106 protein-coding genes and 1 tRNA gene (2 of these 107 running past the window's edge) are annotated in these 112313 nt (G+C 71.1%); 61 read left to right on the top strand and 46 right to left on the bottom strand.

Going from position 1 to position 112313, the window contains the following annotated elements; all coding sequences use genetic code 11:
- Positions 1 to 312: the beginning of a tryptophan--tRNA ligase gene (gene trpS / locus ACIBM5_RS03310; RefSeq protein WP_396005092.1), read on the bottom strand. It extends 717 nt beyond the left edge of the window; 312 of the gene's 1029 nt are visible here — the first part of the coding sequence; its start codon is at positions 310 to 312; the stop codon falls past the left edge of the window.
- A gap of 334 nt (positions 313 to 646) precedes the next feature.
- Between trpS and ACIBM5_RS03305 the strand changes: the two genes are divergently transcribed.
- The gene (locus ACIBM5_RS03305; RefSeq protein WP_396005091.1) at positions 647 to 1603 is read left to right on the top strand and encodes a dimethylarginine dimethylaminohydrolase family protein; all 957 of its coding nucleotides are present in this window, start codon (positions 647 to 649) and stop codon (positions 1601 to 1603) included.
- Between the two features lie 197 nt (positions 1604 to 1800).
- Complete coding sequence (gene rocD, locus ACIBM5_RS03300) at positions 1801 to 3069, top strand: ornithine--oxo-acid transaminase (RefSeq protein WP_391585314.1); 1269 nt, start codon at positions 1801 to 1803, stop codon at positions 3067 to 3069.
- Between the two features lie 54 nt (positions 3070 to 3123).
- Here rocD and ACIBM5_RS03295 read toward each other — a convergent pair whose 3' ends face one another.
- The 3 genes from ACIBM5_RS03295 to ACIBM5_RS03285 form a co-directional block, all read right to left on the bottom strand.
- Entirely contained in the window at positions 3124 to 4545 is a 1422-nt protein-coding gene (locus ACIBM5_RS03295) for an ATP-binding protein (RefSeq protein WP_396005090.1), read from the bottom strand.
- A 135-nt stretch (positions 4546 to 4680) separates the two neighbouring features.
- On the bottom strand, positions 4681 to 5283 hold the full coding sequence (locus ACIBM5_RS03290; RefSeq protein ID WP_391585312.1) for a TetR family transcriptional regulator: 603 nt from the start codon (positions 5281 to 5283) through the stop codon (positions 4681 to 4683).
- Between the two features lie 58 nt (positions 5284 to 5341).
- The gene (locus tag ACIBM5_RS03285) at positions 5342 to 6307 is read right to left on the bottom strand and encodes an acyl-CoA desaturase (RefSeq protein ID WP_396005089.1); all 966 of its coding nucleotides are present in this window, start codon (positions 6305 to 6307) and stop codon (positions 5342 to 5344) included.
- Between the two features lie 345 nt (positions 6308 to 6652).
- Between ACIBM5_RS03285 and ACIBM5_RS03280 the strand changes: the two genes are divergently transcribed.
- From ACIBM5_RS03280 to pth, 5 genes are all read left to right on the top strand, one after another.
- A tRNA-Gln gene (locus ACIBM5_RS03280) sits at positions 6653 to 6725 on the top strand.
- A gap of 172 nt (positions 6726 to 6897) precedes the next feature.
- Positions 6898 to 8436 (top strand): bifunctional UDP-N-acetylglucosamine diphosphorylase/glucosamine-1-phosphate N-acetyltransferase GlmU, encoded by a 1539-nt coding sequence (gene glmU / locus ACIBM5_RS03275; protein ID WP_396005088.1) that lies wholly within the window; start codon positions 6898 to 6900, stop codon positions 8434 to 8436.
- Entirely contained in the window at positions 8433 to 9410 is a 978-nt protein-coding gene (locus ACIBM5_RS03270; RefSeq protein WP_391585309.1) for a ribose-phosphate diphosphokinase, read from the top strand. The genes glmU and ACIBM5_RS03270 overlap by 4 nt, the downstream gene beginning before the upstream one ends.
- A gap of 411 nt (positions 9411 to 9821) precedes the next feature.
- Complete coding sequence (locus ACIBM5_RS03265; RefSeq protein ID WP_126637514.1) at positions 9822 to 10400, top strand: 50S ribosomal protein L25/general stress protein Ctc; 579 nt, start codon at positions 9822 to 9824, stop codon at positions 10398 to 10400.
- A gap of 43 nt (positions 10401 to 10443) precedes the next feature.
- Positions 10444 to 11040: an aminoacyl-tRNA hydrolase gene (gene pth / locus ACIBM5_RS03260; protein ID WP_391585308.1), complete on the top strand. Its 597-nt coding sequence runs from the start codon at positions 10444 to 10446 to the stop codon at positions 11038 to 11040.
- A 72-nt stretch (positions 11041 to 11112) separates the two neighbouring features.
- Here the strand turns inward: pth and ACIBM5_RS03255 are convergent, their stop codons facing one another.
- Positions 11113 to 11595, bottom strand: a complete 483-nt coding sequence (locus tag ACIBM5_RS03255; protein ID WP_396005087.1) for an SUKH-3 domain-containing protein — start codon at positions 11593 to 11595, stop codon at positions 11113 to 11115.
- Position 11596: 1 nt separating this feature from the next.
- Positions 11597 to 12067 carry a YwqJ-related putative deaminase gene (locus tag ACIBM5_RS03250; RefSeq protein ID WP_396005086.1) on the bottom strand — a complete coding sequence of 157 codons (471 nt, stop codon included), beginning with the start codon at positions 12065 to 12067 and terminating at the stop codon, positions 11597 to 11599.
- A 333-nt stretch (positions 12068 to 12400) separates the two neighbouring features.
- Here ACIBM5_RS03250 and ACIBM5_RS03245 point away from each other — a divergent pair, with 333 nt between their 5' ends.
- The 7 genes from ACIBM5_RS03245 to ACIBM5_RS03215 all read left to right on the top strand — a co-directional run bounded on the left by ACIBM5_RS03245 (position 12401) and on the right by ACIBM5_RS03215 (position 19567).
- Entirely contained in the window at positions 12401 to 13459 is a 1059-nt protein-coding gene (locus tag ACIBM5_RS03245) for a Gfo/Idh/MocA family protein (RefSeq protein WP_396005085.1), read from the top strand.
- Entirely contained in the window at positions 13459 to 14424 is a 966-nt protein-coding gene (locus ACIBM5_RS03240; RefSeq protein ID WP_396005084.1) for an NAD-dependent epimerase/dehydratase family protein, read from the top strand. The genes ACIBM5_RS03245 and ACIBM5_RS03240 overlap by 1 nt, the downstream gene beginning before the upstream one ends.
- 97 nt (positions 14425 to 14521) lie before the next feature.
- Positions 14522 to 15685 carry a DegT/DnrJ/EryC1/StrS family aminotransferase gene (locus ACIBM5_RS03235; protein WP_396005083.1) on the top strand — a complete coding sequence of 388 codons (1164 nt, stop codon included), beginning with the start codon at positions 14522 to 14524 and terminating at the stop codon, positions 15683 to 15685.
- Positions 15685 to 16395 carry an acetyltransferase gene (locus ACIBM5_RS03230; RefSeq protein ID WP_396005082.1) on the top strand — a complete coding sequence of 237 codons (711 nt, stop codon included), beginning with the start codon at positions 15685 to 15687 and terminating at the stop codon, positions 16393 to 16395. Before ACIBM5_RS03235 ends, ACIBM5_RS03230 begins: the two co-directional genes overlap by 1 nt.
- Positions 16385 to 17521, top strand: a complete 1137-nt coding sequence (locus ACIBM5_RS03225; RefSeq protein WP_396005081.1) for a DegT/DnrJ/EryC1/StrS family aminotransferase — start codon at positions 16385 to 16387, stop codon at positions 17519 to 17521. The genes ACIBM5_RS03230 and ACIBM5_RS03225 overlap by 11 nt, the downstream gene beginning before the upstream one ends.
- On the top strand, positions 17518 to 19041 hold the full coding sequence (locus ACIBM5_RS03220) for a Rieske 2Fe-2S domain-containing protein (RefSeq protein WP_396005080.1): 1524 nt from the start codon (positions 17518 to 17520) through the stop codon (positions 19039 to 19041). Before ACIBM5_RS03225 ends, ACIBM5_RS03220 begins: the two co-directional genes overlap by 4 nt.
- 370 nt (positions 19042 to 19411) lie before the next feature.
- A complete protein-coding gene (locus tag ACIBM5_RS03215; RefSeq protein WP_391585299.1) occupies positions 19412 to 19567 on the top strand; it encodes a hypothetical protein in 156 nt (51 codons plus the stop codon).
- Positions 19568 to 19760: 193 nt separating this feature from the next.
- Here ACIBM5_RS03215 and ACIBM5_RS03210 read toward each other — a convergent pair whose 3' ends face one another.
- From ACIBM5_RS03210 to ACIBM5_RS03200, 3 genes are all read right to left on the bottom strand, one after another.
- Entirely contained in the window at positions 19761 to 21017 is a 1257-nt protein-coding gene (locus ACIBM5_RS03210) for a nucleotide sugar dehydrogenase (protein ID WP_391585298.1), read from the bottom strand.
- A gap of 56 nt (positions 21018 to 21073) precedes the next feature.
- A complete protein-coding gene (locus tag ACIBM5_RS03205) occupies positions 21074 to 21703 on the bottom strand; it encodes a hypothetical protein (RefSeq protein ID WP_396005079.1) in 630 nt (209 codons plus the stop codon).
- 201 nt (positions 21704 to 21904) lie between these two features.
- Positions 21905 to 23371, bottom strand: a complete 1467-nt coding sequence (locus ACIBM5_RS03200) for an aldehyde dehydrogenase family protein (RefSeq protein ID WP_396005078.1) — start codon at positions 23369 to 23371, stop codon at positions 21905 to 21907.
- A 264-nt stretch (positions 23372 to 23635) separates the two neighbouring features.
- Here ACIBM5_RS03200 and mfd point away from each other — a divergent pair, with 264 nt between their 5' ends.
- The 3 genes from mfd (at position 23636) to ACIBM5_RS03185 (ending at position 29182) form a co-directional block, all read left to right on the top strand.
- On the top strand, positions 23636 to 27193 hold the full coding sequence (gene mfd / locus ACIBM5_RS03195; protein ID WP_391585295.1) for a transcription-repair coupling factor: 3558 nt from the start codon (positions 23636 to 23638) through the stop codon (positions 27191 to 27193).
- A 195-nt stretch (positions 27194 to 27388) separates the two neighbouring features.
- On the top strand, positions 27389 to 28108 hold the full coding sequence (locus ACIBM5_RS03190) for a SurA N-terminal domain-containing protein (RefSeq protein WP_396005077.1): 720 nt from the start codon (positions 27389 to 27391) through the stop codon (positions 28106 to 28108).
- 21 nt (positions 28109 to 28129) lie between these two features.
- Complete coding sequence (locus ACIBM5_RS03185) at positions 28130 to 29182, top strand: MazG family protein (RefSeq protein WP_391585293.1); 1053 nt, start codon at positions 28130 to 28132, stop codon at positions 29180 to 29182.
- A 57-nt stretch (positions 29183 to 29239) separates the two neighbouring features.
- Here ACIBM5_RS03185 and ACIBM5_RS03180 read toward each other — a convergent pair whose 3' ends face one another.
- The 4 genes from ACIBM5_RS03180 to sdhC are packed head-to-tail and all read right to left on the bottom strand — an operon-like array spanning position 29240 to position 32632.
- Positions 29240 to 30022, bottom strand: a complete 783-nt coding sequence (locus ACIBM5_RS03180; protein ID WP_391585528.1) for a succinate dehydrogenase iron-sulfur subunit — start codon at positions 30020 to 30022, stop codon at positions 29240 to 29242.
- Positions 30019 to 31776 carry a succinate dehydrogenase flavoprotein subunit gene (sdhA, locus tag ACIBM5_RS03175; protein WP_396005076.1) on the bottom strand — a complete coding sequence of 586 codons (1758 nt, stop codon included), beginning with the start codon at positions 31774 to 31776 and terminating at the stop codon, positions 30019 to 30021. Before sdhA ends, ACIBM5_RS03180 begins: the two co-directional genes overlap by 4 nt.
- A 27-nt stretch (positions 31777 to 31803) precedes the next feature.
- Complete coding sequence (locus ACIBM5_RS03170; protein ID WP_391585291.1) at positions 31804 to 32250, bottom strand: succinate dehydrogenase hydrophobic membrane anchor subunit; 447 nt, start codon at positions 32248 to 32250, stop codon at positions 31804 to 31806.
- A 1-nt stretch (position 32251) separates the two neighbouring features.
- Entirely contained in the window at positions 32252 to 32632 is a 381-nt protein-coding gene (gene sdhC, locus ACIBM5_RS03165) for a succinate dehydrogenase, cytochrome b556 subunit (RefSeq protein ID WP_355542205.1), read from the bottom strand.
- 394 nt (positions 32633 to 33026) lie between these two features.
- Here sdhC and ACIBM5_RS03160 point away from each other — a divergent pair, with 394 nt between their 5' ends.
- The 10 genes from ACIBM5_RS03160 to ACIBM5_RS03115 all read left to right on the top strand — a co-directional run bounded on the left by ACIBM5_RS03160 (position 33027) and on the right by ACIBM5_RS03115 (position 47300).
- Positions 33027 to 34934, top strand: coding sequence for a methylmalonyl-CoA mutase subunit beta (locus ACIBM5_RS03160; protein WP_396005075.1), 1908 nt, complete (start codon positions 33027 to 33029; stop codon positions 34932 to 34934).
- On the top strand, positions 34931 to 37147 hold the full coding sequence (gene scpA, locus ACIBM5_RS03155; RefSeq protein WP_391585289.1) for a methylmalonyl-CoA mutase: 2217 nt from the start codon (positions 34931 to 34933) through the stop codon (positions 37145 to 37147). The genes ACIBM5_RS03160 and scpA overlap by 4 nt, the downstream gene beginning before the upstream one ends.
- Positions 37147 to 38145 (top strand): methylmalonyl Co-A mutase-associated GTPase MeaB, encoded by a 999-nt coding sequence (meaB, locus tag ACIBM5_RS03150; RefSeq protein WP_396005074.1) that lies wholly within the window; start codon positions 37147 to 37149, stop codon positions 38143 to 38145. The genes scpA and meaB overlap by 1 nt, the downstream gene beginning before the upstream one ends.
- Positions 38146 to 38308: 163 nt before the next feature.
- A complete protein-coding gene (locus ACIBM5_RS03145; protein WP_396005073.1) occupies positions 38309 to 39538 on the top strand; it encodes an amidohydrolase in 1230 nt (409 codons plus the stop codon).
- A gap of 400 nt (positions 39539 to 39938) precedes the next feature.
- Positions 39939 to 41051 (top strand): BMP family protein, encoded by a 1113-nt coding sequence (locus tag ACIBM5_RS03140; RefSeq protein ID WP_391585286.1) that lies wholly within the window; start codon positions 39939 to 39941, stop codon positions 41049 to 41051.
- Between the two features lie 128 nt (positions 41052 to 41179).
- Complete coding sequence (locus ACIBM5_RS03135; protein WP_396005072.1) at positions 41180 to 42802, top strand: ABC transporter ATP-binding protein; 1623 nt, start codon at positions 41180 to 41182, stop codon at positions 42800 to 42802.
- A complete protein-coding gene (locus ACIBM5_RS03130; protein ID WP_396005071.1) occupies positions 42799 to 44127 on the top strand; it encodes an ABC transporter permease in 1329 nt (442 codons plus the stop codon). The genes ACIBM5_RS03135 and ACIBM5_RS03130 overlap by 4 nt, the downstream gene beginning before the upstream one ends.
- 29 nt (positions 44128 to 44156) lie before the next feature.
- Positions 44157 to 45473, top strand: coding sequence for an ABC transporter permease (locus tag ACIBM5_RS03125; RefSeq protein WP_396005069.1), 1317 nt, complete (start codon positions 44157 to 44159; stop codon positions 45471 to 45473).
- Positions 45474 to 45477: 4 nt separating this feature from the next.
- Complete coding sequence (locus tag ACIBM5_RS03120) at positions 45478 to 45867, top strand: cytidine deaminase (protein WP_391585282.1); 390 nt, start codon at positions 45478 to 45480, stop codon at positions 45865 to 45867.
- A gap of 146 nt (positions 45868 to 46013) precedes the next feature.
- The gene (locus ACIBM5_RS03115; protein ID WP_396005067.1) at positions 46014 to 47300 is read left to right on the top strand and encodes a thymidine phosphorylase; all 1287 of its coding nucleotides are present in this window, start codon (positions 46014 to 46016) and stop codon (positions 47298 to 47300) included.
- Positions 47301 to 47433: 133 nt separating this feature from the next.
- On the opposite strand, the gene ACIBM5_RS03110 is transcribed toward ACIBM5_RS03115, so the two are convergent.
- Positions 47434 to 48102 carry a nitroreductase family protein gene (locus ACIBM5_RS03110; RefSeq protein WP_396005065.1) on the bottom strand — a complete coding sequence of 223 codons (669 nt, stop codon included), beginning with the start codon at positions 48100 to 48102 and terminating at the stop codon, positions 47434 to 47436.
- 68 nt (positions 48103 to 48170) lie between these two features.
- Between ACIBM5_RS03110 and ACIBM5_RS03105 the strand changes: the two genes are divergently transcribed.
- Entirely contained in the window at positions 48171 to 48569 is a 399-nt protein-coding gene (locus ACIBM5_RS03105; RefSeq protein ID WP_396005064.1) for a winged helix-turn-helix transcriptional regulator, read from the top strand.
- Between the two features lie 63 nt (positions 48570 to 48632).
- Here the strand turns inward: ACIBM5_RS03105 and ACIBM5_RS03100 are convergent, their stop codons facing one another.
- Both ACIBM5_RS03100 and ACIBM5_RS03095 read right to left on the bottom strand, forming a co-directional pair.
- Positions 48633 to 48803: a hypothetical protein gene (locus ACIBM5_RS03100; protein ID WP_396005063.1), complete on the bottom strand. Its 171-nt coding sequence runs from the start codon at positions 48801 to 48803 to the stop codon at positions 48633 to 48635.
- A 64-nt stretch (positions 48804 to 48867) separates the two neighbouring features.
- A complete protein-coding gene (locus ACIBM5_RS03095; RefSeq protein ID WP_396005062.1) occupies positions 48868 to 50169 on the bottom strand; it encodes an MFS transporter in 1302 nt (433 codons plus the stop codon).
- Between the two features lie 63 nt (positions 50170 to 50232).
- On the opposite strand from ACIBM5_RS03095, the gene ACIBM5_RS03090 reads away from it, so the two are divergent.
- The 3 genes from ACIBM5_RS03090 to ACIBM5_RS03080 all read left to right on the top strand — a co-directional run bounded on the left by ACIBM5_RS03090 (position 50233) and on the right by ACIBM5_RS03080 (position 53175).
- Positions 50233 to 51171, top strand: coding sequence for a LysR substrate-binding domain-containing protein (locus ACIBM5_RS03090; RefSeq protein WP_391585276.1), 939 nt, complete (start codon positions 50233 to 50235; stop codon positions 51169 to 51171).
- Positions 51172 to 51403: 232 nt separating this feature from the next.
- A complete protein-coding gene (locus ACIBM5_RS03085) occupies positions 51404 to 52537 on the top strand; it encodes an adenosine deaminase (protein WP_396005060.1) in 1134 nt (377 codons plus the stop codon).
- 197 nt (positions 52538 to 52734) lie between these two features.
- On the top strand, positions 52735 to 53175 hold the full coding sequence (locus ACIBM5_RS03080; protein ID WP_396005059.1) for a hypothetical protein: 441 nt from the start codon (positions 52735 to 52737) through the stop codon (positions 53173 to 53175).
- Between the two features lie 207 nt (positions 53176 to 53382).
- Here the strand turns inward: ACIBM5_RS03080 and ACIBM5_RS03075 are convergent, their stop codons facing one another.
- The 5 genes from ACIBM5_RS03075 to ACIBM5_RS03055 form a co-directional block, all read right to left on the bottom strand.
- On the bottom strand, positions 53383 to 54417 hold the full coding sequence (locus ACIBM5_RS03075) for a trypsin-like serine peptidase (RefSeq protein ID WP_391585273.1): 1035 nt from the start codon (positions 54415 to 54417) through the stop codon (positions 53383 to 53385).
- Between the two features lie 134 nt (positions 54418 to 54551).
- Entirely contained in the window at positions 54552 to 54743 is a 192-nt protein-coding gene (locus tag ACIBM5_RS03070) for a PspC domain-containing protein (protein ID WP_391585272.1), read from the bottom strand.
- 100 nt (positions 54744 to 54843) lie between these two features.
- Positions 54844 to 55521 (bottom strand): hypothetical protein, encoded by a 678-nt coding sequence (locus ACIBM5_RS03065; protein ID WP_391585271.1) that lies wholly within the window; start codon positions 55519 to 55521, stop codon positions 54844 to 54846.
- Entirely contained in the window at positions 55518 to 57200 is a 1683-nt protein-coding gene (locus ACIBM5_RS03060) for an ATP-binding protein (protein WP_396005058.1), read from the bottom strand. The genes ACIBM5_RS03065 and ACIBM5_RS03060 overlap by 4 nt, the downstream gene beginning before the upstream one ends.
- Positions 57197 to 57874, bottom strand: coding sequence for a response regulator transcription factor (locus tag ACIBM5_RS03055; RefSeq protein ID WP_174861367.1), 678 nt, complete (start codon positions 57872 to 57874; stop codon positions 57197 to 57199). Before ACIBM5_RS03055 ends, ACIBM5_RS03060 begins: the two co-directional genes overlap by 4 nt.
- A 166-nt stretch (positions 57875 to 58040) precedes the next feature.
- Between ACIBM5_RS03055 and ACIBM5_RS03050 the strand changes: the two genes are divergently transcribed.
- From ACIBM5_RS03050 to ACIBM5_RS03030, 5 genes are all read left to right on the top strand, one after another.
- On the top strand, positions 58041 to 58664 hold the full coding sequence (locus ACIBM5_RS03050) for a SigE family RNA polymerase sigma factor (protein WP_391585269.1): 624 nt from the start codon (positions 58041 to 58043) through the stop codon (positions 58662 to 58664).
- 273 nt (positions 58665 to 58937) lie between these two features.
- Complete coding sequence (locus tag ACIBM5_RS03045; protein ID WP_396005057.1) at positions 58938 to 59270, top strand: hypothetical protein; 333 nt, start codon at positions 58938 to 58940, stop codon at positions 59268 to 59270.
- A 97-nt stretch (positions 59271 to 59367) separates the two neighbouring features.
- Positions 59368 to 60264 (top strand): hypothetical protein, encoded by an 897-nt coding sequence (locus ACIBM5_RS03040; RefSeq protein WP_396005056.1) that lies wholly within the window; start codon positions 59368 to 59370, stop codon positions 60262 to 60264.
- Positions 60261 to 61283: an endonuclease/exonuclease/phosphatase family protein gene (locus tag ACIBM5_RS03035; protein WP_396005055.1), complete on the top strand. Its 1023-nt coding sequence runs from the start codon at positions 60261 to 60263 to the stop codon at positions 61281 to 61283. The genes ACIBM5_RS03040 and ACIBM5_RS03035 overlap by 4 nt, the downstream gene beginning before the upstream one ends.
- A 150-nt stretch (positions 61284 to 61433) precedes the next feature.
- Positions 61434 to 61571 (top strand): hypothetical protein, encoded by a 138-nt coding sequence (locus ACIBM5_RS03030; protein WP_396005054.1) that lies wholly within the window; start codon positions 61434 to 61436, stop codon positions 61569 to 61571.
- A gap of 111 nt (positions 61572 to 61682) precedes the next feature.
- Here ACIBM5_RS03030 and ACIBM5_RS03025 read toward each other — a convergent pair whose 3' ends face one another.
- From ACIBM5_RS03025 to deoC, 3 genes are read right to left on the bottom strand one after another with little or no spacing between them, the layout of a single operon-like run.
- Positions 61683 to 62561, bottom strand: coding sequence for an aldehyde dehydrogenase family protein (locus tag ACIBM5_RS03025; protein ID WP_391585264.1), 879 nt, complete (start codon positions 62559 to 62561; stop codon positions 61683 to 61685).
- Positions 62554 to 64017: an aldehyde dehydrogenase family protein gene (locus tag ACIBM5_RS03020; RefSeq protein WP_396005053.1), complete on the bottom strand. Its 1464-nt coding sequence runs from the start codon at positions 64015 to 64017 to the stop codon at positions 62554 to 62556. Before ACIBM5_RS03020 ends, ACIBM5_RS03025 begins: the two co-directional genes overlap by 8 nt.
- Before the next feature lie 5 nt (positions 64018 to 64022).
- Positions 64023 to 64997 (bottom strand): deoxyribose-phosphate aldolase, encoded by a 975-nt coding sequence (gene deoC, locus ACIBM5_RS03015; protein ID WP_391585262.1) that lies wholly within the window; start codon positions 64995 to 64997, stop codon positions 64023 to 64025.
- Between the two features lie 94 nt (positions 64998 to 65091).
- Between deoC and ACIBM5_RS03010 the strand changes: the two genes are divergently transcribed.
- Complete coding sequence (locus tag ACIBM5_RS03010) at positions 65092 to 65676, top strand: PH domain-containing protein (RefSeq protein ID WP_396005052.1); 585 nt, start codon at positions 65092 to 65094, stop codon at positions 65674 to 65676.
- A gap of 297 nt (positions 65677 to 65973) precedes the next feature.
- Here the strand turns inward: ACIBM5_RS03010 and ACIBM5_RS03005 are convergent, their stop codons facing one another.
- The 4 genes from ACIBM5_RS03005 to ACIBM5_RS02990 form a co-directional block, all read right to left on the bottom strand.
- Entirely contained in the window at positions 65974 to 66315 is a 342-nt protein-coding gene (locus tag ACIBM5_RS03005; RefSeq protein ID WP_396005051.1) for a hypothetical protein, read from the bottom strand.
- Between the two features lie 227 nt (positions 66316 to 66542).
- Complete coding sequence (locus ACIBM5_RS03000; protein WP_396005049.1) at positions 66543 to 68237, bottom strand: phospho-sugar mutase; 1695 nt, start codon at positions 68235 to 68237, stop codon at positions 66543 to 66545.
- Between the two features lie 48 nt (positions 68238 to 68285).
- Positions 68286 to 69095, bottom strand: coding sequence for a purine-nucleoside phosphorylase (locus ACIBM5_RS02995; RefSeq protein ID WP_391585258.1), 810 nt, complete (start codon positions 69093 to 69095; stop codon positions 68286 to 68288).
- 314 nt (positions 69096 to 69409) lie between these two features.
- On the bottom strand, positions 69410 to 69850 hold the full coding sequence (locus ACIBM5_RS02990; protein WP_020552649.1) for a gamma-glutamylcyclotransferase: 441 nt from the start codon (positions 69848 to 69850) through the stop codon (positions 69410 to 69412).
- 36 nt (positions 69851 to 69886) lie between these two features.
- Between ACIBM5_RS02990 and ACIBM5_RS02985 the strand changes: the two genes are divergently transcribed.
- Positions 69887 to 71305 (top strand): NAD(P)H-quinone dehydrogenase, encoded by a 1419-nt coding sequence (locus tag ACIBM5_RS02985; protein ID WP_396005048.1) that lies wholly within the window; start codon positions 69887 to 69889, stop codon positions 71303 to 71305.
- Positions 71306 to 71982: 677 nt separating this feature from the next.
- Complete coding sequence (locus tag ACIBM5_RS02980; protein WP_020552647.1) at positions 71983 to 72801, top strand: DeoR/GlpR family DNA-binding transcription regulator; 819 nt, start codon at positions 71983 to 71985, stop codon at positions 72799 to 72801.
- A 21-nt stretch (positions 72802 to 72822) separates the two neighbouring features.
- Here the strand turns inward: ACIBM5_RS02980 and ACIBM5_RS02975 are convergent, their stop codons facing one another.
- The 4 genes from ACIBM5_RS02975 to ACIBM5_RS02960 all read right to left on the bottom strand — a co-directional run bounded on the left by ACIBM5_RS02975 (position 72823) and on the right by ACIBM5_RS02960 (position 76764).
- Entirely contained in the window at positions 72823 to 73464 is a 642-nt protein-coding gene (locus ACIBM5_RS02975; protein WP_396005047.1) for a hypothetical protein, read from the bottom strand.
- Between the two features lie 296 nt (positions 73465 to 73760).
- On the bottom strand, positions 73761 to 75527 hold the full coding sequence (locus tag ACIBM5_RS02970; RefSeq protein WP_396005046.1) for an acetyl/propionyl/methylcrotonyl-CoA carboxylase subunit alpha: 1767 nt from the start codon (positions 75525 to 75527) through the stop codon (positions 73761 to 73763).
- A gap of 214 nt (positions 75528 to 75741) precedes the next feature.
- Positions 75742 to 75954, bottom strand: coding sequence for a hypothetical protein (locus ACIBM5_RS02965; protein ID WP_396005045.1), 213 nt, complete (start codon positions 75952 to 75954; stop codon positions 75742 to 75744).
- A 318-nt stretch (positions 75955 to 76272) separates the two neighbouring features.
- Positions 76273 to 76764 carry a MarR family winged helix-turn-helix transcriptional regulator gene (locus ACIBM5_RS02960; protein WP_396005044.1) on the bottom strand — a complete coding sequence of 164 codons (492 nt, stop codon included), beginning with the start codon at positions 76762 to 76764 and terminating at the stop codon, positions 76273 to 76275.
- A 104-nt stretch (positions 76765 to 76868) separates the two neighbouring features.
- Here ACIBM5_RS02960 and ACIBM5_RS02955 point away from each other — a divergent pair, with 104 nt between their 5' ends.
- Together ACIBM5_RS02955 and ACIBM5_RS02950 are read left to right on the top strand one after the other, a co-directional pair.
- A complete protein-coding gene (locus ACIBM5_RS02955; RefSeq protein ID WP_396005043.1) occupies positions 76869 to 78095 on the top strand; it encodes an amidohydrolase family protein in 1227 nt (408 codons plus the stop codon).
- 372 nt (positions 78096 to 78467) lie between these two features.
- On the top strand, positions 78468 to 79001 hold the full coding sequence (locus ACIBM5_RS02950; protein ID WP_391585251.1) for a GNAT family N-acetyltransferase: 534 nt from the start codon (positions 78468 to 78470) through the stop codon (positions 78999 to 79001).
- Positions 79002 to 79211: 210 nt separating this feature from the next.
- Here the strand turns inward: ACIBM5_RS02950 and ACIBM5_RS02945 are convergent, their stop codons facing one another.
- A complete protein-coding gene (locus ACIBM5_RS02945; protein WP_396005042.1) occupies positions 79212 to 80042 on the bottom strand; it encodes a helix-turn-helix transcriptional regulator in 831 nt (276 codons plus the stop codon).
- Between the two features lie 77 nt (positions 80043 to 80119).
- Positions 80120 to 80575: a hypothetical protein gene (locus ACIBM5_RS02940; RefSeq protein WP_396005041.1), complete on the bottom strand. Its 456-nt coding sequence runs from the start codon at positions 80573 to 80575 to the stop codon at positions 80120 to 80122.
- Between the two features lie 360 nt (positions 80576 to 80935).
- Here ACIBM5_RS02940 and ACIBM5_RS02935 point away from each other — a divergent pair, with 360 nt between their 5' ends.
- Positions 80936 to 82612, top strand: a complete 1677-nt coding sequence (locus tag ACIBM5_RS02935; protein ID WP_396005040.1) for a hypothetical protein — start codon at positions 80936 to 80938, stop codon at positions 82610 to 82612.
- A 33-nt stretch (positions 82613 to 82645) separates the two neighbouring features.
- Here ACIBM5_RS02935 and ACIBM5_RS02930 read toward each other — a convergent pair whose 3' ends face one another.
- The 4 genes from ACIBM5_RS02930 to ACIBM5_RS02915 all read right to left on the bottom strand — a co-directional run bounded on the left by ACIBM5_RS02930 (position 82646) and on the right by ACIBM5_RS02915 (position 85533).
- Positions 82646 to 83254 (bottom strand): nucleoside triphosphate pyrophosphatase, encoded by a 609-nt coding sequence (locus ACIBM5_RS02930; protein ID WP_396005039.1) that lies wholly within the window; start codon positions 83252 to 83254, stop codon positions 82646 to 82648.
- Between the two features lie 61 nt (positions 83255 to 83315).
- A complete protein-coding gene (gene mmpB / locus ACIBM5_RS02925; protein ID WP_391585246.1) occupies positions 83316 to 83432 on the bottom strand; it encodes a morphogenic membrane protein MmpB in 117 nt (38 codons plus the stop codon).
- Positions 83433 to 83657: 225 nt separating this feature from the next.
- Positions 83658 to 83855: an acyl-CoA carboxylase subunit epsilon gene (locus ACIBM5_RS02920; protein ID WP_355538307.1), complete on the bottom strand. Its 198-nt coding sequence runs from the start codon at positions 83853 to 83855 to the stop codon at positions 83658 to 83660.
- Between the two features lie 91 nt (positions 83856 to 83946).
- Positions 83947 to 85533, bottom strand: coding sequence for an acyl-CoA carboxylase subunit beta (locus ACIBM5_RS02915; RefSeq protein ID WP_391585245.1), 1587 nt, complete (start codon positions 85531 to 85533; stop codon positions 83947 to 83949).
- A gap of 103 nt (positions 85534 to 85636) precedes the next feature.
- Between ACIBM5_RS02915 and ACIBM5_RS02910 the strand changes: the two genes are divergently transcribed.
- The 3 genes from ACIBM5_RS02910 (at position 85637) to ACIBM5_RS02900 (ending at position 88368) form a co-directional block, all read left to right on the top strand.
- Positions 85637 to 86455, top strand: coding sequence for a biotin--[acetyl-CoA-carboxylase] ligase (locus ACIBM5_RS02910; protein ID WP_391585244.1), 819 nt, complete (start codon positions 85637 to 85639; stop codon positions 86453 to 86455).
- A 232-nt stretch (positions 86456 to 86687) separates the two neighbouring features.
- On the top strand, positions 86688 to 87218 hold the full coding sequence (locus tag ACIBM5_RS02905) for a PH domain-containing protein (protein WP_396005038.1): 531 nt from the start codon (positions 86688 to 86690) through the stop codon (positions 87216 to 87218).
- A gap of 58 nt (positions 87219 to 87276) precedes the next feature.
- Positions 87277 to 88368, top strand: coding sequence for an adenylate/guanylate cyclase domain-containing protein (locus ACIBM5_RS02900; protein WP_396005037.1), 1092 nt, complete (start codon positions 87277 to 87279; stop codon positions 88366 to 88368).
- A gap of 28 nt (positions 88369 to 88396) precedes the next feature.
- Here the strand turns inward: ACIBM5_RS02900 and ACIBM5_RS02895 are convergent, their stop codons facing one another.
- The gene (locus tag ACIBM5_RS02895) at positions 88397 to 88792 is read right to left on the bottom strand and encodes an SRPBCC family protein (protein ID WP_391585241.1); all 396 of its coding nucleotides are present in this window, start codon (positions 88790 to 88792) and stop codon (positions 88397 to 88399) included.
- 460 nt (positions 88793 to 89252) lie between these two features.
- Between ACIBM5_RS02895 and ACIBM5_RS02890 the strand changes: the two genes are divergently transcribed.
- The gene (locus tag ACIBM5_RS02890) at positions 89253 to 90968 is read left to right on the top strand and encodes a GGDEF domain-containing protein (RefSeq protein ID WP_396005036.1); all 1716 of its coding nucleotides are present in this window, start codon (positions 89253 to 89255) and stop codon (positions 90966 to 90968) included.
- Positions 90969 to 91031: 63 nt separating this feature from the next.
- Here the strand turns inward: ACIBM5_RS02890 and fdhD are convergent, their stop codons facing one another.
- A complete protein-coding gene (fdhD, locus tag ACIBM5_RS02885) occupies positions 91032 to 91880 on the bottom strand; it encodes a formate dehydrogenase accessory sulfurtransferase FdhD (protein WP_396005035.1) in 849 nt (282 codons plus the stop codon).
- Positions 91881 to 92081: 201 nt separating this feature from the next.
- Here fdhD and hutH point away from each other — a divergent pair, with 201 nt between their 5' ends.
- Positions 92082 to 93614 carry a histidine ammonia-lyase gene (gene hutH / locus ACIBM5_RS02880; protein ID WP_396005117.1) on the top strand — a complete coding sequence of 511 codons (1533 nt, stop codon included), beginning with the start codon at positions 92082 to 92084 and terminating at the stop codon, positions 93612 to 93614.
- Between the two features lie 152 nt (positions 93615 to 93766).
- Positions 93767 to 94627, top strand: a complete 861-nt coding sequence (locus ACIBM5_RS02875) for a MurR/RpiR family transcriptional regulator (protein ID WP_396005034.1) — start codon at positions 93767 to 93769, stop codon at positions 94625 to 94627.
- A gap of 75 nt (positions 94628 to 94702) precedes the next feature.
- Here ACIBM5_RS02875 and ACIBM5_RS02870 read toward each other — a convergent pair whose 3' ends face one another.
- Entirely contained in the window at positions 94703 to 95029 is a 327-nt protein-coding gene (locus ACIBM5_RS02870; protein ID WP_396005033.1) for a hypothetical protein, read from the bottom strand.
- A 207-nt stretch (positions 95030 to 95236) separates the two neighbouring features.
- On the opposite strand from ACIBM5_RS02870, the gene hutU reads away from it, so the two are divergent.
- From hutU to ACIBM5_RS02835, 7 genes are all read left to right on the top strand, one after another.
- A complete protein-coding gene (hutU, locus tag ACIBM5_RS02865) occupies positions 95237 to 96910 on the top strand; it encodes a urocanate hydratase (protein WP_396005032.1) in 1674 nt (557 codons plus the stop codon).
- Between the two features lie 17 nt (positions 96911 to 96927).
- The gene (locus ACIBM5_RS02860; RefSeq protein ID WP_396005116.1) at positions 96928 to 98115 is read left to right on the top strand and encodes an allantoate amidohydrolase; all 1188 of its coding nucleotides are present in this window, start codon (positions 96928 to 96930) and stop codon (positions 98113 to 98115) included.
- Positions 98112 to 99449, top strand: coding sequence for a formimidoylglutamate deiminase (locus ACIBM5_RS02855; protein ID WP_396005031.1), 1338 nt, complete (start codon positions 98112 to 98114; stop codon positions 99447 to 99449). Before ACIBM5_RS02860 ends, ACIBM5_RS02855 begins: the two co-directional genes overlap by 4 nt.
- Positions 99450 to 99511: 62 nt before the next feature.
- A complete protein-coding gene (hutI, locus tag ACIBM5_RS02850; protein ID WP_396005030.1) occupies positions 99512 to 100678 on the top strand; it encodes an imidazolonepropionase in 1167 nt (388 codons plus the stop codon).
- Between the two features lie 212 nt (positions 100679 to 100890).
- Complete coding sequence (locus tag ACIBM5_RS02845) at positions 100891 to 102087, top strand: acyl-CoA dehydrogenase family protein (RefSeq protein ID WP_391585232.1); 1197 nt, start codon at positions 100891 to 100893, stop codon at positions 102085 to 102087.
- A gap of 208 nt (positions 102088 to 102295) precedes the next feature.
- Positions 102296 to 103195, top strand: a complete 900-nt coding sequence (locus tag ACIBM5_RS02840; protein WP_396005029.1) for an alpha/beta fold hydrolase — start codon at positions 102296 to 102298, stop codon at positions 103193 to 103195.
- A 128-nt stretch (positions 103196 to 103323) separates the two neighbouring features.
- Positions 103324 to 103824 (top strand): general stress protein, encoded by a 501-nt coding sequence (locus ACIBM5_RS02835; RefSeq protein ID WP_391585230.1) that lies wholly within the window; start codon positions 103324 to 103326, stop codon positions 103822 to 103824.
- A gap of 107 nt (positions 103825 to 103931) precedes the next feature.
- On the opposite strand, the gene corA is transcribed toward ACIBM5_RS02835, so the two are convergent.
- Positions 103932 to 105008: a magnesium/cobalt transporter CorA gene (gene corA, locus ACIBM5_RS02830; RefSeq protein ID WP_396005027.1), complete on the bottom strand. Its 1077-nt coding sequence runs from the start codon at positions 105006 to 105008 to the stop codon at positions 103932 to 103934.
- 479 nt (positions 105009 to 105487) lie between these two features.
- On the opposite strand from corA, the gene ACIBM5_RS02825 reads away from it, so the two are divergent.
- Positions 105488 to 106096: a suppressor of fused domain protein gene (locus ACIBM5_RS02825; RefSeq protein WP_396005026.1), complete on the top strand. Its 609-nt coding sequence runs from the start codon at positions 105488 to 105490 to the stop codon at positions 106094 to 106096.
- Between the two features lie 120 nt (positions 106097 to 106216).
- On the opposite strand, the gene ACIBM5_RS02820 is transcribed toward ACIBM5_RS02825, so the two are convergent.
- From ACIBM5_RS02820 to ACIBM5_RS02805, 4 genes are all read right to left on the bottom strand, one after another.
- The gene (locus tag ACIBM5_RS02820) at positions 106217 to 106645 is read right to left on the bottom strand and encodes a universal stress protein (protein WP_396005025.1); all 429 of its coding nucleotides are present in this window, start codon (positions 106643 to 106645) and stop codon (positions 106217 to 106219) included.
- Positions 106646 to 106733: 88 nt separating this feature from the next.
- Positions 106734 to 107909, bottom strand: coding sequence for an MFS transporter (locus tag ACIBM5_RS02815; RefSeq protein WP_396005115.1), 1176 nt, complete (start codon positions 107907 to 107909; stop codon positions 106734 to 106736).
- Positions 107910 to 108359: 450 nt separating this feature from the next.
- The gene (locus ACIBM5_RS02810) at positions 108360 to 108551 is read right to left on the bottom strand and encodes a DUF397 domain-containing protein (protein WP_396005024.1); all 192 of its coding nucleotides are present in this window, start codon (positions 108549 to 108551) and stop codon (positions 108360 to 108362) included.
- Positions 108548 to 109333: a helix-turn-helix domain-containing protein gene (locus ACIBM5_RS02805; RefSeq protein ID WP_396005114.1), complete on the bottom strand. Its 786-nt coding sequence runs from the start codon at positions 109331 to 109333 to the stop codon at positions 108548 to 108550. The genes ACIBM5_RS02810 and ACIBM5_RS02805 overlap by 4 nt, the downstream gene beginning before the upstream one ends.
- Before the next feature lie 215 nt (positions 109334 to 109548).
- On the opposite strand from ACIBM5_RS02805, the gene ACIBM5_RS02800 reads away from it, so the two are divergent.
- The 5 genes from ACIBM5_RS02800 to ACIBM5_RS02780 all read left to right on the top strand — a co-directional run.
- On the top strand, positions 109549 to 109704 hold the full coding sequence (locus ACIBM5_RS02800) for a hypothetical protein (RefSeq protein WP_396005023.1): 156 nt from the start codon (positions 109549 to 109551) through the stop codon (positions 109702 to 109704).
- 297 nt (positions 109705 to 110001) lie between these two features.
- Positions 110002 to 110412 (top strand): hypothetical protein, encoded by a 411-nt coding sequence (locus ACIBM5_RS02795; RefSeq protein WP_396005022.1) that lies wholly within the window; start codon positions 110002 to 110004, stop codon positions 110410 to 110412.
- 189 nt (positions 110413 to 110601) lie between these two features.
- Positions 110602 to 110976: a hypothetical protein gene (locus tag ACIBM5_RS02790; RefSeq protein ID WP_396005021.1), complete on the top strand. Its 375-nt coding sequence runs from the start codon at positions 110602 to 110604 to the stop codon at positions 110974 to 110976.
- A gap of 91 nt (positions 110977 to 111067) precedes the next feature.
- Positions 111068 to 112291, top strand: coding sequence for a JmjC domain-containing protein (locus tag ACIBM5_RS02785; RefSeq protein ID WP_396005020.1), 1224 nt, complete (start codon positions 111068 to 111070; stop codon positions 112289 to 112291).
- A 14-nt stretch (positions 112292 to 112305) separates the two neighbouring features.
- Positions 112306 to 112313, top strand: partial view of an aldo/keto reductase gene (locus ACIBM5_RS02780; RefSeq protein WP_396005019.1) — the 5' portion only. Its footprint extends 769 nt past the window's final position; the window shows 8 of its 777 coding nt (coding positions 1-8); it begins with the start codon at positions 112306 to 112308; its stop codon lies off the right edge, out of view.

The raw sequence follows: 112313 nt of genomic DNA, 5'->3' as shown, positions 1-112313 counted from the left end.
GAAGCCGGTCACGCAGTTCATGATCCAGGCGAGCTGCGCGTGCTCGGGCACGTGGCTCTGCACGAACAGCGTGCAGCGTTCGGGGTCGAGGCCGGCCGCGAGCAGTTGCGCGGCGGACGTCCGGGTGCGGGTGCGCAGTTCCTTCGGATCCTGTGGAACCGTGATCGCGTGCAGGTCGACCACACAGTAGAAGGCATCGTGGCTGTCCTGGAGCGGCACCCACTGGCGGATCGCACCCAGGTAGTTGCCCAGGTGGAACGAATCCGCGGTGGGCTGGATTCCGGACAGAACACGGGGACGCGTCGATGCCATGACGCCATTCTCTCAGGCGTGTGGGGCGGATCCGGTCAGGGGAGCCACGCGACCCCCACGCCGGGCGCACAACAAAGCGCGTGGGCGCCCCGGGGAAGACGCAACGATCGTGCGGCAGTGCACAACGCAGGCGGCTTTACCGCCCCTTCGAACGCAACCTAGGCTGTGCAGGGCCGATACACAGGGTCGTCGACCGCATATCCACGGTGACGACCGCATGCGGCCCCGGCCTGCCGCCATGCACGGCTACACCAACGGCACGGCAGATCGGTGTGGGTTCGCGGAAATCCCGTGCGCCCGTGCGCTGCCGCCGTCCGCGAGAAGGGGATATCGCGTGCGCCTCACCTCGTGCTGCGGTCGATCGGGCCGCGCCGCGCTGCGGTCGGAGCGCATATCGCCCGGAGTCGAGCGGGCGCGGGCGCCCCGACAGCGGCGCCGAGGGTTCGTCGCACCGCGGGCGGCCGAGGTACGGCACTACGTGATGTGCCCGCCGGTGTTCCTGGACGCGCCCGCGACCGACCGTTCGCCGGCCCGGCCGGATCTGCGGGGGCTGTCGGCGGAGACCGGCTTCCCGGCGCGGACGAGCGCCGCGATGGGTCAGTGGGAGCGGCTGCGCGGGACACTGATCGCGCTGGGGCATCGGGTGAGCCTGGTGTCCGGGCGACCGGGGCTGCCCGGCATGGTGTTCGCCGCGCGGGCCGCGACCGTGGTGGGTGGACGGGTGCTGGGCGCGCGGCCTCGTGCGGCGGATCGCTCCGCCGAGACGCCGGTCTACCTGGAGTGGTTCGACCGGCACGGCTTCCGGACGAGTCTGGAACCGGTGTTCGCGCACGAGGGCGAGAGCGACCTGATCCCGGCCGGACCGCGACTGCTGGCCGCGGCGGGACCGCTGACCGAGCCGGCCGCGCATGCCGAGGCGGAGGCGTTCTTCGGCCTGCCGGTGCTCCCGCTCGAACTCGCCGACCCGCGCTTCGGCCGGCTCGGCTCGGCGCTGACCGTGCTCGGCGAGCACACCGCGGCCTACTACCCCGGGGCGTTCACGCCGCGGGCGCAGCGCCGGCTGGCCAGGATCTTCCCGGAGCGGATCGAGGTCGACGAGGCGGACGCGCTCGCGCTCGGCCTGGACGCGGTCTCCGACGGACACAGCGTGCTGCTGGGCGATGCGACACCCGCGCTTGCGGCCCGGCTCGCGGGCCGGGGGTTCCGTACGATCGAACTGGACATGTCGGCATTTGCGGCCCACGGCGCGAGCGTGCGCAGTTGCGTACTGGAACTGCGCGCCGATCGTTGATCGCACGTCTTCGCGGGGTATCCCGTCTGTGCGCACTCGGGTGAGTTTCATCCTTCTTGCCGCCGTTGTGCGCTTTCCTCTTTTCGTACCGTCATCCGCCTTCGTACCGCCACCCGCCCTCGTAGCCGTCCCCACCGATCCCACCGATCCCACCGATCCACACCGCGTATCGAATTCCACCGTTGCGAAAGGACGTCATGAGCACGCAGCACTCGCCCGTCCCCTCCTCCGAGCACACGTCCGGTGTCGGCCGCACCGCCGGCCCGGGAGCCGAGAGCACCCGACTGATCGAGCTGGCCGAGGACGTCAGCGCGCACAACTACCACCCGCTGCCGATCGTGGTGGCCGAGGCGCACGGTGCGTGGATGACCGATGTCGAGGGCCGGCGCTACCTGGACATGCTGGCCGGGTATTCCGCACTCAACTTCGGGCACGGCAACGCGCGCCTGATCGACGCGGCCAAGCGCCAGCTGGACCGGGTCACGCTGACCAGCCGCGCGTTCCACAACGACCGCTTCGCGCCGTTCTGCGAGCAGCTCGCGCAGCTGGCCGGCATGGAGATGGTGCTGGTGATGAACACCGGCGCGGAGGCGGTGGAGACCGCGGTCAAGACGGCGCGCAAGTGGGGCTACGAGGTCAAGGGTGTGCCGGACGGGCAGGCGAGGATCGTGGTCGCCGCCGGCAACTTCCACGGCCGCACCACCACGATCGTGAGCTTCTCCACCGACGAGGAGGCGCGTCGGCACTTCGGCCCGTACACCCCGGGCTTCGACGTGGTGCCCTACGGCGACGCGGCGGCGCTGCGCGCGGCGATCACCGACGACACGGTGGCGGTGTTGATCGAGCCGATCCAGGGCGAGGCCGGCGTGCTGGTCCCGCCGCCCGGCTACCTGGCCGAGGTGCGCCGGGTCACCGCGGAGCGCAACGTCCTGTTCGTCGCCGACGAGATCCAATCCGGGCTCGGGCGCACCGGCCGCACCTTCGCGTGCGAGCACGAGGGCGTGGTGCCGGACATGTACATCCTGGGCAAGGCGCTCGGCGGTGGCATCCTGCCGATCTCGGCCGTGGTGTCCTCGCGCGCGGTGCTCGGCGTCTTCGCGCCCGGCGAGCACGGCTCGACCTTCGGCGGGAATCCGCTGGCGTGCGCGGTGGGTCTGGAGGTGCTGGAGATCCTGCGCTCCGGCGAGTTCCAGCAGCGCTCCGCCGACCTCGGCGACCACCTGCACCGCGAACTCGCCACCCTGGTCGGCCACTCGGTGACCGCCGTCCGCGGTCGCGGCCTGTGGGCCGGCGTCGACATCGATCCGGCGCACGGCACCGCCCGCGAGGTCTCCCAGGCCCTGATGGACCGCGGCGTCCTGGTCAAGGACACCCACGGCCAGACGATCCGCATCGCCCCGCCCCTGGTCATCTCCAAGGACGACCTGGACTGGTCCCTGGACCGACTGCGCGCCGTCCTGGCGTAACCCCCGGACGGGAACGGCCGCCGCACCCCACCTCAGCGGCCGTTCCCCCGCGCGTCATCCGGCTCGCCACGCCTCCAACAGATCCGCCGGCCCGAACACGGCTTGCAGACCGCGACAATCCACACCGCTCCGCGAGACCGCGACCAACGGAATCGGGTCCTCCGTGAGCATCGCCCGGTGTTTGTGCAGCGCGGCCAGGTCGTGGGCGTCGAACGGGGAGGCTTCGAGCCACTTGATCGAGCCGAGGAACAACAACCGCTTGGCCACGGGCTGCCGGTCGGCTCCGACCAGGTCGATCTCGACGTCGTTGCTCCGGGTCCAGTAGCCACCGACGGCGGGCGCGGCGGGCAGGCCGCCGGCGGGCAGGATCCGGGCCAGGGACTCGCGGACCAACGGCTCGACGGCGCGCCCTCGCCAGCTGGTCCACCCGCTTCCGATTCGGGTCAAAGTGAGGTCGCCGCGCATGCGCTCGATCTCCGCCATGTGGGGATCGAGGAAGGCCAGCCAGAAGCGCAGGTAGGGATCGGCCACCCGATAGCGGCGCTCCTTGGAGGGGCGCAGCGAGAGTGGCAGTTCGGTGGCCACGACCTGTTTGTCGATCAGCAAGTCGGCTGCTCGGGTGAGAGTGCTGTGCGCTATCCCACCGGCGGCTCGCGCGATGTTGCTGAAGGTGCGCTCGCCGGTACCGATCGCCCGCAGTACCTCTCGGCCCATCGCCTGTGCCGGGAACTCCGCCGCGAGCGAACGTTCGGCCGAGACCAGGAGTGCGGAGATCGGGTTCTCCAACGCCGTCTCCAGGAATTCCCACATCGACGCTCCGGGGCGCCACTCCCGGCAGATCAACGGCAACCCGCCGGTGATCAGCGCGGCGTCGAAGGCTTCGGCGGGTGCCAGGTCCAGCATGTCGCCGAGGTCGGCCGGGTTCAGCGGACCCACGACCATCTCACGCCCGCGCTGGTGGAAGGGCCGCTCGTAACTGTCGAGGGCCCGCATCATCGACAGGTCGCTTCCGACCAGCAGCAGCAGGACGGGCTTGCGGGAGAGCAATCGGTCCCAGGCACGTTGCAGCATGCCCTCGAAGGCGTCGACGCGTTCCATCAGGTACGGGACCTCGTCGATCACCACGACGCTCGGGGTGTCGTCGGGCAGGATCTCGGCCAGCAGCCGAAAGGCCGCGTTCCACTGGGTCGGGGCTTCCTCGGCGAAGACCGAGTGGTCGGGCAGGGTGGATTGGTTCATCGCGTCGAGCAGCTCTGCCAACTCGTCCTCGGCCGAGCCGCCGCCGGCGGTGAAGAACAGGTACGGGACGGCCGCCTGCCGAAGAAACTCCTCGACCAACGTGGACTTGCCCACGCGGCGCCTGCCCCGCATGAGCACACACTGCCCGGGCCGCGCCGCGCCGACGGCGGACCGCACCTCGTCGAGCGTGTTCCGCAAGGTGTGCAGTTCCCGTTTCCGGCCGATGAAACGAAGCACGAGCAGTCCAAGTGGGCTGGGCGATGTCCCGGCGAGCCGGTGGTAGCTCCCCGGATACTATCGCCGGCGATACTATCTCCGGCGATAGTATCCGTCGCCGCGGCTGTCGTCGGCGTGTGTGCGAAGGCGCGGCGTTCACGAGCTTCGGCGGCCCACCAGCCTCGGTTTGGGTTCGATGCCGGACAGGCCGTTCCAGGCCAGGTTGACCAGGTGCGCCGCCACGTCGGCCTTCTTCGGGCGGCGTACGTCCAGCCACCACTGGCCGGTGAGGGCGACCATGCCGACCAGCATCTGGGCGTACATCGGGGCGAGCTTCGGGTCGTAGCCGCGCGACTTGAACTCCAGCCCGAGAACGTCCTCGACCTGGGAGGCGATGTCGCTGATCAGCGACGCGAAGGTGCCGGTGGATTGGGCCACCGGCGAGTCCCGGACCAGGATCCGGAAGCCGTCGGTGTTCTGGTCGATGTAGTCCAGGAGGGCGAAGGCGGCCTGTTCGAGGAGCTCCCTCGGGTGCCCGCCGGTCAGGGCGCCGGTCACCATGTCCAACAATGCGCTGGTCTCGCGGTCCACGACGACGGCGTACAGACCTTCCTTGCCCCCGAAGTGTTCGTAGACCACCGGCTTCGAGACGCCCGCCTTGTGGGCGATCTCCTCGACGCTCGTCGCGTCGTAGCCACGCTCCGCGAACAGTGTTCGACCGATGTCGATCAACTGCTCGCGACGCTCTTTCCCGGTCATGCGCACACGACCGCCGCCGCGCGGTGCACTCCGCCTGCTGCTCTCGGTCACTGGCCCATCATGCCGCGCGGCGAGCCGCGACCCGTTCCCGGTCCGGCCAACGTACGTCCCAGACCCAGCCGAGCTTCTCCATCCAGCGGATCGCCCGGGCGCTGCTGTCGAGCTGGCCGCGCAGTACGCCGTGCCGTGCGCTGGTCTGATCCGCGTGGTGCAGGTTGTGCCAGGACTCGCCCATCGAGGGGATCGCGAGCCACCACACGTTGCCCGAACGGTCGCGGGACTTGAACGGGTGGTCGCCGACCGCGTGGCAGATCGAGTTGATCGACCAGGTCACGTGGTGCAGCAGCCCGACCCGGACCAGGCCGGCCCAGAAGAACGCGGTCAGCGCGCCCTGCCACGACCACGCCCACAGGCCGCCGACCAGCGCGGGAGCGGCCAGCGAGACCGCGACCCACAGCGGGAACTGGCGGGAGACGCGGATCATGTCGCGGTCCTTGAGCAGGTCGGGCGCGTACTTCTCCTGCGAGGTCTGCTCCACGTCGAACAGCCACCCCATGTGCGCCCACCACAGGCCCTTGGCCAGCGCGCCCACGCCGGTTCCGTAGCGCCACGGCGAGTGCGGGTCGCCCTCCTTGTCGGAGAACCTGTGGTGCTTGCGGTGGTCGGCGACCCACCGCACCAGCGGCCCCTGCACGGCCATGTTGCCCGCGATCGCCAGGGCGATCCGGACCGGGCGCTTGGCCTTGAACGATCCGTGGGTGAAGTAGCGATGGAATCCGATGGTGATCCCGTGGCCGGTGATGGCGTACATCACGACCGCGATCACCACGTCGTGCCAGGACAGGCCCCACCCCCAGGCCACCGGCACCGCTGCCACCAGCGCGAGGAACGGGATGCCGATGAAGAGCGCCAGGGCGACCTGCTCGGCGAAATGCTTGCGCTCGCCGCCGAGCGTGCCGCGCGGGGCGGAGTCGGTGGCGGACTTCCGTTCTTCGAGCACGCTGGTGCCGGGGGAAGGGGTCATAGGGATTCCCTCAGGTCGGGGGCGGCGATGCTACGGCGACGTAACCTACGGAGCCGTAAGTTCCGCCAGTATGGCAGGTCATGAGCGGAAAGTGAGGTGTCTGCCCGACCTCCGATTTTTCCGCCGCGCGAATGGCAAAACCCTTGTGTCGAACGGCTTCCCGGCCCGGCCGCAGGCATGCGTGGGGCGCCGGAGCGGCTTGTCGGGCCCGTCGCGCCGCGGTCTTCCGCGATGTTCCGTCGGGGTCTACGGGGAGTTATTCGCGCACGAAGCGCCGAGGGGCCGGCATAGTGGGTGCCGTGAAAACGGGATGAGCCCGCCTGCCAAGCGGAATGCCCGATTCATTCCGCTATGGTGTAACTCGGCAGCACACGGGGTTTTGGTCCCCATGGTCCAGGTTCAAATCCTGGTAGCGGAGCCTCTCGGCAGTGCCGGCCGCAGCGGCGCGTGGAGCCTTCTCCCGACGGCGCTATCCTCATAGGGCCCGGTTTGTTCGGCTCGGCTTCGTCGTGCCGTCATTTCGTTTCTCCGAGGTCGGCCTTCGGAGTCGTCGGGCATCCCCCGCCAGCGATGCCGAGGAGCCTTGCTCTGTGAGCCCCATCCGCCCGGCTGCCGTCGTCGTACTTGCTGCGGGTGAGGGCACCCGCATGCGTTCCAAGACCACTCCGAAGGTGTTGCACGCCCTGGCCGGTCGGGCCATGGTCGGGCACGTGGTCGAGGCCGCTCGACGGCTGGATCCCGAAGACCTGATCGTCGTCGTCGGCCACGGCCGCGACAAGGTCGCGAGCTACCTGTCCGCGTTGGACCCGGCCGCCCGGGTGGTCGTCCAGGAACAGCAGAACGGCACCGGTCACGCCGTGCGCGTCGCCCTGGACGGGCTCGCCGAGAGCGACCGGGAGCCGGACGGCGTGGTCCTGGTCACGTGCGGGGACACCCCGCTGCTGACCGCGGACAGCCTGGCCGCACTGGTCGCGACCCACGAGAGCGAGGGCAACGCCGTCACCGTGCTCTCCGCGGTCGTGCCCGACCCGGCCGGCTACGGCCGGATCGTCCGGGAGAACACCCCCGACGGGCGCGGCGCCGTCACCGCGATCGTCGAGCACAAGGACGCCTCCGCCGCCCAGCGCGCGATCGCCGAGATCAACTCCGGCGTGTACGCGTTCGACGGCAAGCTGTTGCGCGAGGCGCTCGGCCAGATCACCCCGCACAACAGCCAGGGTGAGGAATACCTCACCGACACGCTGCACGTGCTGCGCGAGGCCGGGCACCGGGTGGGCGCCGCCGCGGCCGTGGACCACCGGGAGATCCTGGGCGTCAACGACCGGGTGCAGCTCGCCGAGGCACGGCGGGTGTTCAACGACCGCCTGCTCGAAGCCGCGATGCGTGCCGGGGTCACCGTGGTCGACCCCGCGACCACCTGGATCGACGTGGACGTCACGTTCGAACCGGATGCCGTACTCCACCCCAACACCCAGCTGCACGGCGCGACCACCATCGCCGCCGAGGCCGTGGTGGGCCCCAACTGCACGCTGCGCGACACCGTCGTCGGCGAGCGGGCCCACGTGTACAACGCCACGAGCGACGGCGCCGAGATCGGCCCCGAGGCGACCGTGGGTCCGTACACCTACCTGCGACCGGGCACCCGGCTCGCGCAGGGGGCCAAGGTCGGCGGCTTCGTGGAGATGAAGAACGCCGTGGTGGGCCCCGGATCCAAGGTGCCGCATCTGTCGTATGTCGGAGATGCGACCATCGGGGTGGGCACCAATATCGGTGCGGCCACGATCTTCGTGAACTACGACGGCGTGAACAAGCACCACACGGTGGTCGGGGACCACGTGCGGGTGGGCAGCGACACCATGCTGGTCGCCCCGATCGAGATCGGCGACGGTGCCTACACGGCCGCCGGATCGGTGATCACAGAAGATGTCCCGCCCGGTGCGATGGCGGTGGCGCGGGGGCGCCAGCGCAACATCGACGGGTGGGTTGCACGCAAACGCGCGGGTACGGCCTCGGCGCAGGCCGCCGAACGCGCGCTCGCGGCCACGCAGGGGGACGCGGGCGACGTGCACACAACGGCCGGGCCGAACGACGGTTCTGCCGAGGCGAATGGCAAGGAGACGGTGCTGTGAGCGGGATCAAGGTGACGCCTGAGCGCAAGCTCATGCTCTTCACGGGCAGGGCCCACCCCGAACTTGCGAAGGAGGTGGCCTCGGAGCTCGGTGCGGATCTCGTTCCCACCAAGGCCTTCGAGTTCGCCAACGGGGAGATCTACGTACGTTTCGAGGATTCCGTACGAGGTGCCGACGCGTTCGTGATCCAGAGCCACACGGCTCCGATCAACACGTGGATCATGGAACAGCTGATCATGATCGACGCGCTCAAGCGGGCCTCCGCCAAGCGCATCACGGTCATCGTGCCGTTCTACGGCTACGCCCGTCAGGACAAGAAGCACCGCGGTCGCGAGCCGATCTCGGCCCGCCTGATGGCGGACCTGTTCAAGACCGCGGGTGCCGACCGGCTGATGGCCGTGGACCTGCACACCTCGCAGATCCAGGGCTTCTTCGACGGCCCGGTGGACCACCTGTTCGCGCTGCCGCTGCTGGCCGACCACGTCGGCAAGCGGGTGGACCGCGAGCGGCTCACCGTGGTCTCCCCGGACGCCGGCCGGGTCCGGGTGGCCGACCAGTGGACGGACCGCCTCGGCGCGCCGCTGGCGATCATCCACAAGCGTCGCGACCCCAACATCGCCAACGAGGTCACCGTGCACGAGGTGGTCGGTGACGTCACCGGCCGCACGTGTGTGCTGGTCGACGACATGATCGACACGGGTGGCACGATCTGCGCCGCCGCCGACGCGCTGTACGACAACGGCGCCGCCGACGTGATCGTGGCCGCCACCCACGCGGTGCTGTCCGGTCCGGCCGTGGACCGGCTGAAGAACTCGCGGATCAGCGAGGTCATCGTGACCAACTCGCTGCCGATCGAGGAGGAGCGTCAGTTCGACAAGCTGACCATCCTGTCGATCGCCCCGATGGTGGGTCGGGCGATCCGCGAGGTCTTCGAGGACGGTTCGGTCACGAGCCTGTTCGACGGCCACAGCTGACCCCACGGCACCGTCGACGGCGGCCCCCTCCGGGTCGTCGAGCCGTAACTCACGTACGCCGCCCGGTCGTTCGGCCGGGCGGCGTACGTGTGCCCATCTGCTTTTCGAGGTATCTTGCGTCGAATGGGGGGCGCGCTGTCACTCGTTCGAGTGGCGTTCGCCGCGACCCGATTTCGGGGTGACCGAGAAGAGCGGGTAGGCTAACGGGGTTGCCCGGCGAGGGATGCGCGCTACTTGCTCCGTGATCGACGCGGTAGTTGTGTGTCGTGTACTCCTCCAAGGCTTTTGCAGGGGACCCGGTGCCACTCGGGCACCTACGAACCGACTCCGGCCATCACCGTCCGCAGTCGATCCGCACCATGGGGACCCCGCCCCGCCATCCGCCACCGCGTCGTTCGAGGAGTACCCGTCGTGTCCGAGGTCCGTATCGTCGCCGAGCCGCGTTCCGAGTTCGGCAAGGGTGCCGCCCGTCGCGCCCGTCGCGCGGGTAAGGTGCCGGCCGTCCTCTACGGTCACGGCTCCGCTCCGCTCCACCTTGCGCTTCCGGGCCACGAGCTCATGCTCGCGCTCAAGACCCCCAACGTCCTGTTCTCGCTGGACATCGACGGCAAGGCGCAGCTGGCCCTGCCCAAGGATGTGCAGCGTCACCCGATCAAGCGTCACCTGGAGCACGTCGACCTCCTGATCGTCCAGAAGGGCGAGACGGTCACGGTCGAGGTTCCGGTCAGCACGGTCGGCGAGATCGCCCCGGGCGGTCTGCTCGAGACCGTCGTGCCGGCGCTTCCCGTCGAGGCCGACGCCACCGCGCTCCCCGGCACCATCGAGATCGACGTGACCGGCCTGGAGCCGGGCGCCTCGGTGCACGCCAAGGACATCAAGCTGCCGAAGGGCACCGCGCTCGCGGGCGACCCCGAAGCGGTCATCCTGCACATCCTCACCCCGTCGGCTCCGGAGCCGACCGCCGAGGAGACCGCGGCCGACGAGGCCTGATCCGGTCTCGTTGTCGTAGGACGAACGCGGGGACGACAACATCATGAGTGAGTCGCAGGCCCACGCCGGCACGGAGAACAGTCCGTGGTTGGTCGTGGGCCTCGGCAATCCCGGGCCCGAGTACGCCGGGAATCGCCACAACGTCGGGTTCATGGTCGTCGATCTGCTCGCCGAGCGGGATCGGTCGAGGTTCAAGGCGCACAAGTCGCGCGCCCAGGTGGTGGAGACCCGGATCGGCCCGCACCGGGTGGTGCTGGCCAAGCCGATGTCGTTCATGAACCTGTCCGGCGGTCCGGTGACCGCGCTGCGTGACTTCTACAAGATCCCGGTCGCGAACATCATCGCGGTCCACGACGAGTTGGACGTCGACTTCGGCGTGCTGCGGCTCAAGCGCGGTGGCGGCGACAACGGGCACAACGGCCTGAAGTCGATCACCAAGTCGCTCGGACCCGACTACCTGCGGGTGCGGTTCGGCATCGGCCGGCCGCCCGGGCGGATGGACGTCGCGGCGTTCGTGCTCAAGGACTTCTCCGCGACCGAGCGCAAGGAACTCGCGTTCGAGGTGGACCGAGCGGCCGACGCGTGCGAGGCACTGGTCCGCGAGGGCCTGGAGCGGGCGCAGAACGAGTTCAACACCTGACCGTGGCGGGTCGCGTGACGGACGAGCGAGGGCGGGCCCCACGGGGACCCGCCCTCGGCCGTGTCCGGGCGGCTACCAGCGGCCGTCGTCGCGGATGCGCACCGGCGCCAGCCCCAGGACCAGCGTGCTGATCGCGGCGTCCATCGACGAGCCGATGAACCATTCGCCGGTGTGGTCCAGGCCGAACACCCGACCGCTCGGATCGATCGCCAGGTAGCTGCTGCCGTCGTCCTCGTCGCCCAGCGGGGCCAGCGGGGTGCCCAGCGCGCGACCCACGTCGGTGAGCGTGCGCGGCAGGTGCAGCCCGCGGGTGGGGTCGATGGTGAACGGGCGGCGGAGTACGTCCTTGCCCGCGCCGCCGATGGCGAAGTGCAGCGTGCCGAACTCGGCCCAGGCCACCAGCGCCGCCGGGAACACGCTGTGCCGGTGCCCGTCGGGCGACTCGTGGTCGCTGATCTGCCGGGCCCACGTCTCGGCCTGGGTCAGCCGGCGCCGACCCACCGTCCAGCCGGCCCGCTTGAGTTCGTGCACCACGTCGGTGGAGAAGCGGGACACGTCAGCCGCTTTCCGTCGACGCGACGCCGAAGTGTTCGAGCATCGGTGCGCAGGACCGGCACGGCGGTTGATACGTGTCGTGTCGTGGGTCGCCGTCCTCGCGGATCCGGCGCAGGGTCAGCTTGGCCCCCTTGAGCGAGCGTCGTGCCTCCTGCACGGTGAACGGTCGCCGGGCCGCCCGCTTGGTGCGCGCCGCCTCGGCCTCGAAGAGATGCTCGGACACCAGCTCGACCTCGGGACAGCGGCCCCGCCAGCGCTCGCGTGCCTCGACCGGGAGGGCCATCAGGAAGTCCCGGACCAGCGGATGCGCCGTCGGCACGGTGTCGCCCTTGGCGCCGGCCCGGGTGCGGATGCGCTTGCCGACGAACAGCGCCGCCGCCACGGCCGGCAGGATGCTCTCCCGGGTGCCCCCCGGGGCGACCCGCTCGCGCGGGTCGGGATCCACCGGTTCGAGCTCCGGATCAACTTCCACCGTACGTTCCTTCGCCAGTGTCGTCGTCGGAGTACCCGCGGCCACGTGGCGTTCCCTTCTCGTTCATGTGCTGCTTCGGCCGGGCGGCTTGTGTCGACGGATCGATCATGCCGGCGCCCGGATCGGTGACTGTGCGTGCAACAGCGTGCCAAACGTATCGGCGACCCGTGTAACCGGGACTCCCGGAAAGATCTTTGCAGTTCGGTCCGACCCGCGGATTTCCCGGTTGACCCGCGGCGGAGCGGATCGGGCGCTAGCTTCGTTCGGGTGGGGGTGCCGTGCGGCGGCTGGGCCCGCGCGGCCGGGGGGTTGCAGGGGAGTTGACGTTCCGTCATGTCGAATTCCGGGTCTGGGCGAGCCATCGGGCTCGCCGTCATAGGGGCCGGCTACTGGGGCCCCAATCTGGTGCGCAACGCGCAGGCCACACCGGCTCTGCGGCTGGAGTGGCTGTGTGATCTGGACGAGGCACGGGCCCGTGCGGTCCTGGGGGATTACAGCACGGTCCGGGTGAGCACGTCGTATCAGGAGGTGCTGGCCGACCCCGCGGTGCACGCAGTGGCGATCGCGACGCCTGCCGCTACGCACTTCGAGCTGGTCGCGGCGGCGCTGGAGGCGGGCAAGCACGTCCTGGTCGAGAAGCCGATCACGGCCGATCACTCGGACGCGGTCAAACTGGTCGAACTGGCCGAGCGCAACGGGCTGACGCTGATGTGCGATCACACGTTCTGCTACATGCCGGTGGTCCGACACATCCGCGATCTGATCCACGGCGGCGAACTGGGCGACATCCGCTTCTTCGACTCGGTGCGGATCAATCTGGGCCTGGTCCAGCCGGACGTGGACGTGGTGTGGGACCTCGCACCGCACGATCTGTCCATCCTGGACTTCATCCTGCCGCCGGGGGTGCGCCCGGTTTCGGTGGCGGCCCACGGCGCGGACCCGCTCGGCACCGGCCGGGCCTGCCTGGCCTACCTGGTGGTGCGGCTGAGCAACGAGGCGATCGCACACGTGCACGTGAACTGGCTCTCGCCGACCAAGGTGCGCACCACCATCATCGGCGGCTCCCGACGCACCCTGGTGTGGGACGACACCAATCCCGCGGCCCGACTCCAGGTGCACGACAAGGGCATCGACCTCGCCGAGGACGCCGCGCTCAGCCGGGAGGCCCGGCGGGAGAAGCTGATCTCCTACCGGGTGGGCGACGTGGTCTCGCCCGCGCTGCCCGAGCGGGAGGCGCTGCGCGCGGTGATGGCCGAATTCGCCGACGCGATCGGCACGTCCCGGCCGGCGCTGACCGACGGTCGCGCCGGTCTGCGGGTCCTGGAACTACTGGAGGCGGCCTCGCGCAGCCTGGAACTGGGCGGCGTCACCGTCGCGCTGGGAGAACTCTGATGGCTGTCGAAATCGCCGGTTCGCGCTGCGTGGTCACCGGCGGCGCGGGGACCATCGGGTCCACGATCGTCGACCGGCTGCTCGCCGCCGGGGCCGCGCAGGTGGTCGTGCTGGACAACCTGACCCGCGGGCACCGGGGCAATCTGGCCGGAGCGCTGACCGACGAGCGGGTCGAGCTGGTCGACGGCGACATCCGCGACCGGCCGCTGCTGGCCCGGCTGATGCCCGGCACCGACGTGCTGTTCCACCTCGCCGCGATCCGGATCACGCAATGCGTGGAGGAACCCCGGCTCGCGCTGGAGGTGCTCGTGGACGGCACCTACGACGTCATGGAGGCGGCGGTCGCCGCCGACGTGCGCAAGGTGGTCACCTCCTCCTCGGCGTCGGTCTACGGGCTCGCCGAGGAGTTCCCGACCACCGAGCTGCACCACCCGTACGACAACGACACGCTCTACGGCGCGGCCAAGCTGTTCAACGAGGGCCTGCTGCGCAGCTTCCGGACGATGTACGGCCTGGACTACGTGGCGCTGCGCTACTTCAACGTCTACGGCCCGCGCATGGACGTGCACGGCCTGTACACCGAGGTGCTGATCCGCTGGATGGAGCGGATCGGCAAGGGGGAACCCCCGTTGATCTTCGGCGACGGCCTGCAGACCATGGACTTCGTGTACACCGAGGACATCGCCCGCGCCAACCTCCTTGCCGCGCAAGCCGATGCCGCCGGTGAGGTGTTCAACATCGCGTCCGGGAGCGAGACTTCGCTGCGCGGACTGGCCGAGCGACTGCTGGCGGTGATGGGCGCGGAGGGGCTGGGCATCGAGTACGGCCCGGCCCGATCGACCGGCGGGGTGACCCGGCGGCTGGCCGATACCACCAAGGCCGCACGGGAGTTGGGCTTCACCGCGGAGGTGGACATCGACGAGGGACTGCGCCGACTGGTGGCGTGGTGGCGGGACGCGGTCTGATCCGATCGGGGCACCGAGGGGGTTCGGTGGGCACCGGGTGCGGGGCGGACGCGGCTGGGACGGGCATGGGCGGGCGACCGGGCTGGGGGAAGGCACGATGAGCATGGAACGAATTCCGGTGATGCGGCCCTGGATGGGCGAGGAGGAGGCCGCTGCCGCGGCGGAGGCGGTGCGCTCCGGGTGGGTGGCCCAGGGACCTCGGGTGGCCGCCTTCGAGCGGGCGTTCGCGGAGTACGTCGAGGTGCCCGCGGCGATCGCGGTGTCCTCGTGCACCACCGCCCTGCACCTGGCGCTGATCAACGCCGGGGTGGGGCCGGGCGACGAGGTCGTGGTGCCCTCGCTGTCCTTCGTGGCCACCGCCAACGCGGTGCGCTACGTGGGTGCGCGCCCGGTGTTCGCCGATGTCGAACTCGCCACCGGGAACCTGACTCCGGAGACGATCGAACCGGTGCTCACCGCCGCGACGCGCGCGGTGATCCTGGTCGATCAGGGCGGCATTCCGGCCGATCTGGACGGGGTACGGGCGCTGGTGGACGCCCGCGGCATCGTGGTGGTGGAGGACGCGGCATGCGCGGCGGGCTCGACCTACAAGGGGCGACCGGTGGGCGCCGGCGCGATGTCCGCGACGTTCTCCTTCCATCCGCGCAAGCTGCTGACCACCGGCGAGGGCGGCATGCTCACGCTCGCGCGCGAGAGCGCGGCACCGCGGTTGCGTCGGCTGCGCGAGCACGGGATGAGCGTCAGCGCGGCCGACCGGGACGCCGCGGACCGCGCGGGCGGGGCGCCGGTGGTGGAGAGCTACGACGAACTCGGCTTCAACTACCGGATGACCGACATCCAGGCGGCGATCGGCCTGGTGCAACTGGGCCGACTGCCCGCGATGGTCGCCCGGCGCCGGGAACTGGCCTCGCGCTACCGAGAGTTGCTCGCCGGGGTGGCCGGGCTGGAGACGGCGGCCGATCCGGCGTACGGGCTGACCAACTATCAGGCGTTCTGGGTGCTGCTGCCCGAGGACTTCCCCGTCTCGCGCGACGACCTGCTCGGGGAACTCGCCCGGGCCGGCATCTCGGCGCGGCGCGGGATCATGGCCGCGCATCTGGAACCGGCCTACGCGGACGTCGAACACGTACCGCTGCCCGCCACCGAGCGTTTGACCCGGGACTCGCTGATCCTGCCGCTGTTCCACGACCTGACCGAGGACGAGCAGGACCGGGTGGTCGCCGCGGTGCGGGCGGCGGCCGGCGTCCGGGCGGCGGTCTAGTGTCCTTTCGCGATCTGCTGTTGGTCGGCGCCGGCGGGTTCGCCCGCGAGGTCGCCGCGGCGATCCCGGACTTCCGTGCCCCGCGCGGGAGTTCGGGGTGGCGGCTGCTCGGCTTCCTGGACGACGATCCGGCTCGTCTGGACACCGAGGTGGACGGCTTCCCGGTGCTCGGCGGTGCCGACGCGGTGCACAAGTGGTCGGATGCGCTGGTGGTGGTGTGCGTCGGGAGTCCGACGAACTGGTGGAGTCGCTCGCGGGTGGTGGCCCGGCTGGGCCTGCCGGATTCGCGCTGGGCCACGCTCGTGCACGTGAGCGCGGTGGTTCCGCGGACGTGCGAGGTCGGGCCGGGCGCGGTGCTGATGGCACAGACGGTGCTGACCACCTCGGTCCGGGTGGGCGCCCACGCGCACACCATGCCGCACGTGGTGCTGACCCACGACGACGACGTGGGCGAGTTCGCCACGCTGGCCGCGGGAGTGCGGTTGGCGGGCGCGGTGACGGTGGGCCGGGAGGCGTACCTGGGAGCCGGTGCGCTGGTGCGCGAGCGCCGCACCATCGGTGCCCGGTCGCTGGTGGGGATGGGCTCGGTCGTCACGCGGGACGTGCCGCCGGCCGAGGTGTGGGCGGGGGTGCCGGCCCGCCGACTGCGGTCGGCGCCGACCCCCGCCGCCGTGGGGATTTCACGAGGGGGAGATGCGAATGAGTGCTGACCGGGACCGGATTCCGCTGGTGGACCTGGCCGCCGCGCACGCCGAGGTGGCCGGCGAGGTCGAGGCCGGCATCGCCCGGGTGCTGGCCACCTGCGCGTTCGTGGGCGGCCCGGACGTCGCGGGCTTCGAGGCCGAGTACGCCGAGTTCACCGGCGTCGCGCACTGCGTCGGGGTGGCCAACGGCACGGACGCCGTGGAACTGGCGCTGCGGGTGCTGGAGGTGGGCGCGGGAGCGGGTGTGGTGATGCCCGCGAACACGTTCGTGGCGACCGCGGAGGCGGCGGTCCGGGCGGGCGCCCGGCCGGTGTTCGCGGACGTGGACGACGAGTTCCTGCTGCTGGATCCGCAGCGGGCCGCCGAGGCGCTCGGCGGTCCGGTCGAGGCCCGCGCCGTGGTCCCGGTACACCTGAACGGCCAACTGGCGCCGATGGGCGCGTTGCGGGCGCTGGCGCAGGCCCGCGAGGTGTTCCTGGTCGAGGATGCCGCGCAGTGCCAGGGCGCGACCCAGGACGGCACCGCACCCGGCGGGTGGGGGCCCGACTCCATCGCGGCGACCAGCTTCTACCCGGGCAAGAACCTGGGCGCCTACGGCGACGGCGGCGCCGTGGTGACCGGCAACGAGGCATATGCGGCCGCGGTGCGCGAGATGCGCGACCACGGGTCGTCGCGCAAGTACGTGCACACGCGCCTGGGCTTCAACTCGCGCCTGGACACCATCCAGGCCGTGGTGCTGCGCGCCAAGCTGCGCCGACTCGCCGACTGGAACGTGCGGCGGCGGGCGGCGGCGGCCCGCTACGACGCGCTGCTCGCCGGGGTCGAGGGCGTGCGGGTGCCGGGCACCGCGCCGGGCAACGAGCACGTGTGGCACCTGTACGCGGTGCGGGTGCCCGAGCGGGACAAGGTGCTCGCGCTGCTGAACGAGGCGGGCGTGGGTGCCGGTGTGCACTATCCCGTGCCGGTGCACCTGCAACCCGCCTTCGCCGAACTGGGTTACGCGCGTGGTGACTTCCCGGTCGCCGAGCGGGCCGCCGAGCAGATCCTGACGCTGCCGCTGTACCCGCAGCTGACCGCGTCGCAGCAGGAGCGCGTCGTGGAGGTGCTCGCGGGAGCGCTGAGCCGGCTGTGAGGCCCGGACCCGACGACGGACCGGCGTGCCTGCCCGTGCCCGGCACGATCCGCCATCTCGGCCACGCCGGTTTCGTGGTCGCCCACGCGGGCGTCTCGCTGCTGATCGACCCGTGGTTCCACCCCGCCTTCCTCGGCGCGTGGTTCCCGTTCCCGGACAATCGCGCGTTGTTGCCCGAGGTGCTCGCCGGCCGATACGACCTGCTCTATCTCTCGCACCTGCACGAGGACCACTTCGACGAGCGGGTACTGGAGCGACTCGACCGCGGCATCACCGTGGTGTTGCCCCGGTACCGGTCCAAGTCCCTGGTCAGGCGGATGAGTGCGCTGGGTTTCCACGAGCAGGTCGTGCTCGGCCATCGCGAGTCGTTCACGCCCGCGCCGGGGCTGACCCTGACCATGCTGCTGGACACCAGCCACAAGGAGGACAGCGGCCTGCTCGTCGACCTGGACGGCTACCGCTTCCTGGACCTCAACGACTGCAACACCCCGCTCGGCGAACTCCCGGGCGACGTCGACCTGTTGTCCGCACAGTTCTCCGGTGCGATGTGGTACCCGAACGCGTACGCGTATCCGGAGGAGACCCAGCGCAAGAAGACCGCCGAGGTGCGCTCGGACCTGTTCGACACACTGGTGCGCAAGGTTCGCCTGACCGGCGCACGCGCCTACCTGCCGTCGGCCGGCCCGCCGGTGTTCCTGGATCCCGAACTCGCCCGGTACAACGACCGGGACGAGACGATCTTCCCGCTGTGGGACGCGTTCGCCGACGACTTCGCGGCGGCCTGTCCGCAGGTGCGGGTGATCGAGGCGGCACCGGGCGACGACCTCGGCGCGCCGACCGGCCCGGTGGCGCACTGGCGCACCGAGGCCTATCTGAGCGCCTATCGGGACCGCCGCGAGGCCGAGTGGCGGGCCTATGCCGAGCCGGCCTTCGAGCCGGTCGCGCCGGCCGAAATGGACGCCTATCTGGCCCGGTTGCAGAGCTGGAACAAGCGCTTCCTGGGCGACTGGCGCAAGGACGTGCGATTGACCTCGGACGGGTCTTCCTGGTCGGTGCGGCTGGGCCGGATCGCGGGCGACATCGTGTTCGAGGAGGAGCCGGTCGACCCCGCCTACACGATCGAGGTCCCGCAGCGGGTGTTGCGCGCGATCGTGGACGGTGCGGTGGGGTGGGAGGAGGCGCTGCTGTCCATGCGCCTGGGCCTGGCCCGTGATCCGGACGTGTTCGACCTGACCCTGATGAGCCTGCTGCGCTACGGCGAGCACCCGGCGCAGACCATGCAGATGGTCCGCGAGCGCGAATCGGCCGCGCACGGCGAGTCGATCGAGCGGTGCGGGGTGCGGATGCAGCGGTTCTGTCCGCATGCCGGCGAGGACCTGTCGCACGCGGACATCGCGGACGGCGTGCTGGAGTGCCCGCGCCATCACTGGAAGTGGCGCCTGGACACCGGCGCGTGCGTGGCGGGCGGGACCGTGCCGCTGCGGGTCGAGCCGATCGCCGACGACGTCCCGGATCGGTGACGATCACCGCCGATCGCTCGGGACATGCGTTCGAGCGTACGGCGGTTGACATAACGTCCTGCTCCGGATCGACAGCCGCCCTGCTCGTCCGGTGTGCCGTCACCCCTGCGAGCGAGTCCGCGCCACTCGTTCGTCCTATTCGTCAGAAAAGATGATTGATCGCGATATTGCATCCTTTGTATGTCGGTAACGACGCGTTAGGCCTTCGAAACGAAAACGTTTTTCTCCGAAACGTCCGGGTTCCGTCACGAGCGTGTCATGGCGCGTCGAGTGGCGACCACGCGGCGGCCGCAGGTGCTGCGGTGTGGCCGTCCAGGTCATTCGCGTCCCTCGGGACGGGAGTGGCGCCCGTGATGTCTGGAGGTTGTCCATGAGCACCTGGGGATGGGTCTGCCAGGAGAACGCTTGTCCGTCGAAGTCCGACGGCGCCCGCCAGCGGTACCGGTCGAAGGACGCGGCACAGGTGGCGGCCAAGGCGCACACGAAGGCCACCGGGCACAAGACGAGGATCATCGAGTACAGGTAGCCGGCCGGTCACGGCCGCCCGGGGACACGCGGGAAACAGGCGGGCACGAGTGGGAACGGGCGCACCCGCGTAGGAACGGGCGGGCACCAGTGGGAACAGGCCGGCACGAGTAGGAACGGGTGGGCACCGATCGAAGCCGCGCCCGGTGGTCGACACTTCCGACCACCGGGCGCTCGAAGGAGCCGGAACGGCCCTACAGCACCTCGATGTTGGGCCCCGCGCCGAGCACCCGACGACAGTCGAGCACGTAGTCGGCGGTGCGCAGCAGATCCAGATCGACGTCGTCGTGGTCGACGAGCAGCACCACCGCGTCCGCGGCGGCCACCGTCTGCGCGGTCAACTCCACCCGTCGCAACCGGGCGTCCACGACCTGGGCGAGGTCCACGTGCGGGTCCGCGGCGGTGACCTCCGCACCCAGGTTCAGCAACAACCGGGCCACGTGCGTGGACGGCGACTCCCGGGCGTCGCCGGTGTTCTTCTTGTACGCGAGTCCCACCAGCAACACCCGGGAGCCGTTGACCGATCGGCGCCGGGTGTTGAACGCGGCGGTGAGCCGGCGGATCACGTAGTCCGGCATGTGGTTGTTGACGTCGTTGGCCAACTCCACGAAACGGAAGCTCTGGCCGAGCGCACGCTGCACCCGCCAGGACAGGTACGACGGGTCGATCGGCAGGCAGTGCCCGCCGACGCCCGGCCCCGGGGTGAAGCGCAGGAAGCCGAACGGCTTGGTCGAGCAGGCATCGATCGCCTCCCACACGTCGATGCCCAGGTCGTGGGCGAACATCGCGACCTCGTTGACGAGCGCGATGTTCACGTGCCGGAAGGTGTTCTCGATCAACTTGACCAACTCGGCCTCCTTCGGCGAGGAGACCGGCACGACGCGGTCGATCAGCGAACCGTAGAAGCCCTCCACGACCGCCAACGAGGCGGCGTCCACCCCGGAGACCACCTTGGGCGTGTTGACCAGGTTCCAGGTCGGGTTGCCCGGGTCGATCCGCTCCGGGCTGTAGCCCAGGTGGAAGTCCCGGCCCACGGTCAGACCCGAGCCCTCCTCCAGGATCGGGCCCACCAGTTCCTCGGTGGTGCCCGGATAGGTGGTCGATTCGAGCACCACGCACGCGCCGGGCCGCAGATAGCGGGCCAGGGTGCGGGCGCACTCCTCGATGTAGCTCAGATCCGGGACGCCCTCGCGCAGCGGCGTGGGCACGGTGATCACCGCGATGTCGTAGCCGCCCAGGTCACGCGGCTCGGCGGTGGCGCGGTAGCTGCCCGCGTCCAGGATCGCCCGCACGTGCGCGGACGGGATGTCCTCGACGTACGACTCGCCCGCCGCGAGCCGCTTGATCCGCCCCTCGTCGACGTCGTAGCCGACCACCTCGTGACCCACCTGTGCCGCGCGAACCGCCAGCGGCAGCCCCACATAGCCCTGACCGGCGATGACAACACGCATCCGAGACTCCCCCTCCTCGCGCAACCGCCCACCCCCGAGCGGCTGGTGATGCAACGTCAGGGGCGGCCGGGCACGTGATCGGCACGCGGCTTGGCCACCACCCACGACGACACGAGCCCGGCCACGCGTTCGCCGCGCACCACCGCTCCGGGAAAGCGCGAGACCAGTTCGGTACGCCGGGCCGGGAACACCCGAGGCGCCGATCCGCCGATCCGCGACCGCAGGTGACCGGGCATCAGATGCAGCGCGGGCAACGAGGTCTGCGGATCCAGCGGATGCTCCCGGGCGGCGGTGCGCAGCCAGTAGCGCTCCGCGCAGGCGTGCACGACATCGGCCAGCCGGGCCCGGGCGGCCGGCGCGGCCAGCCGATCGAGCAGCCCGTCGCACACCACCAGGTCGCAACTCCCGGACCACTCCAGCGGATCGGCCGCCTCATGGACCAACCACGAGGCCGACCCGGCGGATCGGCCCGCGGCCTCGACCACGCGCACGTGCGCGGGCCGCACCGGGGCGTGCCACCAGAACTCGGCCGAGCCGCCCAGGTCCACCACCCGCAGCCGCTCGATGTCCGGGAACGCCTCGCGAAACCACAACCATCGTCGCGCCCGCGCCCCGGCTTCCACCTGGGTGCGCGCGGCTGCCGCGCGCACCGACCAGGCCCGGACCAGGCGTTGCGGTTGTGCCATCGTGCGTGATCCCCCCTGACGAGCCCGCGGCCGAGCGCCGCGGACCGCCCATCAGGCTATGGGCACAACCGCACTCCCATGCGGGAAACCGGCGAACCCGAGGCGTCCCGGATCCGAACATGCGAACGGCCCCGGGGAAGGATCCCGGGGCCGTCCGCGGTCGTGGACGAGCCGGTCGGGCGCAAGCCCGGACCGGTTCGGTCAGGCGCCGGCCCAGACGATGCTCTGGATCTCGCTGTAGGCGGCCAGCCCGTACGAGCCGCCGTCCCGGCCGACGCCGGACTGCTTGAAGCCGCCGAACGCCGCCTCCATGTTGCGTCCCACGGTGTTCACCCCGACACCGCCCGAGCGCAGCCGGCGGGCGATGCCGTAGGCGCGCGTGCTGTCGCCCGCGAACACGTAGGAGAGCAGGCCGTAGTCCGAGTCGTTGGCGAGCCGGATCGCCTCCTCCTCGTCCCCGTCGAACGGGATCACCGTGACCACGGGGCCGAAGAACTCCTCGCGCGCGATGGTCATCTCGTTGGTCGCGTCCGCGAACAGCGTGGGCGCGACGTAGAAGCCCTTCTCGAAGTCGGGACGCTCGCCGCCGACCACCAGCCGGGCGCCCTCCTCGCGGCCCTTGGCGATCAGCGCCTCCACCCGGCCGCGCTGCACCGCCGAGATGACCGGGGTGACCTGCGTCGCCGGGTCCAGCGGGCTGCCCACCTTCAGGCCGCGCGCGTGCTCCGCGAGTCGCTCCACCAACCGGTCGTAGATGCCGCGCTGGGCGATCACCCGGGTCGGCGCGGTGCAGATCTGGCCCGCGTAGAAGCTCCACACCGTGCCGATGCCGTGCACGGCCGCGTCCAGGTCCGCGTCGTCGAGCACGATGCACGCGCCCTTGCCGCCGAGCTCCATCAGCTGGCGCTTGAACGTGCGGCCCGCGACCTCGGCGATCCGCGAGCCGATCAGGGTCGAACCGGTGAAGCTGATCATGTCCACGTGCGGCGAGGCCACCGTCGCCTCGGAGACGTCCACGCCCGAGCCGGTGATGATGTTCAGCACGCCGGCGGGCAGCCCGGCCTCGGCCAGCGCCTCGGCCATCCGGTACACCGCCAGCGGGTCCTGCGGCGCGGGCTTGACCACGACCGTGTTGCCCATCGCCAGGGCCGGCGCGACCTTGCCCGCGCTGTTCGCGAGCGGGTTGTTGTACGACGTGATGCAGGTGACCACGCCGACCGGCTGGCGGATCTCCTGCGCACCGAAGATGCCCGCCCGGCTCAGCACGGTCTCCGGGGTCGCCTGCGGGTTGAGGGCGAACTCGGTCGGCTCCAGCGCGCCCTTGGCGTAGCGCTTGAAGCGCGAGTACGTGGTGCCCAGCTGCATCATGCCCGCGACCGCCAGGGTCGCGCCGGTCTCGGCGGAGGCGAGCGGGACCACCTCGCCGCCCATCTTCAGGAACAGGTCCGCGGCCCGGTCCAGGATGCCGGCGCGCTCCTCGGGCGTGGTCCGCGACCAGGTGCCGAACGCCTCCGCCGCCGCCGCCGTGGCCGCGTTCGCCTGCTCCACCGACGCCTCGGGCGCCAGGCCCACGACCTCCTCGGTCGCCGGGTTGATCACTTCGTAGTGACCGCGCTCCGGCTCGACCCATTCGCCGCCGATGTAGAGCTTCTGCTGCGCGCTGCTCATCGTGTCCGTCGTCTCCCCTGGTCCAGCCGCTGCCCCGGACTCCCGACGGTCCGCCGGAAATCCGACGACCCGTCAGATTCCTCTTCGCAGGCCATTGGACCCCCTAACAGTCGCATTGCCAAGAGGGAGAGGTGGGCGGTACTGGTCACAGTCACACGTTGTCATCACGGGCGACACCGACCCCTTCGGGCGTAGGGTTGTCGGGGAACCCCGGTCCTTTTCCAAGGTCGGGGCCGTTCGCGTTGCGGAGGATCCAACCGGCCCATGAGTCTGACCGGTCTGCTAGACATCGTCGTCCAGGACCCCGCCGTCGCCGAGGCGGTGCGGGCCGCGTCCGAGGGCCGCGGTACCGCCCTCGACCTCGTCGGACCACCGGCACTGCGCCCGTTCGTGGTGGCCGCCATCGCGGCCCGCGCGGACCGGCCGGTGCTCGCGGTCACCGCCACCACCCGCGAATGCGAGGACCTGGTGGCCGCGCTCGGGTCGCTGCTGCCCGAGGACTCCGTCGTGGAGTACCCCTCGTGGGAGACGCTGCCGCACGAGCGGCTCTCCCCGCGCTCGGACACCGTCGGGCGTCGACTCGCGGTGCTGCGCAGACTCGCGCACCCGACCTCGGGCGGCCTCGCCGACTCCGGCACCGGCACCCTCAAGGTCGTCGTCGCCCCGATTCGCAGCGTGCTCCAACCCCAGGTCAAGGGGCTCGGCGACCTGGAGCCGGTGGCGCTGACCGCCGGGCAGGACATCGCCCTGGACACCGTCGTCGAACAGCTCGCCGCCGCCGCCTACTCCCGGGTCGACCTGGTGGAGAAGCGCGGCGAGTTCGCGGTGCGCGGCGGGATCCTGGACGTCTTCCCGCCGACCGAGGAGCACCCGCTCCGGGTCGAGTTCTGGGGCGACCAGGTCGAGGAGATCCGCTGGTTCAAGGTCGCCGACCAGCGTTCCCTGGAGACCGCCGAGCACGGCCTGTGGGCACCGCCCTGCCGCGAACTGCTGCTCACCGACCAGGTGCGCGAGCGGGCCCGCGAGCTGCTCGTGGAGCACCCCGGGCTGGTCGAGATGCTCGGCCGGATCGCCGAGGGCATCGCCGTCGAGGGCATGGAGTCGCTCGCGCCGGCCCTGGTCGACGACATGGAGCTGCTCCTGGACGTGCTGCCGGCCGGAAGCCACGTGCTGGTCTGCGACCCGGAGCGGGTGCGCACCCGCTCGGCGGACCTGGTGGCGACCAGCCGCGAGTTCCTGGACGCCTCCTGGGCAGCCGCGGCGGGCGGCGGGGAGAGCCCGATCGACCTGGGCGCCGCATCCCTGTGGAGCCTGGCGGACGTACGCGAGCACGCCGCCGAGATCGGCGTGCCGTGGTGGTCGCTCAGCCCGTTCAGCGCTGACGCCGACGACACGGGCACCGGGATCGGCGCGGTCGAGGCCGAGGCCTACCGCGGCGACGCGCAGCGGGTGCTGGCCGAGATCAAGGGCCGGCTCGCCGAGGACTGGCGGGTGGTGCTGGTCACCGAGGGCCACGGCCCGGCCGCACGATTCGTCGAGACGTTGTCCGGTGAGGGGGTCGCTGCCCGGCTGGACGCAGACCTGGCGCAGGTGCCGGACACCGGCATCGTGCACGTGACCACGGGCTGCATCGGCCACGGCTTCAGCTCCGAGCCGCTGCGCACCCTCGTGCTCACCGAGGAGGACGTCTCCGGCCAGCGCACCTCCACCAAGGACATGCGCCGACTGCCCAGCCGGCGGCGCAACATGGTCGACCCGCTCCAGCTCAAGCCCGGCGACTTCGTCGTGCACGAGTCGCACGGCGTGGGCCGCTACGTCGAGATGCTCCAGCGCACCGTGCAGGGCGCGCAGCGCGAGTACCTGGTCCTGGAGTACGCGCCGGCCAAGCGCGGCCAACCCGGCGACCGCCTGTTCGTGCCCACCGACCAGCTCGAACAGGTGACCAAGTACGTCGGCGGCGAGAGCCCGTCGCTGCACCGGCTCGGCGGCGCCGACTGGGCCAAGACCAAGGCCAAGGCGAAGAAGGCGATCAAGGAGATCGCCGGCGACCTGATCAAGCTCTACTCGGCCCGGATGGCCGCGCCCGGACACGCGTTCGGACCGGACACCCCGTGGCAGCGCGAGCTGGAGGACGCCTTCCCCTACATCGAGACGCCCGACCAGCTCTCCTCGATCGAGGAGGTCAAGGGCGACATGGAGAAGCCGATCCCGATGGACCGGCTGATCTGCGGCGACGTCGGCTACGGCAAGACCGAGATCGCCGTGCGCGCGGCCTTCAAGGCGGTGCAGGACGGCAAGCAGGTGGCCGTCCTGGTGCCCACCACGCTGCTCGTCCAGCAGCACTTCTCCACGTTCTCCGAGCGCTACGCGCAGTTCCCGGTCGTGGTGAAGTCGCTGTCCCGGTTCCAGACCGAGACCGAGGCCAAGGCGGTCCTGGAGGGCCTGCGCGAGGGTTCGATCGACATCGTGATCGGCACCCACCGGCTGTTCTCGGCCGAGACGAAGTTCAAGGACCTGGGCCTGGTCATCGTCGACGAGGAACAGCGCTTCGGCGTCGAACACAAGGAGCAGCTGAAGAAGCTGCGTGCGAACGTGGACGTGCTGACCATGTCCGCGACGCCGATCCCGCGCACCCTGGAGATGGCGGTCACCGGCATCCGCGAGATGTCCACGATCACCACGCCGCCCGAGGAGCGGCACCCGGTGCTGACCTTCGTCGGACCGTACGAGGAGAAGCAGATGGGCGCCGCGATCCGGCGCGAGCTGCTGCGCGAGGGTCAGGTCTTCTACATCCACAACCGGGTCGAGTCGATCGACCGCGCGGCCGCGCGGATCCGTGAGCTGGTGCCCGAGGCCCGGGTGGCGATCGCGCACGGACAGATGCACGAGAACGCGCTCGAACAGGTGGTCGTGGACTTCTGGGAGAAGGAGTTCGACGTCCTGGTCTGCACCACGATCGTCGAGTCCGGGATCGACATCTCCAACGCGAACACGCTGATCGTCGAGCGGGCCGACAACTTCGGCCTGTCCCAGCTGCACCAGCTGCGCGGCCGGGTCGGCCGCGGGCGCGAACGCGCGTACGCGTACTTCCTGTATCCGCCGGAGAAGCCGCTGACCGAGACCGCGCACGAGCGGCTCGCCACCATCGCCCAGCACACCGAGATGGGCGCGGGCATGTTCGTGGCGATGAAGGACCTGGAGATCCGCGGCGCGGGCAACCTGCTCGGCGGCGAGCAGTCCGGGCACATCGCGGGCGTCGGATTCGACCTGTACGTGCGGATGGTCGGGGAGGCGGTCAACCAGTACAAGGAGCTCGCGGCGGGCGGCGAGGGCGCCGAGGAGATCTCGGAGATCCGGGTCGAGCTGCCCATCGACGCGCACGTCCCGCACGACTACGTGCCCGGCGAACGGCTGCGCCTGGAGGCGTACCGGCGGATCGCGGCGATCACCTGCGAATCGGACATCGACGCGGTGCGGGCCGAACTGGTGGACCGCTACGGGCCGTTGCCGCAGCCGGTGGAGAACCTCCTGGAGGTGGCCCGATTCCGCGCGCACGTGCGCGGCGCGGGCCTGGCCGACGTCACCCTCCAGGGCAACTTCGTCCGGTTCGGCCCGGTCGACCTGCGCGAGTCGCAGCAGTTGCGGCTCCAGCGGCTCTATCCGAAGACCCTGGTCAAGACGGCCACCCACCAGATTCTGGTGCCCAAGCCGATGACCGCCCGGATCGGCGGCCAACCGCTGCGCGACGTCGCGCTGCTGGCCTGGGCGCGCGACCTGGTGGACGCGATCCTGCTGGAGCCGATCGGCGCGGCGAAGAAGTAGCCGCGGTTCCCGGGCCGGCGTGGTGCGCCGGCCCGGGAAAGCCGAGGCGGTCCGCCGATCGGCCCGGATGATCTTGCCGAATATGCGGACTTCGGGCGTGCCCACCCGTATCTTTGATCGTTGGTCATGGGTCGCACGCCTGCCGTGGCCGACAGTCGTACCGCCGTACAGCGCCATCGAGCCCCGGGAGTTCGTGTGAGTCGCACGTCGCGTTCCGTCCCTGTCGATTCCGCGCACCGCCGGCGGCGATCCGCGGCCCGGACCCGGGTGGCCGCGGTGGGCCTGGTGCTCGTCACCGGCTTCGCGCTCGCCGGCTGCTCGGACTCCAAGGCCGGCGCCGCCGCCACGGTCGGCGGGGACCGGATCGAGATCTCCACCCTGAATGCCAAGGTCGACAAGCTCGAGCAGGCGTTCACCCGAAACAACCTGTCGCTGGCCGGTACGAGCGCCCAACTGGAGGCCAACCAGGCCGAGTTGGTGCAGCTGATCTCGCGTCGGGTGGTCGACGAGGCGGCCCGGCGCAACCACGTCGCGCTGAATGCGACCCAGGTGCTCCAGGCCCGGCGCGCGCTGGAGGCCAGGCTCGGCAGCCCGGAGGCGCTCCAGGTCCGGCTGCTGCAGACGGGGGTGCTGCCCGGCGAGGTGGACGAATTCGTACGCACCGAGGCGCTCAAGCGGGAGATCGCCAAGGCACGGGGGATCCAGCTCGACTCGGCCGAGGCCCAGGCCCAGCTGAACGGCTACCTGAGCGACGTGGCGAGCTCGATGAAGATCACCGTGAACCCGCGCTACGGCGCCTGGGACTCGGCGAAGCTGAGCACCACGCCCGCCACGTACTCGTGGCTCGCCGCGGGCACCCAGCCCGCCGCACCCGGCCTCGTGGAGGTCCCGCCCGGCGCGGAGAGCGGCACCTGACCCGGACCGTAGGCTGGCCGGGTGAGTGACTCGCCTGCTTCCGCGCCGCCCGCCCGCCTCGTCCTGCTCGCCGGGACCCATCGGGTCGCACCCGGTCTGCTGAGCTGGCCCGCGTGGCACACGCTGCGCGAGGCGGCCGGTACGCCGACCGGGTGCGTGCTGACCGCGGACGCCGACCATCCGCAGCTGCCGTATCTGCGCGAGGCGGGCGTCGAGGTCGAGACGGTCGACCTCGACGCGGGCCCGCGCGCGCTCGCCCGCCGGTTGCTGGAGCGGGCCCGGACCGGGCTGGTGGTCTGGCTCGCGGCCACCGACGACGACCCGGGCCTGGGTCCGGCACTCGCACAGGTCGCCGCGGGCGGCGAGGACGCCGAGCCGATCCCGGAGATCGAACTGCTGCCCGGCGCGTGGGACCTGCCGGGTGCGCGCCTGCTCGACCTGGTCGCGGTGATGGACCGGCTGCGCTCGCCGGGTGGTTGCCCGTGGGACGCGAAGCAGACCCACGAGTCGCTCGCGCGGTACCTGGTCGAGGAGACCTACGAGCTGGTCGACGCGATCGACTCGGGGGACCGGGACCACCTGCGCGAGGAACTCGGCGACGTGCTGATGCAGGTGTTCTTCCACGCCAGGGTGGCCCAGGAGGACGAGGCCGACCCGTTCTCGATCGACGACGTGGCCGGCGGCATCGTGGACAAGCTGATCAGCCGCCACCCGCACGTGTTCGCCGACGTCGAGGCGGACACCCCCGAGGCGGTCGAGGCGAACTGGGACACGCTCAAGGCGGCGGAGAAGAGCGATCGGGCCTCGGCGCTGGACGGCATCGCGATGAGCCAGCCGGCCCTGGCGCTGGCGGCGAAGCACCTGTCCCGCACCCGCAAGGCGGGGCTGACCGTGCCCACACCCGCGCTGCCGACGGCCTTCGAGGACGACGACTACGTCGGCCCCGAGGCGATCGGCGACCTGCTGCTCGCCGTGACCGAACTGGCCGCCCGCCGGGGCGTCGACGCCGAGACCGCGCTGCGCGCCGCGACCCTGCGGCACGGCGACCGGGTGCGCGAGGTCGAAGGACGATAGCCGAAACGCACGAGGGCCCGGAACCGATCGGTTCCGGGCCCTCCTCGCGTCAAACGATCACACGCGGCGGAAGATCAGCGCGCGCTTGACCTCCTGGATCGCCTTGGTGACCTCGATGCCACGCGGGCACGCCTCGGTGCAGTTGAAGGTCGTGCGGCAGCGCCACACGCCCTCCTTCTCGTTGAGGATCTCCAGGCGCTCCTCGGCGCCCTCGTCCCGCGAGTCGAAGATGAACCGGTGCGCGTTGACGATCGCGGCCGGGCCGAAGTACTGCCCGTCACTCCAGAACACCGGGCACGACGTGGTGCACGCCGCGCACAGGATGCACTTGGTGGTGTCGTCGAAACGCTCGCGGTCCTCGGGCGACTGCAGGCGCTCGCGCGTCGGCTCGTTGCCCGACGTGATCAGGAACGGCATCACGTCCTTGTACGCCTGCATGAACGGGTCCATGTCGACGACGAGGTCCTTCTCCAGCTTCAGACCCTTGATCGCCTCGACCGTGATCGGCTTGGCCATGTCCAGGTCCTTGACCAGGGTCTTGCAGGCCAGCCGGTTGCGGCCGTTGATCCGCATCGCGTCCGAGCCGCAGATGCCGTGCGCGCACGAGCGCCGGAAGGTCAGCGAACCGTCCTGCTCCGCCTTGATCTTCATCATCGCGGTCAGGATGCGCTCGGTCGGGTCGGCCTCGACCTTGAAGTCCTGCCAGTACGGCTCCGCGTCGGTCTCCGGGTCGAACCGGCGGATCCGCAGCGTGATCGTGATCAGGGTGTGGTCACGCTCGGCGGCCGTGGCTCCGTGCCCCTTGCCGGGCGCGGTCTCTTCCACTACGGCAGTCATCAGTACTTACGCTCCATCGGCTGGTAGCGGGTGACCACGACCGGCTTGTAGCCCAGGCGGATCGAGTGCTCGCCCTTCGCGTCGACCTCGCGGTACGCCATCGTGTGCTTCATGTAGTTCTCGTCGTCGCGCGCCTGGTAGTCCTCGCGGGCGTGCCCGCCGCGGGACTCCTTGCGGTTCTGCGCGCCGACCACCAGGACCTCGGCGAGGTCGAGCAGGAAGCCCAGCTCGATCGCCTCCAGCAGGTCGGTGTTGTACCGCTTGCCCTTGTCCTGGATGGAGACGTCCAGGTAGCGCTTCTGCAGGCCCTTGATGTCGGAGAGCGCCTGCTTGAGCGTCTCCTCGGTGCGGTAGACGCCGGCGTTGGCGTCCATCGTCTCCTGCATCTCGGCGCGGATCGTGCCGACCCGCTCGGTGCCGGCGCTGTCGCGCAGCCGCTCGATCATCTCCATCACGGTGGCCGCCGGAGCCTCCGGCAGCTCGACGAAGTCGTGCGACGTGGCGTACTCGGCGGCGGCGATGCCGGCCCGCCGGCCGAACACGTTGATGTCGAGCAGCGAGTTGGTGCCCAGCCGGTTGGAGCCGTGCACGGACACGCAGGCGACCTCGCCGGCCGCGTACAGACCGGGCACCACCGTGGTGTTGTCCGCGAGCACCTCGGCCTCGACGTTGGTCGGGATGCCGCCCATCGCGTAGTGCGCGGTGGGGTACACCGGGACCAGCTCGGTGGTCGGCTCGACGCCCAGGTAGGTGCGGGCGAACTCGGTGATGTCGGGCAGCTTCTCCTCGATCTGCTCCGCCGGCAGGTGGGTCAGGTCGAGGTAGACGTAGTCCTTGTTCGGACCCGCGCCGCGGCCTTCGAGCACCTCCAGGACCATCGAGCGCGCGACGATGTCACGCGGCGCGAGGTCCTTGATGGTGGGCGCGTAGCGCTCCATGAAGCGCTCGCCGTCCGCGTTGCGCAGGATGCCGCCCTCGCCGCGGGCGCCCTCGGTGAGCAGGATGCCCAGGCCCGCGAGACCGGTCGGGTGGAACTGGTAGAACTCCATGTCCTCCAGCGGCAGTCCCCGGCGCCACGCGATGCCCATGCCGTCGCCGGTGAGGGTGTGCGCGTTCGAGGTGGTCTTGAAGACCTTGCCGAAGCCGCCGGTCGCGAAGATCACCGACTTGGCCTGGAAGACGTGGATCTCGCCGGTGGCCAGCTCGTAGGCGACGACGCCCGACGTGGTCTTGTTGCCCGCCTCGTCCTCGGCCAGGAGCAGGTCGAGCACGTAGAACTCGTTGTAGAACTCGACGTTCTGCTTGACGCAGTTCTGGAACAGCGTCTGCAGGATCATGTGGCCGGTGCGGTCCGCCGCGTAGCAGGAGCGGCGCACGGCCGCCTTGCCGTGGTCGCGGGTGTGCCCGCCGAAGCGGCGCTGGTCGATCCGGCCCTCGGGGGTCCGGGAGAAGGGGAGGCCCATCTTCTCCAGGTCCAGGACGGCGTCGATCGCCTCCTTGCACATGATCTCCGCGGCGTCCTGGTCGGTGAGGTAGTCACCACCCTTGACCGTGTCGAACGTGTGCCACTCCCAGTTGTCCTCCTCGACGTTCGCGAGGGCGGCACACATGCCACCCTGTGCGGCGCCGGTGTGCGAACGCGTGGGGTACAGCTTGGTCAGTACGGCGGTACGGCTGCGCTTGCTCGACTCCAGGGCCGCGCGCATGCCGGCGCCGCCCGCGCCGACGATGACGGTGTCGTACTTGTGGGTCTGCATGATGCTCGTTCAGTCCTCGGGTACTGGTCAGCTGCCGATGTTCGGGTCGAAGGTGAAGATCACCAAGGTCCCCAGGAAAAGCACGATCAGCGCGGACGTGTAGAGCAGCGCCTTGAGCCAGAACCGGGTCTGGTCCCGCTCCGCGTAGTCGTTGATGATCGTGCGCAGACCGTTGACACCGTGCAGCTCGGCGAGCCACAGCATGATGAGGTCCCACGACTGCCAGAACGGCGAGGACCAGCGGCCCGCGACGAACGCGAAGCCGATCTTGGACACACCGCCGTCCAGGACGAGCTGAATGATCAGGTGGCCGATGACCAGGACGACCAGGAGGACGCCCGACAGCCGCATGAACAGCCAGCTGTAGAGCTCGAAGTTGGTCCTGGTCGAACGCGGTGAACGCTTGCTGCGCGGAGACTCGATCGACGGACCGCCGCCGTGGATCTTGGGCGCGTTTTCGATGGTGGCGGACACTTCAGCTCCCGAAGATGGTCTTGATCGAGTGCTGCAGGATCGGGTAGGCACTCCCGGCCATCAGCACGACCCAGACGCCGACGACAGTCCAGAGCATCTGCTTCTGGTAGCGCGGGCCCTTCTCCCAGAAGTCCACCGCGATGATCCGCAGACCATTGAGTGCGTGGAACAGGATGGCCGCGACGAGCCCGTACTCGAGCAGGTTGACGAACGGGTTCTTGTAGATGTCGATCGTCTGGTCGTACGCCTCGGGCGATACGCGAACGAGTGCGGTGTCGAGGACGTGCGCGAACAGGAAGAAGAAGATGAGGACGCCGGTGACTCGATGAGCCACCCAGGACCACATGCCTTCCCGGCCGCGGTAGAGCGTTCCAGCCGGCACGGAAACTACCCTCCGGGTGCGGTACAAGGGGGACGCGGCCGGCTGGGAGGGTGTCCGCATTCCGTGTCGGACCCTCTGGTTGTCGGTCGGCCCGGCCGGGTATCGGTCGCCCGGCCCCGGCCATGGTAGCCACCGATCGGGTGCCCCCTTGTGGCAGGGCGCGCGATGTGATCCATTCCGCATGGCGCGGGGGAACCATCCGGGTGACCGGGGCGTCACGGGTCACGAAATACTGACGCCCCGTCAGCACCCGTACGGGTGAAAGCGCCACGCTTGCGGACGAAAGCTCGGGGCAAGCACGAAGCCCCTGCTCACAGACGTGACCGACGGGTAGGGCCGGCATCACATCGGCAGTGCGTATTCATCGGCCCCGTCGGTCCCTACGATGCGACCCATGACGGAGGCTACTGTCGATGGCGGCACGTCTACCGGGTCCACCTTCGCGAGCCAGTTCCCGCAGCCCACGCGGGAACAATGGCAGCGCCTCGTGGCCGGCGTGCTCCGCAAATCGAAGGTGCTGGGCGAGAACGACGCGCCCGAGCGCCCCGAAGACCTGCTCGCGACCACTACCTACGACGGCATCAAGCTGTCCCCGCTGTACACGGAGGCGGCCGCCCGGCCGGGCCTACCCGGGCTGAGCCCGTTCGTCCGGGGCTCGCGCGCGGCCGGACACGCCGCGGACGGTTGGGACGTGCGCCAGTTGCACGCCGACCGTGATCCGGCCCGGGCCAACGAGAGCGTGCTCGCCGATCTGGAGAACGGCGTCACCTCGGTCTTCCTGCAGGTGGGTGACGGCGCGTTGGCGCCGGACGACCTGGCCCGCGCGCTCGACGGGGTGCTGCTCGACCTGGCGCCGGTGGCCCTGACCACCGGCGCCGACTTCGTCGCGGCCGGCGACGCACTGCTCGCGGTGTTCCGGGCGAGCGGCGTCGCCCCCGGCGAACTGCGCGGCAACACGGGCGCCGACCCGATCTCGCACCACGCGCGCACCGGGGCGGGCGCCGACCCGGCCGCCGCCGCCGAACTCGCGGCCCGGGTGCACGCGCAGTTCCCGGCTCTGCAGGCGATCGCCGTGGACGGGCAGCCGTACCACGAGGCGGGCGGCTCGGAAGGCCAGGAACTGGGCGCCGCCACCGCGGCCGGCGTCGCGTACCTGCGCGCGCTGACCGATGCCGGACTCGACGTGGACACCGCACTGGGCCTGCTCGAATTCCGCTTCGCGGCCACCGCCGAACAGTTCCCGACCATCGCCAAGCTGCGCGCGGCCCGCCGGTTGTGGGCCCGGGTGGCCCAGGCGTCCGGCGCCTCGGCGGCGGCCGGTGCCCAGCGCCAGCACGCGCTGACCTCGTGGGCGATGACCACCCGGCGCGACCCCTGGGTCAACATGCTGCGCACCACGGTTGCCTCCTTCGCGGCCGGCGTCGGCGGCGCCGACGCGATCACCGTGCGCGCCTTCGACGCCGCGATCGGCCTGTCCGACCCGTTCTCCCGGCGGATCGCCCGCAACACGCAGGCACTGCTCCTGGAGGAGTCGCACCTCGCGCAGGTGATCGACCCGGCCGGCGGCTCGTGGTTCGTCGAGCAGCTCACCGACGACCTCGCGCGCACCGGCTGGGCGTTCTTCCAGGAGATCGAGCGGCGCGGCGGGATCGTCGCGGTGCTCGACTCGGGCTGGCTGGCCGGGCAACTGGCCGAGGTGCGGGCCAGGCGGGACAAGGACATCGCCGATCGCACCGACCCGATCACCGGCGTCAGCGAGTTCCCCAACCTGACCGAGGCGCCCGTCGTGCGCGAACCCGCGCCCGACGTCCCGGTCTCCGCGGCCGGGCTGCCCCGGGTGCGCTACGCCGAGCCGTACGAGACGCTGCGCGACCGCTCGGACGCACTGCTCGCCGCCTCCGGCGCGCGTCCGAGTGTGTTCCTGGCCACGTTGGGCCCGCTCGCGCAGTACACCGCGCGGGCCGGCTTCGCCGGCAACCTGTTCGCCGCCGGTGGCATCGCCGCCGTCGAAGCGGGCATCACCGCGGTGGACGAGGGTGCGGTCGAGCAGATCCTGGAGCGGTGGACGGCGGCCGGCCGGCCGGCGACCGTCGTGCTCGCCTCCTCGGAGAAGGTGTACGCGACCCTGGCGGCACCGGTCGCCGCGGCACTGCGCGCGGCCGGCGCCCGCCGGATCCTGCTCGCGGGCCAAAAGGCGCACGGAGCCGACCTGGACGGGTACGTGTACACCGGGTGCGACGCGCTCGCCGTCCTGCACGCCACGTACGAGACCCTGGCGGAATCCCCGGAGGGGGCGAAATGAGCATTCCCGACTTCACCCAGGTCGAGCTCGACGCGCCCGCGTCCGGTGACCTCGACGCGTGGCGGGACGCCGTGCGCGAGGAGACCGGCAAGGACGCGGACGCGCTGACCCACGACACTCCCGAGGGCATCCCGCTCAAGGCGCTGTACACCGAGGAGGACCTGGAGGGGCTCGACTTCCTGGGCACCTACCCGGGCATCACGCCGTTCCTGCGCGGTCCGTACCCGACGATGTACGTCAACCAGCCGTGGACGATCCGCCAGTACGCGGGCTTCTCCACCGCGGAGGAGTCGAACGCCTTCTACCGGCGCAACCTGGCGGCCGGCCAGAAGGGCCTGTCGATCGCGTTCGACCTGGCCACGCACCGCGGCTACGACTCGGACCACCCGCGGGTGACCGGCGACGTGGGCATGGCGGGTGTCGCGATCGACTCGATCTACGACATGCGCCAGCTCTTCGACGGCATCCCGCTGGACCGGATGTCGGTCTCGATGACGATGAACGGCGCGGTGCTGCCCGTGCTCGCGCTCTACATCGTCGCGGCGGAGGAGCAGGGGGTGGCACCGGAACACCTGACGGGGACGATCCAGAACGACGTCCTCAAGGAGTTCATGGTCCGCAACACCTACATCTATCCGCCCAAGCCCTCGATGTCGATCATCTCCGACATCTTCGCGTACACATCGCAGAAGATGCCGAAGTTCAACTCGATCTCGATCTCCGGCTACCACATCCAGGAGGCCGGGGCCACGGCCGACCTGGAGCTGGCGTACACGCTCGCGGACGGCATCGAGTACCTGCGCGCCGGGGTCGCGGCGGGCCTGGACATCGACGCCTTCGCGCCGCGCCTGTCGTTCTTCTGGGCGATCGGGATGAACTTCTTCATGGAGGTCGCCAAGCTGCGCGCCGCGCGCCTGCTGTGGGCCGACATCGTGAAGTCGTTCGGCGCGAAGAACCCCAAGTCCTTCTCGCTGCGCACGCACTCGCAGACCTCGGGCTGGTCGCTGACCGCGCAGGACGTGTTCAACAACGTGGTGCGCACCTGCCTGGAGGCGATGGCCTCGACCCAGGGGCACACCCAGTCGCTGCACACCAACGCGCTGGACGAGGCGCTCGCGCTGCCGACCGACTTCTCCGCCCGGATCGCGCGCAACACCCAGCTGCTGCTCCAGCAGGAGTCCGGCACGTGCGACGTGATCGACCCGTGGGGCGGTTCGGCCTACATCGAGCGGCTCACCCACGACCTCGCGGTGCGCGCCCGCGAGCACATCGCCGAAGCCGAGCGGGCCGGCGGCATGGCGTCGGCGATCGCCGAGGGTCTGCCCAAGCTGCGGATCGAGGAGGCGGCGGCGCGGACCCAGGCCCGGATCGACTCGGGCCGGCAGTCGGTGATCGGCGTGAACAAGTACCTGGTCGCCAGCGACGAGGCGATCGACGTGCTCAAGATCGACAACAAGGCGGTCCGCGAGGGCCAGTTGGACAAGCTGCGCAGGTTGCGCGAGGAGCGCGACGACGACGCGGTGCGCCGTGCGCTGGCCGCGCTGTCCGGCGCGGCGCAGGCCGACGTCGAGGGCACCCGGCCGCGCGATCTGGAACACAACCTGCTCGCGCTCGCCGTGGACGCCGCGCGGGCCAAGGCCACCGTCGGCGAGATCTCCGACGCGCTGGAGTCGGCGTACGGGCGCCACCAGGCGCAGATCCGCACGCTGACCGGGGTCTACCGGGAAGAGGTGGGCATGTCGCCGAACGTGGAGACGGCCCGCTCGCTGGTCGCCCGGTTCGAGGAAGCGGAGGGTCGGCGGCCGCGCATCCTGGTGGCCAAGATGGGCCAGGACGGCCACGACCGGGGGCAGAAGGTGATCGCCACCGCCTTTGCCGACCTCGGCTTCGACGTGGACGTGGGCGCGCTGTTCCAGACGCCGGGCGAGGTGGCCCGACAGGCGGTCGAGGCGGACGTGCACGTGGTCGGCGTCTCCTCGCTCGCGGCCGGTCACCTCACCCTGGTCCCGGCGCTGCGTCAGGAGCTCGCCGCGCTGGACGCCGGGGAGATCATGGTCGTGGTCGGCGGGGTGATCCCGCCCGCCGACGTGCAGCCGCTGCTCGACATGGGCGCCACGGCGGTCTTCCCGCCCGGCACGGTGATCGCGGATGCCGCGGTGGACCTGCTCAAGGGCCTGTACAAGCAGTTGGACCACGAGCTGCCGGTCGACTGATGGCACGCGTGATCGACGTCGGCGCGTACGCCGAGGGCGTGCTCGCGGGCAACCGGACGATCCTGGCCCGGGCGGTCACGCTGGTCGAGTCCACCCGGGCCGACCACCGCGACCTCGCGCAGGAGCTGCTGGTCAAGCTGTTGCCGCACGCCGGCGGTGCCCACCGGGTGGGCATCACCGGCGTGCCCGGTGTGGGCAAGTCCACCTTCATCGAGACGCTGGGCACCCGGCTGACCGGCGAGGGGCACCGGGTGGCGGTGCTCGCGGTGGACCCGTCCTCCTCCCGGCACGGCGGCAGCATTCTGGGCGACAAGACCCGGATGGGTCGGCTCGCCGTGGACGACAACGCGTTCGTCCGCCCCTCGCCGACCGCGGGCACGCTGGGCGGCGTGGCGCGGGCGACCCGCGAGTCGATCGTGTTGATGGAGGCGGCCGGCCACGACGTGGTGCTCGTGGAGACGGTCGGCGTGGGTCAGTCCGAGACCACCGTGGCGAACATGGTCGACTGCTTCCTGTTCCTGACCCTCGCGCGCACCGGCGACCAGCTCCAGGGCATCAAGAAGGGCGTCCTGGAGCTGGCCGACGTGGTCGCGGTGAACAAGGCGGACGGCGAGTACGCGCTCGCCGCCCGCCGGGCGGCCCGCGAACTGGCGGGCGCGCTGCGGCTGATGCGCCGGGCCGGGGAGTCCTGGACGACGCCGGTGCTGACCTGCTCCGGCCTGTCCGGGGAGGGCCTGGACGAGGTCTGGGACACCATCCTCAAGCATCGGCGGACCCTGGAGGCGACCGGCGAGTTGGCCGAACTCCGGCGTCGACAGCAGGTCGACTGGACGTGGGCGACGGTGCAAGACTCGCTGCTGGCCGAGTTGCGCGGGCACCCCGCGGTGCGGGCTATCGTGCCCGGCCTCGAACGCGACGTCCGGGACGGCAGTCTCACCGCGACGCTCGCCGCGTCTCGCATTCTGGACGCGTTCCATGGGCGGCAAGGGGAGTCCTGATCAATCGGACGCTTGGTTGATACGGGGCCGAGCGCGCGGAAGTCGTCCATTGCGGGAACGAGCGCACAGTCATACCCCTACCGGCCGTAGCGCATGCGCCGGCGGGGGGCTTTTTTCTCACCCGAACGGGGGTAATTCGCTCCCTACCACGTCGCGAAGACCGATGCAACGTACTCTTGCGTGGGTGAGCGAATCCCTCCACGCCCAGGCCGCCGCCAAAGCCGCGGCTTTCGCCGACGAGCTGGTCGCCTTTCGGCGCGACCTGCACATGCACCCAGAGCTGGGTCGGGAGGAGTTCCGTACCACCGGGCTCATCCGGGAACGGCTGGTGCGTGCGGGTCTGCGCCCGCGGCTACTGCCCGGGACGGGTCTGGTGTGCGACATCAGACCCGAGCGGGCGTCGCCCGGCGGCCGGGTCGCCGGCGACGACCTGATCGCGTTCCGCGGCGACATCGACGCACTGCCGGTGGACGACGTCAAGGACGTGTCCTACCGCTCGACCGTGCCCGGTCGCGCGCATGCCTGCGGCCACGACGTGCACACCTCGATCGTGCTGGGCACGGCTCTGGTGCTGGCCGAATTCGCGCGCGAGGGGCTGTTGTCGCGGCCGGTCCGGCTGATCTTCCAGCCCGCCGAGGAGAAGTTGCCCGGCGGCGCGCTGGACGTGATCAAGGCCGGCGGGCTGACCGGCGTCGGCGAGATCCACGCGATCCACTGCGATCCCAAGGTCGAGGTCGGCCGGGTCGGACTGCGCGCCGGCGCGATCACCTCGGCCTGCGACCGCGTGGTGATCACGCTCACCGGCGCGGGCGGCCACACCGCCCGGCCGCACCGCACCACCGACCTGGTCACCGCGCTGGCCAAGGTCGCCTCGGAGCTGCCCTCGGCGTTCTCCCGGCGGATCGACCCGCGCTCGGGCGCCAGCCTGGTGTGGGGGCGGATCCAGTCCGGCTCCGCGCCGAACGTGATCCCGCAGTACGGCGAGCTGGAGGGCACACTGCGCTGCCTGGACCTGGAGGCGTGGCGGCAGGCCCCGGATCTGATGCACGAGTTGGTGGACGCGATCGCCTCGACCTACGGCGCCAAGTGGGAGCTCGAACACCACCGCGGCGTTCCGCCCGTGGTCAACGACCCGGACGCGGTCGCCGGGATGCGCGCGGTCGCGACCGACGTGCTGGGCGCGAGTGCGGTCGAGAGCACCGAGCAGAGCCTGGGCGGCGAGGACTTCTCGTGGTTCCTGGACCAGGTCCCCGGCGAGCTCACCCGGCTCGGCGTGCGACCCGTCGGACACCCCGTATACGACTTGCACCAGGGGCAGTTCGACGTCGACGAGCGGTCGATCGGCATCGGCGTCGAGCTGTTCGTCGGGCTGGCGCTGCGGCCCCCACGCTGACCCCGGTCGGGCCCGGTGCGTGCCGTGCGGGTGGGGACGCCGAGATGGGACGTATGCGGAACTGTTAACCATCGCGACCCCGGTCCCCGTTCCTCAGGCGTTCGTGAGTCTGTAATGTTCCGACCCGGTGCCGTTCGATCTCGTGCGGCACCGGGTCTTTTCCGTCTTGTCATGTCGCGGACTGCCCGGTTCCGCGCCGACCCGTCTCGGCTCCGGCTACTCGGCCGGGCTAACGGGGCGTGTTGCGGTGGCGATTCACGGTTTTTGTCGCTCATATTCTTTTACTAGGTATGCTCTCCGACGGCTAGCAGGTCTACGCGCGTTTACCAGGGAACCAAGCGCGTCAGAGTCTGCATCTGGGAGCAGCGCCCGAAGGGGCGCTCATCGGAAGGAGACACCCGTGCGCCGGGTATCCAAGGTGACCGCAGCTGCGGTCGGCGTCACTCTCGCCCTTACTGCCACCGCCGCGTGCGGTAGCAAGCCCAAGGACGACGACAAGAAGTCGGATTCGGGCAGCAGTGCCACACCGGGCGGCTCGCAGGCCGCCAAGATCGACTTCAAGGCCTGCATGGTGACGGACACCGGCGGCATCGACGACCGCTCCTTCAACGCCTCCTCGTGGGCGGGCCTGCAGCAGGCCAAGTCGGAGCTCGGCGTCGACGTGAAGTACATCACCTCGAAGACCGAGAACGACTACGTTCCGAACCTCAACAGCCTCGTGAACGACAAGTGCGGTCTGATCATCGCGGTCGGCGGCCTGATGGCCGACGCGACCAAGGCCGCCGCCTCGGCGCACAAGGACCAGAAGTTCGCGATCGTCGACTCCTCCAGCATCGAGCCGAACGTGCAGGGCCTGCAGTTCAACACGGCCGAGGCGGGCTTCCTCGGCGGCTACCTCGCCGCGGGCTACTCCAAGAGCGGCAAGGTCGCCACCTTCGGCGCGCTGCCGATCCCGCCGGTCACCGTGTTCATGGACGGCTACGTCCAGGGCGTCAAGTACTACAACCAGACCAAGGGCAAGAACGTCCAGGTCATCGGTTGGGACGACGTCAAGGGCGACGGCTCGCTCGCGGGCAAGTTCGACTCGCCGGCCGACGGTGAGCGGATCGCCAACGACTTCATCGCCCAGGGCGCCGACGTGATCATGCCGGTCGCCGGTCAGACCGGTCTCGGTGCGGCCTCCGCGGTGCAGAAGAGCGGCGGCAAGGCCAGCGTCATCTGGGTCGACCAGGACGGCTACGAGAGCGCCGCGCAGTACAAGACGGTGTTCCTGTCCACGGTGACCAAGGACATCAAGGCCCAGGTGTTCAACGCGGTCAAGGCCGCGGCGAACAACCAGTTCACCACCAAGTCCACGATCGGCACGCTGGCCAACAACGGGGTCGGCCTGGCGCCGTTCCACGACTTCGACTCGAAGGTTCCCGCCGACCTGAAGTCCGAGCTGACCGCGGTCAAGGCCGACATCGTCAGCGGCAAGATCAAGATCACCTCGAAGAACCAGCCGAAGAGCTGACCCACCCGATCGGGCGCCGTGGAAGCAGATTCCACGGCGCCCGTGTCCGTACCGCCCGGGCCCCGCGGGGACCCGGGTCGAACCCGTAGCGGCCCCTTGCGGGGGGCGTAGCCGAGGAGGTCTCCGCGTTGAAGCTCGAACTGCGCGGAATCACGAAACGGTTCGGGTCGCTGGTCGCCAACGACCACATCGACCTGACCGTCGAGCCGGGGGAGATCCACTGCCTTCTCGGTGAGAACGGTGCCGGCAAGTCGACTCTGATGAACGTGCTCTACGGGCTCTACGAGCCCAGTGAGGGCGAGATCGTCGTCGACGGCACCCCCCGCAGGTTCCGGACCGCCGGTGACGCGATCGACGCGGGCATCGGCATGGTCCACCAACACTTCATGCTGGTCCCGGTCTTCACCGTCGCCGAGAACGTCATGCTCGGGCACGAGGAGACCAAGCCGCTGGGCTGGCTGGACCGCCGTCGGGCCCGCAAGAAGGTGCTCGACCTCGTGGACGAGTACGGCCTCAAGGTCGACCCGGACATGCTGGTCGAGGACCTCCCCGTCGGTCTGCAACAGCGGGTGGAGATCCTCAAGGCGCTGGTGCGCGACGCCAAGGTGCTGATCCTGGACGAGCCCACCGCGGTGCTCACTCCGCAGGAGACCGAGGAACTGTTCCGGGTGATGCGCGCGCTGCGCGCCTCCGGCCACTCCATCGTGTTCATCACGCACAAGCTCAAAGAGGTCAAGGCCGTCGCCGACCGGATCACCGTGATCCGGCGCGGCAAGGTGGTCGGCACCGCGGACCCGGCCTCCTCGGAGAAGGAGCTCGCGTCGCTGATGGTCGGCCGGCCGGTCAAGCTGGTGGTCGACAAGAACGAGGCGCAGCCGGGCGAGGTCCGCCTGGCGATCGAGGACCTGACCGTGCTCGACGGCAACGGCCAGGCCGTGGTGGACCGGGTCGACCTGCACCTGCGCGAGGGCGAGATCCTGGGCATCGCGGGTGTGGACGGCAACGGCCAGAGCGAGCTGACCCAGGCCATCCTGGGCCTGCGCACGCCGGCCGCCGGAAAGATCAGCCTGGACGGACAGGACCTCGCGGGTCGGACCCCGCGGCAGATCCTCACCTCCGGCGTGGGCTTCGTGCCCGAGGACCGCCAACACGACGGCATCGTCGGCGACTTCACGGTGGCCGAGAACCTGGTCCTGGACATGGTCACGCAGGCGCCGTTCGGGCGGCGCGGGTCGATCGACCCGGGGGCGGTGCGCGACAACGCGCGGCAGCGGGTGGAGGAGTTCGACATCCGCACGCAGACCATCGAGTCGCCGGCCGGCACGCTGTCCGGCGGCAATCAGCAAAAGGTCGTCGTGGCGCGCGAACTCTCGCGCCCGCTGCGGCTGTTCATCGCCTCACAGCCCACCCGAGGGGTGGACGTGGGCGCGATGGAGTTCATCCACAAGCGGATCGTGGCCGAGCGCGACGTCGGCACCCCGGTGATCATCGTGTCCACCGAACTGGACGAGGTGGTCGCGCTGGCCGACCGGATCGCGGTGATGTACCGGGGCCGGATCGTGGACATCGTGCCGCCCACCACGTCCCGGGGCGACCTGGGTCTGCTGATGGCCGGCGTGATCCCGGGCAAGGACTCGGCCGAGGCGAAGCCGGCCGCCGAGCCGGACGCGGCGAAGACCGCGACCGGGACGACGGCCGAGACCGCGACCATCGACAGCGACGCAACCCCGGGGGAGGAGGACCCAGCGTGACCGAGGACAACAAGAGCACGCCCGGTGAGCCGAGCGAGGCGAAGCCGGCGCCGACCAGGACGACCGCGGCCGGGGCGAGCGCCTCTGAGCCGCACAAGCCCTCGCTCGGCCGAGCCATGCTCGACGCGATCATCACCGGCAACTCGGCCGTGGTCACCTTCCTGGCGATCGTGCTCGCGCTGGTGGTCGGCGGCGTCCTGATGATCCTCGCGGACCAGGACGTGCTCGACGAGTACAAGTACTTCTTCGCGGCCCCGGGTGAGGCGCTCTCCAGCTCCTGGACGCTGGTCTCGGACGCCTACACGGCGATGTTCAAGGGTTCGATCGTGAACCCGGACAGCTTCTCCGAAGGTTCGATCGAGGACATCTTCCGGCCGATCTCGGAGACCATCACCCAGGCCACGCCGCTGATCTTCGGCGGTCTCGCGGTCTCGATCGCGTTCCGCACCGGGCTGTTCAACATCGGTGCGCAGGGCCAGATCATCGCCGGCGCGGTATTCGCGTCGTGGATAGGGTTCGTCGTCGATCTGCCGCCGGTGATCCACCTGGTGTTCGTGATCCTGGCCGGTGTGATCGGCGGCGGTCTGTACGCGGGCATCGCCGGTGTCCTCAAGGCCCGCTACGGCGCGCACGAGGTGATCGTGACGATCATGCTCAACCACATCGCGGTGCTCATGCTCGGCTGGTTGTTGACCACCGACACCTTCCGCCGCGGCGGCCAGGCGCAGCCGATCGGCAAGGACGCGCACGACAACGCGGTGTTGCCGAACCTGTTCGGCGACAACCTGCGGATCCACTTCGGCATCGTCCTGGCGCTGCTGGCAGCCGGGATCTACTGGTGGCTGCTCAACCGCTCCACGCTCGGTTTCGAGCTGCGCGCGGTGGGCTCCAACCCGGCCGCGGCCCGTACGGCGGGCATGAGCGTGGCCCGGGCGCAGATCCTGGCCATGGTGATCGCCGGTGCGATGGCCGGCCTCGCCGGTGTCTCGCAGGTGATGAGCTCGACCAACCCGGCGCACACGCTGACCCCGAGCATCGACGCCGGCATCGGCTTCGACGCGATCACCGTGGCGTTGCTCGGCCGGACCAAGCCGCTGGGCACGGTGCTGGCCGCACTGCTGTTCGGTGCGCTGCGCGCGGGCGGTTCGGTGATGCAGGCGTCCGCGAACGTGTCGGTCGACATCGTCATCGTCATCCAGGCCGTGATCGTGCTGTTCGTCGCGGCGCCGCCGCTGGTGCGCTCGATCTTCCGGCTGCGCGGTGCCCGCAAGGGTGCCGAGGGCGGGCCGTTGGCCGCCAAGGAGACCGTGGGGGTCCAGGCATGAGCGAGCGGAACCCTGAAGGAGGCACGCAGGTGGCGGACACCGTGATCGCCCCCGACGTGGAGGCCCCGGTGAACCCCACCGGCGAGGCCGCCGACGTGGTGCGGGCCGCGGCCCGCAAGAAGGCCCTGATCACGGGCATCGGCTTCGTCCTGGTCGGGCTGTACGCGCTGTGGGCGTTCGGCCTGGGCACCGAGAGCGGCGTCGACGCGGTCTTCGGCATGAACGTGCCCAACCGGGACACCACCGAGGTCGGCGACCTGTCGCTGCCCGCGCGGGCCGTGGCGATCGCGATGTCCGTGCTGTGCATGGTCGCGGGCGGGCTGCGGATCGTGCTGGACCGGTCGCGTGTGGCGATCCGGCTGAGCATCGCGCTGTTCCTGATCGCGTTCGTGATCGCGTTCCTGGTGTGGGCGGTCGCGGGCAAGCAGATGTCCTTCGCGGGCGCCCTGCAGAACACCTTGCTGGCCGCCGTGCCGCTCGTGCTCGGCGCGCTCGCGGGCGTGATCGGCGAGCGCTCCGGCGTGGTCAACATCGCCATCGACGGTCAGTTCCTGTTCGGTGCGTTCGCCGCCGCGCTCACCGGCTCGGTCACCGGGTCGTTGTGGGCGGGGCTGGCCGCGGGCGCGGTCGCGGGTGCGCTGATCGGCGGGCTGCTCGCGGTCTTCGCGGTGCGCTACCTGGTCGAGCAGGTCGTCCTGGGTGTGGTGATCAACCTGCTGGTCACCGGCATCACCGGCTTCCTGTACACGCAGCTGTTGCAGAAGGACCCCGAGGCGTACAACAACCCGGGCGTGTTCGAGAACATCCGGATCCCGGGTTTCGCGGACATCCCGGTGATCGGCCCGGTGCTGTTCGACGTGAACATCATCGTGTACCTGATGTACGCGCTGATCGTGGTCGTGCACCTCGGCCTGTTCCACACCCGCTGGGGCCTGCGCGCCCGGGCGGTGGGCGAGCACCCGACGGCGGCGGACACGGTCGGCATCAAGGTCAACGCGACCCGCTACCGCAACGTGATCATGGCGGGCGCGATCGCCGGCATCGGCGGTGCGTTCCTGACCATCGGCACGGTGGGCACCTTCTCGAAGGACATGACCTCGGGCGCGGGTTACATCGCGCTCGCGGCGGTCATCTTCGGGCGCTGGCGCCCGCTGGGCGCGGTGGCCGCGGCGCTGCTGTTCGGCTTCACCAGTGCGCTGGCCACGTCGCTGCAGCCGCTGAACACCTCGATCCCGAGCCAGTTCCTGCAGATGATGCCGTACGTCGTGACGATCTTCGCGGTGGCCGGTCTGGTCGGCAAGGTGCGCGCTCCGGCCGCGGCCAACAAGCCCTACACGAAGGGCTGACGGCGTGTCGGAGATCGATTGGCCCGCGCTGCGGGATGCGGCGACGGCGGCGATGCGGGGGGCGTACGCGCCGTACTCGAAGTATCCGGTCGGCGCCTCGGCGCTGGTGGACGACGGTCGGATCGTGTCCGGGTGCAACGTGGAGAACGCGTCGTACGGCCTCACGCTGTGCGCGGAGTGCGGCCTGGTGTCCGCTCTACATGCGAGCGGAGGGGGTCGGCTCGTGGCGTTTTGCTGCGTGGACCACGAGGGTGCGGTACTGATGCCGTGTGGGCGCTGCCGACAACTGCTGTGGGAGCACGGCGGCGCCGAGATGTTGCTGGAAACCAAGCACGGGATACGGCCGTTGCGGGAGATCCTGCCGGACGCCTTCGGGCCCGAGGATCTTCGCTAGGGCACGCCCGGCACCAGGGCGTGTTCTCGCATCCCGCGTCGGGTGCCCGGTGGGATGGAAGACGGTGCCCTGATCCACCGGACAGGGCCGGACAATTGCTCGTGACCCGAACAGGTCGCCGCGGCGGCCAAGAGAGAACGGACAGCATGGACGCGATTTCGGTCATCCGTACGAAGCGGGACCGCGGTGAATTGACGGCGGCTCAGATCGACTGGGTGGTCGACGCGTACACGCGCGGCGTGGTCGCGGACGAACAGATGTCCGCGCTCGCGATGGCCATCCTGCTCAACGGCATGACCGCGACCGAGATCAACCGCTGGACCGACGCGATGATAGCTTCGGGCGAGCGGATGGACTTCTCGACGCTGTCCCGGCCGACCGCGGACAAGCACTCGACCGGTGGTGTCGGCGACAAGATCACCCTGCCGCTCGCGCCGCTGGTCGCCGCGTGCGGTGTGGCCGTCCCGCAGCTGTCCGGCCGCGGCCTGGGGCACACCGGCGGCACGCTGGACAAGCTGGAGGCCATTCCCGGGTGGCGGGCGGCGCTGTCCAACGACGCGATGATGCGGGTGCTGGAGGACGTCGGCGCGGTGATCTGCGCGGCGGGCGACGGCCTCGCGCCGGCGGACAAGAAGTTGTACGCACTGCGCGATGTGACCGGCACGGTCGAGGCGATACCGCTGATCGCCAGCTCGATCATGAGCAAGAAGATCGCCGAGGGCACCGGCGCGCTGGTGCTCGACGTCAAGGTCGGCTCCGGCGCGTTCATGAAGGACCTGGCGAACGCGCGCGAACTGGCCCGCACCATGGTCCGGTTGGGTGTGGACCACGGCGTCAAGACGGTCGCGCTGCTGACCGACATGTCCACGCCGCTGGGGCTGACGGCGGGCAACGCGCTGGAGGTCCGCGAGTCGGTCGAGGTGCTCGCGGGCGGCGGCCCGGCGGACGTGGTCGAGCTGACCGTCGCACTGGCGCGCGAGATGCTCGCGGCGGCCGGGCAGACCCGGATCGACCCGGCGGACGCGCTGCGCGATGGCTCCGCGATGGACGTGTGGCGCCGGATGATCCAGGCCCAGGGCGGCGACCCGGACACGAAGCTGCCGGTGGCGCGCGAGACCCAGGTGGTCACGGCGTCCTTGTCCGGCGTGCTGACCCGCGTGGACGCGTACGCGGTCGGCGTCTCGGCCTGGCGCCTGGGCGCGGGCCGGGCCCGCAAGGAGGAGCAGGTCCAGGCCGGCGCGGGCGTCGAACTGCACGCCAAGCCGGGCGACACGGTCACCGCCGGGCAGCCGCTGATGACCCTGCACACCGACACCCCGGAGCGGTTCGACTACGCGAGCGAGATCCTCGCCGACGCGGTCACCATCGCCCCGGCCGGCACCTCCTTCGAGCCCACCCCGATCCTGATCGACCGGATCGGCCCGACGGCCTGACCGCCCGACCCACACCCACAGGCCCTCGACTCCCACCCGGGAGTCGAGGGCCTGTCGGTGTGCCCGGCGGTCGGCCCATCTCCCGGGGTACGGGCCGAACACGGTGCCCGTGGCGTGACGTGCCGGATCGAAGTCAGGGTCGCGGCACGCCGTAGCGGCCCTGGAACACGTTGCGCTCCAGCGGCCGCCGGCCGGGATGGCGCCGTTCCTCGGCCGGCCGACCGACGGCGACGATCAGCGCGATCGCCAGGTCGTCGCGGTCGCCGATGCCGATCGCGTGTTTGACCAGAGCCTCGTCCCAGCCGTTCATCGGCGACGTGGCCAGGCCCAGTTCGCCGGCCGCGAGCATGACGTACGTCGCGGCGATCATCGCGTCCTTGACCGCGTACTCGCGCAACATCCCGCGCGCGGCCAGGCCCTGCTGGAACTCCTGTGCCGCCGCCGCGAACATGGTGACGAACGCGTCGTTCCAGGCCCCGTTGCGGCGCGCCTGCTCGTACACGTCGGCGTGTTCGTCGCGCCAGGCCTGTGGCTCGGCGACGAAGACCAGCAGCACCGGCGCCTCCCGGGTCTGCGGCTGACCGCCGGTCGCCTCGATCAGGCCGGCGCGGCCCACGTCGTCGGTGACCACCACGATCGAGCGGTCCTGGAGGTTCCAGCTCGTGGGGGCCTCGACGGCGAGTTCGAGCAGAGTCCGCAGGGCATCGGCCGGGATCGGCTCGGGGCGGTAGTGGCGGACGGTGCGGCGGGTGCGGATGGCCTCGGCGACCGAGGCGGTGCGGATCGAAGTGTCGTTGCTCATGTCCGCAATTCTGGGAGAGTCACTCTCCAACGGGAAGTAGGCACTAATTGGTGCGCTACTCTCCTTGCATGGTGACCATAGTCGAGTCGGTCGGCCTTCCCGCCGACGTCTACAGCGCCAAGTGCCCCACGCGTCAGGTCCTGGACCACATCGCCGGCAAGTGGACGGTGCTGATCGTGGACGCGCTGCGGGACGGCACGATGCGGTACACGGACCTGAGTCGTCGGATCGAGGGGGTGTCGCAGAAGATGCTCACCCAGACCCTGCGCGCTCTGGAGGCGGACGGCTTCGTGTTGCGCACGGTGACCCCGACCATCCCGCCTCGGGTGGACTACGAACTCACCGAACTCGGTCGCAGCCTGGGCGAGCCGATCCGCGCGCTGCGCGAGTGGACCGAGACGCACATCAACGAGATCGAGCGGGCCAGGATCGCCGCCGCCGAGCGCACGTCGGACCTGGGCTACTGACCGGGCACGGGCCGGTGGCCCCGGTCCCAGCGATCCGCGGGCCCGAGGGCGGCGCCGCACCCGTCACCGGACCCGCCACATCAGTGCGGTGATCAGCACGGCCGAGGCCAGGACCACGAGGAGGCAGCCGAGCAGCGCGCAACCGGCGCGCACGGTGTGCGGGCGGTAGACCCGGCCGAAATCGTCGCGATCGCCCGGGCGCGGCCCCGGAGCCGGGTCGTGCTGCTCGTCCATGGGCCCAGCATGCCAAGGCCGGCCGGGATCCCGATCGGGACCCCGGCCGGCCTCGGCGCGCGACTCAGGCGGTCGAGCGCACGTGTGCGCGGGGGTGCCGCCGGATCGGTGCGGGCGCCGGCGCGCCCGTCATCCGGCCGCCGAGACCGTGGGCCACCGCGCCCGCCGCGGCCATCAGCACCAGTACGAGCAGCACCGCGCCCGCCCAGCCCCGGCCGTGGAAGGCGACGCCGCCGACCGGCCCGCCGACGCTCGCGCCGAGGTAGTAGGCCGCCAGGTACAGCGCGGACGCCTGCGCGCGGCCCTCGGTGACCCGCAGGCCGACCGCCGAACTGGCCGCCGAGTGGCCCGCGAAGAAGCCCGCCGTGAGCACGATCAGGCCGACCACGACCAGGGCCAGATTGTCCGGCAGGGTCAGCAGCGCGCCCGCGGCGGTGATCGCCGCGGCGGCCCACAACGTGGCGCGGTGCCCGAGCCGGCCGACCAGCCGGCCCGAGGCGGCCGAACTGAACGTGCCCGCCAGGTAGATCACGAAGATCGCGCCGACCACCGTCTGCGGCAGCCCGAACGGCTCGGCGAGCAGCCGGTAGCCGAGGTAGTTGTAGACCGTGCCGAACGCCGCCATGAACACCATGCCGAGCAGGTACAACCGGCGCAACACCGGATCCGCGAGATGCGAGCGCAGCACGCCGGTGAGTTGCCGGGCGGTCATGGCCGAGGGGGTGAAGTTGCGCGACGGCGGCAGCAGCACTCGGAAGGCGACCGCCGACCCGAGCGCCAACAGGCCGACCGCCACCAGGGCGACCCGCCATCCGCCCAGATCCGAGGCCAGGCCGGTGACCAACCGGCCGCCCATGCCGCCGATGCTGTTGCCCGCCACGTACAGCCCCATTGCCGAGCCCAGCGAGGGCCCGTCGACCTCCTCGGCAAGGTAGGCCATCGCGGTCGCGGGCAGCCCGGCCAGCGCGACGCCCTGCACCGTGCGCAGCACCACGAGGGTGCCGAAGTCCGGGGCGAAGGCGGCCAGTACGCCCAGCAGGGCGGCGCTGAACACGGAGATCGTCATCACCCGCGAGCGGCCCCACCGCTCGGACAACATGCTCACCGGGATCACCGCCAGGGCCAGTGCGCCGGTGGTCACCGAGACCGAGAGGCTGGCGGTGGCGGGGGACAGGTGGAACCCGTCGGACAACTCCGGCAGCAGCGTCTGCGTCGCGTAGAGCATCGCGAAGGTCGAACAGCCCGCGGCGAACAGCGCCAGGTTCACCCGGCGATACGCGCGCGAACCACGCACGTGCCGGAGTGGCGGAGCAGCGGTCGGGTCGGTGCTTGGGGCGGGGTCCGATGAGCTGTTCGAGGCGGGCATGGATACGAAACTAGGCCCGGTTTTTTCATGCGTCCAATGCATGTTTAGGCAAGAATCCATGCCATGTCGTATGACAGCAGATCAGCGGAGGTTTCTGCGGCCATCGTTCCGCTCCTGACGCAATTCGCGGCGGTCGCGCGGGAGGAGCACATCACCCGGGCCGCGGCCGGCCTGGGCATCCCGCAGCCCACGCTCAGCCGCACGATGGCCCGGCTGGAGGCGGACGTGGGCGTGCCGCTGCTGGCCCGCACCGGGCGCGGCGTGGCGCTCACCCGGCAGGGCCACACCCTGCTCGGCTACGTGGAACAGGCGCTCGCGCTGCTGGAGCGCGGCCTGGACGAGGTGATCGAGGACGTGGGCGGGGCGCGCGGCAAGGTCGCGTTCGGATTCCTGCACACCATGGGGCCCGAGGCGGTTCCCGGCCTGCTGCGTGCCTTTCGGGTGCACCACCCCGGCATCCGCTTCCAACTCGTCCAGGCCTCGGCCTCGGCGATGCTGGAGCGCATGCGGGCCGGCGAACTCGACCTGTGCCTGACCGCGCCGCTGCCGGACGCGCCGGACCTGGCCGTGCGCGCGCTCGACGATCAGCGGCTCTACCTGGTGGTGCCGGCCGATCACCGGCTCGCGCACCGCCGTCGGGTGCGGTTGGCCGAGGCGGCCGAGGACGTGTTCGTGTGCATGGAGCCGGGCTACGGGCTGCGCCGGATCACCGATGCGCTGTTCGCCGAGGCGGGGTTCGAGCCCAGGATCGCGTTCGAGGGCGAGGAGGCCGAGACGCTGCGCGGCCTGGTCGCGGCGGGCCTGGGCGTCGCACTGCTGCCCGCCCCCGAGGTGCCCCGCCCGGGCACCGTGCACCTGGCCGTCACCGCGCCCCGGGCCTTTCGCACCATCGGGCTGGCCTGGGTGCCGGGCCGACCGGAGACCGCGCCCGTGCGCCTGTTCCGCGAGTTCGTGCTCGGCCGCCGCGGCAACCTCCTGCACCCGGACCGACCCGAGGACTGACCCGACGACCTGCCATCGACCGCCCCCGCGCCCGCCGACGACGGAGCCCGGCCGCGCACCGCGCCCGCGAGCCCTCCCGCGTCGAAGTGCCGCGCCGCGCAAGGCCGTTCCGGCCCGCACGCCCCGCCGGGGGCCGGCTCCGGGACGGCGATCACGCCCCCGGCGTGCACGCACGGCCGAATCTTCACGCCGTCGGCAGATGATCTACGCGCGTAGGCGGTAAAGTCCTTTCATGTACAGCAGCCACCCGAACACGCCCGCTGCCTCGCCCACGGTCGAGCAGATCCGGCGTGCCCCCAAAGTCCTGCTCCACGACCACCTCGACGGTGGGCTGCGTCCCGCCACGATCATCGAACTCGCCGGGGCGGTCGGCTACGACCTCCTGCCCACCACCGACCCCGAAGCGCTCGGTACGTGGTTCCGCGAGGCCGCCGACTCCGGCTCGCTGGAGCGCTACCTGGAGACCTTCGATCACACCGTGGCGGTGATGCAGACCCGCGAGGGCCTGTTCCGCGTCGCCGCCGAATGCGCCGAGGACCTCGCCGCCGACGGCGTGGTCTACGCCGAGATCCGCTACGCGCCCGAACAGCACCTGGCCGCCGGGCTGACCCTGGACCAGGTGGTCGAGGCGGTCGACGAGGGCTTTCGCGAGGGCGAGCGCCGCGCGGCCGAGGCGGGGAACCGGATCAGGGTCGGCGCGCTCCTCACCGCGATGCGGCACGCGGCCCGCTCGCTGGAGATCGCCGAACTCGCCAACCGGCACCGCGACCTGGGCGTGGTCGGCTTCGACATCGCCGGCGCCGAGGCGGGCTTCCCGCCCACGCGTCACCTGGACGCGTTCGAGTACCTCAAGCGGGAGAACAACCACTTCACCATCCACGCCGGCGAGGCGTTCGGCCTCCCGTCGATCTGGCAGGCGCTCCAGTGGTGCGGCGCGGACCGGCTCGGACACGGCGTGCGGATCATCGACGACATCACGGTCAAGGACGACGGCAGCGTCGAACTCGGCCGGCTCGCGGCGTACGTGCGCGACAAGCGCATCCCGCTGGAGATGTGCCCGACCTCGAACCTGCAGACCGGTGCCGCCACGTCCTACGCCGATCACCCGATCGGCCTACTGCGCCGGCTCTATTTTCGGGTGACCGTGAACACTGACAACCGTTTGATGAGCGGCACGTCGATGACGCGGGAGTTCGAGCACCTCGTCGAGGCGTTCGGCTACGGCCTGGACGACCTGCAGTGGTTCACCGTGAACGCGATGAAGAGCGCCTTCCTGCCCTTCGACGAGCGGCTCGCGATGATCAACGAGGTGATCAAGCCCGGTTACGCCGCGCTCAAGTCGGAATGGCTTTTCGGTCGGAACTGACCTTTCGTGGGTGCGCCCGGCGGAATCGGATCGATCCGGATCGCGGGCGCACCCCGAACTCCTTCCGCGCGGGCGAACAGTCGGGCCTGACCCGAAGGGGGCGTTTTGCGTATTCCGCGTCCGGTTCGCTACGTTGCGGTCTCACTTCGTTACGGGGTGTGTCTCGCCCCGCCCGAATCGAGAACCCGAGGATGCACATGCGATCGGTAACGCGTAAGGCGGCCATCACGGCCGGACTCGGTGCGGCACTGGCAGCGGGAGCCGCGGGCTCCGCGAGCGCGACGCCGGTGACCGACCTGGTCGAGGGGCTCGCCCCGACCGCCTCGACGACCCAGGCGGCCATGCCGGACGCCGCCGCGCCGTTCCCGGTGAGCCAGGTCGCCGACACGCTGCCCGTCGGCAAGGTGCTCACCCCGGGCCAGTCGCCGCTCGACAGCCTGGCCGTGAACGTGGCCGAGGGCACGGCCCACAGCATGGAGCAGAGCATGGGCGACATGGCGGACAAGGGCGGCCAGGCCAAGGGCGGCCTGGGCTCGCCGCTCAGCGCGCTGCCCACCGACCAGCTGCCGGCCGGCGAATCCTCGCCGCTGGGCGCGTCGCCGCTCGGGAACCTGCCGTTGGCGGGCCTGCCCCTCTAGGCCGGACATGGCCCAGGCCGGTACGGCCCAGGCGTCCGCACCGGTTCCGCCCCTGTCGCCGAGCCGGGTCGTCGGCGCGGAACCGGTCGGTCCTGCCCCGGTACGAGCCGTGTCCATCGCGTGTCGATCCTGCGCGAGGGCACGGCTTGGTCATGTCCCGGCTCCGTCGGCCCCGGCGCGGGCCGGCCGAGCGTGGGCGCGCGACCGCTACAGCGAGTCGTACATGTCCTTCGCCACGTCCCCCAGATAGGGCCCGGTCATGGTGCGCGACGTCGGCGAGGTCACCCCGAGCGAGACGTTGCTGACCAGGAAACTTCGCCCGTCCACCTCGGCGAACCAGCCTCCGCCGGAGGAGCCGCCGGTCATCGTGCAGCCCATCCACAACATGTCCGGCTGCGGCCAGCCGTCCTCGCGGAAGTCCGTGGTCGGCGACGAGCACGAGTAGAGCGTGGTGCCGTCGTAGGGCGTGTCGCCCGGGTAGCCGAACGACTGCACGCGCAGGTGTCGGGGCGCGTTCCAGTACACGTCCGCGCCCGGCCCCACCGCGTCCTCCAGCGTGCGACCGTTGCGCGAGTCGACGATGAAGGCGCCGTAGTCGAACGGCGACGCGCTCGCGTCCTTGCCGCCCGGATCGGCGTTCTGCGCCCACTGGTTGCTCACCGTGGTCCGCCGGGCCGGCCAGCGTCCGTACGGCTCGCGCTCCGCCGGCGTGCGACCCGCGCCGTTGTAGCCGGGCACGAACGTGACCCGGTCGTAGAAGCTCCCGTTCCGCCCCCCGTGCAGGCAGTGGCCCGCCGTCCAGACCATGTTTCCGCTGGAGTGGTGCACGACGGTGCCGCTGCACTCGGCGACGCCTTCCGGCATCCGGAAGAAGATCTTGCCCCGGATCGCCACGTCCGGCGCGGTGTACGGCGCGGACACCCGACGTGCCTGGATCGTCGGCGGTTGGCGGAAGTCCGCCTCGGGGCGCTGCTGCTCCTGCTCGGGCAGTTGCGGCTGCTCCTGGCCGGGGGAGATCTCGTTGCCCCGAGGCTTGGCCTCGTCCTGCCGGTTCTGGTCCCAGAACCCGCGGGTGTCCTCGACGTCGCGGTCGCTGTACTGCTTCGAGTTCATCGCCTGGGTGCGCCCGGCCTCGACCGCCAGGGTGCCGCTCAGCACCAGCCCGACCAGGGTCACCAGCACGCCGGCGAACACCGACATGGTGACGATGAGGTTCTTGTTGTGCGTGCTTCCCGGTTGCATGTCCCCGCCCCCCGACCGAGCGCACGGCCCGGAACTCCCCGGTCCCGCGAGACCACTCGATCGACCCGCCTACCCATCCGTTGATCGGATGATAGGCGCCGGGGCGGTCGGGCCGTGCCGGCTCCCCGCCCGGATCAGTCCTGGGGCAGCAGGATCCACAGCGCGATGTACAGCAGGAATTGCGGGCCCGGCAGCAGGCAGGACAGCACGAACACCACTCGGACGGTGCCGACGGACCAGCCGTAGCGGCGGGCGATGCCGGCGCAGACGCCGGCGATCCGGCGGCCGTGACGCGGGCGACTGAGAGTCGCGGTGCTCATGGTCATGGCGGTTCCTCCTCGGTGCGACGGCACCGGATACGGCGTCGTCGTACTTCGAAGGTAGGCGGATCCCCGTCGGGATACATCCGCCCCAGGGCGCGACCGATCATCCGCCTTGGGGAGTAAGGGTCTTCCCGGAGGGGCGGGCCTGCGGCCAGTCCTTCTCGAACGCCGAGGGCGAGCCGCCGGGGCGGGTGCCCGGACTCGGCGTGGCCGCGTTCTTGCGGCTGATGTCGAGATAGCTCTCGCACCGGTAGCTCTCCGGAGCGGTACGCCGGCCGGCGAGCAGCACCGTGTCCCCGCCGGACGCGCTCTGCAGCGTGCAGACCACCTGGCCGAGCGCGATCGTGGCCAGCGCCGACAGCGGCGCGTCCAGTCGGAACAGGGCGGGCGGGTCGCCCTCGCGCCGATCCGCGGCGGCCAGGCCGCCGGCGGGCAGCGCGGTGGTGTACCCGTCCAGCGCCTCGGCGTCGTTGGGGCCCAGGTGCAGCTCCTCCAGAAGCTGGTTGACCTGGTCGGTGCGCGCCTTGTCCGGGGCCGTCTCGCCGGGCCGCAGCAGCAGCCGGCCGCCCCGGGGCAGCGCCTGCAGCCGGTTGTCCTTCACCAGATACACGATGTGCCGCTCCGAACCGGGCAGGTGACTCTGCGCGGACGGCGCCGTGCGGTTGGCCGGTTTCCCGGCCCCCACCGGTCCCTCGGTCGGCCGGATCCCGCACGACGTGAGCGCGGCGAGCACGCCCGTCGTCGCGAAAACCGCGATCGGAAGCCGCCGCCGAGGTCTCAACGCCTGCCTCCTCGCTCGTCTTGCCTGTCGGAGTGGATGGCGCCCGAGCCGTCGAGTTCCGGCTCGACCTGCCCGGCAGGTCCGGCGTGCTCGGCGAATTCGGCGTTCTCCGCGTCGAGGTCGGCGTGTACGCCGTCGTCCTCGACCCCCTCGTCCGGGTCGATTATCTCTTCGAGCTCGGGCGGCACCAACGGCAGGCGCAGGGTGAACTTGGCGCCGCCGCCGGGCATGTTCGAGGCGAACGCGGTACCGCCGTGGATGCGGGCGTTCTCCATCACGATGGACAGGCCCAGGCCGCTGCCCTCGGAGCGGGCCCGCGAGCTGTCCGCCTTGTAGAAACGGTCGAACACGTGCGGCAGCACGTCCTCGGGGATGCCGGGACCGGTGTCGGAGACCTCGATCACCAGGTCTTCCTCGCCCGGAGCGGCGAGCATACCGGGCACCGCTGCGCGCGGCTCGTGGTGGATCTCGACGGTCACCGGCGAGCCGCCGTGCCGCAGCGCGTTGCCGACCAGATTGGAGACCATGACGTCCAGTCTGCGCGGGTCCACCTTGGCCAGGATGCCCCGGGGGGCCCGCAGGTCCACCGCGTCCATCCAGGCGCGGGCGTCCAGGCACGCGGTGACCAGGTCGGTGATGTCCACCTCGTCGGCCACCAGCGCCGCGGTGCCCGCGTCGAACCGGGACACCTCCATCAGGTCCTCGACCAGGGTGGCCAGCCGCTCGATCTCGGCGACCACCAGCCGCGCGGCGGGCGCGCCCTGCTCGCCGAGGCTGTCCGCCTCCTCCTCGAGCAGTTCGCTGACCGCGGTCATCGCCGCCAGCGGGGTGCGCAGCTCGTGCGAGACGTCCGCGACGAACCGGCGCGAGGAGGACTCCAGCGCGCGCAACTCGGCGACGCTGCGCTCCAGCTTCTCCGCCGCGTCGTTGAAGGTACGGGACAGGTCGGCGAGTTCGTCCGAGCCGCGCACGTCCAGCCGGGTGTCCAGCCGCCCCGCGCCCAGTTCGCGTGCGGCGAAGCCGAGTCGGCGCACCGGGCGCAGGATGTGCCGCGCGGCGAACAGCGCGACCACCGCCGCCGCGCCGAGCGCGAGCAGGGTGCCCACGATCAGGTAGCGGGCCAGCGAATTGAGGTCGGCCTGCTCGTCCTTGAGCGACTTGAACATGTAGCCGGTGGGCCCGTTGGGCACCACCCGGGTGCCACCGACGAGGTAGGGCTGCCCGTCGATGTCGATCCGCTGGAAGTACATGTGGAAGCCGCCGTTGTGGTCGGCGGTCTGCACCATGCGCTGCAGCTTCGCGGGCACCCGTTCCAGCGGGAACCGGGTCGGGTTGGAGGCGACCGGACGGCCGTCCGCGCCGACCAGGACCACGGAGTAGCCGAAGCTGCTTTCCCGCATCTGATCGACGGCGGGCCCCAGATCGGCCTGGTCCGGCTTCTCCGGCAGGTTCGCCGAGACCCGACCGAGGTTGTCCCGGAACTCGGTGAGCACCGAGTCCTGCGCGCGCTCCAGAACGGCGGTACGGGTCAGCCAGTAGGCGATCCCGGACGCGGCGACCGCGGAGATCAGCGCGACCAGCGCGAAGGCGACGAGCACCCGAAACCGCAACGAGCGCAGCTTCAGGGTCGGGGCGATCCGGCGGACGATGCGGCGTACCAGCGGCGGCCGGCCCGTCACTGGGGCGGGTCGAGGCGGTAACCGACGCCCCGGACGGTGCGGATCAGTGTCGGAGCGGACGGAGTCTGCTCCACCTTGGCGCGCAGGCGCTGGACGCATGCGTCCACCAGCCGCGAGTCGCCGAGGTAGTCGTGTTCCCACACCAGGCGCAACAACTGCTGCCGGGACAGCGCCTGGCCGGGGCGCCGGCTCAGCTCGACCAGGAGCCGCAACTCGGTCGGGGTGAGCTGGAGTTCCTCGCCGGCCTTGGTCACCGTCATCGCGTTGCGATCGACCACCAGGTCGCCGAACACCGACGCGTCGGACACCTCGCGCTCGCCGCGGCGCAGCACCGCGCGGATCCGGGCGTCCAGCACGCGCGGCTGGACCGGCTTGACCACGTAGTCGTCGGCGCCGGACTCCAGCCCGACCACCACGTCGATGTCGTCGTTGCGCGCGGTGAGCAGGATGATCGGCAGCGAGTCGGTGCGGCGGATGCGGCGGCACACCTCGAACCCGTCGATGCCCGGCAGCATCACGTCGAGCACGATCAGGTCGGGGCGCTGCTCGCGCCACCGCTCCAGGCCGGCTTCACCGGTGGCGGCGGTGACCACGCGATGGCCCTGGCGCCCCAGGGCGAGTTCGAGTCCGGTTCGCACGGACTCGTCATCCTCGATAAGCAGCAGGTAGGGCACGCAGGCCATTGTGTCTGACGTCACGGCTGGGAAGAACATCGGGCGGCCCCTTCCGGTTCGCCGCCCGAGGCCGCTGTTGCATACCTGTGACAGCTCGCCGACCTGACGATGAAGCCCGCCCAGCAGGCTGTACATCGTGAACGAGCGCCGAACCGGGGGAGAAGTCATGCAGTCCCAGACGCAGTCGCAGGGCATCCGCAAGGACAACCGCCGTACCGTCGTCGCCCTCGCCCCGTTGAACGGCCACGCGCGTAGCGTTCCGTGCACGGACAGTGTCGACGACGAATTCACCGCGTACGTCCGGGAGCGCCGGTCGGCCCTGTTCGCCACCGCGTACCACCTCACCGGCGACCGCAACGAGGCCGAGGACCTGTTGCAGAGCGCGCTGATGAGCACGTACCAGGCGTGGGGTCGGATCCAGGACAAGGCCGCACTGGGTGGTTACCTGCGCCGCACGATGACCAACCTGCACATATCGGCCTGGCGCCGGCGTCGGATCAACGAGTACCCCTCGGAGGAACTGCCCGAGCGTCCGGACGGTTCGGACTCGATGGGCGACACCGAGCTGCGCGCGGTGTTGTGGCGGGCGCTGGCCAAGCTGCCCGAGCCGCAGCGCACCATGCTGGTGCTGCGCTACTACGAGGGTCGTACCGACCCCGAGGTGGCCGAGGTGCTCGGTTGCAGCGTCGGCACGGTCAAGTCGAGCATCTGGCGCGCGCTGCGCCGGCTGCGCGAGGACGACGCGCTGAGCTTCGGTGCCGACGAGGCGTTCGCCGAACTCGTCGCCTGACCCGTGCCGTACGTGCTCGTCCGTCCGCCTTCTCGTGGCGTTCCCGGACCGGCTTCGTGTCTCCGGTTTCCGCTGTGCAGTTGTGGCGATCGATGGTGATGTGTCCCGGCCGGTGTGTCTCATCGGCAGGGACGGCGGTTGGGGCTGTGACGGTTCCGTCGAATTCGGAGCGGATTCGGGACATCGGCGCACGGGGCGCCGAATTGCGCTTGCCGTAGCCGAGTGGCTACGTTGCGTGGTCAATCCTCTGGTCGACAGGGAAGGGCCACCGTTATGTCCTCCGTTCTTCGCACCGTGCTCGCCGCCACGTCCCTCGGCGCCGCCGCCACGTTCGGCATCGCCGGCACCGCCGCCGCCGCGCCCGCCGCGCCCGACGGGATCTCCCGAACCGATGTACCCGCCGCCGGCCGGGGTGCCGCCGCGGCGACCGAGGCCGTGCTCGGCGTCGTGGAGCGCACGCAACTCAACCCGATGAACGGCGGCGGTCTGAACCCGCTGTCCAACAGTGTCGGTACCGAGGTCGGCGACGCGCCGGTCGGCACCGACCTGGTCACCGGCGACGTCGCCGACGGGATGACCGTGCAGGACGCCCTCGATCGGCTCTGAGCCGACCGCCCACCGCGCCGGCCGCGACGCCGCCCCCGCCGCGGCGCCCGGGCCCGTCTACCCTGAGCCGCGAACGTGGCCACGGGGAGGCAGTCGGATGCGGCAGGAAACGGATCGTTTGCGGGAGCCGGCGGCATGGGCGCTGGTCGGCTTTCTGGCATTGCAACTCGCGGTCGACGCGCTGCGCGTCGTGTTCGGCGTGGGGTCGGGGGTGCACGGCTTCCGGGCCCGGGCCTACGGCGGTCAGTCCGCACTGCTCGACGTGCTCACGCCGGTGTTGCTCGCGGGCGCCGTGCTGCTGGTGACCCATGCGGGGCGGCCCACGCCGAGGGCCCGGGTGATCACCCGGGCCGCGCTGGGGGTGCTCGCCGTGCAGGGGATCGCGGGGGTCGCCGTGGCGCTGGGCGGCCTCGCCTACGACGGCGGCGGGTTCGCCGACATCCCGGCCGGGGCCCGGGTCGAACAAAGTGCGGTCAACGTCGGCGTGTTGGTCCTGTTCGCGCTGTGCGCGTACTTCCTGATCGTGGTCCTGGGCGCACCGAGCCCGCCGACGGTCACGCGCGGCAAGTCGCTGCCGCATCAGGAATGGCCCACATACGGGCGCGATGCCACGGCCGCGGGTCGTCCGGTCGCGCCGTCCGGACCCCACCCCGCGCACGACCACACCGGGACCGGCACGCAAGCCGCGGCGCCGTACGCGCACGGCACCGCCGAGCACACCGCGCCGACCGGCGCGGGCGGCCCGCAGGCGGGTGGCCATCAGGGGACCGGCGGGCCCGCGCCCGCGCCCGCTTCCGCGCCGTCGCCGGCCCCCACCCCCGTGCCTGCTTCCGCGCCGTCGCCGGCCGCCGCGCCCGACCCGCGCACCGCCGCTCCCGCTCCCGCGGCGGGCACCGCGACCGGCCCGACGAACCCCCCGATGCCCGGTGCCGCCGTACCGCCTCGGCCGACCGCGCCACCGCCGGCGCAGACCTACGGGGGGACCCGGCCGTGACCGCCGAGGTCGAGGCGCAGCCGGCGGAGGAGATTCCGCCGCCGCCTCGGCTGTGGCGCTTGCGGCGCCGGGCGCGCACGGTCGGCCGCAGTGTGGTCGGCCTGGTCTTCGCGGGCGCGGTGCTGGTCACCGGCGCCCGGTTGCTCGTGTTCGACGCGATGTGGCCGGTCGCGATCGTGACCGTCTTCGCGCCCTACGCGGCGGCCGCCTCGGTGCTCGTGCTGCTCGGTGCCGCGCTGTTGCGGATGCGTTTGACCCTGCTCGTCGCGCTGGGCCTGGTGGTCGTGCACACCGTGTGGATGTTGCCGCGGCTGAGCGCCGCCGACGGTCCCGCGCCCGGCGGGGTGCGGTTGCGGGTGATGACCGCCAACGCCTACTTCGGCAAGGCGGATCCGGTCCGGATCACCGAATTGGTGCGGCGCGAGCGGGTGGACGTGTTGGCCGTGGAGGAGTTGACGCCGGAACTGGCGACCGGCCTGGAGCAGGCCGGCCTCTCCCGGGAACTCCCGTACACGACCGGTCACGCCGAACCCGGCGCCGCCGGGCTGGCCGTCTACGCCCGCCGGCCGCCGACCGAGGAGCGGTTGTTGCCGGAACGGACCACGATGCCGATGCCCGGCGCCACCGTGGAGGTGGACGGGCGCCGGGTCCGGATCCAGGGCGTGCACACCATCCCGCCGATGCGCGGGCAGGCCGGCCGGTGGGCGCACGACATGGACGCACTGCGCCGCGAGGCGGAGCGGCGCACGCTGCCGGTGATCTTCCTCGGCGACTTCAACGCGACCTCGGACAACGCCTCGTTCCGCGCGCTCACCGGCGCCGGGTTGCGGGACGCGCACGAGGAGCGCGGCCGGGTCCTGGTGCGCACCTGGCCGATGGCGTACTTCCACGGCCTGCCGGCGCTGTTCGGGATCGACCACGTCCTGGTGGCCGGTGGGATCGACGTGGTCTCGGTGTCCGAACACCGTGTGCCGCGCACCGATCACGCCGCGGTGATCGCCGAGCTGTCGCTGCGCTGACCACCCGTCAAGATCCCGTCAGGAACGCCCTCACCTGCGTCGATGCCGCGTCAAGAGGCCCGAGACGGCCGCCGCGCGCGGCTAGCGTCGAGTTCCGCAAGGCAGTTCGCCGCGGCGACTGCACTCAGGCAACTCGAAGGATCCGATCGCATGTCCGCTCTGTTCGTGCTCTTCGCCGTGGTCGTGATCGCCCGCGTCCTGGCCACCTGGAAGCTCTCCACCCGGCGGGCCGCCGACTCGACGGGCGCGTCGCCCGGGACCCGCGCCGACCGTGTGCTCGCGGCCTGATCGGATCGCGGACCTGCGCGGGCGGTGCCACCACGTGCCGCCGGCCCGTCACCCACGCGGGTGACGGGCCGGCGACACGTGGTGGTGAATCGCACACGCGGTCCGGGGCGATCAGTATCCGGTCGGGTGCCAGACCGTCCGGATCTCGGTGAACGCCAGCATCCGACCCGTTCCCGGGTCCGCCGACCAGTCCGGCTCCCTGGCCTCGGGGCGCAACACCCGCTTGAGGTTGTCCGCCGCGGCGATCTCCAGGTCGCGCGCCGACGCGACGCCCGCGTCCGGCGCCACGCCGGTCAGGTCGATCGCGTTGACGTCCTGGTGGGATGCGAGCGTCGGGGCGATCTCGGCCGGGTGGCCGGTCAGGATGTTGATCACGCCGCCCGGCAGGTCGGACACCGCGAGCACCTCGGCGAAGGACAACGCGGGCAGCGCCGAGGCGCCGGCCGCGAGCACGACGGCGGTGTTGCCGGTGGCGATCACCGGCGCGACCGCACTCGTCAGGCCCAGCAGCGACGAGCGCTGCGAGGCGATCACCGCGACCACGCCGGTGGGTTCGGGCGTCGACCAGTTCGCGAACGGACCCGCGACCGGGTTGGCGCCGCCCGCCACCTGGGCGAGCTTGTCGGTCCATCCGGCGTACCAGACCCAGCGGTCCACCGCCGCGTCCACGGCCGCGAGTGCCTTGCCGCGATTGATCCCCTCGGCCGCGGCGACCTCGGTCGCGAACTGCTCGCGTCGGCCCTCCAGCATCTCGGCGATCCGGTACAGGATCTGGCCCCGGTTGTAGGCGGTGGCGCCCGACCAGCCCGGGAACGCCTTGCGCGCCGCGACGACCGCGTCCCGGGCGTCCTTGCGACTCCCGCGCGGCGCGTTCGCCAGGGTCCGGCCCTTGCTGTCGGTCACCGCGTACACCCGCCCGCTCTCGGACCGGGGGAACTTGCCCCCGACGTACAGCTTGTAGGTCTTCAACACCTCAAGGCGCTCAGACATCGAGGTAGGCCTCCAGCCCGTGGCGGCCACCCTCGCGGCCGAAGCCCGACTCCTTGAACCCGCCGAACGGCGAGGCCGGGTCGAACTTGTTGAACGTGTTGGTCCACACGACGCCGGCCCGCAGTCGCTGCGCGGTCCACAGGGCCTTGGCGCCCTTCTCCGTCCACACTCCGGCGGACAGGCCGTACGCGGTGTTGTTCGCCTTCTCCACCGCCTCGGCGGGGGTGCGGAAGGTCTGTACGGTCAGCACCGGGCCGAAGATCTCGTCCCGGGCGATCCGGTGGGCCTGGGTGACGCCGGTGAACACCGTCGGCGGGAACCAGAAGCCCTTGCCGGGCAGCTCGCCGGCCGGCGACCAGCGCTCGGCGCCCTCGGCCTCGCCCGCCTCGACCAGTTCCCGGATCCGGGAGAGCTGGGCGGCCGAGTTGATCGCGCCGACGTCGGTGTTCTTGTCCAGCGGGTCGCCCACGCGCAGCGTCTTGATCCGCCGGGTCAGGCTCGCCAGCAACTCGTCGGCCACCGACTCCTGCACGAGCAGCCGCGAGCCGGCGCAGCACACCTGGCCGCCGTTGAAGAAGATGCCCTCGACGATGCCGTCCACGGCGGAGTCGATCGCGGCGTCGTCGTAGACGATGTTCGCGGCCTTGCCGCCGAGTTCGAGGGTGACCCGCTTGCGGGTGCCCGCGATGGCGCGGGCGATCTCCTTGCCCACGGCGGTCGAGCCGGTGAACGCGACCTTGTCCACGTCCGGGTGCGCGATCAGCGCACGACCGGTCTCGCCGGCGCCGGTGACGATGTTGAGCACACCGTCCGGCAGCCCGGCCTCGACGCAGATCTCGGCGAACCGCAGCGCGGTCAGCGGGGTGGTCTCGGCCGGCTTGAGCACCACGGTGTTGCCGCACGCCAGGGCCGGCGCCACCTTCCAGGCCAGCATCAGCAGCGGGAAGTTCCACGGAATGACCTGACCGGCCACGCCGATCGGCTTCGGGGCCGGACCGCTGTGCTCCTTGGTGCGGCTCTGCCACAACCCGGCGTACGCCAGCTTGTCCGCCCACCCCGCGTAGTGGAAGAAGTGCGCCGCGACCAGCGGGATGTCCACGTCGCGCGACTCGCGGATCGGCTTGCCGTTGTCGATCGACTCCAGCACCGCGAGCTCGCGCCCGTGCTCCTGGATCAGCCGGGCGATCCGGAACAGGTACTTGGCCCGCTCCGCGCCGGGCAGCGCCGACCAGGACTTGAACGCCTTGCGCGCGGCCTTGACCGCACGGTCCACGTCCGCCTCGCCGCCGACCGCGACCTCGGCCAGCACCTCCTCGGTGGCCGGGTTCACGGTCTTGAGCCGACCGCCGTCCGCCGCGTCGGTGAACTTTCCGTCGATGAACAGCCCGTACGCCGGGGCGATGTCGACGATCGCGCGCGACTCGGGCGCGGGCGCGTACTCGAATGGGTTGCCCATGGGTGTCAGTCCACCGTCACGTAGTCGGGGCCGGAGTAGCGGCCCGTGGCCAGCTTCTGGCGCTGCATCAGGAGGTCGTTGAGCAGGCTGGAGGCGCCGAGCCGGAACCAGTCCGGGTCCAGCCAGTCCGCGCCGACCGTCTCGTTGACCAGCACGAGGTACTTCATCGCGTCCTTGGTGGTGCGGATCCCGCCGGCCGGCTTGACGCCGACCTGACGACCCGTGGCCTCGCGGAAGTCGCGGACCGCCTGGAGCATGACCAGGGTCACCGGCAGTGTCGCGTTGACCGCGACCTTGCCCGTGGAGGTCTTGATGAAATCGGCACCCGCGAGCATCGCGAGCCACGACGCGCGGCGCACGTTGTCGTACGTCGACAGTTCACCGGTCTCCAGGATCACCTTGAGGTGGGCACTCCCGCCGCCGGCGGCGGCGCTGCGCGCACAGGCGGCCTTGACCGCGACGATCTCGTCGAAGACGGCCCGGTAGCGCCCGGAGAGGAACGCGCCCCGGTCGATCACCATGTCGATCTCGTCGGCGCCGGCGGCGACCGCGTAGGCGACATCGGCCAGCTTGACGTCCAGCGAGGCGCGCCCGGACGGGAACGCGGTCGCGACGGCGGCGACGTGCACGCCGGAGTCGCCGAGCGCGGCCTTGGCCTCGGCGACCAGGTCGCCGTAGACGCAGATCGCGGCGGGCCGGGGCGCGTCCGGGGCGCCCGGGTCCGGGTGCTGCGCCTTGGCGCACAGGGCCCGGACCTTGCCCGGGGTATCGGCACCTTCCAAGGTGGTCAGGTCGATCATCCTGATGGCGAGGTCGATCGCGGCGACCTTGGCATCGGTTTTGATCGAGCGTGTCGCGAGCATTGCTGCCCGCGCTTCGGTACCGACCCTGTCGACGCCGGGAAGACCGTGCAGAAAGCGTCGAAGGGCCGCTTCGGACGAGGTGACCTCGGCCGGGTCGGCGAGAATTGCAGACGGCATGCTCACAAGACGAGCATATCTACTCGCGTAGCGTCGGGCCCAGTGGTCCGGTCGAGCCAAACCCGAGCGATGCCGTGCGGCACAATCACCGGTCATGAGCAGCGACGAGGACATCACCACGTATCGCTCCCGGCCGGCGATGGCCGTCGGGGTGCTTCTGATCGCCGTCGGGATCTGGATGGTGATCGACACGCTGATCCGCGGGGAAGGTCGGACCAAATGGCTGGCCGTCGCCGTCGTGATCTTCTTCGCGATCCTGGTGGTCGCGCTCACGCTGCGCTCGGCCGTGCTGGTCGGGCCCGAGCGGCTGGTGATCCGCAACCCGTTCCGCACCATCGTGGTGCCGTGGGCCGCGGTGGAGCGGGTCCGGGCCGAATACTCGATCGAGGTGCGCGCGGACGAGAAGTCGTTCCACATCTGGGCCATCCCGGTCTCGCTGCGCGAACGCAAGCGGGCACTGCGGCAACAGGGCCGCACGGCGGCGGAGGACCCGTACGGCCACGGCGTCCACGACCTGCCCCAACTCTCCCGCGCCGACCAGGTCGTGGACGACCTGCGCGGGATGAGCGAGCAGTTCGCCAAGAAGTCGACCGGCCCGGTCCAGGTGCACTGGTCCCCGGAAATCCTCGGCGGATTGGCCCTCTCCGGAGCGGCCTCCCTGCTCCTGGGCCTGCTCTAGAACACCTGCGGACCAAACGCAGACCGCCGAAATCTCCGGCCCGGCCGCTGTTCGAGGCCCCGGGTGGAGGGTCGGGCCCGATCCGGCCGCAGGCCGAACACGAATCGCGCCGAAGCTCCCGCCGGGCCGGTGTGCGAGGCCGTCCGGGCCGAAAGGCCGGGCCTCACCCGGCCGCGAGCCGAACGCCGGCCGGGACAGAATTCGGCCCGGCCGGCGTTCGAGGCCACCTCGGCCGAAGGCCGGGTCCGATCCGGCCGGGCCGGCGTCCGAGGCCGGCCCGACCGCAGGCCGGCCAGGTCACCGCGCGCCCCGCCGCACCACCCGCAGGACGCTGTACAGCACGATCAGCGCGCCGCTCACCGCGAGTGCGGCGACCGTGACGTGGCCGCCCCACGGACCGCCGATGTCGGGTCCACCCCACGCGGCGATGTCCTGCGCGGAGGAGTGGAAGAGCGTGTCGGCGGAGCCGGAGAGCAGCCGGTAGGCCACGCCGAACGCGAGCACCGGCAGGACCAGCACGCCGCCGAGGAAGGTCGCGAGCGCCGGGATCGAGCGCCCGGCCTTCGCCCACTGCCAGACGTGCCGCAGGCGAGCGCGCAGGGGAGTGTTCCGGACGGAGAAGTGGGTCAGGGTGCTCATGGCATCCTCTCGGAGCCGAGGGTCGACTGGACTCTTCCACGATCCGCCGGCGGACCCGTTCCACACATCCGTCCGCAGGGCCACGTCGACCCCGTACGCAGGTACCAACGACCGCCGGAACCGACCCTCCGGAGGGTGAGACGACGGTGGGGCGGCGCGGCCGATCGGCCACACCACCCCACTCGTTCGCCGGTCCGCGTCGACCGCGGCGCGCTACGTGCCCGGCGTCACATGCCCAGCGTCGCGGCCAGATCCCGCTTCAGCCGCTCCAGCGCCGCGTGGCCCGCCGCACGGGCGGCGACGATGCCGACCTCGGCGATCCGCTTCGGGTCGACCACGATCTCCAGGTAGGCCTTGAGCTTGGGTTCGGTCCCGGACGGCCGCACCACGACCCGGCCCGCGAGCAGGTCCGCGCCGTCGCCGGCCAGCGTGTAGCGCAGGCCGTCGGTGGGTGGCAGGCCGTCGGCCGCCGGGTGCAGCAGGTCCTCGGCGGTTGCCACGGCCAGGTCGCCGAGGGTCTTCGGGGTCCGCTCGCGCAGCCCCCGCATGGCGTTCGCGATCAGTTCGAGGCGGTCCACCCGCACCGAATACTGGTCGGTCGCGTACAGCCCGTACCGACCCGCGATGTCGTCCAGCAGGCCGGGCAGCGTACGGCCGTCCCGCTTGGCACCGGCCGCGAGTTCGGCCAGCATCAGCGCGGCGGTGACGCCGTCCTTGTCGCACACCCCGGCCGGGTCCACGCAGTAGCCCAGCGCCTCCTCGAACGCGAAGGCCAGGTTCGGCACCCGGGCGAGCCACTTGAAGCCGGTCAAGGTCTCCGTGTAGGCGATGCCGTGCGCCGCCGCGATCGATCCCAGCAGCGAGGAGGACACGATCGTGGTGGCCAGCACGCCGTCGGTGCCCCGACGGGCCACCTCGGCGCCGAGCAGCGCGCCGACCTCGTCGCCGCGCAACATCCGCCACCCGCCCGCGACGGCCGGATCCGGCACCGCGACCGCACACCGGTCCGCGTCCGGGTCGTTGGCGATCACCACGTCCGCGTCCTCGGCGAGTGCCGTGCGAAACGCGAGGTCCATCGCCCCGGGCTCCTCCGGGTTGGGGAACGCCACGGTCGGGAAGTCGGGGTCCGGATCCGCCTGTTCGGGGACGGGCCGGACGTCCGCGAAGCCCGCGCGGTCGAATGCGCCGAGCATCACGGTGGTGCCCACGCCGTGCATCGCGGTGTGCACGATCCGCACGTCGCGCGGCCCGGTCGGGTCGACGACGGTCAGGGCGCGGTCGAGATAGGAGTCGATCAGCGCCTCGCCGAGCGTCTCCCAGCCGTCCTCGGCCATCGGCACGTCCGCGAGCGAGCGGACCGCCGCGATGTGCCCGGCGATCTCCGCGTCGGCGGGCGGCACGATCTGCGACCCGTCGTCGAGGTAGACCTTGTAGCCGTTGTCGCGCGGCGGGTTGTGGCTCGCGGTGACCATCACCCCCGCGACGCAGCCCAGGTGCCGGATCGCGAAGGCGAGCACCGGCGTGGGCAACGGCCGGGGCAGCAGCAGTGCGTGCAGCCCGGCCGCCTCCATGACGGCGGCGGTGTCCCGGGCGAACACGTCGGACTTGTGCCGCGCGTCGAACCCGATCACCACCGCGTTGCGCGTCGCGGCGGGTGCCGCCGTGTCGGTGACGTACGCGGTCTTGAGGTACGCGGCCAGCCCCGCCGCCGCGCGGATCACCACCGCGCGGTTCATCCGGTTGGGTCCCGCCCCCAACTCGCCGCGCAGCCCCGCGGTACCGAACTGGAGCAGCCCGGCGAAACGATCCGCGAGGCCCTCCCGGTCGTCCGCTTCGAGCAACGCTTCGAGTTCGGCCCGGGTGTCCGGGTCCGGGTCCTCGGCCAACCAGGCACGCGCGATCTCGATGACGTCGCTCAACACGGACTCCTCGGTACGGAAGGGATCGGAGGCGGGACGGCCTGCGGACGCTCAGATGCGCGGCAGGACCTGGGTCAGCAGTCGGCCCATGCGCTCGGCGGACGCGCGTCCGGCGGCCAGGACCTCTTCGTGGTTGAGCGGCTCGCCGGTCATGCCCGCGGCGAGGTTGGTGACCAGCGAGATGCCCAGGATCTCGGCGCCGGCCTCGCGCGCGGCGATGGCCTCGATGGTCGTGGACATGCCGACGAGGTGCCCGCCGATCGCGCGGACCATGCCGATCTCGGCCGGGGTCTCGTAGTGCGGGCCGGGGAATTGCACGTATACGCCCTCTTCGAGGTCGGGCTCGACCTCGCGGCACAACGCGCGTAGCCGCGGCGAATAAAGGTCGGTCAGGTCGACGAAGTTGGCCCCGACGATGGGCGACGCGGCGGTGAGGTTGATGTGGTCGCTGATCAGCACCGGCTGTCCGGGCACGAAGGACGGCCGCAGGCCGCCGCAACCGTTGGTCAGCACGACGGCCTTGCAGCCGGCCGCGACCGCGGTGCGCACGCCGTGTGCGACGGACGCGACGCCGTGCCCCTCGTAGAGGTGGGTGCGGCCGAGGAAGACCAGCGCCCGGCGGTCGCCGATGACCAGCGAGCGGACCGTGCCCGCGTGGCCCTCGACGGCGGGCGGCGGGAAGCCGGGCAGCTCGGTGACCGGGAACTCGTGCTCCGGGTCGCCCAGCATGTCGGCGGCGGGCACCCAGCCAGAGCCCATGACGAGCGCGATGTCGTGCGTGGCGGCACCGGTGAGCCGCTGAAGGCTTTCGGCGGCCTCGGCGGCGGCCGTGTACGGGTCGTGGCTATCCAATACGTTCACATCGATGAGCGTAAATGCTGCACCTGGGAACAGCGCGGGCGGGGTCTATGCGCGTAGAAGACTGTGATACGACCGCAATGACAGCGGGGGACGAATGGCAAGGATAAGTGGCTGTATGTCCGTTTGGTCGACGCGACGCACCCGACCGCGGATGCGGACGCGTCGACGGTCACCCGACCCCGATCCCGACCCCGGCCGACAGCGGGAGCCGGGTGGCGGAGCGGAGCGCCGGGTCGGGGCCCGGCGCGCCGAATGGGCGGGCGATTCGGGTCCCCGGCGACGGCGGGGCCGGCCGGATGGGCCGGCCCTACGGCCTATGAACAGGGGCGGTTGCGGAGTTCCTTGACGTAGTCGTCGGGGGCGCCGGCGGACTCGGCCGACTCGGCGACCATGCCGAGGTAGCGCGCCGAGGGCAGGCCGCCCTCGTAGTCGTTGAGCACGTACAGCCAGGCCAACTGCTCGCCGAACAGGGACTCCACCCGGACCCGGACCTTGCGGTACAGGCCGAGCGGCATGCCCTCCCAGCGGTCGAGGTCGGGCTCGTCCATCTCGGCCAGGTCGTACAGCGCGACGAATACCTGGGACAACTCGTCCTCGACGACCGTGGCCAGCGATCCGTCCCAACCCAACTGCTCGCCGCCGAAGGTCAGCCGCCAGCCGGGCAGCCAACCGGTGTGGCGCAGAGGGGAGTGTGGGGCACGCCGAGCCATCTGCCGCGCGTCGAGGTTGCTTGCGTACGCGGCGTAGAGGGGCATGGCCGCAGCCTACGCGACGCGCGGGCATGGGAGAGAATGACACCCGTGACTCGGATTGTGATCGTAGGCGGAGGACCCGGCGGGTACGAGGCGGCTTTGGTCGCGGCACAGCTCGGAGCCGAGGTGACGGTGGTAGAGCGCGAAGGTGTGGGTGGTGCGGCTGTACTGACGGACTGTGTCCCGTCCAAGACCCTGATCGCCACGGCCGAGGTCATGACGAACTTCGCCGACTCGCACCACGAGCTCGGCATCTACGTCGACGACGGCACGCCCGGCACGCTGGATCGCCCGATCGTGGGCGTGGACCTGGGCGTGGTCAACCGGCGTGTGCTGCAACTGGCCAAGGCCCAGTCCAACGACATCGCGCAGAGCGTCACGCGCGCCGGCGTTCGGGTGCTGCGCGGTACCGCCCGCCTCGACGGGCCGCGCCGTGTGGTGGCCGACCTGGCCGACGGCACCGAGCGCACGCTGGATGCGGACGCGATCCTGATCTCCACCGGGGCCCACCCCCGGGAGATCCCGGGCGCGGAGCCGGACGGCGAGCGGATCCTGAACTGGAAGCAGATGTACGGCCTGTCCGAGCTGCCGCGCGAGCTGATCGTGGTCGGCTCCGGCGTCACCGGCGCCGAGTTCGCCGGTGCGTACCAGGCGCTCGGCTCGAAGGTGACGCTGGTCTCCAGCCGTGACCGGGTGCTGCCGGGCGAGGACCCGGATGCGGCCGAGGTGCTCGAAGGAGTCTTCCGTCGGCGTGGCATGCGGGTGATGTCGCGCTCGCGGGCGGAGAGCGTGAAGCGGGACGGGGACAGCGTCATCGTCACGCTGACCGACGGTCAGATCATCGAGGGCAGCCACTGCCTGGTCGCCGTCGGCGCGATCCCGAACACCGCGGGCATCGGTCTGGAGGAGGCGGGCGTCTTCCTCAAGGACACCGGACACGTGCGGGTGGACCGGGTCTCGCGCACCACCGCGAACGGGGTGTACTCGGCGGGCGACTGCACCGGCGTGTTCGCGCTCGCGTCGGTCGCGGCGATGCAGGGCCGGATCGCGATGTACCACATGCTCGGCGACGCGGTGGCCCCGCTGAACCTCAAGGCCGTGTCCTCGAACGTGTTCACCGATCCCGAGATCGCCACGGTGGGATATACCCAGGCGGCGATCGACGCGGGCGAGATCGACGCTCGCGGTGTGAAGTTGCCGCTGTCGCGCAACCCGCGCGCGAAGATGCAGGGCATTCACGACGGGTTCGTGAAGCTGTTCTGCCGTCCGGGTACCGGGATCGTGGTCGGCGGTGTGATCGTGGCCCCGCGCGCGAGCGAGTTGATCCACACCGTCGCACTCGCGGTGGACCTGCACTTGACGGTCGACCAGATCGCCAGCGGATTCACCGTCTACCCCTCGCTTTCCGGCTCGATCGCGGAAGCCGCCCGGCAATTGCACCGGCGCGAGCGTTCCTGACCGGCCGGCCCCGGACGAATCGGCCGGGTCGCTCCCGGAGGCGGGCGATCCCGGCGAGACGATCCCGGCGAGACGATCGCGTCGCGATCGATGGCGCCGTGCCGATGTGCCACGTGCCGCTGTCCGATGTCGCCGTGACGAGCACGTCGAGCGGTTGGGGCCGTGACGATCGCGCCCGGTCGGCCCCGTCGCGCGGTCCCGCCCCGGGGTGCCCCCGCCTGCGAGAGCAATGCGGCCGCACGATCAATACGGTTTCAAGATCATTCCGCCGGGGGTGGTGGCCTCCGGCGTGCGAGGGGCGCGCGGAATTCGGATTCCGCGCTCCCGGGGACTCCACTTACGGGTGGCTTTTCTCGAACATCCGCTGTGCTCCCGGGCCGCCGCGCATACTCGAATCGGACCGGGTGTGATCGCCGCCTCGCGGTGTGTTCCGCATCCGTCGAGCCCGGCTGACGCGGAATCAAAATCGGTGCACAGCAGCGGTATCCGGCTCCGGGTGAGCAGCGTTATGGTTGGCCCTTCCGAACGCTGCGGCTTCGCTGCGCCCGGAAACCGAAGCGGTCTTATCACTTTGATGAACAAGTTCGGGTAAGAGTCGCAAGCGGCTGATAAGAGCCGGTCGTTCGCGTTACCTTCGTCACGTGTTCGCAGCAGAGCGTCGTCAACTGATTCTTGAAATGGTGCGGGCCAACGGAGCGGTGTCCCTGAGGGAACTCGCCCGGGTGGTCCAGACGTCCGAGGTGACGGTTCGGCGGGACGTGCGGGCCCTGGAAGCCGAAGGGCTGCTCGACCGTCGGCACGGTGGAGCGGTGCTGCCCGGTGGGCTGTCCCGTGAGCCGAGCTATTCGCAGAAGACTCACCTCGCGGCGGCGGAGAAGGCGGCCATGGCCGACCTCGCGGTCTCCCTCGTCGACGAGGGGGATGCGATCGTCGTGGGCGCCGGCACCACCACGCAGGAGCTGGCCCGCAGACTGGCCCGGATCCCGGGCCTGACCGTGGTCACCAACTCCCTCCTCGTCGCGCAGGTCCTCGCCCACGCCAATCGGGTCGAGGTCGTGATGACCGGCGGCACGCTGCGCGGGTCGTCCTACGCGTTGGTCGGCAGCGGAGCCGAGCAGGCCCTGGCGGGTCTGCGCGTGCGCCGCGCGTTCGTGTCCGGCAACGGGCTGACCGCCGAGCGTGGCCTGTCCACCCCCAACATGCTGTCCGCGAGTGTGGACCGCGCCCTGATCCAGGCCGCCCACGAGGTCGTCGTCATGGTCGACCACACCAAGATCGGTGTGGACACCATGTTCCAGACGGTGGCCCCCGAGCGCATCACCCACCTCGTCACCGACGAGGACGCTCCCGGCCCGGAGAGCGAGGCCCTGGCCGAACTGGGCGCACAGGTGCACATCGCCCCCCTCCCGCAGCGGGCCGTTCCCGGCGCCCGCGCGGAATTCAACGGGGAGCGGATGCGGGACATGCGCGTCCCGGGGGTGATGCCCGACCAGTGATCACGTACGACCGATCAGGGATCACCCGCCGCCTGCCCGGCGCCCCCCGGGCAACGCGCTTCGCACGTGTTCGACCAGGTCGCCGCCGAAGGCCCCGAACCCCGTCGCCGACCACACGCTTCGATCCGCCGAGACCTCGTAGTAGGCCAGGTACGCGCCGTCCGCCACCCGCTGGGTGAGTACGTCCGCCATGGTGCGCTCGCTCGCGGCGAGCAGGCACGCGTGGCACGCGGGTACGGACAGTCGGGTCCGGCCGCGGATCGCCCACTGCAGCCGACCGACCGCGGCCCCGTGCAGCGGGTTGAGCAGGCAGACCGACACGCGGAACGGGTCGTCGTCCGCGTCCTCCTCCTCGCGCGCGTCATCCGACAGCGCTCGCTCGGCTCGATGCGCGGCCACCTCCAACGCCCGGACACCGTGTCGGACCAGCACCAGCACCCCCGCGAGATCGGGGAGATCGTCGGCATCGCGCCACACCCACGCCGCGGCCTCACACGCATCCAGAGCCCGAAGTTGCGCCGCGAGCGCGGGCGGACGCGGCGCCGGTACGAGTGCCTGGGTCCGCGCCGCGAGATCCGCGAGCCGGGCACCGGCCTCGGCGCGCAACGCCGTGACCGACTCGGCCCGAGCCCGTTCGTACAACGCGGTCGCAATCGTGGACATCGCCGCTCCGCCGCGCTCGGCGGGTAAGGCCGCCTCGGCGGACGAGGTCGCACGTCGACGATTGGACCACCGCATACCCGTGGCGGCCCCGGTGCCGCCGGCCGCGAGTGCCGTGGCGATCGTGATCCAGGCTTCCACGCCGCCCCCCTTCGGCCCGGTCCGCGCTACGCGAACGCCCCCGCGCGAGAATCCTCGGCGGGGGCGGTCGTTGTTTCCTCGCGCTCGGCGATCGATCCCGGTCAGGGCCCGATCGGGGTCACTCCTCTATCCCGATCAGTCCCCGATCCCGACCTCGATCAGTCCTTGATCTCGCAGAGCACCGCGCCGGACGTGACCGTCGCGCCGACCTCGGCGACCAGGCCCTTGACGGTACCGGACCGGTGGGCGTTGAGCGGCTGTTCCATCTTCATCGCTTCGAGGACCACGATCAGCTCGCCCTCGGCCACCTGCTGGCCCTCCTCGACCGCGACCTTGACGATGGTGCCCTGCATCGGGCTGGCCAGCGAGTCGCCGCTCGCCGCGGCGCCGGCCTTCTTGGCACCGCCGCGCTTGGGCGCCTTCTTCCCCGCGGCCGGGGCCGCACCGGATGCGCCGAGGCCCGCCGGAAGGGTGACCTCGAAGCGCCGCCCGTTGACCTCGACCACGACGGTCTCGCGCTCGCCGGCCTCCTCGGCCGCGTCCGCGCCGCCGCCGAACGGGGCGATCGTGTTCTCGAACTCGGTCTCGATCCACCGGGTGTGCACCGTGAACGGCTCGGTCGAGTCGTCGAGCTCGGGCGCGAACGCCGGGTCCACCACCACCACGCGGTGGAAGGTGAGCGCGGTCGCCATGCCGTCCACGACGAACTCGTCCAGCGCGCGCTTGGCCCGCTGGAGCGCCTGCTTGCGGTCGCGACCGGTGACGATCAGCTTCGCGAGCAGCGAGTCCCACGCCGGACCGATCACCGAGCCCTGCTCGACACCCGAGTCCAGGCGTACGCCCGGGCCGGACGGCGGCAGCCACTGGGTGACCTCGCCGGGAGCGGGCAGAAAGCCGCGCCCCGGGTCCTCGCCGTTGATCCGGAACTCGAACGCGTGGCCGCGCAGCGGCGGGTCGTCGTAGCCGAGTTCCTCGCCGTCGGCGATCCGGAACATCTCGCGCACCAGGTCTATGCCGGTGACCTCTTCGGTGACCGGGTGCTCGACCTGGAGACGGGTGTTGACCTCGAGGAAGGAGATGGTGCCGTCCTGGCCCACCAGGAACTCGCAGGTCCCGGCGCCGACGTAGCCGGCCTCCTTGAGGATGGCCTTCGACGCGCGGTACAGCTCGGCGTTCTGCTCCTCGCTCAGGAACGGCGCGGGCGCCTCCTCGACGAGCTTCTGGTGCCGGCGCTGGAGCGAACAGTCACGGGTGGACACGACCACCACGTTGCCGTGGGTGTCGGCCAGGCACTGGGTCTCGACGTGCCGCGGCTTGTCCAGGTAACGCTCGACGAAGCACTCGCCGCGGCCGAACGCGGCCACCGCCTCGCGCACCGCCGAGTCGTACAGCTCGGGCACCTCTTCGAGGGTGCGGGCCACCTTGAGGCCGCGCCCGCCACCGCCGAAGGCGGCCTTGATGGCGATCGGCAGGCCGTTGGCCGTCGCGAACTCCACCACTTCCTCGGCACCCGAGACCGGGTCCGGGGTGCCGGCGACCAGGGGCGCGCCGGCCCGCTGGGCGATGTGCCGGGCGGCCACCTTGTCACCGAGATCACGGATCGCCTGCGGCGGCGGTCCGATCCAGGTCAGGCCCGCGTCCAGCACGGCCTGGGCGAATTCCGCGTTCTCCGACAGGAATCCGTATCCGGGGTGGATGGCGTCCGCGCCGGAGTCCCGGGCGGCCTGCAAAACCTTGGCCACGTCCAGGTAGCTCTCGGCCGGAGTGTTTCCGCCGAGCGCGTGGGCCTCGTCGGCCACCCGCACGTGCAGAGCATCCCGGTCCGGCTCGGCGTAGACGGCCACACTGGCGATGCCGGCATCCCGGCATGCTCGGGCGACGCGGACCGCGATTTCCCCACGGTTGGCGATGAGTACCTTGCGCACGATCTGGCTCCCTCCTCAACTGCGGAGAGTCTAGGGATTCGAAGGCGGGCACAATTCGCCGCCCCACCTCGTCATGGGTACGGCAACCCGCCATGTTCATGGCCTGCGGTGGAGCTGCCGGCCACGTTGCCGGTGGGGTCAACGTACTCCGAACGCGATGGGGACCGATGCTCGGGTACAGCTGAAACGTGTTCCAGTTTTTTGTCGGGTTCCGTCAACCGCCGAGACAGTCGCCTGCGGCGGAGCGTCCGAGCAGCCCGGTTTCCGGCACGTTCGCGCCCGCCATCTTCCCGCAGTGCTTGCAGGCCTTGGCCCACGGCTTGCCGGTCGGCCCGGCCGGTCCGTACTGATACACCCACTCGTGCTCGTCGTGACCCTCGGCACACATGTCCCACGCATTACCCGGTTCCCGCACGTCGCGCACCATCGACCCTTTCCTCGCCCTACCCCGTGCGCAGGCTACGAGCCCCCGGTCCCGGGAGTGGGCGAAACGCCCAAACCGCCTGAGACGCGGCCGAACGCGGGTCGCCTGGCGGCGGGCCGGGGGTGGGGGAGTGCCGGTTGCCCGGGGGTGGGTTGGCGGTGGAGTGGGGCGTGGGTTGCGCGAGTGTCGGCCGGGTGTGGGTCGCTCGGCGGCGGAGTCCGGGGTGTGCAAGGCGAGCCCATGCGGGGGAGCCGGGGCATGTGGGCTGCCTGGGGCCGGGGGTTACCGGAGCGCGGTGGCGGCCTGTGCCCCGGGGGCTGTTCAGTCTTCCGAGCGGGTGTTTTCGCTGTCCCTGCCGTGGCGGTGTTGCCGGGTGGACCAGACGCCGGCGTCCTGGCTGTAGCGGATCAGGAATTGGGCGAATCGGGTGCGGTCGTCCGGATCCCATGCCGCGGTGATCTGTTCGAACGTCTCGCGTTGTTCGGAGGCGAAGCGATGACGCTCGGCCTCGCCGGCGTCCGTGAGTTCCAGAACCGTGCGCCGTCCGTCGGCTTGGGAGGCGACCCGCCGCATCAGCCCGTCGGCGATGCAGGCGGCGGTGGTGCGACTGGCGACGGGCTGAGTGACGCCCATCTCGACGGCGACTCCGCCGACCGTCATTTCCCCGGGCGCGTCCGCGACCACGTTCAGGACGAGGTTGCGGGTGAGATCGCCGCGTCCGCCGGAGGTGCGCCGCCGCAGCCGTGACAGTGCGGGTCCGACCTGGTCGAGCAGGGCTTTCTCGAATGCCGACTCTGACGGGGAGCTGCTCATGTGGCCATTCTAAGAGTTCCGGTCGTCATGCATGCGCATCTCGTCAAACATGTGCATAGCTTTAGGTATACATTCAGGGGCATACTCCAGGATTGAGGCAAGCCATGTCCGTGACTGCAATCACCGGCGCCCGGGTCTTCGACGGCGAGAAGACGCTGGGTGCCCTCACCGTGCTTATCGAGGACGGGCGGATCGCCCGCATCGGCGGCGACGTTCCCGAGGGGGCTGAGATCGTCGACGGCAGCGGGGCAACACTGCTGCCGGGCCTGATTGATGCCCACGTCCACACCGGCCCCGGCACGTTGGCTCTGGCGCTGCGGTTCGGAGTGACCACCGAGCTGGAGATGCAGGGCACCAGCACCCGCGACAACCGTGCGCACATCAGCGGCGACGACACCGTCGCCGACGTACGCTCCTCCGGTTTCGGCATCACCCCGCCGGGCGGCCACCCCAGCGAGCTGTTCCCCGAAGGCTTCCGCCCCGGCCCGCCCGCAGGCGCCGAGCCCGTCGGAGAGCCCCCGCTCATGCCGTTCTCCACCACGCCCGAGGAAGCTGTCGGGTTCATCCCGCAGCTGATCGAACGCGGCTCGGACTACATCAAGTTCATGGTCGACGACGGCAGCATCGAAGGGCATCCCGGCCTGCCGATGCTCGACCAGGCCACCTTGAACGCCGGAGTGGCCGAGGCCAAGCGGCGCGGCATGCTCACCGTCGCCCACACCCTGACCGTGGACGCCACCCGCATGGCCATCGAGGCCGGCATCGACGGCCTCGTCCACCTGTTCATGGACCGGCCCCATACGGACGAAATCATCGGCATGATCACGGACGCCGGGGTCTTCGTCGTGCCCTGTGTGGTGCTGAACGCCTCCATGATGGGCATTACCGGCAGCGAACTCGCCGACGACCCGCGCGTCGCCTCACGCCTCGACGCCGACTGGGACAAGGCACTGCGCTCCAGCTTCGGCCACTACCCGCAGGGCAGGATCGAAGACGTCCTGGCCACCGTCAAGGCTCTCGGTGACGCCGGTGTGGACCTGCTGGCCGGCACCGACGTCTCGCTTCCTCTGCCGTTCCTGGGCGGACTCGCCCACGGAGCCAGCGTTCACCACGAACTGCGGTACCTGGTCCGCGCCGGCCTCACCCCCACCCAGGCTCTGCGCGCAGCCACCGCCACCACCGCCCGCCGCTTCGGCCTGGATGATCGCGGACGCATCGCCGAGGGCCTGCGCGCCGACCTCCTCCTCGTCGACGGCGACCCCACCACCACCATCTCCGACACCCTCAACACCCGCGCCATCTGGCGCCGCGGCACCCGCCTGGCGGCCTGACCGGCACCCTCGACAAAACCCCGTGGCCGTCGACCATCACGTCGGCGGCCACTGTCACCCGCTCGTGCTCCCCCTTCCCGTCGGTTGAGAACCCGATCAGCCGGGTGCGGGTTGCCTTGCCCGCGGGCCCGGGTGGGTTGTCGTCGTCTGCGGCAGGCCCGGCGTGGAGTGGGTGCGGGGCGCCCGGCGGTGGGTCGGCGGTGGGCGGGAGGGCCGGGTGTGTGGGTTGCTCGGGTGGGTCGGCTGCGGCGCGTGGGGGCGTTGGTCGGCTACCCGAGGGGGCGGTAATCGGCTCGTGGTGTTTCCCCTGGACGGGGCGGGCTGCCACGATGTGAACGTCTACGGCATCCCATGCCTGGGCAGGAGGTACTGGTGGCAGAGGTGTTCTTGCGCCGGCTGACCCGTTGGCAGGCCGACCAACAGCGGGAATCCGTCGCGGATACGTACGTCAAGACCTACGGCGAAGACCCGCCGGGCCGCCCCGATTTCCTGCGGCGCTATGCCGAGGACATCCAACAGCCCGGGTTCGAGATGGTGGTCGCGAACGGGGCCGGCGAAGCGGCGGGCTGCACGTACGGCTTCCCGCCCCGGCGGGCGAGTGGCTGGTGGACCGGCTTCCACGGCGAGTTGCCCGAGGACGTGGCCGAACTGGCCGCGGCCGGCAAGGTGTTCGTGGTCGTGGATCTGATGGTCGTACCCCAGCACCGGCGCCAGGGGTTGGCCACCCGGATGCGGGAGAGGCTGCTCGCGGGCACCGACGCCACGTTCGCCGCGGTGCGGGTGCCCCGGGACAACCATGCCGCGCTCGCGGCGTTCCGATCCTGGGACTGGGCCCGCCTCGGCGAGTGGCGACCCGACCCGGCCACCGAGCCCGCCGAGGTGTGGGGCCACCGGCTCCGGACCTGAGCCCGACTTCGCCCCCGAGCCGAGCCCACCGACGCCGGCCCGACCGAGCCGGCTCCGAATCGAACCCGGGCCCGAATCGGGTCGTTGGGGGCTCGGCTACGTCGTCCGTCCGACGCCGTGTAGTTCGCGCCTTGGGTCCGGGGGCGGGTTCGGTTCGGTGTCGGGCTCGGTCGGGTGGTCGGCTGCGCCGGAGGCGCCGGTTCGGCTGGGTCAGTCGCCGTGCAGGTCGTGCAGGATTCGGCTGGTGCGCTTGTCTGCGGGGTAGAACGACTCGATCGAGATTTCCGCCACGGTGATGTCGACCGCGGTGCCGAACGTGGCCACCGTGCTCACGAAGGAGAGCACCTCGCCGCCGAACCGGATGCCCAGCGGGATGGCCGGCGCGCCGGGGCCGGCCGCGTTCGGCGGTTCGCCGCCCGGGTAGCCGCTCACCTCGTCGTAGAGCTCCTGGACCAGCGGGTCCGCGGTGATCGCGGCCTGCCGACGCAGCCGGTGCAGCAGGTGTGCGCGCCACTGCGGGAGGTTGACGATCCGCGGCGCCATGCCCTCGGGGTGCAGGCTCACCCGGTAGGCGTTCAGCGGATCGGTGAGCAGTTCGGGTGCCACGCCTTCGGTGAACAGCGCGATGCTCGGCGTCGCGTCGACGATGTTCCAGGCCCGGTCCACGATCACCGCCGGGTACGGACCGTGCCCCACCAGGATCTGCCGCATCGCGGACATCACCGCGTCCAGTTCCGGCGCGTCCAGGCGGCTTTCGTTGTAGGCCGGGGCATGACCCGCGGCCAGGAGCATCCGGTTGCGTTCGCGCAGGGGGACCTCCAGGTATTCGGCCAGCCGCAGCACCATGTCCCGACTGGGCACCGCGCGGCCGGTCTCGATGAAGCTCAGGTGCCGGGTGGACACCTCGACCTCCACGGAGAGCTCCAGCTGGCTCAGCCGGCGGTGTTGCCGCCAGTGCCGGATCAACTCGCCGCTCGATCGCCGGCCGGCGGTGTGGCCGGCGGGCCGCTCGGTGACGACACTCCTGGATCCCGAACTCATGGCACCTGACCGTACGCGGTGCCCCACCAACTCGGCACGGTGCGTCCGCAACGGCCCGCCGGTTCCTCGGTGAACGGTCATCGCGCGGACTTGTTCGCCTTGCGCAGGGCGAAGATCTGTACATCGGCGAAGCCGAGCACCGCGATTGCCTGGAGCACGATGAGCGTGGTGCCCAGGCCGGTGGGGTCCAACCAGCCCGTGAGGGCGGTCAGCACGCTGTCCGCGAACCACAGCAGGTTGAGTCCGATCACCACGCGCACGGCGGTGCGATGCGGTGCGGACCGCGCGGCCACCCGCCAGACCCCGAGCGCGTACAGCATCAGGAACGCGCCGAGGCCGGCCAGGAACGCGGTGGGCAGGCCGAGGGCGCCGTCGAAGGCGGCACAACCGGCCAGCGCGAGCAGGCCCACCGCGCCGGTGGCGATCGCGTCGAGCCGCAGGGCGATGCGCAGCAGGCCGGTGTCGCCGCGGACGGCGCCGTCGCCGGATCCACCGGCCGCCGCGAACGTGGAGTGCAAAGACTGGGCGCTCATGGGGTCCTCCAGGGTCGATTGCCGACAGCGACGACTGTGCTCGACACCCGGTGCGGTGGTCGATTCCCTCCGAGGTAATGGCCGTGCGATCCGGAGGTATCGCCCGCGCGGTCCCGAGGGAACGCGGGGCCTCTCGGGGAGGGCGTGCCCGGATCCGTCGAGCCGTGCCCGAGGGCCGGACGGTCCGGCGCCGTCCGAGCGGCGATCGCGGGGCGGGTGTGGGGAACGAGCAGCGGCCCGAGGGAGGGTCGAGGGACTTCCGGCAGATCCGAATCGGCCGGCCCCGCGTCTTCCGCTTCGGGAGCGGACGACCACCGTTCTTCCCTAAGCTGCCTGTAAAACGACCCGGGGGAGACGGCCATGGCCGGCGGAGTGGTACGCAAGGCCTACGAGGCCGGCGCCGGATTCGCGGAGGGCCGCGCGCGGCGCCCCGAACCGGTGGGCCGGCTGTCCCTGGAATGGGTGCCCGGTGCGCTGCTGGTCGTGCTCGGCACGGCCGCCGCGCTGGTGCTGCTCCGGGCCGGCATCGATCCCGCCGCACCGGCTCCGGCCGCCGCGGACCCGGCCGCCTACGGTTCGGTCCCGCCGCCGGCGAGCCCCGGTGCCGGCGACTGGTCGGTGTGGGATCTGATCGCGGTGCTGCTGCCGTGGGCGGTGCCGCTGATGATCGGCGGCGTCGGGCTCACCGACAGCGTCTTCACCCACCGCCGCGGCGCGGTCGGCGGCGTGCTGGTGATCGGTCTGGCCGGTGCCGCGCTGACCACCGCACTCGACCCGATCGCCACGCACTACGACGGCTCGGGCGACGCGCGCTGGCTCGGCTTCGTCTACCTGCTGCGGTTCGGTTTCGCGGTCCAGGTGCTGGTCGGCGTGGTGTTGTGGATCCATCTCGCGGTGCCCCGCCACCAGGCGCCGCTGAACGCAGCGTTCGCGGCGACGCTGGCGGCGGCCGTACCGCTGCTGTTCGTGCTCGGCGGGCGGGACGTGCTCGACCCGATGTGGGAGTCCGGCGCCGGACTCCAGACCTGGCTGCCGCTCGCCGCGTTCGGCTACCTGTTGATCCTGCTGCCCACCGGTCGGGTCCTGGTGCCGCCGGGCCGGGGCTGGCAGGAGTCGGAAGTGGGCGCCTTCGGCGGGGTGTTCCTGCTCGGGCTGGCCGGCGTCGGGGTGTCCGCGGCGACCATCGTGATGGGCGACGACAAGCCCAAGCTGCTCGGCCTGTGGCCGATCGTCGCGTTGGCGGGCTGCCTGGTCGCCGCGGTGCTGACCTACCGGGTGGACGGGGTGCGCTCGGTCGCGGGCGCGCTGCTGGCGATGGCGGTCGGGCTGGCCGCGTTCCCGGCCGCGCTGTTCGCCTGGGACCGCACCGAGGGCAACCCGGGGCTGGGCCTGGACGGGCCGGCCGAATACGTGCCGTGGCTGCTCGGGCTCGCCGTCGCGGGCATCCTGGGTGCGGTCGCGGCCCGGATGCTCGGGGCGTACGCGATCGGCCTGGCCGCGCTCGCGCTGGTCCTGGCCGAGCTCATCGGCCCGGCGGCCGGCTCCGGCCATCAGCTCGCGGTGCGCTGCGCGGGCGCGGCGGCGATCGGCGTGGTGGTCGGCGGGCTGCGTCCGGAGGCCGCGATCGCGGCGTTCGGACTGGGTGCGGCATGCGGACCGGTGTGGCCGGACCTCCAGGCCGCGTCGGCGGACTACGACTGGGTGGAGTGGCTGACCAAAAAGCCCGGCGGGGTACCGCTGCCGCTGCTCGTGCTCGCCGCGATCGCCCTGCCGCTCGCGCTGCTGGCCGCACTGCGCGGCAGCCCCACGCCGCCGCCACGTGGTCCCGGGCGCGGTCCCGACCCGGTCGGCGCACCGGTCCCCGGCGGCGGCCCGTGGGCTCCGAACGCCTACGCCGAACCCGCCCCGCAGCCCTACGTGCCGCAGCAGCAGCCGAACGTCGGCTCGCACCGGCCGCAACCGCCGGCCGGGCTGCCCAACCTCGGCCCCGGCCCGGTCCGCCGCGACCTGAACCGACCGGACGGGCCCGCCTCCTGACGGTGCGTCAGCGCCGGGAGCGGGCCTGCCGGGTCAGGTCCACAGGTCGACGATCCGCACGCCCACGCCGTCCAGGAGCCGGCGCAGCAGCGGCAGCGACAGGCCGATCACGTTGCCCGCGTCGCCGTCGATGCCGTCCACGAACGGCGACGCGTAGCCGTCCAGGGTGAACGCGCCCGCCACGTGCAGCGGTTCACCGGTGGCGATGTACGCGGCGACCTCGTCGTCGGACGGCGACCCGAACCGCACCGTGGTGGCCGCCACGTCGGACACCCGCAGCCCGCTGCGGCGGTCGATCACGCAGTGCCCGGTCAGCAGCACCCCGGCGCGCCCGCGCATCGACTGCCAGCGCTGCCATGCCTCGGCGGCGTCGGCCGGCTTGCCCAGCGCGCGGCCGTCCAGTTCCAGGACCGAGTCGCAGCCCACGACCAGTTCGTCGGCCGTGAGCCCGGCGGCCACCGCGTCGGCCTTGGCCTCGGCCAGGAGCAGGGCGAGTTCGCGCGGCGTGGCGGCGGTGAGCGCGTCCTCGTCGACGCCGCTGACCACGACCTCGGGGTCCAGCCCGGCGTCGCGCAGCAGCTTCAGGCGCGCGGGAGAGGCCGAGGCGAGCACGAGGGTACGGGAGGGGGAACGGTCGGTCATGCCGCCAACGTACCGGGCGTCGGCCCGGGCCCTGACGGCCAGGTCACGGGCCGAGTACACGTCACAGGCCGAGTACAAGCAGGCCGAGGATCACCACCACGGGCAGGATCCACAAGGCGCGCCGCAGCTGGGCCACGGCGCGCCGGGTTTCCTCGGAGAACTCGTCACGGTCACGCATGCGTCCATCGTGCGGGGCGCACGACGGTGCGATCTTGAGTACGAGTACTCAAGTCGGGTCGTGCGATATGCCGACAACCGATCTGCCGACGGTCGGCGAAGCCGACCTTCCGTCGGCATGCCGGCACCCATCGGGCATGCCGCCACCCGCCGGGCGAGCCGGCCCCTCCGTCGGGGAGCCGGCTCCCGGCCGAGCAGGCCCGCCCTCGGTCGGAGCGGCCGACTCTCAGGACGGCCAGGCGCTCGCGCGCCAGGCACCGGGCCCGGGCCGCAACTGCCGGCGCACCAGCCGGGCCGGCGCATTCCACTGCGAGGGCGCCGCCGGCTCCGGCGCCACGGTGCCGCCGCTCGCCTTGGCCGCCACGACCGTGACGATCACGGCCAATTCCTCCGGGGTGGGTTCACCCCGCACCACCTTGATCATGGGGACCTCCAGGCCCTGACCGAGCCGGCCCGCGACGCACGCGCCGGGGACCGACTCGGTGTGGTCCGACTTACCGCGGGATGTCGCCGTCCTACAGCGGGATGTTGCCGTGCTTCTTCGGCGGCAGCGTCTCGCGCTTGCCGCGCAGCGCCCGCAGCGCCTTGACCACGTGCGCCCGGGTCGAGGACGGCCGGATGACCGCGTCCACGTAGCCGCGCTCGGCGGCCACGTACGGGTTGCACAGCGTGTCCTCGTACTCCTGGATCAGCCGCGCGCGGGTCGCCTCGGGATCGTCGGCGGCGGCGATCGTGCGCCGGTGCAGGATGTTGGCCGCGCCCTGCGCGCCCATCACCGCGATCTGCGCGGTCGGCCAGGCCAGGTTGACGTCCGCGCCCAGGTGCTTGGAGCCCATCACGTCGTACGCGCCGCCGTACGCCTTGCGGGTGATGATGGTGACCAGCGGCACGGTGGCCTCGGCGTACGCGTAGATCAGCTTCGCGCCGCGGCGGATGATGCCGTTCCACTCCTGGTCGGTGCCGGGCAGGAAGCCGGGTACGTCCACGAAGGTCAACACCGGGATGTTGAACGCGTCGCAGGTGCGCACGAAGCGTGCGGCCTTCTCGGACGCGTCGATGTCCAGCGTGCCGGCGAACTGCATCGGCTGGTTCGCCACGATGCCCACGGACCGACCCTCGACCCGGCCGAAGCCGACCACGATGTTCGGCGCGAACAGCGGCTGGACCTCCAGGAAGTCCGCGTCGTCCAGGACGTGCTCGATCACCGTGTGGATGTCGTACGGCTGGTTCGCCGAGTCCGGGATGAGCGTGTCCAGGTCACGGTCGAAGTCCGTGGTCTCCAGGTCGGCGGCCTCGTCGAAGGACGGGGCCTCCTCCAGGTTGTTGCTCGGCAGGTAGGACAGCAGGCCCTTGACGTAGTCCAGCGCGTCCTTCTCGTCCGCGCCCATGTAGTGCGCGTTGCCGGACTTGCTGTTGTGCGTGCGGGCGCCGCCGAGGTCCTCCATCGTGACGTCCTCGCCGGTGACCGTCTTGATCACGTCGGGACCGGTGATGAACATCTGCGAGGTCTGGTCGACCATCACGACGAAGTCGGTGAGCGCGGGCGAGTAGACGTGGCCGCCGGCCGCGGCGCCCATGATCAGCGAGATCTGCGGGATCACGCCGGAGGCGATCACGTTGCGGCGGAAGATCTCGCCGTACAGGCCGAGCGAGACGACACCCTCCTGGATGCGCGCGCCGCCGCCCTCGTTGATGCCCACCAGCGGGACGCCGGTCTTGATCGCGAGGTCCTGGATCTTGACGATCTTCTCGCCGTACACCTCGCCCAGGCTGCCCCCGAACACGGTGACGTCCTGCGAGAACACGCACACGTGGCGACCGTCGACCGTGCCGGAACCGGTCACCACACCGTCCCCGTAGGGGCGGTTGCTCTCCAGGCCGAAGTTGGTGGAGCGGTGCCGGGCGAACTCGTCGAGTTCGACGAACGAGCCCTCGTCGAGCAGATACTCGATCCGCTCGCGCGCGGTCATCTTGCCCTTGGCGTGCTGCTTCTCGACCGCTCGGGCGCTTCCCGCGTGTACCGCCTCGTCGATACGACGCTCGAGGTCGGCCAGCTTCCCGGCGGTGGTGTGGATGTCGGGCTCGCCCTGTACTGGGTCCATCGTGCTGGCTCCTGTCACGTCGAACGGCGGCGATCGGTAGCGTATCCGCGCCACGCCGGCGACCATCACCGCCCTGCCTCGCAGTGCCTTCTAGGGTGATCGGATGGACTCTCCTTTCACGGATCTGGACCGCCCCCCGCTGCGTGAGGCGGCACTGCGCCGGGCCCTGCTGGTACCCGGCGGGCTGTGGCGCGAGGTCGACGTCGTGCCCGAGACCGGATCGACCAACGCCGACCTCGCCCGGCGGGCCGACGAGGCGGAGGGGCTGGTACTGGTCGCCGAGTCGCAGCTGGCCGGGAAGGGCCGGCTGGACCGGCGCTGGAGTGCGCCGCCGCGTTCGGGCATCGCGATGTCGGTGACGCTGGCGCCGGACGAGGTGCCGGTCGCGCGCTGGGGCTGGTTGCCGCTGCTCGCCGGGGTCGCCGCGGCCTCGGCGGTGTCCCGGGTGACGGGCGTGGACGCGCGGCTGAAGTGGCCCAACGACCTGCTGGTGGGCGAACGCAAGCTGGCCGGGATCCTGGCCGAGCGGGCCGGCGCCGGGGTGGTCCTGGGGATCGGTCTGAACGTCTCGCTGCGCGAGGAGGAACTGCCGGTCCCGACCGCGACCTCGCTCGCGCTGGCCGGCGCCGAGAGCACCGATCGGGATCCGATCCTGCGGGCGATCCTGCGCGAGTTGGAGGAGTGGTACACCCGCTGGCGGCTGGCCGGGGGCGACGCGCGCACGAGCGGGCTGCTCACCGCCTACACCGACGCGTGCGCCACGATCGGCCGCCGGGTGCGGGTCGAACTGCCCGCCGACCGCACCCTGGAGGGCCCGGCCACCGGCATCGACGAGGACGGCCGCCTCCTGGTCACCACCTCGGAAGGCCCCACCGCGGTGGGCGCCGGCGACGTCGTCCACGTCCGCCCGACCGCCGACTAGCGCCGGGCGCGGCACCAGGCCGGGTCCCGCGGATCCCGGGGCCCGCGGCCCAGCCGGCCATCGTGTGTCCGTCCGCCACCGCGACCCCGGGCCGCCCCTCGCCCGAATTCCGCAGTCTTTCCACCTTGGGCGACGGGTGGGCGGGTGGGCGCAAAAACCGGTGCCTTCGGCACGCCTCCCGGCCCCCCGCCCGAGGGACCCGCACAATCGTGGTGACTCACCAGGAGGCCCGGTGTTCACAACCACAGCCGAGGTCGACGACGACACCCTCTTCGTCGTGCGCCCGCACTGGAAGCACCTCGTCCGCCCCGCCCTGGCCCTGTTCGCCACCGTCGCCGCCACCGGCTTCCTCGCCGCGCTGACCCCGCCGGACGCCGCCCGCGGCTGGATCCAACCCGCCGTGCTCCTGGCCGGACTCGCGGTCCTGGTCCGCTGGAGCGTCGCGCCGTGGCTGGCCTGGCTGGGCACGCTGTACTCGGTCGCGGCCGATCGCCTGACCGTGCGTACCGGCACGCTCACCCGGGAGATCCGGGTGGTGCCGTTCGCCCGCGTGGAGGACGTACTGATCGAGCACGAGTCGTTCGTGGACCGGATGCTCGGCGCGGGCACCGTCGTACTGGTCCCCGTCGGCGACCGGGAGCAGCTCGAACTGCCGGGTCTGCCCCACGTGGTGCGGCTGCAGAGCGAGCTTCTGATGCTCGTGGAGCGGGCCGCCGACAGGCGGAGGAAGCAGGTGGCACCGCCCGACCCCGAACCTTTGTGACCCCCGACACGTAGTGTGGCTCCGACGAGACCATCCTTCGCACACCCGGTGGAGCCACATGCCCGAGGAACGGACCCGCGTGGAGCCCGGCGCGGGCGCCGGGGCCGACGCGGCCGATCAGCACCCCCTGCCCGACCTTGCCGACCTGGAGGCGGTCAACAACACGATCGCCGACGTCGAGCAGGTCGTGCTGGGCGCCCCCCGGCGATACACCTCCGGCCAGGTCGCCGACCTGGTCGGGGTGCCCCTCGACGAGGCCCGCCGGTTGTGGCGCGGCCTGGGCTTCGCCGATTTCGGCCCGGCCCGCGCGTTCACCGACGCCGACGTCGCGGCGCTCAAGCACCTGCGCGAGCTGACCGAGTCCGGGCTGTTGCCGGCCACCGTCGCGGCCCAGTTCGTGCGCTCGGTGGGTCAGACCATGGCCCGCTTCGCCGAATGGCAGACCGAGGCGTGGGTGGAGTACATCGGCAACGAGCTCACCGGCAGCCGCTCCGAGCAGGTGGTCACCACCGCCGGCGACGTGATGCTCGAACTCGAACCGCTGGTCATCTACGCCTGGCGGCGCCACCTGGCCGCGGCCAGCTCGCGGGCGATGCAAGGGCTGACCGATCCGCAGACGGTGGGCCAGTCGCTGGCCGTCGGCTTCGCCGACCTGGTCGGCTTCACCCGGCTGTCGCGCAATCTGGAGGAGGCCGAGCTCGGCCGGCTCGTGCAGACCTTCGAGGACACCGCCGTCGACGTGATCGCCGAACAGGGCGGCCGGCTGGTCAAGACGCTGGGCGACGAGGTGTTGTTCGTGACCTTCTCGCCGGACTCGGCGGTCGAACTGGGTCTGCGCCTGGTCGAGGCGATGGCCCAGGAGGAGATCCTGCCCGCGCTGCGGGTGGGCATTGCGTACGGCCACGTGCTCTCCCGGATGGGCGACGTGTTCGGCACCACGGTCAATCTGGCCAGCCGGTTGACCGCGCTCAGTCCCAAGGACGCGGTGGTGGTCGATCGCGAGCTGGCCGCGGCCCTTGAGGGCGACAACCGCTACGAGCTGCACCCGATGTGGCGCCGACCGGTCCGCGGGCTGGGCCTGGTCGAACCCTGGACGGTGTGCCGCCCGGGCACCCCGCTGCCCGACCCGCTCGGCGCGACCGGCGGTTGAGGCCGGCGTCCGACCCCTCGCGGTGCGCTCAGTCGAACGTTTCGCGCAGTGTCCGCAGCGCGGGCCGCATCACCTGGTGTTCGAGTTCGCGGAGCACCGCGAGTTGTTCGGTCGGTGTGCTCTCGAACCGCACCGACCACACCACCAGGCACATCGTGCCGCCCGCGATCGACTCCAGCGCGAGTCGGCCCAGCAGCGGCAGACCGTCGAGTGCCCGGTAGGTATAGGTGTGTGCGCCCGGGTCGTGCGAGATCAGCCGCTCGCGTACGGTCGAGCCGTCGGGCCTGCGTACGCATCGCTCGCCCCGGGAGTGTTCGTCGACCGGCCACGGGTACCAGCCGGACGGATCCTCGAAGTCTCCTACTGCCTCCCAGATCCGGACGGCCGGTATGTCGATCGCGGCGATGACGGAAAGCGTGGGCACGCGTCGCTCCTTCGGGCTGTGCCCGCGACCGTACTCTTTCGGCCGCGATCCCGGGAGCCCTCCACGCTCTCTTCACAACCGTGTGTCCTTGCTCCCACGGCTGCGCTACGGAGCGGACACGAGGCGTTGCGGGCGCGAGGCACAGGAGTAATGTGCGCAGGACGCGAAGCCGGGGTATACAAGCGCTTCGCTCGCATCGGAGCGAGCCCCCGGGCTCGCGCGCGGGTGTCTCGGCACGAATACCGGCGCCGACCGGCACCGGCAACAGGAACGCACGCGAACAGCGACCCGTCGAGGTGGCGGCATGACGCGGGTGCACGTTGCCGTAAATCGGGCAATACATGACATATCCTCTGGTCTCGGTGCTGGTGGATTGGGGGTGAGGACAGTAGCTTCGCGACCCGATTCGAGCGCTCCCGAAACGGAGGGCTCGGGTGGCACACCCGACGATCTGCCCGGCATGCCGGGCGACACGTGTCCGGAACCCGTCGCCCTGGTCGAAGGTCCGGACGCGGCCCGCAGGCTGCACGCGATCATCCATCTGGCCAAGACGCTCGCCACGACCCACCACTTCTCCGAGGTGGTCCGGGTGTCCGCGACCCAGGCCCGATTGGCGATGGGGGCCGCCCACGCCTCGATCTCGGTCTGGGAGCGGGACAGCGGGCGCCTGCGGGTACTGGTCAACGACGGCGAACTCGCCGAGGGCGAGGAGCCGCTGCCCGCCGCGGAGACGTATCCGGTCACCGACTTCCCGGACATCATCGAGTCCAAGGCCTGGCCGACCACGTGGTCGCGCTGTGTGGACGATCCCGAGCACGCGCGCGATCGGGAGCGGGTCGCGGCGATGCTCCGCCGGGGCCGGCACGACTGCATGGTCGCGCCGATCATGGTCGAGGGTCGGGTGTGGGGCGAGCTGTATCTGGCCCGGCGTGCCGACCAGCCGCGGTTCGAGCCGGTGGACGCCGAGTTCGCCGGGGTGCTGGCCGCGCAGATCTCGGCCGGCCTCGCCCAGGCCGAACACTTCGAGCGGATCGAGAAGCTGGCCTTCACCGACCCGCTGACCGGGTTGGCCAACCGGCGTGCGATCGACGCCCGGCTGGACGAGGCGATGGCCCGGCACTACCGCGACGGCGTGGTGGTCAGCCTGATCGTCTGCGACGTCAACGGCCTCAAGCGGCTCAACGACGAACGTGGTCACGACGTCGGCGACCGGCTCCTGGAGCGGTTCGCCGACCAGCTCTCCGCGTGCGGCGCGATGTTGCCCGGGGCGATGGCCGCCCGGCTCGGTGGCGACGAGTTCTGCGTGCTCGCCGAGGGCTACCCGCCGGACGACGTGGTCGCGGTCGCCGAGGAACTGTGTCGACGCGCGCTGCGGATGCACGACGGCGAGGGCGTGGCCTGCGGCGTGGCCTCCACCGGCGACCCGGTGGGCCCGGTGACCAGCGCGGATCGCCTGTTCCGGCTCGCCGACGCGGCCCAGTACCGGGCCAAGGGCTCGCGCTCGACCCGGCCGGTGGTCGCCGGACGCGGCCAACAACCCGACCTGACCCTGTCGCTGGCGAGCGAGGCGCAGGAGGAGGCGGAGACCGAGGGCCCCGGTCCGCATCGCGACCGGCGCCGTTTCCGCGGCGCGCTGCACAACGCCGAACCCGGCCGACTGCTCGCGGCGGTACTCGCCGTCCTGGACGAGCGCGAGCCCAAGAGCGTGCACCGCGCGGACACGTTGGGCCGGCTGGAAATCGTCGCCGACACCTTCGCGCGGATGCTGGACGGCGTCGCGTGGTGGGTGTCCTACCTGCCGCCGGGCGGCCGGGTGCTGCGCACCGTGCGCTACTCGATCCACCGACTGACCGGAGTGCAGAGCGAATCGGGGTCGCGCTACGACGCGGTCGCCGCCGAATACGACCTGGCGCACTACCCGGCCACGGCGCACGCGGTGCAGGGCGGCAGCTTCGTCGCCGAACTGGGCGACCCGGGCACCGACCCGGCCGAGGAGGACCTGCTCCTGGTCGGCGGCTACAAGGCGATGGTCGCCGCCGGCGGCAGCAACGCGGCGGGCGGCTGGCTGGTCGAGATCTACGCCGACGACCTGAGCCTGAGCGTCACCGGGTTGGCCCCGGTGCTGCGCGCGCTGGTCGCGGTCGCACTGACCGGGGGCGCCTCGCTCCCGGAGTGACCGAAGCGACCGAAGTGACCGAAGCGACCGGGCTTCGGTCGGTCCCGGCCCGGCTCCGGGCGATCAGGCCGACGGGTCCTCGCGCCGCACCGTCACCCGATCCGGACGGCTGTACACGTTGGCCGAGCGCCCGCGCAGGAAGCCGACCAGGGTCACCCCCGCGTCCGCGGCCAGGTCCACCGCCAGTCCGGACGGGGCGGACACCGCCGCCATCATCGGCACCCCCGCCATCGCGGCCTTCTGGGTCAGCTCGAAAGAGGCCCGGCCGCTCACCATCAGCACCTGCCCGGCCAGCGGCAACCGCCCCTCGCGCAGCGCCCAGCCGACCACCTTGTCCACCGCGTTGTGCCGGCCCACGTCCTCGCGCACGCACACCATTTCGCCGGCCGCAGTGAACAGGCCGGCCGCGTGCAGGCCGCCGGTGCTGGCGAACACCTTCTGCGCCGCGCGCAGCCGATCCGGCAGCGCGTACAGCACCTCCGCGTCCACGCGCACCTGGTCCGCATGCACGTCGAAGCGGGACATCTTGCGCAGGCCGTCGATGCCGGTGCTGCCGCAGATCCCGCACGAACTGGACGTCCACACGCCGCGCATCAGACCCGGGTCCGGGGCGGGCACGTGCGGCGCGAGCACCGCGTCGACCACGTTGTAGGTGTTGTGGCCCTCCTCGTCGGTGCCCGCGCAGTAGCGCATCGCGGTCAGATCCTCGGCCGCGCCGATCACGCCCTCGGCCGCCAGGAATCCGGCGACCAGGTCGAAGTCGTCGCCCGGGGTGCGCATGGTCACCGTGATGGTGCGCCCGCCGATCCGGATGTCGAGCGGCTCCTCGGCGACGAGCGTGTCGGTGCGCGTGACGGCCGGTGCGTCGCCGCCCAGCCGCAGGACCTTGTGGCGAGAGGTGACCCGACCCACGGCACTGCCTTTCCTCGATCCGTTCCGGGCGGGCGGATCCGCTCCGGAGGGCACACGCACCGAACGCCCACCACGAGCGAAACGTGCCGTACGCCTCCCGGAACGGTAGTCGGCCCTGGCGTTGTCGCGATCCATGCACATAATGATCGAGTGAATAACGATCTGCACAGCGCCCCCGAAACCGCCCCCGCCACCGTCTCGATCGGCGAGGCCGGGATGTCCCCGCAGGACGTCCTCGCGGTCGCCCGCGCCGGCGCACGCGTCGAACTCACCGAGCGTGCGATCAAGGCGATGGCCACCTCCCGCGCGGTGGTGGAGGGACTCGCCGCGCGCACCGAACCCGTGTACGGGGTGTCCACCGGCTTCGGCGCGCTCGCCGTCCGGCACATCAGCCCCGAGCTGCGCACCCGGCTCCAGCACTCGCTGGTGCGCTCGCACGCCGCCGGAATGGGTCCGCGGGTCGAGGACGAGGTGGTCCGCGCACTGATGCTGCTGCGGCTCAAGACCTTGTGCTCGGGCCGCACCGGGGTGCGGCCGATCGTCGCGCAGACCATGGCCGGGCTGCTCAACGCGGGCATCACACCGGTGGTCCGCGAGTTCGGCTCGCTCGGCTGCAGCGGCGACCTGGCCCCGCTGGCGCACTGCGCACTCGTGCTCACCGGCGAGGGCGAGGCGTCCGGCCCCGACGGCGTGGTGCGGCCCGCCGCCGAACTGCTCGCCGCCGCCGGCCTGGAGCCGATCGAGCTCAAGGAGAAGGAGGGCCTGGCCCTGATCAACGGCACCGACGGCATGCTCGGCATGTTGTTGATGGCCGGGGCCGACCTCGCCCGCCTGTTCACCACCGCCGACATCACCGCCGCGATGACCATGGAGGCGCTGCTGGGCACCTCCCGCGTGCTCGACCCGGCGCTGCACGCCATCCGCCCGCACCCGGGCCAGGCGGCCAGCGCGGCCAACATGCTGCGCGTGCTCGACGGTTCGGCGCTGACCGGGCACCACCAGGACGCGGCGCCGCGCGTGCAGGACGCCTACTCGGTGCGCTGCGCGCCGCAGGTCGCGGGCGCGGGCCGGGACACCCTCGCACACGCGCTGCTGGTCGCCGACCGCGAACTCGCCTCCGCCGTGGACAACCCGGTGATCCTGGAGGACGGCCGGATCGAGTCGAACGGCAACTTCCACGGCGCCCCGGTCGGCTACGTGCTCGACTTCCTCGCCGTCGCGGTCGCCGACCTCGGCTCGATCGCCGAACGCCGCACCGACCGCCTGCTCGACCCCTCCCGCTCGCACGGGCTGCCCGCGTTCCTGGCCGACGACCCCGGCGTCGACTCCGGCCTGATGATCGCCCAGTACACCCAGGCCGCGCTGGTCTCCGAGTGCAAGCGGCTGGCGATGCCCGCCTCGGCCGACTCGATCCCCAGCTCGGCGATGCAGGAGGACCACGTCTCGATGGGCTGGAGCGCGGCCCGCAAGCTGCGCCGTGCGATCGACAACCTCAACCGCATCCTCGCCATCGAGCTCACCACCGCCGCCCGCGCCCTGGACATGCGGGTGGCCGCCGGCCTGGGCGCCCCCGCCCCCGCCACGGCCGCGGTGATCGCCGCGCTGCGGGCGAGCGGCGGCGAAGGGGTGGGCCCGGACCGCTTCCTGGCCCCCGACCTGGAGGCCGCCGACGCCTTCGTCCGGGCCGGCAAGGTGATCGAGGCCGCCGCCGCTGCGGTCGGCGAGCTGAACTGATCCGAGCGGACCGAACTGACCGCGCGTCAGATCAGGCAGGATTACCTGACGCGGACCGCCGCCCCGGGCGGCGGTCCGCGCCTTCAGCAGTGCCCGAGCCACCTCCGCCACGCGGCGGGCGCGGCCGAGCGACGCCCCAGCAGCGAGGAGACATGTCGGTGGCCGACGACGACGCGAGCCCTTCCGCCCGCCTGCTCGCCCTCTTCGAGCGCCACCGGCTCACCCCCACCCAGCGCCGGATCGCCCACTGCCTGGTCCGGCACGCGGGCGAGGCGGTGTTCCTCTCCAGCGTCGAGGTGGCCCAGCTCGCCGGGGTCAGCCAGCCGTCGGTGACCCGGTTCGCGGTCGCGCTCGGCTTCGACGGCTACCCGGCGCTGCGCCGGCACCTGCGCGAACTCGGGTTGCCCACCACGCCCGAGTCCTCCGCCGAGGTGGACCGCAACGAGTACGTCGGCGCCGTGCACGCCGAGATCGCCAACCTGACCCGACTGGCCGACCAACTCGCCGACCCGGGCCCGATCGCGCACGCCGCCGCACTGCTCGCGCCCTCGCGCCCGCTGGTGGTGCTCGGCCTGCGCACCGGGATGGCGCCCGCGCTCGGCTTCGGCTACTTCGCGGCCAAGGTGTTGCCCGAGGTGCGCGTGCTGGACGAGGGCGGCTCGCTTTTGGTGGACCGGCTCGACCAGGCCCGCGCGGCGGGCGCGACCGGCCTGCTGTGCTTCGCGCTGCCGCGGTATCCGCGCGAGCTGGCCGAGGGCCTGCGGGTCGCGCGCGATCTGGGCATGCGGATCGTCACCGTCACCGACAGCCCGTTCGCGCCGGCGGCGGCACTGTCCGACGCGGTGCTGATCGCGGGGGTCGGCTCGCAACTGGTCTTCGACTCGTACGGCGCGCCGATCCTGATGGGGCAGATCCTGCTCCAGGCGATGTGCGACATCGAGCCCGCGCGGGCACAGGCTCGACTGGAGGAGTTCGAGCGGCAGGCGGGCGAGCGCGGGTTGTTCGACGTGTGAGCGGCCCGAGCCGCCGGTCGGGGCCGCATGCCTCGGCTGCGGCGAGGGCCCGTTGTCGAGCGCCGGTCGGGCCGTTCAGCGTCGCCCGGACCGCTTGCGGAGCGAGACGTGGTGCTCCGGTGTCGGCCGCCGGGTCGGTCCGCGCTGCGCCGGCATGAGCGAGATCGCGCCCAGCATGGCCAGTACGCCGACGATCGCCGCGCCGCCCGCGATCAGCGCGGTGTCCCGATAGCGCGGGATGCTGAGCAGGAAGCCGCCGGTGCACAGCAGCGCACCGGTCATCACCACCAGCGCCACCACGCCCGGCTCGCGCCCGCGGCCCCGCACCAGCATCACCAGGCCCGCGAACGCCACGAACGCGCCCAGTGCGGTGATCGCCCAGAGCACCTCCTGCAGATCCATGCCGTCCGGCTACCCGGCGCCGGTCCGCGCCGACCACCGATCGCATGAAGTGGCACCGAATGGGTCAAGTCCCCCGATGTCGCGGTGCTCACGCCGCCGGCTCGGCCGGCTCTCTTGGCGACGCCTTGCAGAACAGATAGATTCACTCTCGAAGCGACTGAATGTTTTCATACAGAAATCGTGCACAGGGACAGAAGGGGCGCCGCCATGTCGGACCACACCGCAGGACCGCGCGAGGTGCGCGCACCACGCGGGAGCACGCTCACCACCCGCGGCTGGCAGCAGGAAGGCGCCCTGCGGATGTTGCTCAACAACCTCGACCCCGAGGTTGCCGAACACCCCGACAAGCTGGTCGTCTACGGCGGCACCGGCAAGGCGGCGCGCGACTGGCGCTCCTTCGAGGCGATCACCCGCACACTGACCACGCTCAAGCAGGACGAGACGCTGCTCGTGCAGTCGGGCCGCCCGGTCGGCGTGATGCAGACGCACGAGTGGGCCCCGCGCGTCCTGATCGCCAACTCCAACCTGGTGCCCGACTGGGCCAACTGGGAGGAGTTCCGCCGGCTGGAGTCGGCCGGGCTGACCATGTACGGCCAGATGACCGCCGGCTCGTGGATCTACATCGGCACCCAGGGCATCCTCCAGGGCACCTACGAGACGTTCGCCGCGGTCGCGGCCAAGCGCTTCAACGGAACCCTGGAAGGCACCATCACGCTGACCGCCGGCCTCGGCGGCATGGGCGGCGCGCAGCCGCTGGCCGTGACCATGAACGGCGGCGTGGTCATCTGTATCGACTGCGACCCCTCGCGGATCGACCGCCGGATCGAGCACGGCTACTGCGACACCCGGGTCGAGACGCTGGACGCCGCTCTGCAACTGGCGGTCGAGGCGCGCGACGCCCGCCGTCCGCTGTCCATCGGCCTGCTGGGCAACGCCGCCGAGCTGGTTCCGCAGCTGCTCGCGATGGACGCGCCGATCGACATCGTCACCGACCAGACCTCGGCCCACGACCCGCTCGCCTACCTGCCGGTCGGCGTCGCGTTCGAGGACATGGCCGAGTACGCGCGCACCAAGCCCGCCGAGTTCACCGACCGCGCCCGCGAGTCGATGGCCCGGCACGTCGAGGCGATGGTCGGCTTCCAGGACAAGGGCGCCGAGGTCTTCGACTACGGCAACTCGATCCGCGGCGAGGCGCAACTGGCGGGCTACACCCGCGCGTTCGACTTCCCCGGCTTCGTCCCGGCGTACATCCGGCCGCTGTTCTGCGAGGGCAAGGGCCCGTTCCGCTGGGCCGCGCTCTCCGGCGACGCGCGCGACATCGCCAAGACCGACAAGGCCGTACTGGAGCTGTTCCCGGAGAACGAGTCGCTGGCCCGCTGGATCAAGCTCGCCCAGGAGAAGGTGCACTTCCAGGGCCTGCCCGCGCGGATCTGCTGGCTGGGCTACGGCGAGCGGGACAAGGCCGGCGAGCGATTCAACGACATGGTCGCCTCGGGCGAACTGGCCGCGCCGATCGTGATCGGCCGCGACCACCTCGACTGCGGCTCGGTGGCCAGCCCGTACCGGGAGACCGAGGGCATGCTCGACGGCTCCGACGCGATCGCCGACTGGCCGCTGCTGAACGCGATGGTCAACGTGGCCTCGGGCGCCTCGTGGGTGTCCATCCACCACGGCGGCGGGGTCGGCATCGGCCGCTCGATCCACGCCGGCCAGGTCACCGTCGCGGACGGCACGCCGCTGGCGGGCGAGAAGATCCGCCGGGTGCTCACCAACGACCCCGGCATGGGCGTGATCCGGCACGTGGACGCCGGCTACGACCACGCCGTCGACGTCGCGGACGAGCGCGGCGTGCGGGTGCCGATGCGCGAAGGCGACGCGTGAGCACCGGCTTCGAGGCCATGTGGCGCGACCTGCTTCCGGTGGGTCGCGCCACGACCGGCGGCTACCGCCGGTACGCGTGGACCGGCGCGGACGCGGAGTGCCGCGCCTGGTTTCGCGAACAGGCCGAGAACCGGAACCTGATCTACGAACAGGACCGCAACGGCAACCAGTGGGCGTGGACCGCGCCCGGCGCCGACGCGATCGTGATCGGCAGCCACCTGGACTCGGTGCCCGACGGCGGTGCCTACGACGGACCGCTCGGCGTGGTCTCCTCGTTCGCCGCACTGGACCTGCTGCGCGAGCGCGGCGCGGACTCGGCGCGCCCGCTGGGCATCGTCAACTTCGCCGACGAGGAGGGCGCCAGGTTCAACGTCGCGTGCGTCGGATCCCGGCTGTCCGCCGGGGTGCTGACGCCGGATCAGGCACGCGCGCTGAAGGACGCCGACGGGGTCTTCCTGGGCGATGCGATGGAGCGCGCCGGATTCGATCCGGCCGGGATCGGCGCCGACCCGGAACGACTGGGGCGGATCGCCGCATTCGTCGAACTGCACGTCGAGCAGGGCCGCGACCTGGTGCACCGCGACCGCGCGGTGGGCGTGGCCTCGGCGATCTGGCCGCACGGACGCTGGCGGTTCGACTTCCGCGGCGAGGCCAACCACGCGGGCACCACCCGCCTGGAGGACCGGCGCGACCCGATGTTGACCTACGCCAACACCGTGCTCGCGGCCCGCAAGAAGGCCCACCTCTCCGGAGCACTGGCCACCTTCGGCAAGGTCGACGCGCTGCCCGGTGCGGCCAACGCGATCGCCTCCGAGGTGCGCGGCTGGCTCGACTCGCGGGCCGCCGACGAGGACACCCTGGACGAACTGGTCGCGGAGATCATCCGGGCCGCCACCGAGCGCGGCGACCGGGACGGGGTCGACGTCGAGGTCACCCGCGAGTCGTTCACGCCCGTCGTCGAGTTCGAGGGCGCGCTGCGCGACCGGATCGCCAAGCAGCTCGGCGGCGCGCCGATCCTGCCCACCGGCGCCGGTCACGACGCGGGCATCCTGTCCGCGCGGCTGCCCACCGCGATGTTGTTCGTGCGCAACCCGACCGGCGTGTCGCACTCGCCCGCGGAGAGCGCCGAGATGGTGGACTGCCTCGCGGGCGTCACCGCGCTCGCCGACGTGGTGACCGACCTGATGAGCGAGGACCTCGGGTGAGCGAGTACTGGTGTGAGCTGGTGCAGACCCGCACCGGCATCGAACGCGACGTGGTGCTGTCCATCGTGGACGGCCGGATCACCTCGGTCACCCCCGACCGTCCGGCGCCCCCGGGCGCCTCGGTGTTGCCCGGACTGACCCTCCCGGGCCTGGCCAACGCCCACTCGCACGCCTTCCATCGGGCGCTGCGCGGTCGCACCCAGACCGGCACCGGCACGTTCTGGACCTGGCGCGACCAGATGTACCAGGCCGCGGGCCGGCTGGACCCGGACGGCTACCTCGCGCTCGCGCGGGCGGTGTACGCGGAGATGGCACTCGCCGGGATCACCTCGGTCGGCGAGTTCCACTACCTGCACCACGGCCCGGACGGCACGCCCTACGCCGACCCCAACGCCATGGGCCACGCGCTGATCGAGGCGGCCCGCCAGGCCGGCATCCGGATCACCCTGCTGGACACCTGCTACCTGCACGGCGGCCTCACCGCCGACGGCTACCGGCCGCTGGAGGGCGTGCAGCGCCGATTCGGCGACGGCAGCTCGGACGCCTGGTACGAACGCTGGGGCGCGCTGCGCGGCGACGACAACACCCGGATCGGCGCGGCCATCCACTCGGTTCGCGCCTTCGCCGCCAAGGACGACTACGCGACCTGGGCGGCCCGCACCGAAGGCGTCCCGGTGCATGTGCACCTGTCCGAGCAGCCCGCCGAGAACGCGGCGTGCGTCGCGCATCACGGGCTGACCCCCACCGGGCTCCTGGACGCGCACGGCTTCTGGAGCGCGAACGCGACGGCGGTACACGCGACCCACCTCACCGACGCTGACATCGCCGCGCTGGCCCGGGCCGAGGCCGGCGTGTGCTTCTGCCCGACCACCGAGCGCGACCTCGCCGACGGCATCGGTCCGGCCGGCGAGCTGGCCCGGGCCGGGGTGCCGCTGTCCCTGGGCAGCGACAGCCAGGCGGTGATCGACCTGTTCGAGGAGGCCCGCGGGGTCGAACTCGACGAGCGACTGCGCACCGGGCGGCGCGGCCACTTCACCTCCGCCGCCCTGCTCGCCTACGCCACCGTCACCGGCCACCGGGCGCTCGGCTGGGCCGACGCCGGCCGGATCGAGCCCGGCGCCCTCGCCGACCTGACCACGATCGGTCTGGACTCGGTACGCCTGGCCGGCACCGTTCCGCGCCTGGCCACCGAGGCGGCGGTGTTCGCGGCGACCGCGAGCGACGTCACGCACGTCATGGTCGGCGGACGCACCATCGTCCGCGACGGCGTGCACCAACTCGTGGACGCGGTCCCGCAGGCGCTGACCACGGCCGTGCACGGGCTGTTCGGCTGATCCACGGCCGCTCCGCCCCGGAGCGGCCGCTCCACCCCCGGACCGGAAGGGACCACTCGCGCGTGGCCACCACCCTCATCACCAACATCGGCTCGCTGGTCACCAACGACCCGGACCTCGGCGCGGGCCCGCTCGGCCTGCTCCGGGACGCGGCCCTCGTGCTCGACGGCGACCGGGTCGCGTGGGTGGGGGCCGCCGCGAGTGCTCCCGACGCCGACACCCGACACGACGCCGACGGACGCGCGGTGCACCCGGGCTTCGTCGACTCGCACGCGCACCTGGTGTTCGCGGGCGACCGCACCGCCGAGTTCGACGCGCGGATGTCCGGACAGGCCTACCGGGCCGGCGGAATCCGCACCACGGTCGCCGCGACCCGCGCCGCGAGCGACGAGGACCTGGCCGCGAACGCCGCGCGACTGGTCGAGGAGGCGGCCCGCCAGGGCACCACCACGATCGAGATCAAGTCCGGCTACGGCCTCACCGTCGCGGACGAGGAACGTGCGCTGCGGATCGCGTCCGCGTTCACCCCCGAGACCACCTACCTGGGCGCGCACATCGTCGCGCCGGAGTTCGCGGACGACGTGGCCGGCTACGTCGACCTGGTCACCGGTCCGATGCTCGACGCGTGCGCGCCGCACGCCCGCTGGGTGGACGTGTTCTGCGAACGCGGCGCCTTCGACGGCGACCAGGCCCGGGCCGTCCTGAAGGCCGGCGCCGCCCGGGGCCTGACCCCGCGCGTGCACGCCAACCAGCTCGGACACGGGCCCGGCGTACAACTCGCCGTCGAACTCGGCGCGGCCTCGGCCGACCACTGCACCCACCTCACCGACGCCGACGTGGACGCGCTGGCCGCCGGCGACACGGTGGCCACGCTGCTCCCGGGCGCCGAGTTCTCCACCCGCGCGGTCTACCCCGACGCCCGCCGGCTGTTCGCCGCAGGCGTCGACATCGCGCTGTCCACCGACTGCAACCCCGGTTCGAGCTACACCACGTCGATGCCGTTCTGCATCGCGCTCGCGGTCCGCGACATGGGCATGACACCGGACCAGGCGCTGTACGCGGCGACCGCCGGCGGCGCCCGCGCGCTGCGCCGCGCGGACGTGGGCGTGCTGCGCCCGGGCGCGCGGGCCGACGTGGTCGAACTCGACGCGCCCTCGCACGTGCATCTGGCCTACCGGCCCGGGGTGCCGCTGGTGCGCGGGGTGTGGCGCGCCGGGGTACCGGTCTGACCGCCCGCCCAGCGGCTCGCCCCTCTGACCGGGGGTAATCGTCCGGGCACGGGTCGGACAGAGCGTTCGAAATCGACGTGCCCGCGTTACGGACCCCCTCTGTCGCGACCCGCCGCGCTCGTGGATACTCCCCGGTAACTCTCTCAACCAGAAGCGTGGCCGGGACCCCGGTGGTGGGGCCCGGACATGCGCAGACGGAAGGAGCGCCGCCCATGGGCCGCCTCGCACAGACCGACGGACTCACCGATGTCCAGCGGGAGATCCTCGCCACCGTGCGCACCTTCGTGGACAAGGAGATCATTCCGGTCGCCACGGAGCTGGAGCACCGGGACGAGTATCCGGCGGAGATCGTCGAGGGCATGAAGGCCATGGGCCTGTTCGGCCTGATGATTCCGGAGGAGTACGGCGGCCTCGGCGAGTCGCTGCTGACCTACGCGCTCGTGGTCGAGGAGATCGCGCGCGGCTGGATGAGCGTGTCCGGCATCATCAACACGCACTTCATCGTCGCGTACATGATCAAGCAGCACGGCACCGACGAGCAGAAGGCCCACTACCTGCCGAAGATGGCCGAGGGCGAGATCCGCGGCGCGTTCTCGATGTCCGAGCCGCACTGCGGGTCGGACGTCTCGGCGATCCGCACCAAGGCGGTGCCGGACGGCGAGTTCTACGTGCTCAACGGCCAGAAGATGTGGCTCACCAACGGCGGCACCGCCAACCTGGTCGCGGTGCTCACCAAGACCGAGCTGGGCGAGACGTCGGTCTACCGGAACATGACCACGTTCCTCGTGGACAAGGAGTCCGGCTTCGGCGAGACCCGGCCGGGCCTGACCATCCCCGGCAAGATCGACAAGATGGGCTACAAGGGCGTCGACACCACCGAGATGGTGCTCGACAACTGTCGGGTGCCGGCCGACCGGATCCTGGGCGGGGTGCCCGGCAAGGGCTTCTACCAGATGATGGACGGCGTCGAGGTCGGCCGGGTGAACGTGGCCGCACGCGGCTGCGGGGTCGCCCAGCGCGCGTTCGAGCTGGGCATTCGGTACGCGCAGCAGCGGGAGACCTTCGGCAAGCCGCTGACCGGCCACCAGGCGATCCAGTTCAAGCTGGCCGAGATGGCCACCAAGGTCGAGGCCGCGCACGCCATGATGGTCAACGCGGCGCGCAAGAAGGACGCCGGCGAGCGCAACGACCTCGAAGCGGGCATGGCCAAGTACCTGGCCTCCGAGTACTGCAAGGAGGTCGTCGAGGACGCGTTCCGGATCCACGGCGGGTACGGGTTCTCGAAGGAGTTCGAAATCGAGCGCCTCTACCGCGAGGCCCCGATGTTGCTGATCGGCGAGGGCACGGCCGAGATCCAGAAGATGATCATCGGCCGGCGTCTGCTGGAGGACTACAAGCTCAAGGGCTGACACCCGGTGCCGTCGTACCTCGCCCGAGGATCCTCGGGCGGGGTGCGACGCCTGCCCGGTCGGAGGCGGGGATCGGTGCGATTCGGTGCGACCAACCGGGTCCGGTATCGGCTCGGTCGGCGTAGTGGTCGCGTCGTTGCGGGGCGAGGGTCGGGTGGCGGCCGATGATGACGAAACGTGTAACCGCCAGTGATCGGGGAGCACACCAATGGTCGCGAGACGCCCGGTTCCGGTACCGCCCGGCGCATTCGTCCGGATCGACGGGATCGCCCTGCACGTGCTCCGCGAGGGTTCCGGGCCCGTGGTGATCGCCACCAGCGGGCTCGGCGGCGCGTGGTTCGACTGGGATCCGGTGGCGCCGCTGCTGACCGCCGACTGCACGGTGGTCCGGTTCGACCGCCCGGGCCTGGGCTACTCCGAGCCGGACCCGCGACCCCCCACCCTGACGCACGAGGCGGACCGGATCGCCGCCCTGGCCGACGCGCTCGAACTGCCCGGCCCGTACGTCCTGCTGGCCCATTCGCTCGGCGCGTTCCATGTCGAGGGCTTCGCCCGGATGTATCCCGAGCGCACCGCGGGCCTGGTGCTGGTGGACCCGAGCAACGAGGAGCGACCCAGGGTGCGACCCGCCCGCCGGGCCCGGGTGCGAGCCGCGCGGGTGGTCGGGGGAGCGATGCGGGTCAGCGGGCTGGCCCGGGCGGTGGGGCCGGCGGCGCGCCGCTCGGTCCTGTTCACCCAGTCGCGCCGACACCGCGACGTGGCGGACGCGCGCTGGGTGCGCGGCGCGTACGGGTCGGGCCGGTTCTTCGCGACCGCACTGACCGAGAACGCCACCTATTTCGACGTCGCCGCCGAACTCGTCGACCTGCGCCGGGTCGCACCGCTGCCGGACGTGCCGTTGCGGGTGCTGGCCGCCGCCGGCGGGTACGAGAGCCTGGCCGCCCGGGCCCGCTGGGTGCGCGCGCTGCGCACCCTGGCGAACCTGTCCCCGCGCGGGCGCTGCGACGTGCTGGACGACTCCGCGCACTTCGTGATGTCGGACCGACCGGACGCGGTGGCGGAGGCGGTGCACGAGGTGTTGTCGGGCCGGACCGCGCCAGGGCATTGACGTCGGCTTTATGGGCGAATGTCACGTGTTGTCATGAATGCCGTCGGGTACACGTTCCGGGTCGAAGCAGCACACGGCCACAGGTCCACACGGCCCACCACCCGGCATCCAGGCGAGGCGGCACACCCATGTTCGGTCAGCAGAACCTCCCCCCGGGCGCCGGCGCGCCCGGCCCCGACCTCGCCAACACCGGCCAGGTGATCGCGTCGTACACGAACTACGCGGGTGCCCAGCGGGCCGTCGACTACCTGTCCGACCACGAGTTCCCGGTGGAGAACACCGCGATCGTCGGCGCCGACCTGCGGATGGTGGAGAACGTGCTCGGCCGGCTCACAGCGGGCAAGGCGGCGGCGTCCGGCGCGGCCAGCGGTGCGTGGTTCGGCCTGATGATCGGCCTGTTCCTGGGCATCTTCGCGGTCCGCGCGCACGGTTGGCTCTGGCTGGTGCTGATGGGCCTGGTCTGGGGCATCGCGGCGGGCGCCCTATTCGGCTGGCTGGGTTACAAAGCGCTGGGCGGGCGTCGGGACTTCGTCTCCACGAGTCAGATCGTCGCCTCGCGCTACGACGTCGTGGTGCGCCCGGACCTGGCCGAGCGGGCCCGCAACATGGTGGGCCGGCTCGACCTTTAGGGCGCGTCCGTATGGGTGGCGGCCGCGCGTCGCCTCCTCGGCCGCGCGCGTCGTGACCGCGGAAGCGCGCGTCGCGACCGCGCGCGTAGGGGCCGCGGACACGCGCGTCACAACCACCCGTTGCGGCGAAAGCCCCGGTGCATGAGCGTGCACGCGACGGCGATCACGCACAGCGTCATCGGGTAGCCGTACCGCCACTTCAGCTCCGGCATGTGTTCGAAGTTCATCCCGTACACGCCGGCCAGCATCGTGGGCACCGCGAAGATCGCCACCCAGGCGGAGATCTTGCGCATGTCCTCGTTCTGCGCGACGGTCACCTGGGCGAGGTTGGCCTGCAGGATCGAGGTCAGCAACTCGTCGAACGAGGCCACCTGTTCGCCGACGCGCGACAGGTGGTCCTCGACGTCGCGGAAGTACTCGCGGATGTCCGGGTGCACCTGGCGCATCGGGCGTTCGGCCAGCGAGTGCAGCGGACGGGCCAGCGGCGCGACGGCGCGCTTGAGTTCGAGCAGTTCGCGCTTGAGCTGGTAGATCCGGCCCGCGTCGCCCGCGCCGCCGCCGCCGAACACGTCGTTCTCGACCTCGTCGATGTCGTCCTGGATGAGCTGCGCGACGTCGAGGTAGGTGTCCACCACCCGGTCGGCCACCGCGTGCAGGACCGCCGAGGGCCCGGCGGCGAGCAGTTCGCCGCCGTCCTCCAGGCGACAGCGCAGGTCGGCGAGCGCGCCGTGCCGGCCGTGCCGCACGGTGACCACGAAGTCGTTGCCGAGGAAGACCATGATCTCGCCGGTCTCGACGATCTCGCTGGTCGCCGAGAGCTGCTCGTGCTCGACGTAGGTGACCGTCTTGAACACCGCGAACAGGGTGTCGTCGTAGCGCTCCAGCTTGGGCCGCTGGTGGGCGTGCACCGCGTCCTCGACGGCGAGTGGGTGCAGCCCGAACCGCTCGGCGATGCCGGACAGTTCGAGCGCGCTCGGCTCGTGCAGGCCGATCCAGACGAAGCCGCCGCCGGTGCGCACCTCGTGGATCGCCGAGTCGGGATTCGCGTAGCCGTCCAGGCGTCGACCGTCGCGGTACACGGCGCAATCCACCACACAGTTCCCGGTCGTCACGGGCGTGATCGACGGCAGTGGGGTGCGGCGGAGCGGACGGACTACGGCGCGGAGGTCGCGAATCATCGACATGACGGGGCTCCTGCACTGACGGCACGCGCAAACGCCACAGCGCCGCGGCGGCAGGCCGCGGAGAGCGTCGACACGTGCAAGCGGAACGAATCACCGAAAGAACGGCAAAAGATCCTGACGCCCCGTCACGGAGGAAATTCGGAGGTCGGGTACCGGGCCGGGAAGCGGTGGCCGGAACTCGGCGAAAGTCTCGGAAACCCTCAGAAAGGGCGGGGCGTGCGACTGGATCGGGGAAGATCGGGTGAGCCGCCGGTACTGCACGGTGTGCTGGTATGCACCACGATCACCTCCCACGGCCGGTCCCCGCTGGGGGAAAGCCTTCGCTCGTCGACCGGGCGGGTCGGGGCGAGGGCGAGTCCGTCATCCGATGGCGCGCGAGGATGTTCACATCCGGCGGGCCGACTATGCAGAGTACACCAGAGTGCGTGCCGCAAAGGCCGGTATGCGAACGGCTCCTGACGGCGAATTAGCATGCGGGCATGTTCGACTTCACGCCGGGACCCGAGCCGATCGACCCCACTCCGCAGGTCGAGGCACATCTGACGGCCGCGTTCGGCGATCCGACCGGCCGGGCCGGCGTCACCTTCGTGGGCGCCGATCGCATCGAGGTACTGCGCTTCGGGCCGGACGCCGACGGCGTGGTCCGGTACGCGACGCTGGGCATGTCCCGGGCTCCGATGGCCGATCCGGCGGCACTGCTGGCCGATCCGGTGGCGGGGCCGCGGGCGGAGCTGGTGCTCTCGGTGCGCGGCGGGCACGACTCGGTGCTGCGTCCGTTGGCCGTGCTGGGTGCGACTCCGCAGGTGGAGGGACTGGTGATTGCGCCGGGCGCGTCGCTCGACCTGGGCGGCCCGCTGTGGGACGACGCCGTCTTCCATGCGGTGCTGGTCGCCGAGCCCGGTGGTCTGCTCGCCGACCTGCCGCTGCCCGATCCGGCCGATCCGGTCCGGTTCTTTCCGCTGCTTCCGATGACGCCCGCCGAGGCCGCCTGGAAGCGGGCCCAGGGCGCGGAGGCGCTCCAGGAGAAGTGGCTGCGGCACGGGACCGACCTCCGCGACCCCAACCGCCGTGCGGTGTCGCTGGGTTGAGGGGGCGGTTCGCGCTCGGGCCGCCGGCCCCGGAGATCCCGTGTGGGTGTCCGGGGCCGGCGGCCTCTCGTGTGCGGGTGCGGCGGATTACGGGATCGGGTCGTCTGCGGCTGCGGCGGATTACGGGATCAGGAGTACCGGGCACGCCGAGCGGTGGGCGACCGAGTCGCTGACGCTGCCCAGGAACAGGCTTGCCACGCCGCCGTGTCGGCGGGCGCCCAGGACGACCAGGTCGGCGTCGAAGCTGCGGGCCTGGTCCAGGACCGCGTTGGGCACGTCGCTGCGGACGGTTTCCTCGGTCCAGCCCTCGACGTTGGTCACGCCGCCCGCCTTGAGCGTGTCGACGGCCGAGGTGACCACCTTGACCGCGGCGTCGGCGGTCTCGTCCTCGACGACGCCGCCCACTCCGCCGCCGTCCACCACGTCCAGTGTCTGCACGTGCAGGACGCGGACGGCGGCCCCGCCGGCGACGGCCAGGCGAGCGGTGTGCGCCAGGACCTCGTCTGCCTCGGGGGTGGAGTCCACTGCGACCAGGATCCGCTGGTACATGTCGTGCACTTCCTTTTCCACAGGTTTTACAAGTTTTACAGGTATCGAACTATTTGTACTCGCTCGGCCGGGACGGGCTGCGGCCGGGTCAGGCCGCGGCCGGGACGTGCTGCGGCGTACGTGCCGTCGGGGTGTCGCGGTGGTCGACCACGGACAACGTGCGGCGCGCGCCGAACAGCACGGCGGCGGCGATCAGGCAGGTCACGGTCGCGACCAGGAACGGCACGTGCACATCGAAGTGCTCCTCCAGCTTGGGCGCCAGGAACGGCGCTGCCGCGGCGGCGAACCAGCGGACGAAGTTGTACCCCGCGCTCGCCACGGGTCGCGGCGAGTCCGAGACTTCGAGCGCCATCTCGGTGAACACCGTGTTATTGATACCGATGAAGGCTCCCGAAACGATGACACCGGTCACAATGACGGCCTTCGACCCGTACGCGATCACGCCGAGGTCGGCGGCGAACAGGAGAAGGCTCACGGCGGCCACGTTCGCGGAGCCGAAGCGGGCCTGGAGCCGCGGAGCGACCAGGACCGAGCAGACGGCGAGCAGGACGCCCCAGCCGAAGAACACCGCGCCGCTGCGGTAGGGGCTCATGTTCAGCACGAACGGGGTGAACGCGAGCACGGTGAAGAAGCCGTAGTTGTAGAAGAACGCGCCTGCGGCGGTGGTCGCCAGGCCCTTGTGGCCGAGTGCCTTGAGCGGGTCGAGCAGGCCGACCTGGCGGGCGGGCCTGGGCTGTTCCTTGAGCAGCGCCACGATCAGCGCGAAGCCGATCGCCATCAGCGCGGCCGTGCCGTAGAACGGGTAGCGCCAACTGGCGTCGCCGAGCACCGCGCCCAGCAGCGGCCCGCAGGCCATGCCGAGGCCGAGTGCCGATTCGTAGAGCAGGATCGCGGCGGACGAACCTCCGCTCGCGGCGCCGACGATCACGGCCAGGGACGTGGACACGAACAGCGCGTTGCCCAGCCCCCAGCCGGCCCGGAAGCCGACCAGTTCGCCGACCGATCCGGAGGTGCCGGCGAGTCCGGCGAAGATCACCACGAGCGCGAGGCCGAGCAGGAGCGTACGTCGGCCGCCGATCCGGCTGGAGACGAAGCCGGTGACGAGCATGGCCACGGCGGTGATCAGGAAATAGCTGGTGAACAGCAACGACACCTGGCTGGGGGACGCGTCCAGCCCCTTGGCGATCGAGGGCAGGATCGGGTCGACCAGACCGATCCCCATGAACGCGACCACGGCCGCGAACGCGGTGGCCCACACGGCCATCGGCTGCTTGAGGATGCTGCCCTGCTGGGGCGCGTGCACGGCCTGGGCGTCGCCCCGGATCTGCCCGCCGCCGGAATGGGACCGCATGCGAGACCTCCGCACTCTTGGTTCGGCTTACTCTTGTTACTTAGCTTCGCTAATAAGTGTAAGCTACATGTATATGAGCGGCAAGGGTGCGCTCGCGGATCGGGCGGATCCGGCGGGAGGGGGTGTGTGGGCCGGTCGGGTCGGCGGAGGAGGGTCCCATGAGCCGGCAGGGTTGTCGGGGCGGGTCGCACGTCTGCTTCGCAGCCGGGTCGGGCCGGTCGCTCCGCGCCGGGGCGCCCGTCCGCTACGCGGCCGACACCTTGGTGCGGTCGTGGACGAGGACGGAGGTGGCGAGCATGACCATCAGCCTTGTTTCACAGCTGACTTCCCCGTGCACGGGCGCCTCTTGCTCGTGGCGTCGGATCACTGTTTGACGGACTGCATCAGAGCCGCCCAGGCAACGGGCGAGACGGTCAGATGGCCGCGGGCTGTGTCCTTGGAGTCGCGGGCGCCCACGGCGCCGTCGAGGGGTGCCACCTCGACGCACTCCTGGTCGCTCTGACCGCTGTAGCTCGACTTTCGCCAGCCGGGGGACTGGGGGCGTGCCTTCGTCATGTGCACTCCAAGAGGTCTCGCAGAAGCCGTTGCGAACGCGAGGGAGAAAGAGTCTCGGCTCGCAACAGATCGTATCGACGCTGGATTTCCGCAACCGCGTGGCCTTCGGTGATCATCTGCCCCTCGACCATGCCGGCTGCGTAGGCGCACTCGCCGCGACCAGGGATCGAGAGCACGACGAATGCGCCATCCATGCAAGGGTGCAAGCCGCAGTCCATCGGGACTACTTCGAGCACCACATTCGACAATTCGCTTACCTCCAGCAGGTGCACCAACTGTGGGCGGGCCACCCGTGCATCATGCTTCAGTCGGATGAGTGCGGCCTCGTCGACGGCGGCCCAGTACTGCGGGGCCTCCTTCTTGGTGAGCAAGCGCTTTCGCTTGAGTCGGCGCGCAACCCAGGACTCGACGATTGCCGGTGGAAACCTGGCCTTGTGCAGGAGGGCCCGGATGTAGTCCTCGCACTGGAGCAGCCCGGGAATTGCTTGCGGCTGGAAGGTACGGATGCGGGATGCCTGCTGCTCGGACTCCGCGAAGGTCTCGAACCAACTGAGCCGCCCCTCCGCCAAGCGGTAAGCGTGGAAGGCGGTGGCCGTCAGCAGGCCCGTTCCGCCGAGGACCCGATCGAGATCGGCCGCGAACTCGGGGCTGGGCCGCCGCTCGGCCGTCTCTATCTGTCCAACAAAAGATCCTGTTGAATGCAGCTCGGCCCCGAGTTTCTGCTGCGTCATGCCTGCGAGTTTGCGGAGAAATCGCAGGTGGGCGCCGAATAGGGCCCACATCGAGGCTTCCGGGTCGAGTTCTTTGGCTGCCGGCATCGCGCGCCTATCCGTCGGATTCATCTGCTGAACGCTGCACCGTTCCCAATGTAGGCCCAAGGGTGTTCGCTCAGTAGTGAATCGGTCACACAGGAGCAGATCGGTCCGACGTACCTGCTCGGATCGGCACCCCGTCAGGAGAGACCATGGGCGTGTGGGAGGGCAGGAGCCGGATGACCATGAGTGTCTACCGCCTCTACCCCAACGGCGAACGCGAGGACGTCAAGCCTCGCGAGGAATTCGAACTGGGCGATGCCGCAAGGTCGTTGCCCCGATCAGGAAATGGCGCGCAGAACGAATTGCCGATGCCGTGGCCGACGCCGGCCGAGGGGTAGGCATGTCCACGACCGATACCGCGGGTGTGATGGTCACGGCCGGCGCGGTGGACTGGGCCTCCCTTCGGATTGCGCGATGGGGGGTGCGCCATTACGGCAAGCTGTTCCGCGATCCCTATCGGGGAACTGTCGGCCGCCTCCGCGAAGTCGACGGTGTCCTGGCTGTGTTGCGGACCCGGCAGGGGCTCGAAGTCGCGTGTTCCGTCCGGCGCTTGGTGGACGCCGTTAGCGGCCGACCCGCAGCCGTGGTCACGGCCCGCGCGGTGTCGGCTTCATGCGCCGAGAGCGGGTGACGCCGTGCATACGGAGGGGACCACCGAAGCGGACAGGATGGCCGGGCGAATCCTGGCGTATCGCTACCTCGGAGCACTGGTGCACGAGGACGTGCGGGGCCCCACCGGGCGCGAGGGTGAACTGACCGCGGTCGACGGCCGCCAGGCATGGGTGCGAACCCGAAGCGGACTCGAATTCGTGGTACCGGTGCGCCGATTGGTGATCGACACGTTGCCCGCGCCACGCCCCGGCCAACCAGTGCGCCACCGCGACACCAAGGAAACGATCGGCATCTACCTGTGCGTCCTTCCCGGACCGAACGGCCCGAAGGCTGTCGTACAACGCTGTGACGGCAGGCCGATATGGGCCGGCCATCCGGACGAGCTGGTACCCGACTACCCGACAGGCCGCGTCACTTGGCCGCCTCCCCCCTGACTGCCGCACCGCCGCGAGAACCGAAACTGCGAGGCGAGGATCGGTGGTGCCCGAGTTGTTCGGCGAGCAGTCGTGTGCCTCCCACCCGGCGCCCCAGTGCCGTTCACCCAAGACGAGTCCTGACGAACCGGCCTGACCCCGCTGGGAGCACACGGCCGGGTGCCAGTCGAACGGCACCTGGCTCGCACAGTGAAAGTTTTCCTGCCATTGCCAACCGAAATATGGGGGATCAATGAGGAAGTCATCACGAAGTCGAGCACCCCCGAATGGTTGCGGCTTCGCACCTGCCATGAGCACGATGGGTCGGTGTCGAACTCACCACTATTCGACGGTGGCTCGGCTCTCATCACAGCGGCATGGCACGCCCCATCCAAACTGGAGGGAGTGATCCGCATGAGTGATTCACGTAGCGAGATCATCAAGGTCCCTGGCGAAGATCTACTCGTCACGATTGAGACGTTGGGAAGCGTCCACGACCGCAACGACGCGGACCGATCCGACCCGCCGCCTGACGCGACTGGCGACACTCAGCCGGATGGCGATGGCCTCAACTACCCGGCGTAGTCCGACCTGAGAGAAACGAGCCACGAGGCCGCGCGGCCAATGCCGCGCGGCCTCGCGCTTCTGCTGTCACTCACCTCATCGGAGGAACACCGTGGAACACCGGCTGATCAGCGCGGTCGAAGGGGCCCTGGCTTGGCGAGGATCAACCAATCTCGGCGGCAAGTTTGCCCGAGGCAATCTTGGTGATCCGGACCTTCTCCAGCGCCTGCTGACCCCCAACAAACTCTTGGATCTGGTGATGCGGCGGAGCCTGAGCAACCCGCAGGTCAGGGTCTTTCGTGAGGGGAACGAGTTACATCCTCGGGAATACTTGAGCGCGGTGAGCACCAGGCGGGGACAGAACATCAGCGTGGTGAACATGCACCGACTCGGCAGTCTCCTCGAAGCCGGGGCAACGCTGGTACTGGACGGTGGAAATGCCTTCGACCCCACACTGGAAGTCGTGTGCCGAGCGATGCAGTGGTGGGCACACGAGCGGGTTCAGGTCAACATCTACGCCACAACCAGCGATGCCTCCGGGTTTGGCCTGCACTGGGATGACCATGAGGTTCTGGTTGTTCAAATGGCGGGAGAGAAAACGTGGGAGGTCCGTGGCCCTTCACGCATCTCCCCGATGTTCCGGGATTCGGAAAGGAATATTACGCCAAGTGAGGAAATTGTGTGGGAGGGCACGATGGCGGCCGGCGACGTCATGCACATTCCCCGCGGCTACTGGCATTGCGCGACCCGTGTTGGGCAGGAAAAGAGCGGCCACAGCATCCACATGACGTTCGGGTTCCCCCGGCGAACCGGCGCATCATGGCTGGGCTGGTTGGCCGAGTGGTGTCGGGACGACGAGATCTTCCGCCACAACCTCTATCGAGACGATTCTCCACATGAACAAGCGCAACAGGCCCGGGAACTGTATGGCGCCGCGCAGAAACTGATCGCTGCGAGAGGGCCGTCGGATTACCTCGAACACGTCGAGCGGGAGACGACACCTGCTCGGCAAGTCCCGTGGATCGAGGCGTTCGGACCGCTCGAAGCCGTGGTATGCACAACTGAGTTCGCCCCTCGAATCGACGTGAACGATGACTGCGTCGAGATCACCTCTAGCGGCCTGCGGATCTCGCTCCCTTCCGAGGCCGAACACGCCGTACGGATGCTGCTGAGCGGGCACCCGGTTCGCCTTGTCCCGGGTAATCCGGAAATGGCCCGATTCCATGGCTCCATCCGCGGGTTGGCCTCCGTCTTCGTCAAGGAGGGGCTGTGCTCAGTCCTGACTCCCGAATTGTCCTCGGGCTACACCGATCTCGTTACCAACGCCACACCCTGACCGCCGCGCTTGACATGGGTAT

Origin of the sequence: Embleya sp. NPDC050493 (assembly GCF_044458105.1) — a bacterium.
Classification (GTDB): domain Bacteria; phylum Actinomycetota; class Actinomycetes; order Streptomycetales; family Streptomycetaceae; genus Embleya.
The sequence above is the reverse complement of the archived record's forward strand: the minus strand, read 5'-3'. Positions and strand labels throughout refer to the sequence as shown.

Excerpts from the sequence above, each read along its gene's own strand:
- ACIBM5_RS02875 (WP_396005034.1), top strand. The coding sequence starts at position 93,767 with ATGTCGGTGGCCGACGACGACGCGAGCCCTTCCGCCCGCCTGCTCGCC.
- ACIBM5_RS03105 (WP_396005064.1), top strand. The coding sequence starts at position 48,171 with ATGGTGACCATAGTCGAGTCGGTCGGCCTTCCCGCCGACGTCTACAGC.
- ACIBM5_RS03235 (WP_396005083.1), top strand. The coding sequence starts at position 14,522 with ATGAGCATGGAACGAATTCCGGTGATGCGGCCCTGGATGGGCGAGGAG.
- ACIBM5_RS03020 (WP_396005053.1), bottom strand. The coding sequence starts at position 64,017 with ATGGGCAACCCATTCGAGTACGCGCCCGCGCCCGAGTCGCGCGCGATC.
- corA (WP_396005027.1), bottom strand. The coding sequence starts at position 105,008 with ATGTCGATGATTCGCGACCTCCGCGCCGTAGTCCGTCCGCTCCGCCGC.
- ACIBM5_RS02980 (WP_020552647.1), top strand. The coding sequence starts at position 71,983 with ATGGTGCGGGCCAACGGAGCGGTGTCCCTGAGGGAACTCGCCCGGGTG.
- ACIBM5_RS02900 (WP_396005037.1), top strand. The coding sequence starts at position 87,277 with ATGCCCGAGGAACGGACCCGCGTGGAGCCCGGCGCGGGCGCCGGGGCC.
- ACIBM5_RS02870 (WP_396005033.1), bottom strand. The coding sequence starts at position 95,029 with ATGGATCTGCAGGAGGTGCTCTGGGCGATCACCGCACTGGGCGCGTTC.
- ACIBM5_RS02935 (WP_396005040.1), top strand. The coding sequence starts at position 80,936 with ATGGCCGGCGGAGTGGTACGCAAGGCCTACGAGGCCGGCGCCGGATTC.
- pth (WP_391585308.1), top strand. The coding sequence starts at position 10,444 with ATGAGTGAGTCGCAGGCCCACGCCGGCACGGAGAACAGTCCGTGGTTG.
- ACIBM5_RS02965 (WP_396005045.1), bottom strand. The coding sequence starts at position 75,954 with ATGGTGCGCGACGTGCGGGAACCGGGTAATGCGTGGGACATGTGTGCC.
- ACIBM5_RS03160 (WP_396005075.1), top strand. The coding sequence starts at position 33,027 with ATGACGGAGGCTACTGTCGATGGCGGCACGTCTACCGGGTCCACCTTC.
- ACIBM5_RS03110 (WP_396005065.1), bottom strand. The coding sequence starts at position 48,102 with ATGAGCAACGACACTTCGATCCGCACCGCCTCGGTCGCCGAGGCCATC.
- ACIBM5_RS02860 (WP_396005116.1), top strand. The coding sequence starts at position 96,928 with ATGTGGCGCGACCTGCTTCCGGTGGGTCGCGCCACGACCGGCGGCTAC.
- ACIBM5_RS02960 (WP_396005044.1), bottom strand. The coding sequence starts at position 76,764 with ATGAGCAGCTCCCCGTCAGAGTCGGCATTCGAGAAAGCCCTGCTCGAC.
- ACIBM5_RS02815 (WP_396005115.1), bottom strand. The coding sequence starts at position 107,909 with ATGGCCGTGTGGGCCACCGCGTTCGCGGCCGTGGTCGCGTTCATGGGG.
- ACIBM5_RS03005 (WP_396005051.1), bottom strand. The coding sequence starts at position 66,315 with ATGAGCACCCTGACCCACTTCTCCGTCCGGAACACTCCCCTGCGCGCT.
- deoC (WP_391585262.1), bottom strand. The coding sequence starts at position 64,997 with ATGCCGTCTGCAATTCTCGCCGACCCGGCCGAGGTCACCTCGTCCGAA.
- ACIBM5_RS03070 (WP_391585272.1), bottom strand. The coding sequence starts at position 54,743 with ATGACCATGAGCACCGCGACTCTCAGTCGCCCGCGTCACGGCCGCCGG.
- ACIBM5_RS02955 (WP_396005043.1), top strand. The coding sequence starts at position 76,869 with ATGTCCGTGACTGCAATCACCGGCGCCCGGGTCTTCGACGGCGAGAAG.
- meaB (WP_396005074.1), top strand. The coding sequence starts at position 37,147 with ATGGCACGCGTGATCGACGTCGGCGCGTACGCCGAGGGCGTGCTCGCG.
- ACIBM5_RS03045 (WP_396005057.1), top strand. The coding sequence starts at position 58,938 with ATGTCCTCCGTTCTTCGCACCGTGCTCGCCGCCACGTCCCTCGGCGCC.
- ACIBM5_RS02945 (WP_396005042.1), bottom strand. The coding sequence starts at position 80,042 with ATGAGTTCGGGATCCAGGAGTGTCGTCACCGAGCGGCCCGCCGGCCAC.
- ACIBM5_RS03100 (WP_396005063.1), bottom strand. The coding sequence starts at position 48,803 with ATGGACGAGCAGCACGACCCGGCTCCGGGGCCGCGCCCGGGCGATCGC.
- ACIBM5_RS02840 (WP_396005029.1), top strand. The coding sequence starts at position 102,296 with ATGGTCGCGAGACGCCCGGTTCCGGTACCGCCCGGCGCATTCGTCCGG.
- rocD (WP_391585314.1), top strand. The coding sequence starts at position 1,801 with ATGAGCACGCAGCACTCGCCCGTCCCCTCCTCCGAGCACACGTCCGGT.
- ACIBM5_RS02820 (WP_396005025.1), bottom strand. The coding sequence starts at position 106,645 with ATGTACCAGCGGATCCTGGTCGCAGTGGACTCCACCCCCGAGGCAGAC.
- ACIBM5_RS03210 (WP_391585298.1), bottom strand. The coding sequence starts at position 21,017 with ATGCGTGTTGTCATCGCCGGTCAGGGCTATGTGGGGCTGCCGCTGGCG.
- ACIBM5_RS03095 (WP_396005062.1), bottom strand. The coding sequence starts at position 50,169 with ATGCCCGCCTCGAACAGCTCATCGGACCCCGCCCCAAGCACCGACCCG.
- ACIBM5_RS02985 (WP_396005048.1), top strand. The coding sequence starts at position 69,887 with ATGACACCCGTGACTCGGATTGTGATCGTAGGCGGAGGACCCGGCGGG.
- mfd (WP_391585295.1), top strand. The coding sequence starts at position 23,636 with ATGAGTCTGACCGGTCTGCTAGACATCGTCGTCCAGGACCCCGCCGTC.
- ACIBM5_RS02910 (WP_391585244.1), top strand. The coding sequence starts at position 85,637 with ATGGACTCTCCTTTCACGGATCTGGACCGCCCCCCGCTGCGTGAGGCG.
- ACIBM5_RS02975 (WP_396005047.1), bottom strand. The coding sequence starts at position 73,464 with ATGTCCACGATTGCGACCGCGTTGTACGAACGGGCTCGGGCCGAGTCG.
- ACIBM5_RS03225 (WP_396005081.1), top strand. The coding sequence starts at position 16,385 with ATGAGTGCTGACCGGGACCGGATTCCGCTGGTGGACCTGGCCGCCGCG.
- ACIBM5_RS03205 (WP_396005079.1), bottom strand. The coding sequence starts at position 21,703 with ATGGCACAACCGCAACGCCTGGTCCGGGCCTGGTCGGTGCGCGCGGCA.
- ACIBM5_RS03090 (WP_391585276.1), top strand. The coding sequence starts at position 50,233 with ATGTCGTATGACAGCAGATCAGCGGAGGTTTCTGCGGCCATCGTTCCG.
- ACIBM5_RS02940 (WP_396005041.1), bottom strand. The coding sequence starts at position 80,575 with ATGAGCGCCCAGTCTTTGCACTCCACGTTCGCGGCGGCCGGTGGATCC.
- ACIBM5_RS03245 (WP_396005085.1), top strand. The coding sequence starts at position 12,401 with ATGTCGAATTCCGGGTCTGGGCGAGCCATCGGGCTCGCCGTCATAGGG.
- ACIBM5_RS03115 (WP_396005067.1), top strand. The coding sequence starts at position 46,014 with ATGGACGCGATTTCGGTCATCCGTACGAAGCGGGACCGCGGTGAATTG.
- ACIBM5_RS02825 (WP_396005026.1), top strand. The coding sequence starts at position 105,488 with ATGTTCGACTTCACGCCGGGACCCGAGCCGATCGACCCCACTCCGCAG.
- ACIBM5_RS02990 (WP_020552649.1), bottom strand. The coding sequence starts at position 69,850 with ATGCCCCTCTACGCCGCGTACGCAAGCAACCTCGACGCGCGGCAGATG.
- hutU (WP_396005032.1), top strand. The coding sequence starts at position 95,237 with ATGTCGGACCACACCGCAGGACCGCGCGAGGTGCGCGCACCACGCGGG.
- ACIBM5_RS03215 (WP_391585299.1), top strand. The coding sequence starts at position 19,412 with ATGAGCACCTGGGGATGGGTCTGCCAGGAGAACGCTTGTCCGTCGAAG.
- ACIBM5_RS03040 (WP_396005056.1), top strand. The coding sequence starts at position 59,368 with ATGCGGCAGGAAACGGATCGTTTGCGGGAGCCGGCGGCATGGGCGCTG.
- ACIBM5_RS03145 (WP_396005073.1), top strand. The coding sequence starts at position 38,309 with ATGCAACGTACTCTTGCGTGGGTGAGCGAATCCCTCCACGCCCAGGCC.
- ACIBM5_RS02930 (WP_396005039.1), bottom strand. The coding sequence starts at position 83,254 with ATGACCGACCGTTCCCCCTCCCGTACCCTCGTGCTCGCCTCGGCCTCT.
- ACIBM5_RS02920 (WP_355538307.1), bottom strand. The coding sequence starts at position 83,855 with ATGATCAAGGTGGTGCGGGGTGAACCCACCCCGGAGGAATTGGCCGTG.
- ACIBM5_RS03240 (WP_396005084.1), top strand. The coding sequence starts at position 13,459 with ATGGCTGTCGAAATCGCCGGTTCGCGCTGCGTGGTCACCGGCGGCGCG.
- ACIBM5_RS03080 (WP_396005059.1), top strand. The coding sequence starts at position 52,735 with ATGCGATCGGTAACGCGTAAGGCGGCCATCACGGCCGGACTCGGTGCG.
- sdhA (WP_396005076.1), bottom strand. The coding sequence starts at position 31,776 with ATGCAGACCCACAAGTACGACACCGTCATCGTCGGCGCGGGCGGCGCC.
- ACIBM5_RS02810 (WP_396005024.1), bottom strand. The coding sequence starts at position 108,551 with ATGACGAAGGCACGCCCCCAGTCCCCCGGCTGGCGAAAGTCGAGCTAC.
- ACIBM5_RS02915 (WP_391585245.1), bottom strand. The coding sequence starts at position 85,533 with ATGGACCCAGTACAGGGCGAGCCCGACATCCACACCACCGCCGGGAAG.
- mmpB (WP_391585246.1), bottom strand. The coding sequence starts at position 83,432 with ATGCGTGACCGTGACGAGTTCTCCGAGGAAACCCGGCGCGCCGTGGCC.
- ACIBM5_RS03010 (WP_396005052.1), top strand. The coding sequence starts at position 65,092 with ATGAGCAGCGACGAGGACATCACCACGTATCGCTCCCGGCCGGCGATG.
- ACIBM5_RS03285 (WP_396005089.1), bottom strand. The coding sequence starts at position 6,307 with ATGACCCCTTCCCCCGGCACCAGCGTGCTCGAAGAACGGAAGTCCGCC.
- ACIBM5_RS03050 (WP_391585269.1), top strand. The coding sequence starts at position 58,041 with ATGCAGTCCCAGACGCAGTCGCAGGGCATCCGCAAGGACAACCGCCGT.
- ACIBM5_RS03030 (WP_396005054.1), top strand. The coding sequence starts at position 61,434 with ATGTCCGCTCTGTTCGTGCTCTTCGCCGTGGTCGTGATCGCCCGCGTC.
- ACIBM5_RS02890 (WP_396005036.1), top strand. The coding sequence starts at position 89,253 with ATGCCGGGCGACACGTGTCCGGAACCCGTCGCCCTGGTCGAAGGTCCG.
- ACIBM5_RS03085 (WP_396005060.1), top strand. The coding sequence starts at position 51,404 with ATGTACAGCAGCCACCCGAACACGCCCGCTGCCTCGCCCACGGTCGAG.
- ACIBM5_RS02800 (WP_396005023.1), top strand. The coding sequence starts at position 109,549 with ATGAGTGTCTACCGCCTCTACCCCAACGGCGAACGCGAGGACGTCAAG.
- ACIBM5_RS02845 (WP_391585232.1), top strand. The coding sequence starts at position 100,891 with ATGGGCCGCCTCGCACAGACCGACGGACTCACCGATGTCCAGCGGGAG.
- ACIBM5_RS03290 (WP_391585312.1), bottom strand. The coding sequence starts at position 5,283 with ATGACCGGGAAAGAGCGTCGCGAGCAGTTGATCGACATCGGTCGAACA.
- ACIBM5_RS03200 (WP_396005078.1), bottom strand. The coding sequence starts at position 23,371 with ATGAGCAGCGCGCAGCAGAAGCTCTACATCGGCGGCGAATGGGTCGAG.
- ACIBM5_RS03025 (WP_391585264.1), bottom strand. The coding sequence starts at position 62,561 with ATGTCTGAGCGCCTTGAGGTGTTGAAGACCTACAAGCTGTACGTCGGG.
- ACIBM5_RS02835 (WP_391585230.1), top strand. The coding sequence starts at position 103,324 with ATGTTCGGTCAGCAGAACCTCCCCCCGGGCGCCGGCGCGCCCGGCCCC.
- ACIBM5_RS03075 (WP_391585273.1), bottom strand. The coding sequence starts at position 54,417 with ATGCAACCGGGAAGCACGCACAACAAGAACCTCATCGTCACCATGTCG.
- ACIBM5_RS02805 (WP_396005114.1), bottom strand. The coding sequence starts at position 109,333 with ATGTGGGCCCTATTCGGCGCCCACCTGCGATTTCTCCGCAAACTCGCA.
- scpA (WP_391585289.1), top strand. The coding sequence starts at position 34,931 with ATGAGCATTCCCGACTTCACCCAGGTCGAGCTCGACGCGCCCGCGTCC.